The following is a 115,343-nucleotide window of genomic DNA, read 5'->3' as shown; positions in this document are numbered from 1 at the left end:
ACCGATGCAAATGGCCAAACAAGCAATCGAGAACGGCCGGTTGGGAGATCTCGTATTCGGTACATGGCGGTTCGGCGGGGAAGGCGGAGGGGTGGAGTGCCATAAGCACGCCAATCTGATCGAGACGCAATGCCATGGCTTTGATTCTTTGGAGTATCTGATGGGACGCATCGATTCGGTTACGGCTCAAATGACCGACATGACGGGCAAAGGGTATACCACGTTATCCATCGGTCTTCACTTCGGGAATGGAGCGGTTGGCAATCTGTTCGGCACTTACGATTCTTCCTACGCATACGCGGATACGCAAAGGCTGGAAGTTAACGGAGTTAAAGGCCGGTTGATCATCGAAGATACGGTAAGAAGGTTTCAATTTCAGGAAGCAGGCAATGAAACGGCGGAAGTATGGCAGGCAGGCTATTTCAATGACAGAGATCGCGAATTCCATCGAACGTTCGATGTGCATTTGGATCGGATCATCGGCGCATTCCGCAGCGGACAACAACCGCCCGTTCATGCCGAAGCCGGCCTGAGAGCTTTAACGCTTGCCCATGCCGCGATTCAATCGTATGAGACCGGCAAGAGAGTGAAAGTATAATCGATCTGCCCGGCAAGCCGGCTGTCTCTAAGGGTGTCCTTAAGGTCATTAACATGACTCGGGACACCCTTGTGTCGTTACATGCGCCGAGTACAGTTAGTTTCGAGCATCTGTAACCGCTCTGGTTCATCAACTGCACGAAGTACTGTTCGTTTGGTAAAAAGCGAGGAGTTCGGCGGTTTTGGTGATCTTGAGATGTAATTCGTGCAGTTATTGAGCGGATGAGTGGATTTTGGACTAACTAGCTGTATTCCGTGCAGGTGCGTTCCAGCCGTAGTCGCAGGGAGACAACCTCTTGTTCCGTTTACAATTCCGTATACGAAAGTACGACGCGTTTATCGAACTGTCCATCAAATATGCCGACTTCATCGTACCTGTAGGCGGGCGCGACGAAGTCGGCATTTAATTACTCTCGATTCGAATTAGCGGCAGCGAACCACGATATCGATCGGGTATCGCCCCGCATTCCGCCCGTAGAGAGCGAGTCCGCCGTCATCCGCTTGGAGCTGCAGCGTAAATCGGCGACTGCGGTCCAACTTGGCGGCCAATTGACTCGGGACGACGACCTTGCACATATAACCGTAAGAGCCCGCTTCATCGAGCTTGTTGTGGACAGGCTGGTAGTGCCAGGACAGGATTCCTCGGCTGTCCGCCGGATTATCCTGCAGCACGATGGAGCCGACCTGCTCGCCGTCGATCAGGACGTTAACGCGTGATTCGTGTTTCCGGTCCCCGGTCATGAGGTAGCTGTTCGGATTCCGCTCCGGATCCGCAAATTCGCCGTGCATGAAATTAACATTCTTCATGTCGGTTTCACCTGCGCGGTTACGGGACAAGAGACGTTTGGAGCTGGCTTCGAACAGAATCTCGATCAAGCCGATCAGGGGCTTGTCCTCCGCGTCCGGAAGGTTTACCTCGTAGACGAATGCTCCGCTCTCCCCGCCATTCGCCTTATGACCTTGGATGGCATTCCATTGATAGGCGAACGAATGCTCCGTGAAATCGGCGACCGGCACGCTGACGACGTGTCCGGCAGAGCCGTAATCGCCGCCGGAGCGGCCGCTCCGAACATCGAACGCGACGAAATTGCGCATGATGACCGCGCCTTCTCCATCGACCAGGCGGACCGCAAGCACGGCAATTGCGTCCTGTCCCGGCATCCGCACCGTAACCGGCTCCAGCTCCGCAACCCCATAGCCATCCCATTCTACTTGTCGGCTTCCGGAGTCTCCCGTCATCCCGGCATCGAGCCCGTCATACCTGATTTCCCATTCCAAGCGCAGCAGCCGTCCGTGATAACGGTCGGAATAGCTGGATCGAAGCAGCGCAACCGTGACGAACGAACCGGCATCCACGGTCTGGCACGGTGGCGCGTCGATCACGACGAAGTCCGGAGAATGAAGATCGGCGATGGTCATCCCCGGTACGAGCCCGTCATAACCGAAATCCTTGTCCGAGCCGTCGAGACGATAATAACCGTTCCATTCGTTGGTTACGTCGCGGAACTCGGTGAAGATGAAACCGCACATCTTGTCGTGGCGGCGGTACTCGTTCAGCATATACCGGTAATGCCAAGCGAGATCGCTGTCGCCCGCACCTCCCTCCATTCCCCAGACGTTGCCGCATTCGCTGTTCATGAGAGGAGCGTCGCTCTGCACGTTGCCTCCGATATAATTGAACGTCGAGCCCGCATACGTCTTCGATACGACATCCTCGATATGGCTCCGCACTTGCTCGTATCCGTTCATGTAGAAGTGCCAGGTGTTCAGATCGGATTCGACGTGGTCGTAGAGGCAAGGCGAGTTGTCTTCGATGATTCTCGTCGGATCGATCCGCTTGGCCCAACGGTAACGTTCCCGCACCCATTCCTGGGTGTCCGGCAGGAAGGTTTCCCGCGTGGCGTAATCTCCCGAGACCGCTACGATAGAGCTGTCCGTCTGCGTCTTCAGTCCCCAAGTTTCATTGAAAATGACCCAGGAGATAATGGAAGGATGGTTGTAATCGCGTTCGATCGTCTCCAGCTCTTCCTTCTCGTGGGCGGCACGTGCGGTCTCGTCCGGATTTCCCCAGTAGCACGGGATGTCCTGCATCACGAGAAGGCCGAGCTTGTCCGCCCAGTATAGCTTGCGGGGCTCCTCGGACTTAATGTGAATCCTAACGAAGTTCAAGCCAAGCCTCTTCATGAGATAGATTTCATTCCTCATCTCATCGTCCGACGGATAGGTGAAAAATCCGGTCGGGTTGAAGGACTGGTCCAGCGTACCGTTCAGATAGACAGGTTTGCCGTTCAGCGTGATCCACTTGTAATCCCGCTCTCCGAACCGGGCCGTTCCGACCTCGCGGATACCGAAGTACGTGCTGACCGCATCCTCTCCGAAATTCCCGGACAAGACCAGCTTTCCCTCGTACAAATAAGGATTCTCGGGGCTCCACAGCTGCGGATCGGACACCTCGAAGGAAGTCAGGATCTCGTTCTCTCCTGCCTCGAGCCGGATATCTCCGACAACGTGCCGGACGGAGCCGTTCCCGAAATCGAACGACAAAGCAGCCGCTCCAGACCGTGCCGCGAAGATCTTCGCCGCCGCCTCGACTCGCCCGCTGATCGATGTCACGAACTTGGCGTTGCCGATGTAGGCATCGGGACGGGCTTCCAGCCAGACAGGCTGCCAAATTCCCCGGATTTCCCCATACCCCTGCTTGCCGCGTGTCTGATAAGCGTGATCGTTGTCTTCCGCTCGGACAACGATCGCATTATCCGAATCGTTGCGCCATACGTCCGTCACCTCGAACTCGAACGTGCCGTAGCCTCCTTGGTGAGAGCCGACATGGCGGCCGTTGATCCAGACATCGCAGGTATAATCCACCGCGCCGAAACGCAAGAACAATCGGGAGCCTGCGGAGGAAGCGTTCCAGGACAGCGTTCTTCTGTACCATCCGACCCCTTTGCGATTGTCGCCGATACCCGACAGAGGACTTGCCCAGGAGAACGGCACGGCGATGGTCAAATCGTATGCGGATTGTTCGTCGTTCTGCCAAGCTTCCGCGAATCCCCGATTATCCGGATCGAACCGGAACGACCAAGCGCCGTTCAAATTCAACCATTCGCTTCTTTGCCAATCGGGTCGCGGGAATTCCGGACGGGGCATTGGGGATCGGACATCGACGTCAGTTGCGGCGGCAGGGATGGAAGGAGTCATAACGGAACACGACCTTTCTCATGATGTTTTTTTAATATCATAGCAGATAGTATATTAAAAACACAATATACATTTAGATTTTACAATAATTCGAAATCCCTGTACACTTAGCTATATCAAAACCAAGAAGAAAAGGGATCTTTCATGAGCGAAACGAAGCAGGAATTGATCCGATTTCCCGCGACCCGGATGATCGATGTGGCCAAAGCTCTCTCCGGCGATGTCCGCGTCCGGATTCTGGAGGCGCTGGGGGAGAAACCGATGAGCGTAAGCCAGTTGGCCGAGGCGCTCGGCGTCGCCCAGCCGACCGTGTCCATCAATATCCAGATTCTGGAGCAAGCCGAGCTGATCGATACCCGACAGGGCTCGAACCGCGAGAAAATCTGTTCCGTCGGTTACCGTTCCATCCTGCTTGAACTTCCGGCCAAGCCGGGTGAAGGTCTGCGGCGGACGGAAGATATCCATATGCCGATCGGCATGTATTCCCATTGTTCGATTCAGCCGACATGCGGCTTGGCCGCTCGTGACGGAACCGGCATCGGATCGCCGGACGATCCCCGGGCGTTCTATATGCCGGAACGAACCGATGCCGGATTGTTATGGTTTTCCGGCAGCGGGTACCTGGAGTATTATTTCGCGAATCCGATGCCGCCCGGCGTGGCGCTGGACGAGCTGATCTTCCGGGCGGAGCTGTGCTCGGAGGCCCCCGGTTTCCATCACGATTTTCCGTCCGACATTACGCTCTTCGTGAACGACGTCTCGGCCGGAACATGGACAAGTCCGGGCGATTTCGGGGACCGCAAAGGAAAATTCACTCCCGAACGGTGGAAAGGCAACACGGAATACGGCAGGCTAACGGAATGGAAAATTACGAAAGAAGGCAGCATGGTGAACGGAACGCCGGCGTCGAGCGCGACGATCGACCGGCTGGGACTCGCTTACCATCAACCCGTACGCGTCCGACTCGAGGTTAGCGAGGACGCGGTCAACCGCCGCGGCCTCAATCTTTTCGGCTCCGCGTTCGGAGATTATCCGCAGGATATCGTGCTGTCGTTCGTGAGGCATGTGGAGCAAGAGGACGGAGGATAACGGAGAAATTCGATTCTTTCGTGGAGGCGCAAAACTTACAGATCGGTTCGAGGCTCTGGCGGTGTATGTTTCATACCCCGAAGTCAACGCGCGGTCCTTGAAATTACTTACACAGCGGGTCAAAACGAAACCTCGCTCGTATCCCTCGTGGCGCACTGTATAAACAGACAAAGGGCCGGGAATGCCCACCATAGCGGTGTACAGCACCTCGGCCCCAATATATTGAAATCATAATATAGTCCATCCATTTGTCTGATCATATTGCAACGAACGGATTTATAGCTGGTGTCAATAAAAAAGAAAAATTTCTCAATTTTATAGAAGAGCAATTTACTCTTGGGTCGACTTTCGCCGCTTAAGACAGGCACAACATCGATGGTGATCTCCGGTGATCTTCTCGCTTCTAAGCTAACGTTAACTGTGTACGCTTCTCAAGATGATACATAACGTAATAAGAGCCGCGATTCGTTATATCCGAATCGCGGCTCTCGTTGCATTAGGATCTTTGAAGAAGTTCCTTCATATTGAAATCTACTTTCTTCGATACCTCGACCTCGTATAAGTCCTGTTCTTTGAAGCCGAGCACACCTGAGATCAGATTGGCGGGAATGGACCCGATCGCCGTATTGTACGCAACAACGTTGGCATTGTAGGTTCTCCGGCCGGCGGAAAGCTTCTCCTCCAAATCGGCGATGGTATGTTGAAGATGCAGATAGTTGTCGCTGGCCTGCAATTGCGGATAAGCTTCCCCGATCGCCACAATCGCGCTCAGCTTGCCAGCAAGCTCGTCCATCGCGCGCAGCTTGTCGTTCCCCCTCGCGTTCGAAGCCATCGTTCTCTGATCGGTAATCTCCTTCAACGTGGTCTCTTCGTACTTGGCATATTCCACTACCGTCTGCGCGACTTTAAGCAGCGCATCGTATCGCTGTTGCATGTAAATATCGATCGCAGCGTAGGTTTCTTTGATTCTGTTGCGCATGCCTAGCAGGCTGTTGTATTTGACGATGATGTACAAAGCAAGTAACACAACAATGATAATAGCCCAAGTCATGAATATCTCCTCCATGATCCTATTTGACTAAATATATGCTCATTGTAGGGCGAGTAATGGATAATAACAAGGAATATTTACATGTGCTGTCGAATATAGCCACCTAAAGACCTACTACTTCCACGAGGAAAGAGGGGCTCAGTCATGCTGCCCGCCTATGAGGAAATTGCCAATGACATTTCTGCGCTGCAAGCATGGGAGCAATTGCGCGATCATCGTAATCGCACCATCGTCAGGCGAGGCTGGCACATCGCGGTCGGACTTGCCATAGCGGCGATCGGAGTCGGCACGATGTGGTATTGGATCGTGTCATCCGACACTGTAGACAGCGGAGCCGACGAGGAGTTCGGCGGCTTCGCCCCCTTCCTGTTCGGCATTGTTGTTCTCATCTGCTCGCCCATTTACATCCGCCAGGCATTCCGCAAAGCGCAAAAGAGATACAGCCGGTTCTACAAGGAACTGATTGTGCCTCCCATGGTTGCCAATATGGTGAGCAAGGCCACCTATCCTCCCGATCTTAAAGGCAGCCGCTTCGAATGCCGTTTCAAAGCGGATGGTTATATCTCGAAAGATCAACTGCTGCAAATCCCAATATTCAAACGTTTGGGTCAAGCCAACCTGTACGAAGGTGAGGATTATTTCGAAGGAACGCTGGGCGTAACCGATTTCCAACTGTGCGAGATCCACGCTCAGAAGGAGGAGAAGGACGAGTCTGGCAACAAGATCAGAACGATGCTGTTTGAGGGTCTTGTGCTCGTCGCGGACTTTCACAAACATTTTGAAGGGACGACCGTTATTGAATCGCGCAAGGGCAAGATCAGCCGCTCTCTGCATCATGTCGGAGACCGTATGGGAACAATCAGCCATGATTTCGATAAGCAGTTTCGGGTTTGGACGACCGACGAGACGACAGCCCGTTATTTGCTGCCCGTCGATATGCTGGAGAGACTCGTAGAGCTTCGCAAGCGTTATTCCAAGAAGGGTATGAGCATCTGCCTGCACCAAGGGAAGCTTACGATTGCCATCCATTGGATCGACTACTTCGAAGTCAAAGGAACCAAGAAGCTGGAGAACAACGGCATTCTTCATACCTATAACGAAATTCGCTCTATCCTGGACATTGTGGATCACCTCAATCTCAATACGCGCATCTGGAGCAAGTAGGCTGGCTGCAGCTTAACAGACATGATAAATACATAGAAAAATCTACTAGTTACTAGGAACAATGGGGGCGTGGTATAGGTGAGAGGCGTATTATCTCGTTTAGTCAAGCAGGCGCTTACGCCACAAGGACTCCAGGTTCAAGCGATCCGGCCGTTTCATTCTTACGCGGCGGCCGTACTTAAGCCGGGCACTCCCGACAAGTATCTCGAGAATTTACACAAGACGGGGTTTATTGACGGGAATCCCAACGTATTGAAAATTGCGACCTTGCCCGAGTTTTCCTTGAATGGGGACGCCATCGGAGGGTTGACTCCAATCGCCCGAACCGAATATGAGCAGACAAGAGATATGTTGGTGAAGCAAGCGCAAGCCTTGCCGAAGGGCGCATTGTTCTGTATGGGAACCGTGGCCGTGAATACGGGTCAACTGACCGAAGCCGGTCAGAAGATAGGCGTGAACAGAGGCTGCGTCATTGCGACCGGCACCGGCGAATTCCTCGAGTGGGACAAGCAGTCGGTAAGCTCTGTGGATCATTGGCCCCGTGATTATGAGGTACAGACCGGCGCCAAAGAAGCGGCCATTATCGTTAAGCGATTGATGGAGACCGGAAGAGACGTCGTTATTTCGTTGCGTACTTGCCTCGACATTAAAGCGCCACCCAGCTTCGACATTCAACCCGATTTGATTATTTCCCCGGCGTTCGGCTCGCCGCTGCAGGCGGAGACTGTTCGAGCTTCTTATCGGGACGGCGTAGTGCTATTGTGCGATAACGGCAATGGAGATTTGAACGATTTGATTGAGAATCGGCAGGAAGTGATCATTGATTCCGACAAAGGAATCGATACCTACATCAAATCGGGCTTATGGGACGTTGTGCAGAAGGATATCGGCAAATATAGCTTTCTGAGACCAACCAACCCTTTGGGCAACATGCTGTCAACCTGGCTGAACAGTTTCGTTCCAAGCTTGAACAAGTATCGGGAAATCGCGGACGTCTATGCCAAGTCCATTTCATTCGGCGAGTATCATCCCGAATATGGCATAGCGGTTACGACGGACAGGCAGCTTAAAGACCTGACGAAGGAGCAATACGCGGCAAGGCGTCTGTTTGCGGATTTTACCGTATTCTACGACAGCGACATTCCGGATCGAACGGCCGAGCAACTGAAGGAGCTGTCCAGATCGATTCAATGGGACAGTCTGGAGAGCGAAGTTAATACGTTCATAAAGGACTATGTAGACAGCAAGCTTAACCAGCAAGACGCATTGTCCAGACGTACGCAGGATTGGATAGCCGAATTGAACGGCAATGTGTTTCAATGCGAAGTGCTCGACCGCATGAATTTGAAGGTGTTGGAGCTGCTCGTCAGCACCGGCGATGAACGGCTCAACGAGATCGCTGAAGCGTACAAGGACAAGCTGAATCAGCTTGTGCAGGAAACCATCAGCAACGATGTCTTTAAGCGGATTTCGGAGGGCACGGCTGAAGCCTCCTATCTCGGCGAGCTCCTTCATAGCCACGTGCTGGCTGCGCAAACGCATGCGTTATCCGAAAAAATCAGTGAAACGCAACAGGAACTGGTTGAAGATACGAGCCGCATCGAAGAGACGAATCGGGAATTGCAGAGAAGATACGAAGATGCTGAGCGAGTCCGGCAGGCGCTCGAACGGAGGAAGGACGACCGCGAGCTGCTTGACCGGAAGGAGCTGCTGGAGAAGGAAATTTCCGAATTGAAGCGGAAGGCCCAGGAGCTAGAGAAGAAGAGCGAGGACATCAGAAGAGAAGAACGCGACCGCCACAAAGACCTTGAGGACAAGCAGAAGGAACGTAAAGAAGCGGAAAAGAGGGCAAAGGAAAAAAGAGCCAGGATATTTGAAGTCAAATAGCGCGCGCGGCTGCCGGGAGCGAGGATTGCCAATGGTCGACGATAGACAATTGACTAAGAATGATGCGGATTACGTATTGCTGTCGCAAATCCATAAGGAAAATCAAGTATTAATCCGGGATGACTCGATGATTTACTTGAGCACCGAAGATAATCTGGCAATCGGCGAGGGTACCGAATTCGGCGACACCCATGACGAAGTGTACCTGTACGCCGAGCAGGTTACTTTAAGCCATACGTTCAAGCTGTCGCATGGCATTCTTTCGACCGGCCGGATGTCGACGCTTGGAGAAGCGGCGTTCGATCTGCAAGGCAAGCCCGGCATGACGCCGGTCGAAGGGGCCGACGGCACGGACGGAGAAGACGGCGGCGATCTCAGTCTATTCATTGAGACCGTAGCCGCCGATGCGCCCCATTACAAGGTGAATGCGAGCGGCGGCCAAGGAGGAGACGGCAAAGCCGGATTATCTTCGGACCCGAAGGGAGGGGACGGCGGCAATGGCGGCTGCGGCGGCAATGTCAAGCTGTTCTATGGACATCCTTATTTAAAGCTGGCGGCCGAACTAAGGAGCATTTACCAAAGAGCGGATCAAGACGACATCGTGAAGAAACTGATCGGAGCTCTGGACGAATATCCGGACGTCGCGCTGATTGAGCCTTTCAGACAAAAGCTAAAGGACGGCGCCTCGCCGGAAACGGCCAAAGATGTCATACGGGAGATGGCATCCCGCCTGGTCGTGCTTGCAGACGAGTGGAAAAGCAAGGCGCTGGCAAGCACGGACGTGTCAGGCGGGTTGTACGGCACCTATGGCGAGGGCGTCGTCAACGGGAGTAACGGGATAGATGGCGAGAGAGGAACGTTCCGCATTCTTCCTGTCGGAAGCGCGGCACAATTGGCGAATGTGCAAGAGGAATCCTTCTTCCCTTGGGTACATCCCGTTCAATGTCGAATGCTGTTCGAGAAAGCCCGCTTGCGTTATCTCTGTCTGGAGCCATCGGACCGGGAGGCGGTTGCAGATACGATGATCGCCTTCAAACGATTGCAACAAAAAACGTCGCCGTTCGAACAGGTAGATGCGGGCAGCGCGCTGGACAAGCTGTGGTCGAAATACGAGCAGCATGTAGCCGCAGCGGGGAGCGTCGCTATATTCAAAGATTTGTATGACAAGACCGTGCTGTATTTGAACAGACTGTCGCAGGGGCTTGACTATTACGGGTACAAGTACAATTATGTGCCGGTCGTTTCACTCGACTTTTGCCGGGAGCAGTTGAATGCGTTAATCGCCAATTTCAAAACGATTCAAGAAGAATATAGGTTGCAGTTGCAAGCTCTCCAAGACGTTACCCTAGCGAAGTCCGCACTGGCCGCCGCCAGACGTCAGGCGGAGTTCACGGTAAGAAGCCATAAGACGAAGATGAAGAAGCTTGTTGCCATGCTTGGGGATACCGCCCGGACGATCGATAATTATACGCCGTATATTGCCCGGAAGAAAGCGATTGTCGAGGAGAAAATCGAAGGCTTTAGGACGAAGCTGGAACAACACTTTGACTGGAGCTGGGACAATATCTTCTCCTCGCTCGGTTCGATCGCATTCGCTCCGACGTCCTCCGTGATGTGGATTACACACGGCGCCAAAATCGTCTACGACGGAAAAACGAAGATCACCGGCGCCGACGGCGATTCCATCAACGAAGCCTATCTCGTCAATCGGCTTAATACGATCACCAAAGATTTTCAGAGCTTGAAGGAAGGCTACAGCGCTATGCCCGGCGGTTCGTTGCAACCGGACGATCCCGGCGCGGCGAAGCTGATCGGCGACGCGGAAGCGATTGAGAGCTTAATGCGCCAAGTGTCGGACCAAATCGACAGCACCGAGTTAAGAGAGGCGCTGAACGACTATGTGCAGACGGTCATCGACAGAAACGGCCACATCATGACCTATAATGCAGCAGCTCTGCTCTTGCTTCAGACGATCAACGAGCAGCAGGAGCTGGAAAGCGCCATTAAACAGTACAATCGGGATATGATCGAGTCGATAACGAGCGTCTCGTCCGAATATACGGGATTCGTCGCCCGCATGTACTTCGATGCGATCGCCCAAATATTCGAAATGTTGTATTTGACGACCCGCGCCTACAACTTCTGGGCGCTCGAGCACACCCAATTAAGCGACGTGCTAGGAGGGAACGTCAAGGAAGTCACTTATGCCGGATTGCTGAACGCACAGAATAAAATGGTTGGACTTTATCAAGATGCCATCAAACAGTTCGGAACGAACTGCTCCCCCTTTCCGGCCGACGGGCACAAAGGCATCACCTTCAAGCTTACTCCGCTTCAATTGGCTTTCATGAGAACGAATTACGAGGCAATGGTCAACATACCGCTCGAAAAGCATGAGGCGGATGCGAAAAGCCCGTTCGCAGGCTTGGCCAATGTGCGGATTACCAAGGTGCGCTGTTATCTGAACGGCGCGAAAGCGAAGCCGGGCGCGCCTGACAGCGAAATATTGTTGAATATTACGCATTCCGGACAGGAGCAACTGATCTCGAGAAACAATGCCGTCTACCAATTTCACCACGATAAACGGGAAGTTCCTTTCCGGTACGATCTGAACGATGAAACCATCGTCATCGATGGAGGCTTCGGCGAGTCCCTTCCGGGAGAGAAAACGCCTTATGCGTTGTTCGGCCCCTATACGACATGGAAGATTGAAGTCGACAAATCCTTTAGAAGCCGCATTGACTTAAGCGAGTTAAAGGAAGTAACGCTTGAATTTCACGGTACCTGTTATTCATTCCATACCTAATCCCCGAATTGGAGGTTGTTTATCGATGACAACGACTTATCCGGAACTGAACGATCTGGTGAGAATAATGGAAGGGAGGCCTTCCACAAACGGCTGGGACGTCGTCTGCTCGTACACCGTCAAGCAACTGAACGATTTTCTGGAATCACAGTATCAGGCGGGCAAGCTTGCCAAGGATGTCGTGTTGTCGACGGTGCGGGTAGATCCGATTTGGAGTGATAATTTTGAAATCCAATACGACATCCGTTTTGCTTCGCCCGTTCTCAGCTTCATCACCGGACGTTCCGGCTTTGCCATGCTGACGATGCCGATCAACGAAGGCAGCATCGTGACCATAATAACGAAGGACAAAAAAAGAGAGATTCAAATCCCGGGAGGAAAGTACAGCGTGCAAGCCATCGTTCCACTCGCGGCGATCAAGGGGGACACCGGCGAGGTCATCGAGTATGACAATGTCGTGACGTTCAGCGACGGCAACCCGCATGACAATCATATTATTGTGCATTTCAAATCGGAGAAGGGAACGTTGTATCAAATTGTTCCGGCACCGGACCCGCAGGACCAAGATATATTGGTTACTTATTTCCTGCCAGTATTGAAGGAGTACTTTCAGACGAACATTCGGGCGATCGATTATGCGCTATCCTCGATCAACAACAAGCGGCCGCAATCCGGCGAAACCATTCTGACGCCGAAGTCGTTCGTGTTCGCTTCGACGGGAGACGGTGACGATGGGGTATTAAGCTTGTACATTCAGACGAATGAAAGCGGCAACCCGCCGGGCAATCCGTCTCCTTCGTTCCAACCAGGCGACGTCGCTTCATGTCCGGTTCCGAACGGCTATACGGCCAGCATCATTCTGTCCAACCGCTTAATGACGCAATCGTTCCTTAAGCGTCAATTGGAGGCGAGCGGGTTCTCCGTCGAGCTATCCAACCCGGTTAGCGGAGGCGGCGTGTCCGCTATATTGCGGAAGAACCAAAATATATTTGCCATTGGAGAAAGCGAACAAAGCTTCTTTGAGAATCACAGCTATGATGGACTGCAGATCAGCATGCAGGACAATCCCGTCCATATGACACTGCAGAATGGCGGAATCACGCTTGCTTTTGGGGGATCTACGCGTTCGATGTGGAGCCAGAACAGAGTGTTCCAAAGAAGCGGGACTTGGGGCGGCGTATATATTTCGCTCGGGCTCCATAAAGGCCCTATACCGTTAACATTAAGCGAGAATGACGTAATCGAGTCGCGCGTTTCCGTCGGTGCGTCCGATTTTAATGTTGGGCTAAACGCGTATGGTTGCGATGTATGGGAAAGCATGAACGGATGCTCGAAATCCTATCCTTCGTTTTATGATGGTTTGAGTAAGAAACTTCAGATCCCTTCAATCGATCTTAACTTGCCGGGCTTGGACTTCTTCAATACGACGAACTTGCTGGCGCCTGGTCAGAACGTCATTAATCTGGATACTTCCAAAGGCGTGCTGACGCCGCACGATTTTCTGGTCGTCGGCAACGTCGCCAATCTGAGCCAGTTGCGAAAGCAACGTAATGGAGCGGTGTGACAAGCTGATATGCTCCCCTTTAATTAGACAGGTGAAATCATTAAACCTGCTGATTAAAGGGGAGTTTTCTATTGGGAACAAAAAATGAAAATAGCGGAATTGAAAAGTCGAACCGACGTTGATCGAGTGAAAAACGGGAGCGAAAAGGCGCGCTGATTCGTTAATAGTACAGGAAGGCGGTGAGAACGTGGAGATGCCCGAAGCGGAGGCGGTCTGGCGTCCGAACGAAGCTGCGGAGTTCGGGGCGGACGAGTTGGCGGATTGTATGGCGGAACACGGCGATGCCGTGCTTCGTACGGCATACGTCTATTTGCGAGACCGGCAAAAGGCGGAGGATGCTTATCAGGAGGTGTTCATACGCGTCTACCGTAACGGGGGCAGGCTGAGACGGATGGAGAAACTGCGGCCCTGGATTCTGAAGGTGACGATAAATGTGTGCCGGGATCTGAAGCGTTCGGCTTGGTGGCGAAAGGTGCTGTTCCGGCATGATCGGGCGGAGGATACGGCCGTCTCGGAAGCGGAAGCCGTGGCTAGCGCGGAGCATCAGGCGATCGCGTCGGAGCAAAGCCGGGAGGTGTTGGAGCAGGTTATGCGACTGGAGGAACGGTACAGAATGGTCGTGCTGATGTTCTATTATCATGAATGGTCGACACAGGAGATCGCGGACGCGCTTCAGGTGAGGGAGGGCACGGTCAGGAGCAGGCTGCACCGGGGACGGGCGTTGTTGAAAGGCTACATCGAGAAGTCGGGAGGGGAATGGACATGAACGATGCCGATGACGAAATCCGCGGGCGACTACGGGAGGCGCTTGAATCGGTGGAGGCGAGTCCGGGGCTGAGGCGGTCGACGCTGGAACGTGCGGCGACGGCGAGAAAGCGGCGGTTCGGCACGGCGGGGGTGCGGCCTACGTCGCTGCGGCTGACGGTGCAGACGGCGATCGTGTTCGCGGTGGTAGCGGCGCTGGCGTTGCTTAGGACGTCCGACACTCCGCCTGCCTCGCAGCAATCCGCGTCTCCAACTCCGGAGAAGGTCTCTGCGGCAGCGATGAATCGGGCGGCCATGCCGGAATATATACCCGCCGGTTACAAGGTAGAAGAGGTCGTATCAATCGTACCCGAAACCGACGAGGCTCCGGAAATCCAAATTCATTTTACATCGGAAGCGTCGGGGTTGATGGAATTGAGGAGACGCTCAGTCCAGAAGGACGAGGCGATGCCGGACGGATATTACTCTGTGACGATTAAGGGCAACCCGGGTTGGATTCGTCGGGATGGGGAGCGGGGCATACGGCTGATCTGGAAGGACGGCGAGTACGAATATACGTTGACGGGGCAATTGAGCGAAGGGGAAGCCAAGAAAATCGCCGGCTCGATCCGTATCGACAAGGTGCCGAAGGAGGATGCGCGGGACAATGGAGAATAAAGCGGAGGGGGCGCGCCTGCGGAGACTGACGTTAGTCTGTCTGGCGGCGTTACTGACCCTGACGGCGATGGTTACGGCAGCGGGTTGCGATAATCAGCCGACGACGAACGCTTCGGGAGGCGGATCGCCGGGATTGGATATCGGGGGCAAGAATAAGTCTTCCCGAGAGGGCGCGGGGGATAGCGATTGGAAACCTTACGAGCCGAAACCGGGGGAGAAAACCACGCTTACGGTCATGTATGCCAGCGACACGTCATTCTACCAGAATTACGGAAACCTGTTTCTCGCCAGTCATCCGGAGGTCGAGTTTACGATCGTCGATCTGTCGGATACGCGCGGGGAAGGCGACATGCTCGCCAACTACGAGAAGGTGCTGGCCGAGCAGAAGCCGGACGTGCTGCTGATGAACGAGAACCAGTACGAAGCGCTTGCGGCCAAGGGGAGGCTGTTCGAGCTCGGCGTCCCGATGCGGCGAAGCAAGTTTGACGCGGAGGGAATGACGCCGGGCGTGATAGACCTGCTCAGGGAGCGGGGCGGCGGTCAGTTGTACGGGCTGTCGCCTGCGTTCGAGAGCAAGGGGCTGTATTACAATCGCGCGATATTCGACGCGTATGGGGTGCCGTATCCGCAACCTGGGATGAGCTGGGACGATCTTCTCTTGCTGGCGGCCAGATTCCCGACGAAGAACGAAGCGGGCGAGCCGTTGACCGGCCTGTATCAGCCGACTTTCACGATCAGTCCGTTCGATCTGATCGTGAAGATCGGCGGTACGAAGCGGCTGTCTCTGCTGGACGCCGAAGGCACGAAGCTGATGCTGGACGGCGAGGCATGGAAGAAGGTGTTCTCGCAAGTCGTCGAAGGATACAGGTCGGGAGCCATCTATTATCCTCATGCGCCTCTGCTGGATAACGGCGACGGGACGACGTCGATCTCGCTGGGGAGCAATCCTTTTATCGACGGTAAGGCGGCGATGGCGATCGACAATCTGCTGATGATGCGGATGATGGATTTTCTGGCCGAACGCAAGACGGGGGACGGAAAACGGCCGGCGGCGTTTCCCTGGGGCACGGCCCCGATGCCGGTCAGTCCGGAGAACCCGGGCGTGACGCCGTACTTCGAGTTGGTCGACATCTTCGGGATTAATCGCGAGTCTGCCCGAATTCCGCTGGCGTGGGAGTTCATACAATTCATCCACGGCGAGTCGTTCATGCGATTGAAGTCCAAGTCTACTTTCGAGCTGCAGTCGCGATCCGGCTTCGAGCGGGACGGCAAGGGAAGGGATTTGTCGGACTTTTACGCCCTGGGGCCGGATTCGGTGCAGAGAACGCTGCTCGTTCCGGATGGTTTCACCCGTCGGTTCCGCGATCTCTCCGCAAGAGTGATCGAGGATGTGCTGGCGGATCGGCTGACGGCGGAGGAAGGGCTGGCCGAGCTGCAGAAGAAGGGGCAGGAAGCGCTTGATGCGGGTTACGCGGCGCCGACGGTTCATCTCGAGAGGTTTGCGCTGGACGAGGAGTTGTTGTAAGAGGGGGCGGACGAAACATTCGAATCATGATGCGGCATATCGACGGGGTTTGGCATCGGCGCAGGCATCGCCCAAATTTAAGCCCTGATCCCGCTTATAGGTGAAGATATTATCGAAGAAATCGCCCATAAGACGACCCACGGACATACTCGGAGACCAAACGTCGTCAAGCCGCTATATGACAAAGCATTCGATTTCTACGGCGGCTTCGCTAAGGTAGAGAAGGACAACAATTTCGGCTTAATCGATACCAAGGGTAAGGTGATCCTGAAGCCTGAGTACAGTGAAATATGGTCGTTTGAAGACGGCATCGCGATGGTGTTCAAACACGGGAAGCGCGGATACGTAAACACAAGCGGTAAGGTTGTCGCACAAGCGCAATATGACTTTGCAAGTCCGTTCAGCGAAGGGCTAGCGGCAGTTAAAAAGAACGGAAAGCACTTGTATATCGATAAAACGGGCAAAGAAGTGATTCCGCTGCAATACGATTCCGCGTTTGACTTCTATAACGGCAGGGCAAGAGTCATTCAAGACGATAAATATGGATTTATCGTCAATCCGTTGCGCAAATCGAAAAACTGAGCGCGGCTCGATTGTCCAACCGATCTGTCCATGAGAACACGATGCTTCTAGCGTGTTCTCTTTGCGTTTGAGGGTACTGCGGGGAATAGGAGCAAAAAATCCGCTATCGCTTGACCAATAACGCGAAATGGCAGCACAGGGATAGCCCCTGTAGCTGCCATTTTCATGATTTTTTCGATTTTCCTGCAAGCGAGTTGTTCTCAGAGAGAGCTAGATGTACTTTTGGGGCAGCCCCTTATAACTCCGTCGTACGTGAAATCAAGCTACTGTGTTATTGTTGCGCTGCAGAATGAATTTGCCAAGCTCGTCCTGCAACTGTTGCGCGCTTGCGCTCAGCATTTCGGAAGAGGAATTGACTTCCTCCATGGAAGAGAGCTGCTCCTCTGTGGCTGCGGCCATCTCTCTTGTCTCGTCGGCGGTGCGCTTCGAGATGTGGACCATATCCGAATAGGCGGCCATGACTTGATCCGTGCTGGCCGATGCTTGCTCTGCCGCCGCTGATACCTCTTGGATCTGATTAGCTACAAGCTGGATAGAGCCCAGGATCGTGCCCAATGTATCGGCGGACTCGCGATTGTTGCGGATGCCTTGCTCCGTTACGTGAGACGTCTCCTGCATCGATATCACGACTTGTTCCACGACCTGCCCGACATCCCCGATCAGAACCGAGATCGACTTGGCCGACTCCGTCGTTTGAACCGCCAGCTTGCCGATCTCCTTCGCGACGACCATGAAGCCTCTTCCCTGCTCCCCTGCTCTTGCCGCTTCGATATTGGCGTTCAACGATAGCAGATGCGTCTGGGACGAGATGTCCATGATCGCATCGAGGATCGATTGAATATGGTTCGAATGCTCGCTCAGCTTCGTCACGAGCTCACTCGTTTGATGCACGGCTTCTTGAATATGAACCATCTGGTCATTCGATACTTGTAGCTTCTTCTCGCCCAGCTGTGCTCCTCTGGACGCTTCCGAAGCCGCTTCCGACACTTCCGAGGCCGCATCGGCAATCTTCATGATCACTGTCGCCATCTCATTCATGGCGATCGAGTTCTCCTCGAACGAACGCAGTTGCGAGTCCGCGCCTTCGGATATGCTGCCGACGGAAGTTGCGATCTGTTCCATCACTTTCGTCGACTCTCCGGAGACCGCCGATAGTTGCTGCGAGGACGCGGCTACCTGTTCGGATATTTCCTGATTGCGTCGGAGAAGCGCATTCAGCGAATTAGCCATCTCGTTGAACGAATCGCCGACATGACGAAGTTCGTCCTTGGTTTGAAGCTCCAAACGTTCGGATAGATCGCCTGCCGCGAAGCGGGCAGCCCCGGTCTGCAAAGCATGGATCGTCGTTCGGACGTTGTGGTAGAACGCAAGGTAGAAGGCGACGATCAGAAGAACGGCTAATCCGATAATGATCGTGATAAGATTGCGTTCAGACGTGGCCGACTCGTCCCGCTCTTCGAGGAGACGGGATAATTGTTCGGCCGTACGGTTAAAGACGGACGTCAATTTCTCGATCGCATTCGTTCCCTCCGCGAAGTACTGCGCGGGATCGGCAGTGATTGATGACGGAAGGAGAAGGGCATCGTCTATCGAATTCGAGTATTGGGCAATGGAATCCACGGCGTTACGTCCGATTTCGTCCATTGACCCGGCGAGCGCGGGATCGGCTTCCGAGGCTTTGCTTAGCGCTTTCTTCAGTCCGGCTAAGGCTACTTGTATTTGTTCTTTCTCGACGGTCAACTTGGTAATCTCATTCGCCGTAATCACTTTTTTGGACAGAATTCCGTTGCCTTGCCCGCGCGTCTTGGCGCTCAACTCGATGAGCAAAGGAGTATGGTTGACCATGACTTCCATCAAGTAGTACGATTCGACCTCGGAGTCCAGAGACAGACCGGACTGATCGGCCGCTATCGTAATGAGATCGAGAACGCTTTGGATAAGTTCGGAATGCCGATCGAAGCTTTCTTGGGCAGTCAACTCCGCAGCCGATGCTTGAAGCCCGGTCCACTCGCTCTGGATTTCGGACCATGTTTCGCGAGTATTAAGGACGTCGGAGGCGTTGGCGTTGGCCTGGCCTATGCGTGCGATATCCGCGGCGATCAGTTGAGCCGTTTCCTTCATGCCGGACTCGGAAGCCGTATTGCCGTTCAAATAGCCGTTCGCATGACCGCGGTGCTGTTGAATATGAAGCATGAACGGCACGAGGGATTGGACATAGGTCACACCGACATTCTCATCCTCTATACGGGCGATATCGTCCTACAAGTTAGAGAGCCATATGCTTATTATTGCGGCTAGAGGGATGAGGAAGAGAATAGAGAGCAGCAAAAACTTTTGCGCGTACTTAAGACGGGAAATAATGGCGGTGAATGGTTTGAGTAGAAGTGTAATCATGATGTCGTGTCCCCTTTATGCAGATCGATATTTAGTAATGGACGGTGCGACTCAGAGCCTTGTGATTCATTGTATCTCTAACTTTATAAGAAAATAAAGGAATCTTTGAAAAGTTCGAAAAACAGTCAATCTCTAATTCTGATTGAGACATCCGCACGTATCGAATATGATGGGAGGAGGAGAATCAAGGATATCGTAAAACAGGAGGCCATGATGAACGCGACCGCTTTTGATAGTGAGTTATTCGAAAGCTACAAGCCGGGGTTGACGTCGTTCTGTTATAGAATGCTAGGCTCTTTCGACGACGCGGACGATGCGGTGCAGGAAACCTACATACGGGCGTGGCAAAGCTGGAGCTCGTTCAGAGAGGACTCCTCCTTCAAGACCTGGGTCTACCGCATCGCGTCGAACTTATGTATCGACAAGCTGAGACAAGCCAAGCGCCGGACGCTTCCCGTCGATCTTAACGATCCGGCGGCCGCTATTATTGCGCCAACCGAGACGCTGCCAGACTCGGCTTGGGTGTGGCCCGCGCCCGACTTCGGACACAATCCGGAGGATGTGCTCGTCCGCAAGGACACGCTGCAACTCTGCTTCATCGCGCTTCTGCAGACGTTGCCTCCGCGCCAGCGCGCGGTGCTTATTCTGAAGGACGTATTCGAGTGGACGTCCAAACAAATCGCGGAGTCGTTAGGCATGTCGCCGGCGGCGGCGAACAGCGCGTTGCAGAGGGCGAGGGAGACGTTGGAACGAACGCAGCTTCGGTCCGACGAGTTCAGCAAGATGGAAACGAAGCCGGACCCCGATCTGCTATCCCGGTACGTGGAAGCGTTCGAACGATTCGATATTAACGCGCTTGTCGCGTTGTTCCACGAGGAAGGCTGCATGTCTATGCCTCCGTTCCCGATGTGGATCCGCGGACAGGAGGATTTGGCGAAGTTCTACGAGATTACGCGTTGGCATTGCGTGGGGTCGAAGTTCTTGCCGGTTACCGTGAACGGCGGGTATCCTGCGCTCGCGCAGTATATGCCGAGCAAAGAATCGTCCGTCTTGGTCCCGTGGGGCATTCACGTCATCGAGGTTAAAGATAACCGAGTGTTCCACGTACAAAATTTCATCAATGCCAAATTATTCGCCCGATTGGGGCTTCCGGAGCAAATTCACCGATGAATATCGAAATCGGGTTACGTCAATATAAGTGAGAAGCGACAAATAATAAAATTTGAGAGGTGTCCATCGCAATGGAAACGACGAACCCGACGAAAGTAACCGTGCAAGCAGTCATTCAAGCCCCGGTAGATAAGGTATGGAGATTATGGTCCGAGCCGGAACATATCACGAAGTGGAACCAGGCATCGGAAGACTGGCATGCGCCGAGATCGGAGAACGACCTTAGGGTAGGCGGCAAGTTCACGACTAGAATGGAAGCGAAAGACGGCAGCATGGGCTTCGATTTCGGCGGCATCTATGATGAAGTAAGACTGCACGAGACGATCGCCTACACCATGGGCGACGGAAGGAAAGTGCATATTACGTTCGTCGATCAGGGCAACGCAACGACGGTCATTGAAACGTTCGATGCCGAGAAAACCCATCCCGTCGAGTTCCAGCAAGCGGGCTGGCAAGCGATCATGAACAACTTCAAACAATATGCCGAACAAGCGGAGTAACAGGCGGGCGCCCGATCGGGCGCCTTATTTTATTGGCCGAGCGGAATAAAGGCGGGTTTACAAAAGGATGAAATTGCCTTACCCTATTGTTGAGATTCGACAATATCGCTCCGAGGTGATGGGATTGACGATCAAAGAGGAATTGCGCGGCAAAAATATTATCGTCCCTGAAAACCCGGTATCGAACTTCCTGTTCAACAACACGAGATCCGGGCTGCTGTGGTTAGTGATTCGTCTGTATCTGGGTTATGCTTGGCTCGATGCGGGCTGGCACAAGGTTACGAGCGACAAGTGGGTCGGAAGCGAGGCGGGTGCCGGGCTTACCGGATTCATCAAAGGAGCGATCGGCAAGGCGGCCGACGGCAAGGACGTAACCGGCTGGTATGCCTCTTTCTTGGAAGACGTCGTGCTTCCTCGCGCCGAAGTATTCTCTTATGTAGTTGCTTTCGGAGAATTGCTTGTGGGTCTAGGTTTGATTCTCGGTTTGCTTACGGGTATCGCGGCCTTCTTCGGCGCATTCATGAACGCCTGTTTCCTGTTCGCCGGCACGCTAAGCACGAATCCGCTGCTGTTCATTCTGGCAACATGGATCGTGTTAGGTTGGAAGGTTGCCGGTTGGTACGGCTTGGATCGATGGGCGCTGCCGTTCCTGGGTACGCCATGGAGCTCGCTTAAGCGCCGCGCGAACGATCAGTCGGTATCGTCTTAACGGAAGTCTCGAATGCATCGCTATGCGTCATGCGCGCCTAGCGATGCATTTTTATTGTCTCTACCGATGAATCTTGCGTTCGGATTTCGTCAGAATAGATGAATACAATCATAGACGGAGGGGAGAAATCATTCTCTAGAACGATTGTAATTCTACAATAATAGTAGTACCTTTTATTGGTAGAAAATTTCATTGAAATGAGGAGAACAATGTCTAGTCCAACGAATGTGGGTGCAGCCGCGGAAAGCGCGCCGTTCTCGATGAAAGCGATTATGGGTCCGATGATGGCAATCGTCGTCGGGATGATTATGGTCATACTCGATAGCACCGTAATGAACATTGCCTTACCAACGTTAATGTCCGATTTCGATACCACCGTCAACACGATGCAATGGTCAATCACGGCGTACACGCTGGCGCTGTCCGCGGTCATTCCGCTGGCCGGCTGGCTGACCGATCGGTTCGGCGCCAAACAAATTTTTCTGATTACGATTTTCCTGTTCACGGCAGGCTCGCTTCTGTGTTCGTTCGCGACGACGCCTGATCAACTCATTATCTATCGGATTATCCAAGGCATCGGCGGCGGTATGGTGCAGCCGATCGGGATGGCGATTATATTCAAGCTTGCTCCCCCTAACAAACAAGGCGCGGTCATGGGGATGCTCGGCATACCGATGATGCTAGGACCTGCGCTCGGTCCGGTATTGGGCGGATACTTGCTGGAATACGCGACATGGCACTGGATCTTCCTGATCAATCTGCCGATCGGCATTATCGCGATCATGGTCGGCCTCAGATTCCTGCCGAAGGTGGAACGCAAGACCGTTCCGGCACTCGACTTCTGGGGAATGCTGCTTGCGCCGATCGCGTTCGCTACGCTATCTTACGCGGTCAGTGAAGGCGGCAAGGATTGGGGTTCCGCGAATACGATCGTCAGCCTGATCGTAGGCGGCGTCGCTTTGGTGTTATTCATTGTCGTCGAGCTTCTCCATAAGCAGCCGTTGTTGGAGCTTCGCGTGTTCGGGTCCTCCGACTTCACGATCGGCATCTTCGCGTCTTGGTTAATGACCATGGCCTTGTTCGGATCGTTCTTGTTCGTGCCGATGTACATGCAGCAAGTCTTCCATTACGAGCCTCTCAAAACCGGGTTTATGATCCTGCCGCAAGTGGCGATGACGGGACTGTTCATGCCGATCGGCGGCAAGCTGTTCGACAAGTTCGGCGCTCGCGTCGTTTCCGTCGTCGGGATCGCCTTCATCGCGGCAGGCTTGTTCTATATGTCGCAAATTCAGGCGGATTCGGGAGCGGGATACGTCATTACGGCGACGATGATGATGGGCATAGGCATGGGGCTGTCCATGATGCCGGTGAATACGCACATCTTGAAAGTCGCGCCGCGCAAGCTCGTCGGCCGGGTAACGCCGCTCGTATCGGCAGCCCAGCAAGTCATCGTGTCGTTCGCTATCGCGGGATTGGCAAGCTACATGGGTAATCGCGTCGAGGAACATATGACCACTAACAAGGGAGATATGGCCGCCTCGCTCGTCTCGGCTTTCGGCGATACGTTCTTGGTCGCCGCATGCATCGCGGTTGCCGGCGCCTTGCTCGCCCTCCTGCTTCGGAAGCCGAAGACCGAGGAAGTAGACGGCGAGGATGCGGTTAATGCTCCGGTCATGATGCATTAAGGTATAATGGGGAAATTTCATGCATGGAGTACAGTTCGTTATCGCGATATCGTCATATTTCTACCGAATAACTGCACGAATACATCTCATTACCGCAATAACGATCGAAACGCTCGTTTTCAACCTACATAACTGCACTTCGTACCGATTAATGGTCAAGGGGTATCCAATTGATTGGAATACCTGCCATTCATGCAGTTAGTGTCGAGCGATGATCCGGCTTCGGCTTTGTATATTTGCCCATTTACGACTAGGCAGTACATTTGCTACAATGATTCTCAATAAGTTGCGATGAAGAGACGAGTAGATAAACGGTTTCTTTCACAGAGAGCTCCGGTTTGCTGCGAAGGAGCAAAGAGACGTTATCGAATAAAGACTCTGAGCAGCGCTTCGGAACCCGTCTTTCATACGGGAGATGTTGCGCCAGGAGCTCCTGTTACAGAGCATGAGTATGCGCCGGTTCGAATGCGCGACTCGATGAGGCGGAGATGGCGACAGATCCGCGAACCTAGGGTGGTACCACGGGAAACCAATCTCGTCCCTAAGGCTGGAGACAGTCTTAGGAACGGGATTTTTTTATGGCCTCAGAATCAGAAATCACATGATAGGGGAGAACGTAGTTATGACGCAAGTATTGAAAGTCGGTATCGTCGGCGGGACGGGAATGGTAGGGCAGCGCTTCATGCAGTTGCTCGATGGGCACCCTTGGTTTAAAGTAACGGCGATTGCGGCGAGCGCAGGCTCCGCGGGCAAGAAGTACGAGCAAGCCGTGCAAGGCCGGTGGAAGCTCGAGACTCCGATTCCGGAGGACGTTAAATCGATCGTCGTGCAGGATGCATCCAAGGTGGAAGAAGTCGCCGCCGGCGTCGATTTTATTTTCTGCGCGGTCGACATGAAGAAGGACGAGATTAAGGCTCTCGAAGAAGCCTACGCCAAGACGGGTACGCCGGTCGTCTCCAACAACTCGGCTCACCGCTGGACGCCGGACGTGCCGATGGTCATTCCGGAAATCAATGCGGGCCATCTTGAAGTCATTGCTGCCCAGCGCAAGCGCCTCGGTACCGAGACGGGCTTCATTGCCGTCAAGCCGAACTGCTCGATCCAAAGCTACGTGCCGATGCTTCACGCGCTTCAAGCGTTCAAGCCGAAGACGGTCGTCGCATCGACCTACCAAGCGATCTCCGGCGCCGGCAAGAACTTCGCCGACTGGCCGGAAATGCTCGATAACGTCATCCCGTACATCGGCGGCGAGGAAGAGAAGAGCGAGCAAGAACCGCTTCGCATCTGGGGCACTGTGGAGAATGGCGCCATCGTCAAAGCCGAAGGCCCGCACATTACGACGCAATGTATCCGCGTGCCGGTAACGGATGGCCACTTGGCGACCGTATTCGTCTCTTTCGAGAAGAAGCCTGCGAAGGAAGAAATTCTCGAGCTATGGAGAAGCTTCAAAGGGCGTCCGCAGGAGCTGGGGCTTCCGAGCGCGCCGAAGCAGTTCATTACCTATTTCGAGGAAGACAACCGTCCGCAGACGAAGCTCGACCGCGATCTCGAAGGCGGCATGGGCGTATCGGCGGGCAGACTGCGCGAAGATTCCCTGTACGACTACAAGTTCGTCGGACTGTCGCACAACACGCTTCGCGGCGCGGCAGGAGGCGCCGTGCTGATCGCGGAGCTGTTGACGGCGGAAGGATATATTAAGGCGAAGGCATAACCCGAAGACGATAAAAAGCGATTCCCATCCGCGACTGATGTCGTTGGCGGGAATCGCTTTTATGTATTAATGAGTAACTTTGCGGAACCGGCGGCACAGGGCCACTAGCGACTGTAGAGACACCTTGTAATGCGCCATTCCTTCCGCGATCTCCATGGAGGAATCCGGCAACGCCGGAAGCCTGGATAACCGCTCTCTGAGCGCGTCGTTATCCGCCGCGACCCAGAATTGCAATTGCTCAACGGTCGGCTCGCCGAACTTGATCAACCCGATCAAAGCCCGCAAGCCGCTCAAGAACAAGGTCGTTCGCCGATATTCCGGCAGCAGGTAAGCGATCTCGATCTGGCAAATATGACGGTCCTCGTAGCGGCCTGCGCCTGTCCCATATACGATGCCGACGGCCCCGGCAAGCTCGTTGCGCTCCTCGTCGAAGATCAACATAGCATCTCCATTGAAGAGGGGGCTGGCCAAGAAGCTTAGCTTCATCGCGAAAGAATAAGGCAGGTTCAGGTCGTCGTGATGCTGAAGCAGGAACCGCATATAAGCCTCGTGGTCCATCTCGAACCTGCATGGACGAAACAGGAAGGGCATTCGTTAGGCTTTAACTGGAGCGCGCAAAGATTCGTTCACGATAACGATTCTGCCGAAGCCGCTGCCTTTAACAACGTCTTTAACATCAGGTTTTGCTGGGTACATGCGACGTTCCTCCTTTATTCATGAAGTGGTAACAATATACTGATTATAATGGAATATATTTGGAAAGTGTACCCCTAATTTGCAAGATTCGACCCGTGAAGATCGTTTCTTGTCCGACATCGCCCTCGCGAACGCCGCTAACCGTCATGAATTTGGCGTATAACCGGCACAGATAGGCATTATCCGTCAAAGCGACGACTCGCATCGTCTCGGCTTCCGGGTAGGAGGCGAGAAGATGATCGAGGAATGTCGCGAAGCCCGCCGCGAAATGCCTCGAACCGCGATATGCCTTGTCGGCGATAACCATATCGATCAGAATGACGTCCTTGTCGGCATATTCGGTCTCGGGCGTGCCGTGGAAATACGCCGTAACGCTCATCACGGGTCCGTCCGCTTTGTCTTTGGCAAGATAGAGACGGCCTTCGGTAATATAACGGTATATGATCGCCGTCATGCCCACCGTAGAGAACGAGGGATGAAGATCGCGCTTGCGATCGAGAATGAACCGGCTTGCTTCGCTGAACGCTTGATCCGTCTCGCAGATTTGGTAGTGCGCCATGGCGGATGCTCCTTCCTCGCTACATTCTTTGCTCCAATACGCGCTCCAACGTGTAGAGCAACGCAGGATACTTGTCCGTGAGCTGCCCGAACGCTTCCCGACGCATCGACAGCAGCGTCGCGGAACCGAGCGATGTTACCGTCGCGGTTCTCGGGATGTTCCTCAGCAGCGCGATCTCCCCGAAATGATCGCCGTCCTGAAGGACGGCAAGGCGTTGCGGTTGTCCGTCGGAACCGCTCCTGCTCACCTCGAATTTGCCGCGAACGATGATATAGAACTTGTTGCCCTCTTCGCCTTCCCGAATGACGATATCGTCGGCTTTGCAGGTCTCCGTCGCGAACCGGGCGGCGATATCCTGAAGCACGGCGGGCTCCATGCCCGCGAAGAAAGGCAGCTTGGCCAACCATTCCTCGTCGACGGAAGCGTGCATGCCGTCTTGAGAGAGACGGAAGCCGTTCTGCTTGTCCCATAGGGTGCGATACAGTCCTTCGTGAGCAAGCAGCTCCTCATGGGTGCCGGACTCGACGACGCGTCCATCTCGGAACACGTGAATAACATCCGCGTCGACGACGGAGGCCAGGCGGTGCGTGACGGATACGATCGTCTTGTCGGAACGGAGCTCTCCGATCAGGCGATTAATGGCCGATTCCGTCGCCGGATCGAGCGCCGCGGTGATCTCGTCAAGCAAGAGCACCTTCGGGTTTCGCAGAATGGCTCTAGCGATCGACAGCCGTTGTTTCTCCCCGCCGGATAAGGAGCTGCCTCCGTTATGAATCCATGTATCGTAGCCGTCGGGCCAGTTGGAGACGGCATCGTGAATGTGGGCCTGCCGCGCCGCGCGGATCATGTCGTCATCGGTAAGCTCCGTATGCTCCAGCTTCAGATTGTCCCGAACCGTCGATTCGAACAGGAACGTCTCTTGACTGACCAACGTTGCTTGTCGTCTAAGGTCCGCCTCGGAAACCGCGCGCAAGTCGATTTCGTCCATGGTAACCGCGCCGACCGACGGATCGTAGAAGCGCGCCAACAACTGCAGCGCCGTGCTCTTGCCCGAACCGCTCGGTCCGACGAGCGCGACGTAAGCGCCGCGGCCGATATGAAGACTCACGTCCTGCAACTGCTTCTTATCCTCCGAGTAGCCGAAGGTGACGTGTTCCATCCGCAAGGAGGCCGCCGTCTCCGGCAGTTCGACGGGAAGTTCGGCTTCGGGGACCGATGGGCGCTGACGCAGCAATTCATCGATTCGCCCATAGCCGATATTCGCTTCGATCAAGCCGGGTATTAAATACGTCAGGTTGGTTCCCGACTGCCCGACGCTCATGAACAGCGTGAAGAACGCCATAAAGTCGCCGACCGTCATCTGATCCTGAAAAATCAAATACCCGCCGAAACCGATCATCGTGCCGTTCAAGATCAGCAGCGCGGTGAGCGGCAGCCGTTCCATGAGCGCGGTATTCATATGAAGCTTCAAGCCCGAAGAGAACAGCTCACGGATCTGCAGCCGAGCCTTCTCGCCGAATCGGGCCTGTTGATGCAGGCCCTTGATCGTTCGATGCCCCTTGACCATCTCGTCGATCGTATTGGTGAACCGCTCCTGCGCTTCCTTAAAGGCTGAGTTAGCCGCTTCCGCTCGGCTTTGCATCAGCCGGGGGCCGAGTACCATCAAGAGAGATCCTGCCAATACGGCAAGCGTAAGCTTCCATTCCAAGGTGAACAGCAGCGTTAATCCCATGGATACGCTTAACAACTCTTTTAGGAACATCGGTACCCCGAACCGGACCGTCCGTTCCATCGAAGACATGTCGCCGGAGAATCGGGTGACCAGGTCGCCGACGCGATAGCGTTGATAGAAGGGCTGCGATTGCCGCTGCAGGACGGCGAACAGCTCTTCCCGGAACTGGCGGATGATCTCCCCGCTTAGCTTCCCGATCGCATAATCCCCGAAGATGTTCGCCCCGATATTGATCAACCCGCCGCCTATCAATAGAAGCAGAATGAGGAAGAACGCGGACAGATCGCGCGGCAGGAACGCCTCGTCGACCAAATATTTAATGCTTAACGGCGCGGCGACCGCATAGGCCACCTCGATGAGAATGCCGCCGACGAAAACGCACGTCAACCAAGGATAGGCCTTCATTCGCCGCAGCATGGCGCGTATGTAATTCAAGTGGAAACTCCTCCTAATCTTCTAAGCCTACAGTAGATTAAGAGGCGTGTAAATCCTTGTCTTACCCTGCGCGGACGATGAACGATCTTTAAAAATGACAACGCTTTCTTAAGAATGTTGGCTATCGAACGCTCTCCTCCGGACATTACACTTAAAGCGAAGGAGGGGCAGACATGGAACTGGATACGCGGGCAACGGGAGCTACGGGTAGAAGGGTCGAGCAACCGCAGGTTTGGAAGCGTTTCAAAAAGCAAAAGACGCTACACCTGTTCGTCGGTCTCGGCATGATATTTTTACTGATTTTCGCTTATACGCCGATGTTCGGCATCCTTATGGCTTTCAAGAGCTATTCCATTTCAACGGGGATTAAAGGCATTTTTACGAGCGAGTGGGTAGGGCTCAAGCATTTCGACGAATTCGTGAACGACTATCAATTCGGGACGATCGTTCGCAATACGCTGATGCTGAGTTTTCTCAAGGTGATATTCGCTTTTCCGGCACCGATTCTGCTGGCCATTCTATTAAACGAAGTCAAAAATATGAAATTCAAACGTTTCGTTCAGACGATCAGCTATTTGCCGCATTTCATCTCTTGGGTTGTCGTGGGGGGCATCGCCTTCGCCTTCCTGTCGACGGATGTGGGTATGGTCAATAAGGCGCTTATGGGGCTTGGTCTGATCGACAAGCCGCTCGACATTCTGACCAACCCCGATTACTTCTGGGGATTCGCGGTCGGAAGCGCGGTGTGGAAGGAGATGGGCTGGTGGACGATCATCTTCCTGGCCGCGATCGCGGGCATCAACCCTTCGCTGTACGAAGCGGCGCAAATCGACGGAGCAGGCCGTTTGGCGCGGATTCGGCATATCACGTTTCCCGGCATGAAAGGTACGATCGTCGTCGTTCTCATCTTGACGATCGGCAGCATTCTGGGCGGCGGCTTGGTCGGCTCGAACTTCGAGCAGGCGTTCCTGTTCGGGAACAGCATTAACAATTCGACCTCGGAAATCGTGCAAACTTATGCGTTCAAGGTCGGATTGAGGGACGGAAGATTCTCCTACGCGGCGGCGATCGATCTCGTCCAGTCCGTCATCTCCGTCGTCCTGATCTTCTCCAGCAACTACATCGCCAGACGAACGTCGGGCTCAAGCTTATTCTAGGGAAAGGGGGCTCGAACGGCATGTCGCTCAACCAGAACCAAAGGGACCGCATAATGGATATTTCGATTTATGCGATTCTGTCCGTCATCATGCTGTCGATGCTGTATCCGTTCTATTACGTTCTGATGCTGTCTTTCAATAAAGGAACGGATTCGCTGCTCGGGGGCGTCTACCTATGGCCGCGAACCTTTACTCTCGAGAATTACGCTCGCTTCCTGGACGATTCCCATTGGTACCGGGCTTTCCTGGTAACGGTCGCGAGAACGCTTGTCGGCGCGGCCCTGGGGGTGTTGTTCACCTGCTTGGTAGCGTACGGATTATCGCATCGCGACCTGCTATTCCGCAAAGGCTACTTCACGATCATTATATTCGCGATGTATTTCTCCGGCGGCCTGATCCCGTACTATGTGGTGCTGCGGGCGGCCGGATTGCTGAACACGTTCGGAGTCTACGTGATCCCGTCCATGCTGAGCACGTTTTTCCTGCTGATCGCCATCTCGTTCTTCCGGGAAATTCCCGTCGAACTGAAGGAATCCGCGCATATAGACGGGGCGGGCGAGCTCGTTATTTTCTACCGGATCATCCTTCCCGTCTCGATGCCGCTGATCGCTACCATGTCCCTGTTCTTGGGGGTCGGGCAATGGAACTCCTGGCTGGACTCGGCATACTTCGTGCAATCCGAGAACTTGCGGACGCTCGCTTTCCGGATGATGGAAGTGATCAACAAGAGCAACGCGCCGATGGATGCCATCGCCGTGGCGAACAGCGCCTCCGCGGGCGTTACCAGCTACTCGCTGCAGGTCGCGGCCATGGTCGTGTCCATCGCGCCTATCGTATGCGTCTATCCGTTTCTCCAGCGCTTTTTCATCCAGGGCATTATGTTGGGTTCCGTAAAAGGTTAATAGGTTGCCTGATATTAAAGCGCTTGCTTTAATATAAATATTATTGGTTGGAGGGGTTACTTTGAACAGAAATAAAGGGAAGAAGGCGCTGCTCCTGTCGCTGATCGTTATCTTGGCGGCTACGCTGTTGTCGGCGTGCAGCGGCAACAACGAGGGCAATAAAGGAAGCACGAATGCGAATACCGCTTCCCCGTCAGGGGCCGCGTCCGAATCTCCCGCCAACGGCGGAAAGGTGAAGGAGCTTTCTTTGTTCATCGATATGTCCTGGTATCCGGTGAAGGAGTGGAAGGGCCCGGTTGCGGAGAAGATCACGGAGAAGACGGGCGTCAAGTTGAACGTGACGGTCGCGACCGACGACAAGCAGCTTCCGTTGATGATCGCCTCCGGCGACCTTCCGGATCTGGTGTTCACGAATGCAAACATCGACCGGTTGTCCGATTCGAAGCTGTCCTATCCGTGGAACGAGCTGATCTCGAAGTACGCGCCGGACTTCAAGATCGACAAGACGAGAATCGCGATTCATACGATGGATGACGGCAACTTCTACACAGTGCGCAACGCATTCGCGACCCAAGAGGAAATGGCCCTGAACAAATACGCGGTCGGCAGCGACGGCAACCCCGGCATCGCGGTGCGCGAGGATATACTGAAGGAGCTTGGCAATCCGCCGGTCGATACCATCGAGAATTTCGAGAAAGTTCTGGGCATGGTCAAGCAGAAATATCCGGACATGATTCCGATGATTATGGACAAGGACTGGATCGAGCAATACTTCCTGCAGCAGTTAGGCGTCGAGGGTCTTCTGGACGGCTGGTACGAGCGGGACGGAAAAGTAGACTACGCGATCAGACAGCCGGCAATGCTGGAATTTTTCAAATTCATGAACCGCCTTTACCGCGAAGGATACATTCTGGCCGAGAACTTCGCTTACACGAACGACCAGATCGACGACCAGTACGCGACCAGCGGCAAAGCGTTCGCTCACAGCCATACGGTCAGCGTAGCGGACACGGACAACATCAAAGTCAAAGACGCCGGCGGAGCGTTCACGTTCAAAATGCTGCCGAGCGCGATTTCGAGTAAAACCAAAGCCGTCAGCTCCGGGCTGGGCTTCGCGGGCACCTTCATCACGAAGAACAACAAGGATCCCGAAGCGTCGATTAAATTCCTGGAGTTCCTCGCAAGCGACGAAGGCAGGAAACTGACGATGTTCGGCGTTGAGGGCGAGCATTGGACGTGGAACGAGGAAGGTCATCCGGACTTGAAGTACGATCCGTCCGACGCCGATTTCGTCAACGGCAACGGTATCAAATGGTGGTATCTATACAACGATGGCGTCATGGAAGGCATGCTGAGCTATGTGCCGGGCGCGCAGAAGACGCAAGCCTTAATGGAAAGAAAAGCGTTCACGGTTTACAAGCCCGAGCTCGGCCTCATTCAACTGCAGCCGGATTCGGAAGAGAAGACGCTCAAGACGAAGATCGACGAGATGATCAAGAACGAGAAGGTTAAGATTTATCTGGCGAAGTCCGAGCAAGAAGCCGTGGTCAACTACGAGAGCATGGTGAAGAACGCCGAGAAGATCGGTCTGAATCGTCTGACGGATTGGGCGAATCAGACGTATCAGAAAAAGAAGGATTTGTTCAAGAAATAACAATAAGAAAGTCCGGCAGGCGCTCTTTGCGTCCCTGCCGGACTTTGCACGCTATGTCGCGGCGAATCGCTCGCAGATGAACGGAAAGGCGGAGAGGGAATGAAGCTGGAATACGACTCGCCCGGCGCGACATGGAGAGAGGCTCTGCCGATCGGCAACGGGCGGCTGGGCGCCATGGTGTTCGGAGCGACGGAGAAGGAACGAATCCAGATCAACGAGGAAACGTTGTGGTCGGGAGCGCCGCACGATTATAACCGCCCCGATGCGGGCCGCTATTTGCGGGACGTGCAAAGCCTGATTTTCGCCGATCGCGTCGAGGAAGCGGAGCAGCTGTTTCTGGACCGCATGATGGGCGATCCGGTTCATTTGCAAGCCTATCAGCCTTTCTGCGACCTGCATCTGGAATTTCCGGGGCACGGAGAGGCTAGCCGTTATCGGCGAGAGCTGGATTTGCGGCGGGCGGTGACGACCGTAACCTACGAAGCGAATGGGTGCGTGTATACCCGCGAGCTGTTCTGCTCCCGCCCGAGCGGGTGCATCGTCATTCGGCTGACCTGCGGCCCGCGGGGCAGCATTAGCGTGAACGCCTCATTGTCCAGCGTGCATCCGGATTCGGCCGTTCGTTCCGACGGCAGCGGCGCGATCCTTCTCACCGGACGGACGGGAACGCGCCAAGGTCCCCGGAACTGGAGCGCTGGCTGGGAAGGTCCGGGGCTCCGATTCGAAGGAAAGCTGGCAGCATTCTGCGACGGAGGATCGTGCAAGGCGGACGGCGGCGTCCTGAGCATCGCCGGCGCGAGCGCTATAACCCTAATTTTCTCCGGGGCGACCGGCTTCGTGAATTACCAGGACATCGAAGGCGATCCGTCGGCGATCAACGAGCGATATATGGCGCGAGTCGCCGAACGTTCGTATCGCGAGCTGCTGGATGAACACGTCGAAGACTATCGGGCATTGTACGAGCGGGTATCGATTCGGCTGGGAGGTGCCGATCCGGATGTAGGCTCCGGGAAGAACAGGCTTCCGACGAATCAGCGCGTTCGGGCGATCCGGGAGACGGAGGATCCGGCGCTGGCGGCGCTATATTTTCAGTTCGGCCGGTACCTGCTTATCGCTTCCTCCAGGCCGGGCGACCAAGCCTCCAACCTCCAAGGCATATGGAACGAAGAGGAATGGCCGGAATGGGGAAGCAAATGGACGACCAACATTAACGTTCAGATGAATTACTGGCCGGCGGAGGTCGGCAATTTGCCGGAATGCCATGAGCCGTTGTTCGATCTGATCGACGATCTGCGCGTCACGGGCGCGCGTACGGCCGAAGCCTACTACGGCGCGCGAGGGTTCGTCGTCCATCATAATACCGACTTATGGCGAGCCGCTGCGCCGGTCGACATTCATGCGGGCATATGGCCGATGGGTGGCGTCTGGCTGGTGCAGCACTTGTGGGATCACTTCGAGTACGACCCCGACCTGGTCTTCTTGAGGGAGCGCGCCTATCCCGCGATGAGAGAGGCTGCCCGATTCGTTCTGGATTATATGGTAGAGGCGCCCGAAGGCGTCAAGTTCGCCGGTTTGCTGGTCACCAATCCGTCCTATTCGCCGGAGAACGCCTACAGGGACGATCGCGATCGCAGAAGGCATCTGACTTACGCATCCACGATGGACCTGCAACTGATACGCGACTTGTTCGAACGCTGTCTGATCGCAATCGAACTGCTGCGGGGGGACTGGGAGGACCGAGCGTTCGAACACGAAATCCGTGAAGCGCTGCGCCGGATACCCCCTATGCAAATCGGCCGTTACGGCCAATTGCAGGAATGGCTGGAGGACTGGGACCGGCCGGAAGACGCCAATGGACACGTATCGCATATGTACGGTCTGTATCCCGGCAATCAGATTACGGAGGATACGCCGGAAGTGTTCGAAGCGGCACGCAGAAGCCTCGCGCTTCGCCACCGGAGCCAGGAACGAAGCGTGGCATGGCCCGCGGCATGGCGCATTGCGCTGCATGCGCGGCTGAGAGACGGGGAGACCGCTTACGAGAGGCTCGTCGATCTGCTGGCGTGTTCAACCAACCCGAATCTTCTCAACCAGCACGATCCTTTCCCTATGCAGATCGACGCCAATTTCGGCGGAACCTCGGGCATTGCGGAGATGTTGCTGCAATGCCGCTCTCGTTACGAGAACGGCAAAGCCGAATATATCATCGACCTGCTCCCGGCCCTGCCGACGTCGTGGACGGAAGGCTCGGTCTCGGGATTGCGCGCTCGCGGAGGTTTCGAAGTAGGCATTCGGTGGGCGGGAGGGAAGCTGGTCGGCGCGGAAGTGCGTTCCCTTTACGGCAAACCCTGTACGCTGCGGTACAAGGAGAGCGCCGTAAGATGCGACGCGCCGGCCGGCGAAACGTTTCATTATGATCCGTAAGGAGATGCAAGCCGTGTTCACATCGTTCCGACTTGATGAAGTCAGGCTGACAGACGACGCTTTTGCCTCTCGCAAGGAGCTTGTCAAAGCGTATATTCGCGACTTCGACCTAGAGCGCCTGTTGCATACGTTCAAGCTTAACGCGGGAATCCCGTCGGACACCGCGCCTTTGGGCGGCTGGGAGGCTCCCGATTGCGGCCTGAGAGGGCATTTCGTCGGGCATTTCCTGTCCGCGTGCGCCAAGTTCGCTTATGGCGACGGGGATGAAACCTTGAAGGCTAAGGCCGGCGAAATCGTCGACGTCTTGGCGCGATGCGCGCGGCCGAACGGGTATTTGAGCGCCTTCGAGGAAGAGAAGCTCGATGTGTTGGAACTCGAGGAGGACCGGAACGTATGGGCGCCTTATTATACGTTGCACAAAATCCTGCAGGGCTTGATCGATTGCAATATCTATTTGCGCAATGCCAAGGCGCTAGACCTTGCCGTCAACTTGGCTCTTTATGTTCAGGGAAGATTCGAGAAGCTCTCCAACTGGAAGATCGACGGAATTCTCCGCTGTACGAAGGTCAATCCCGTGAACGAGTTCGGCGGGATCGGCGACTCTCTCTATTCGTTGTATGATCTGACCGGCGACGCGAGAATGCTAGAGCTAGGCCGCCTGTTCGATCGGGATTATTGGATCGGGCCGCTAGCGGACGGCCGGGACGTGCTCGAGGATTTGCATGCCAATGCGCATCTACCCATGGTTATCGCCGCCATGCATCGTTACGGCATCGGGGGAGAAGAGCGTTACAAGAAGGCGGCGCTCCATTTCTACGATTTCGTCAAAGGGAGAACGTTCGCCAACGGCAACAACAGTTCCCGGGCTACGGCTTGCATTCGGGGCGGAGTGTCGGAGAAAGCGGAGCATTGGGGCGGTTACGGCCGGTTGGAGGATGCGCTGACCGGCGGCGAAAGCGAAAGCTGCTGCGCGCACAATACGGAAAGAATCGTCGGGCGGCTGTTGGAATGGTCGGGGGAAGTCGAATATTTGGAGCATCTGGAATCCCTGAAGTACAATGCCGTCTTGAACAGCGCCAGCGCCACGACGGGCCTGTCCCAGTACCACCAGCCGATGGGGAGGCAAGCGCTCAAAAAGTTCAGCGAGCCGTACGACTCTTTCTGGTGCTGTACCGCGTCGGGAATCGAGGCCATGAGCGAGCTGCAGAAAAATATATGGTTCAGGAACGGTGATGCCGTGCTCCTCAACGCCTTCATTTCCTCGACGGCCGCGTGGAAGGACAGGGGAATTCGCATCGTGCAGCGGACGGACTTCCCGGACAGTCTTGCGTCCGCGCTGTTCATCGAGGCCGAAGAGCCAGCTGTGCTTCGGATTCTGTTCAGGGAAGCGGCCGTCCGGTCGGTGAAAGTTAATTCCGAAGCCATCGAGCTCCGGAGAGAAGGCGGATTCGTCTCGATTGAACGTCTGTTTCGGGACGGGGATCGAATCGACGTCGAAATCGAGGCGCCCCTGCGCCTGGTCTCGCTTCCGGGCTCCGACGCCCTATCGGCTCTCATGTACGGCAACGTGCTGCTCGCCGGAGTCGGGGACGACAGACCGTTGAAGGGGCTATCGCAGCGGAATCTTCTCGAGAAGCTCGCAAGCAGGAGGATAGATGGCCGGGTGGAATTCTACTTCGAAGACGAAGAGGGGGCCGAGGCCCGATTCATTCCGTTGTTCCGAGTCGAGGAGCAATCTTACTCCGTGTACAGGGATTGGTCCGGAGATTCGGCATCCTATCGCCGCTTCTCCTTCGCCGCGGACGGAAGCGCCGCCTATGAGGGCGCGACACGGTAGCCTGCGATTCCCGCTCTGGAAGCAACGCGCCTCTATCGGAATTCCGATGTGCGTGGTACGGTTACGATATAGGATTCCGCGTCGGAGGGAAGTGCCGCCATGAGCATCATGCGCAAGATCGTACTGGGCTACGTGATTGTGATCTTCATTCCCGTTCTTGCATTCGGTTATCACTATTACACGCAAATTTACGGCAACATGACCCAGCAATTCGTGGAAAGCAGGCAGAAGATCCTGGAGCAGGCCTATGCGAACATGAGAACGGACTTCGCCCGCATCCAATCGGTTCATCGGGTGATGCAGAACAATCCATACATGACCGACTATTTGGATGGTGTATACGAGTCCGACGCGGACAGCGTCTACGCGCTGATTCGGTATATTTCCCCTCTATACACGCAGTCTCTATACGCCAATCCGGAGATCGAATCTCTCGTCGTCTACAAGACGAAGGACCGGGTTTTGCCGATTACCAACTTGTTCCGCGATCGATCCATGCTTGATTCGCGAATCGAGGAAACCGTCTCGTCTCTTAAGGCGGGACAAGGCATGTGGCTGCGTTCCGACACGAACGTGTCGGATCCGGATCTAGTCTACTACCAGTACATTTACAATACGCAAATTACGGAGCGGATCGGCCTGCTGGAGATCCGGGTTCGCAATAGCTTGATCCATAATTTCTATGCGGCCGCCGGCGTCGAAGCGAACTGGAAGGCGTTCCTGCTGTCCGATCAGGGCAAGCTTCTTACGGACGAGAAGACGAAGTTGGACGACACGACGCTTCATCTCCTGCAATCGGATGATCGAGCATTCTTCATCAATCGGAAAACGATCGTTAATCAGTTGAAGCTCGAGTCGTTGGACGTTCGAGTCATCGTAACCGGACAGGTGGACGACGTATTCCGCTCCGTCAAGCAGAAGGAAGTCGTCCTCATCACGATGATCGTGCTGCTGCTGATTGCCCTGTCCATCGCCTATTACGTGCTGGCCGCCACGATTACAAAGCGAATTCTCAGATTGGCCCGGCACATGCGAACGCTGAACGACGATAACCTAAGGCAGCACAGCATCAAAAGCGGCGGCAGATTCGAAAAAGATGAAATCGGTTTCCTGACTGCCACCTACAATACCATGGTCCGGCGGATGGACGAGTTGATCAATAATGTCCATCGGGTCGAGCTTCGCAACAAGGAAGCGGCTTATCAAGTGCTGCAGGCGCAGATCAAACCTCATTTTCTATACAACACGCTCGAAACGATTCGTATGGTCGCCGAAGCCAACAAAGACAAGGAAGTCGCCGATATTTCCTTCTGGTTCGGGAAGCTGATGCGCTACAGCTTGTCGTCCGAGCGGGAAGAGACGGTGCTTGCGAAGGAAATCGAGATGGTTGCCTTCTATATGAACATCCACAAGATGCGGCTACAGAGCAGATTGACCTACGAGATCGATGTGTCTATCGACGCCGAGCGTCTGGCTTGTCCGCGCTTTCTGCTGCAGCCGCTAATCGAGAACGCGATCGTGCATGGCGCCTCGGCCGTCCTGCGCCCGGTTCATATTCGGCTGCGCGCGGCGGAGACGGAGAGGGAGGTCACGATCGACGTGACCGACAACGCCAACGGAATTCCGCCGGGTAAGCTGCTCGAGCTGCATGAACGGCTGGCCAAACACGATGATCTCGGGAGATCGGACGAGACGAGCGGCGTGGGACTCCGAAACGTCAATGATCGTATCAAAACGTTCTTCGGAGGGGAGTCCCGACTTGAAGTTATCAGCGAGCCGGGCAAAGGGACCTGCTTGCGCATCATCATTGCGAAAAGGACGGTGGACGGACGATGAAGGTATTGATCGTGGACGACGAGCCTTTGATTCTGAACGGGTTGGTCAAGATTGTCGGAGCGGTCGCGCCGGCCGGCACGGACGTTCGCGAAGCTTCCAACGCCATTGAAGCGTTGGAAACGATGAAGCGCTATATGCCCGACGTGACGATGACGGATATTCATATGCCCGAGAAGAACGGCTTCGAGCTGATCGAGGAAGCCCGACTGGAGGGCTTGTGCGACCGGTTCATCGTTCTTACGGGCTACGACGAGTTCGCCTATGTCCGTCAGGCACTTCGGGTGGGCGTGGTCGACTACTTGCTGAAGCCCTTGGACAAAGAGGAAATCGCCGCCCTGCTGGGACGCGTCAATGAGGAACTGCCGGCCGCGTGCGATTCCGAATACTGCCTGCATGCCGAACGGCTTCTGGCCTATATGCAGACGAACTATATGGAAGATCTATCGCTTGACCATCTCGCGGACCGGATGAAGCTTCATCCGAACTATATCAGCAGCCTGTTCAAGAAAGAGACGGGGGACACGTTCGTCAATTACTTGAACGCCTTGCGAATCCGGGAGGCGCAGAAGCTGTTGCGCGCGCAGCCCCATCTGACGGTAAGCGCGATCGGCGAGCGGGTCGGCTATGACACCAAGCATTACTTCACAAAGGTGTTCAAAAAATATACGGGAACGACTCCCGGCACCTACCGCGAAAATCAAGAAGAAATCGAACGTCATGAATCGCCTAATACCTGAAGGTTTTCTTCATTCGCGCTTCACAGGCGAACAACGTAACAATTCCTTGCTTCATTTTCTGACGGGGATTAATTTCTTGAAACCAGAAAGTTTATTGTTCGCCAGCATATCTGAATTTATTTATCACTCTCATGCTGTGAATTGCGATCGATTTAATTAAACTCTTGTCTTTTGAAATTTATCAAGAGCCGAAAAACTGATGAATGATAAGGGAAGCGAAGGAACGATATCTCGCTTCCTTTTCTGATTTTTTATTAAGCAAGATCCTCCCGCCCTTTGCTTAGTTTCTTGCTTATCTGTGGCGGTTACGGATATAACGTCCTGGAGGTATTCCTTCCGATTTCGTAAATTGCTTGGTAAAGGAATAAATATCCCCATAACCAAGACTAACGGCTACGTGTTTAATGGGGAGTCCGGAGAGGAGCATCATTTTGGCCTGTTTCATTAAATGTTCAATGTGGTACCGCTGAGGGGAAACTCCGGTTGTGGCTTTAAATAGCTTCCTGAAATTCTCGTAGCCCATATTTACGGCTGCTGCGGCTTCCTTAATATCGTAATGGATATCATTGGCGCCGCCGATTAGTTGGCAAGCTTTTGAGATTTTATGATCATTGTGCTCTCTCTGAGTATGATGTACGCTGCCGTGCAAACGGATAATGAGTTCTTGAGCTTTCATCAGCAAATAGGGGAGCCTTTCATCTACAGCGGCTTTAAGAGAGTTAAGCAGGGCGGCAAATTCATTCAAAATATCGCTTGTATGTCGAATCGGCTGCACCTCTTGGTCGGAATTTATGATGCCTAGCGTTTTGAGGTAATGATAGACAGGATAACCTATGCTGATATAAAACTCGATCCATTCCCCATTCGGCTCGATTTCGGTGGAGTGCATACGATCGGGCAAACGTTGTACCAGATCCCCTGCTTGCATTGTAATAACAGTGCCTTCCTTTGAGATAAATCGTCCGTTGCCTTGCAGGACCAACAAACAGCTGTAATATCCGATCCTGAAGTCATACTGGGAGCGCTCTGCCGTTCTTTTTCTCATAAAGCCGCATGACAAAATGCCCTGGTCGAAATCGTCTCCGATACACCGGTATACGACATCGTTTTCTTTTATAGCATCAAAATTCATATCGTCACCGCACCTACCAAAATGGATAAATGAATTACCAGACCTAACATTTTATATGAAAACTTGTCCTTATATTATAAGGGTATCGACTTTCATAGCACAACCAATTAAGACAATTTATGAGGGGGTTATTCGAAACGTATGAAGCTGAACAGAGACTGGGAGAATCCGCATGTCGCTCACAAGAACCGTCATCCCATGCATGAGCCGTATGGAATATACGAAACCGTGGAACAGGCGCTAAGCGGCGACCGGAGAGCGTCAAAATACGTAAAATGCTTAAACGGCACTTGGAAATTTAAAACGTTTTCATCTCCGGATGTAGTAACTGATGAGTTTTATCATCCTGCATATGACGTGTCCAAATGGGATGATATCCCTGTTCCTTCCAACTGGGAGTTGTTCGGATACGGGAAACCTATATACACTAATATTAAGTATCCCTTTGCGCGGAAGGGGGCGGACTCTCATCACGAAATTCAACTGAAGCAAGAAGAATTTGTTTTGAATCCGCCTTATGTGCCGGAGGATAACCTCACCGGATGTTATGTCCTATCGTTCGAAATTCCTGAACATTTTAACGGCAGAGATTTGTTTATCGATTTTGCCGGTGTGGAATCCTGCTTTTATCTGTGGTTAAACGGGAAGTTCGTCGGTTATTCGCAGGACAGCAAGCTTAACGCTTCTTTTGATATTACCGATTACATCCAAACGGGGCAAAACCATTTGGCCGTTCAGGTGATGCGATTCGGAGCCGGTTCTTATCTGGAGGATCAGGACTACTGGCATCTATCGGGTATTTTCAGAGATGTTCTGATTTATGCAAAACCGCGAATGCGAATTCATGATTATAAAATCGAAACGCTTTTCCCGGGTGATTATGACAATGCCGAATTAGCCGTGACGGTTTATCCTAATAATCAAGCAAGCTGTTATGGGGAAGCTCACGTGCGTCTGTCTCTTTATGATCACGATCGAAAATTGGTTACGCAATTTGAGACGCCGAAGTTTGCGGATTTCAGATCCTACCTGCAAGACAACTATGTGGCGAAAGTCAAACAAACCATTAAGAGTCCCCAATTGTGGAGCGACGAAATTCCTTACCTCTATAAATTGGTATTGGAAATGATCGACCCTGACGGAAATGTCGTTGACATCGAGAGTGCAAATGTCGGCTTCCGAGAAATCAGCATCGATAACACCGGGATATTGAAAATTAACGGCAAACGTCTCATCATTCGCGGAACCAACCTTCATGCATTTTGTCCCGAAACGGGGCGCGTGGTGTCGACGGAGTATATGAGGGAGCAGATCAAGATCATGAAATCGCTAAATATCAATGCGGTAAGAACGAGTCACTATCCGCATGCCGTCGAATGGTACGAGCTTTGTGATGAACTGGGCATATATGTTGTGGATGAGGCCAATATTGAGACCCATGGCATCGGCGGCCAGCTCAGCGCATCTCCCGAATGGACGCATGCTTATATGGAACGTGCAGCACGGATGGTGTTGCGAGATAAGAATCATCCCTCGATCATTCTGTGGTCCTTGGGAAATGAGTCCGGTTACGGAGCGAACCATGCTGCCATGTACGGGTGGATGAAGGAATATGATAAAACAAGATATGTTCAGTATGAGTCCTTGAATCCTCCGGCTAATATTTCCGATATCATGGCGCCCATGTATCCTCAGAAGGATTGGATCGTGGATTGCATGACGAGCAGCGATGACTTGCGGCCGTTTATTATGTGTGAATATGCGTACGCGAAAAGCAACAGCAACGGGAATTTTAAGGAATTCTGGGACCTTATTTATAAATTCCCGCGGTTTCAGGGCGGCTTCATTTGGGATTTCCAGGATAAAGCGCTTGTCCGGCATGATGAATCTGGGAACAAAAAATATGTTTATGGCGGCGCCTTCCAGGAAGAGATTATTGATTCCGCGCCCGATATGTGCCTGAACGGCATTGTATTTCCGGATTTAACGCTGAAACCGGCTGCCTATGAAATTAAAAATGTACAAGCTCCCGTCCAGATCGATTATTTTAAACGACCTTATGATGTTCCCGGTAATAAAAGTTATCGAATTTATAATCATTATACGCATCGGGACTTAAGCCACCTGGACATCGGGTGGGAACTTGTTTGCGACGGGAAGGTTGTGGAAAACGGTACATTACCCCGATTACACACGCCGGCCGGAGCTATCGAAAGTCTTCAGGCACCATACGATCCAACCAAGGTCTCTGGGGAAGCGTTCCTGAATTTTTATGCTTATCTGAACGAGGACACCTATTATGCAAATAAGGGAACCTGTATCTATGCATGCCAGGTCGAGTTGAAAGATTCCGTATATGAAATACATACCGGGGATATTCAAAGTGGGAGCCTGGTATATGAAGAAGCTGCGAATCAAATTCATATTTATAATGAAAATACGAACGTGGTCTTCTCGAAAGAAACGGCAGAGTTCATTTCTGTCAGATACAATAATCAAGACTACTTTACGGGCGGAGCGAACAATTTCTATCGGCCGCCAACGGGGATAGACGCAGGTGTGCCTGGTGAGACGCTAAACTATGCAGATGATTGGAGAAGCCTCGGGCTGGACTCCGATCAGAAAGAGATCAAGCGTATCCGGGTATATGCAGCGCCTGCATCAGTCATCATTCAGGTTCATGTTCTTCATCATGGATGCATTGAAACACTTACGGAGTATGCGATTGGCGGTAAAGGCATTGAAATTACTAACACTGTCGTGAATAATGCTAATGTCGATACCTTACCGAGAATCGGTCTGAGCTTTACCTTCCCTGCTGCCTGGAAGAGTATCAAATGGTATGGCCGCGGGCCATGGGATAACTATGCGGACCGTAAAACGGCTGCCTTCGTCGGTATATATGAAAGCTCTGTTGAAGAACAGCATGTTCCCTACATCGTGCCGGTTGAGTGCGGGGGCAAGGAAGATGTCCGTTATTTGTATGTGTCGGCGGATGACCGCAAGGTAAAAGTTACCTCGGCGGGTCACTTCCATTTTGACATCCATCAGTACAGCATCGGACAGTATGACAATGCCGCCTACGAGGACGAGCTTGGCACATCCGATTCTGTTTTCCTTCATATCGATTACAAACATGCAGGTCTTGGTGGAGATACTGGATGGACCAAAAATATTCACGATGAATATAGAATCGAAAAGGGCATCTATGTATACAAGATCACTTTAGAGATCGTGGATTGAATAGTAGATCCTCGAAAGCGAAGGATAGAAGTGATCCTGCTGCAGCCGCTAATCGAGAACGCGATCGTGCACGGGGCATCGGCCGTCATTCGCCCCGTTCATATTCGGTTGCAGGCGACGGAGACGGATCGGGAGGTCAAGATCGAAATTTCCGACAATGGCAACGGGATTCCGCCGGATAAGCTGCTCGAGTTGCAGGAACGGCTGTCCAAGAACGATGAGTTTAGAAAAACGGAAGTGCCGGGCAGCTTGGGGTTGTGGAACGTCAATGAACGAATCAAAGCGTTCTTCGGCGGGGAATCCCGGCTGGAAGTGACAAGCGAACAGGGCAAAGGAACCCTCGCGCGCATCATGATTGCGAAAAGGACGGTGTGACGGGGATGAAGGTATTGATCGTGGACGACGAGCCTTTGATTCTGAACGGGCTCGTAAAGATCGTCGGAGCAGTCGCGCCGGCCGGCACGGTCATTCGCGAAGCTCCTAATGCCATCGAGGCCTTGGAGGCGATGATAAGCTTTATGCCCGACGTGACGATTACGGATATCAATATGCCCGAGAAGAACGGCTTCGAGCTGATGGAGGAAGCAAGGCGGGAGGGCTTGTGCGATCGCTTCATTGTTCTTACCGGCTACGACGAGTTCGCATACGTCCGTCAAGCGCTACGTGCCGGCGTGGTGGATTATTTGCTGAAGCCTTTGGACAAAGAGGAGATCGCGTCCCTGTTAGGACGCGTCAAGGGAGAGCTGCCGGCCGTATCCGATTCCGAATATTGCCGGCATGCCGAGCGGCTTATGGCCTACATTCAGACGAATTACATGGACGATCTGTCTCTCGATCATCTCGCCGACCGGATGAAGCTGCATCCGAATTATATCAGCAGCCTGTTCAAGAAGGAGACGGGAGACACTTTCGTCAACTACTTAAACTCCTTGCGAATTAGAGAAGCGCAGAAGCTGCTCAGAACCCAGCCGCACCTCAACGTAAGCGAGATCGGGCGGCAGGTCGGCTTCGACACCAAGCATTACTTCACGAAGGTGTTCAAGAAATACGCGGGGACTACCCCGGGCGCTTACCGGGATGGTGAGCAGGGGGAGTCTTGATTATAAATCGGCGACGAATGAGCCTGCCTAAGTGAATCTAGTAGCGCGACGGTGCCAGGTATGTTTAGATGATTATGAAATAGTCTGACTCATCGTGACGGAGGGTACCTGCCGTGAAGCTGGAAAGGCTCTTATCCATCATTATTCTGCTGTTGAACCGCCGCATGGTGCAGGCCAAAGAGCTTGCGGAGCGGTTCGAGGTATCCGTACGGACGATATACCGGGATATCGAAGCCATTCATGTGGCCGGCATTCCCGTCGTCACTTACCAGGGAGCGAACGGCGGCATTGGACTGGTCGAAGGTTACCGCTTGGACCGCAACGTGCTTACCAACGACGAACTTGCGGATATCGTTACCGCCCTCCGCAGCATCTCTACCTCATACGGCAACGAGCAGCAGTTGCGGTTAATGGAGAAGATCAATAGCATCGTCCCGCCCTCGCGCTCGGAGGAATTCGAGCAGATGACTAGCCGCGTGCTGATCGACTACTCTCCGTGGGACGGCAACGATAAGCTGCGGCCTAAGCTTCAGTTGCTGAAAGAAGCGGTCGATCGCTGCCGACTAGCGAGATTCGCCTATTCCAACGCCGAAGGCGAGATCTCGCATCGCACCGTTGAACCGCATAGGCTCATCTTGAAAGGGAGACAGTGGTACTTGCAGGCCTACTGCCGAGAGAGAGAGCAGTTCCGGCTGTTCAAGCTGAAGAGAATGAAGGAGTTGAAGGTTGACCCGGAGACCCGATTCAATCGCCGAGAACTGCCGACGGAAGACAACGACGCTGGTGCATGCGAGCCGTCCCGGGCTACGGAGTTCGTCCTTCGCTTTCGTGCCGAATCCCGGCATCTAGCGGAGGAGTATTTCGATATCGAAGAGGGGCAGTCGGGAGATGACGGCAGTTGGCTCGTGAGGAAGGCATACCCGGAAGATGATTGGCTGTATCGATTCATCCTCGGCTTGGGTCACCATGCGGAAGTGCTCGAACCGCCCCATCTGCGGGAGATCGTCGCTAACCGCGCGGAGCAAATCGCGAATAGGTATAGAGATAAATAAAATAACCTGACAGATAGCTGTCAGGTTGCTTGGTTTACACTAAGACTCATTCCCATAGAGAAGAGTGATTAGTGATGAAACATGAACCAGCGCGCGTAGAGGTACTGCCTGCTTTCACCTTGGCCGGAGTAAGCGTCGTCACGACTAACGAAGCCGAGTTAAGCGGCAAGGGCGAAATCGGCAAGTTGTTCGAACGATACTATTCAGGCAATATTGGCGGCCAACTAGCCCCTTATGCACAGCGGCAGGGGCTATATAACTGTTACTTTAACTATGAGCAGGGTGATGCCGGACGGTATGAAGTATTGGTTGGCGTACCCGTTCGGGAACAAGCGCAGGAGCCCTATCCCGAGTCCGTTACGACATACACGGTTCCCGCCGCGAAATATGCCGTCTTCGTTACGGAGAGGGGACCGGTGTTCGAAGTCGTGCAGCGGGCTTGGGGCGAGATCTGGCAATGGTCCCGGCAACCCGGTAATGATCGGGCCTTCACGGGCGACTTTGAGCTGTATCCCGAGAATACCGATCCGAACGACGGGCAAGTTGAAATTTATATCGCCTTGCGCCAATAGCCCGTGCAACACTTCGAGAAATGATCTCTTGAATGGCGAATCTATACTCCGGATAAAAGGACCGTGACAGCCTCTTGCGAGGTGTGTGCGGTCCTATTACTTATGGAGCAGGAAGATAGTCGCTGTTGATGCGATTCTTAAAAGGAAAATTTTGATTGATGTAGAATATTTCATATTGATGTCGAAAAATATTGGAAAAGTCGCGCAGAATGGCTGCGTACTTATGCACGTATCGGCGGCTTTTAGGGGAGACATTAGGGATATGGCAATCATTGATATCGTCAAATTCGACGGACCCGCGGATGTATTCGCATGGAAATACCCCGATCAAGAGTTGGGAACCTGGACTCAGCTTATCGTGAACGAGTCGCAGGAAGCTGTTCTATTTAAAGGCGGCAAAGCGCTGGACCTCTTCCAAGCGGGACGGCATACGCTCAGCACGGCTAATATTCCGTTCTTGCAGTCGATCGTAAACCTTCCGTTCGGAGGGGAATCGCCGTTCACGGCGGAAGTGTGGTACGTGAACAAGATTAACGCCTTGGACGTCAAGTGGGGAACGGCGACTCCATTGCAGCTGCAGGACCCCAAGTATCAAATCATCGTGTCGGTGCGTTCGTTCGGGCAGTTCGGGCTGCAAATCGAGGATTCTCGGAAGTTCCTGGTAAAGCTGATCGGAACGCTTTCCGTCTTCGACAAAGAAGCAATGGTTCGTTACTTCCGAGGACTTCTGATCATGAACATTAAAGAGCTCATCTCTTCTTACCTGGTTTTCAAGAAAATCAGCATTCTCGAGATCAGCGCGTACATGTCGGAAATCTCGAAGCACGTGGAAGAGAGGATTCAACCGAAATTCGAGGAGTTCGGCATCCGCATACTCAACTTCTTCATCGATTCAATCAACATTCCGGACGATGATCCGGCTACCGTTAGATTGAAGGATGCTCTGGCGAAGCGGGCGGAGATGGACATCCTCCAATATACGTACCAACAAGAGCGGACGTTCGACACGTTGGAAGGCGCGGCGAAGAACGAAGGAAGCGGCAGCGCGAACGTGATGGGCGCAGGCATCGGGCTTGGCATGGGCTTCGGTATCGGCGGAGCCGTGGGCAACCAAATGTCCGGCTTGACGGACCAGATGAATATCGCCGGAGCGGGAACGGGCGTCGGAGCCGGCGCGGCTCCGGCGGCGAATGTGATCGAGTGCAGCAGTTGCGGCAAGGTATTTCCGAGAGGCGCCAAGTTCTGCATGCATTGCGGAGATCCGAACAACGCTTGCGCGAAGTGCGGAGCGGATTGTCCGCAAGGAGCGACATCTTGCCCGAAGTGCGGCCACTCGCTTACCGCGCATACGTGTTACCGATGCGGGACGGAAACCAACCCCGAGGCTAAGTTCTGTTCGAACTGCGGCGCGAGTCAGGTTCTTAAGTGCGGCAATTGCCAGCACGACATTAAGCCTGGACAGAAATTCTGCCTCGAATGCGGCAACAAGCTGATCGAGTAAGGAGATGACAAGATGAATACGGAACCGAGGTTGGAACAAAGAGACGAGCCTGCGAAGGGATTCGCCCGTATCGCGACCTTCCTCTATGCGGTGTCGCTGCTCGTTACGAGCGCTGTCGTATTCCTTCTGGATTTCCCGTTCGGCAGACCGGGCCATACATGGATTAATTATACGGTCTTGTTGTTCGGGGAATCGTTCTTGTACGGAATTGTACTCTATTATTTGGTCAACGGACAGCGCTCGAGAAAGCTGATTCCGGTCTATCTCGGAATGATAACGGTGGCGGGGACTTACTTGGTTGTCGTCCTATCGTTCATTCTGATTTTCTCTTGGGCGTTGAACGTATCCGTTGTCTCTTATGCATTGCTGCAATTCATTGCCCTCGGAATCGCTGCAATCGCGATCGGCCTGCTCGCTATTTATATGAAGAATGCCGAATCGCAAGAGCAAGGCGCGTAGCCTCTGGAGAAACCAATAACTGTCGATAAAGCGAGGTAGTGATTAACCCAATGAGAGTCGATACCCCCAAAATTTCTACGTCTTTGATTATCGGCGCGACTATCGTTTTTTTTCCGGTCGCGTTCGTATTAATTCTGATCCGTTTCGCGGCACACGCTAAGGTAAATCATTTTCGAGCTAAGGATTATCGCGTGACGGGCCATGTCTTCTTAACTTTATTTCTGATGGCTGTCCTCATTAATGTCCTGGTGGGCGCGACGGCATCCGACTTTACGGTCTCCACCGCTGTCACCGTCATCGTCGTATTTGCGATTACGCTCGGGATTCCGGCTGCTATCTTCTATATCGTCGCGTATAAACGGAATAAGAAGATGGAGGAATTGTATTCCGAGTACTACAGCTTGATCATGTTCGATAACATACGTACTCTTGAGGGTCTGTCGCAACGGACGGGGATTTCATTAAACGAAGTAAAGCAGGATATCAGCTATATGATCGCTTCGCAAGAGCTCCCCGACGCGCTGTTGGATTCGGCGACCGGGACGATTCTCGTATCCGAGCAAAGCGATGAGTGGGATGAGGAAGCGCTTGACGAAGATTATTCGGAGGGAGAGGAAGAAGATTCGGTTTCCCGGACGGTCACTTGCACCGGATGCGGCGCTACCTCGACAGTCTCGCCGAGCGAGAGTCGGGAATGCGAATTTTGCGGCAACGTGTTAGCGGTATAGCGCTTACGAGAGGCACCCATCCGGGTGCCTTTCGTCGTATCTCGAACAACGCACAAGATCGCTTCGGCCACAGATCGTTAAAATTTAATGTGATCTCGATCACGTATAGCAAAGTCCTCTTCTCTATATACTTGGTTCATCCCAAGTCATGAAAGCGAGGACCCGTCATGCTAAGCGAGAAAACGATACAGATCATCAAATCTACGGTCCCCGTGCTGGAGAAGCACGGAGTCGAAATTACGAAGCGGTTTTACCGCAATATGTTCGCCGCTCACCCGGAACTGCTCAACATCTTCAACCACGCGAACCAGAGCCAAGGCAGACAACAGACGGCGCTGGCCAACGTCGTATATGCGGCAGCCCAGCATATCGACAAGCTGGAGACGCTGCTGCCGGCGGTGAAACAGATCGCGCACAAGCACCGCAGCCTCGGCGTTAAACCGGAGCAATATCCGATCGTCGGCGAGAACCTTCTCCGCGCGATCAAGGAGGTGCTCGGCGATGCGGCCACGGAGGACATTCTGCAGGCTTGGGCCGCCGCATACCAAGTCATCGCTAACGTATTCATCGAGGTCGAGGACGAGATGTATAAGCAGACGGAGCAGCAACAGGGCGGATGGGCTGGATACAGGGAATTTATCGTGGAGAAAAAAGTCAAAGAGAGCGACGTCATTACTTCGTTCTATCTGGTGCCGAAGGACGGGGGCGCGATCGCGGCGTTCAAACCGGGGCAGTATGTCGGCGTAAAAATGGAGATCCCGGGAGAAACTTATACGCATATGCGGCAATACAGCTTGTCCGATGCGCCGGGCAAACCTTATTACCGCATTTCGGTCAAACGGGAAGATACGATCCAGGAGGTGCCTGCGGGCAAAGTATCGGTGTACCTGCACGAGCAGGTACAGCAAGGAGACGTACTTTGGCTTTCGGCCCCTGCCGGAGATTTTATCCTCGATACGCAAGACGCAAGACCGGTCGTCTTGATCAGCGGCGGGGTCGGCTTGACGCCGATGGTCAGCATGCTGAATACGCTCTCGGAGAGCGGTTCTAAGCGGCCGATTACGTTCATTCATGCCGCTCAAAGCGGAGAAGTGCATGCTTTGAGACAAGAAGTCGAGGCGGTGGCCGAACGTTCTTCGAACGTGTCCGTTCATTGGGTCTACGAGAAGCCGACGAGCCGCGATCGGGAGACGAACGCTTACGGCAAAGAAGGTTACGTCGACTTGCCTTGGGTCCAGAGCGTTGTTCCGGACAAAGACGCGAGCTTCTACTTCTGCGGCCCAGTACCGTTCATGAAAGCCGTATACGGGCTACTGAAAGCATGGGGCGTCGCCGACGCGGACATCCGTTACGAGTTCTTCGGTCCGGCGGGCACGTTGGAGCATTCGACAGCCGCCAAGCCGGAGGAGGCTCTAGCGGGACGCTAGGATTTGCGAAGAAGCCGATTGACCGTCTCGCGCCGAAGCCCGAGGAACTGGCCGATCTCCTCCTGCGTCAATACGTCGGTTAAAGCGGCCGTCGCGATGTACGAATGGAACCAGGCTTGAAGCTTCTGCAGCTTCTTGGCCGGCGCGACTTCCGTCAGTTGATCGATCCGCTGTTGCAGCATCCGCAATCTGTCCTGCAGCAGCAGGGCGATCGACCGGTAACGCTCCGGATTCCGATCGAGCTCTTGATACCATTCCTGTTGGGGCAGGATATCGACTTCGCAAGTCGAGAGAGCTACTGCGGTTCCGAAGTAGGGATTGGGGCTGATCAGCGAATGGTGGGGGATGATTTCATCGGGCGTAATGAGATTAACTAGAATTTGCGATCCGTCCTGATGCACCCGTACGATCTTGAGCAGACCGCTTCGCAGATGATAAAGCGGTCCCGATTCTCCTTGCCGGAACAACATCTCGCCTTTGTGTAAGATCATGGAATAGCTCCTATGTAGAAAAAGCGAAAGCCTGCGCGAGCGGGTCTTTCGCTTTTTGCCTTATTTTCCCTCGTTGCCGCTACCCTTATTCATGCGGCAACGTCCGGTACAACTGCGCGCAATACAGTTAGTTAGCCCTAAAAGGGCGAATCTTCAGCACAATAGCTGTACGGAGTACATCTCGTGATCGCCAAACCGTCGAAATCCTTCTCTTTTGCCCAATTCACTGTACTTCATGCAGGAGACGAGTTAAGGCTACGATCGATTTGCCGAAGTGACTGTATCACGTGCAGGTAGTGGCGCATAAATGCGACCACACCACGCCCAATACGAGGATCAGCTTATCTTCCTCGCCTTGATCAAGCCGTTCACTCCGTCCCACGCCATCATGATCGAGAGGAACGCCGCTAGACCGAGCATGCTGTTATCCCAAATGCCTCGGAAAGAATCCGGGTCGGCCTCCAAGTTGGTCGCGAACGTCGTGACGAATGCATCGGAGACTAAGTTCGGGTCCAAGAAGAAGGTACAGATGAAGGCGATATCGCAGACGTTAACCAGAACGTTGAGCCAAGCGAGATGCGCGGTCCACTTCTGTTGAATCAGCTTGAGCGTCGCGATGACGACGCTGAACGCCGTTAAAGCCAGCAGGAACGGGATATAGGGGCGAAGCTCCGATTCGTTGAATATCGGCACGCTGCTCCAATCGCCGTTATCGTTCGAATACCAGGCGAGCAATTCCGGGTAGAAGCATATCGCGATGCCGAACACGACGCCGATCACGATCGAGAAGATCGATTCGCTCTTGGGGATGGAACGAGAATCCGAGACCGGCGCTTCGTTCAAATCTTTGATCGTCCACGGCTTCCCCGTATACGGCCATTGCGAATACTTCTTATCCGCGCGTTCCAAGAACGCGAAGATCAGCGTGACGATGCCGAACACAGGCATGGCGGCTTGGAAGGCCATCAAGATTGCCTGGACGAATGCCCGGATAAGCAAATCGAACGGTCCATCTCCCCGGTCATCCGTCAGCACCTCCGCGAAGGCGGCGATCGGGAGGGCGATCAAGACGATGACCGAGACGATCTTGAGCACGTAGATATAGTTGCCGTACAGCTCCGGACTGATCAAGTAACGCTTCGTCTCGCGATATTGCTCCGCTAATGCGGCCGGATTGCCGAGCGATAGTAACGCCGTATGAACGTCGGCCTCTTCGTAATCGTCGGGGAGCATTTCTTCGATGTTCGCCCGAAGCTCGCGTTCCACCTCCGCTCTCGATTTCTCGGGCAGCCGTTTAACGACTGCGTATACGTACCGATCAATGACGTCCATCTTGCTCTCCTCCTAATAGTTGGTCGATCTGGCGCGTCATGTTCCGCCAGTTATCGCGCAGCTTCTCGAAGATCTGCGTGCCGGTCGGGCTAAGCGTGTAGTACTTCCGGGGACGGCTCTCCGCCGTATCCCAGTCGCTCGTCAGAATCCCTTGCTTCTCCAAGCGCCGCAACAACGGATACAACGTTCCGGCTTCGATGTCGACGTTCTTGTCGACGAGATCTTGGAGGAGGGAATAGCCGTATTTAGGCGTCTGCAATAGGCTAAGAACGGCCAGCGTGAGCGTGCCTCGTTTCAATTCCACCTCGAACGCGGATAGTAGTTCCTCGAACTGAGACATGTGTGTCACCTCTTGATCACATCATATTGTATGTCATACACTATTGTCAATCGTACATTAATAATTATTTTCCATCCCTGCGAGAGTAGGCGTGAACGCAAGAATGGCGCCCCCCGCAGGATGCGAGGAGCGCCATTCTTGCTTATTCGTTATGCATCGGCCGCGACTGAAGGCGATTGATAGACGATAATCCGGCGAGCCAGCTCGATATCGCCCGTCTGGTCGGAGATACCGATAATGCCCGTGCCCGAGGGCACATCCGATCGGTCCGCGTGCCAAGCGACGGAAGCGTACCATAACGTGACGACGGCGATCAGCGCGATGCTCCACAGCAGCGCTTTCCACTTGCGGGACTTGGTTGACGTTCTTGCGTACATGTCAAACCCTCCTTCGGGATTCGCATTAATGAACTACCTCCAATGTATTCGATATGACGTGTCATCCGGTAGTGACGCGAGTCATTCATGACGTCATGATTGCGGATGTCGAAGGCGGAGGAGCAAGTCCGCGCAGGGAGGAAAATAAACGTTTCGCTAATGTAGAATTATGTTGATATATGTCGAATTATAGAGTAGAATGAGGCTGAAATTTCCTGAATATCCACATAAATATTTCATCCATTGCATGGTTCTCCCGGATAACACAACTACGCGACAGACAGTTGGAGGACGTATGGACAATTATTTGGACCGTTCGATCATCGAGATGTTCTTCTTTGAGTCGGAACAATTGATCGAACAGATCGACCGTGCCGTACTTCTCGCCGAGAAGGCCGGCGATTACTCCCCGGAACTCGTCAACGAAATTCTCCGTGCCATGCACACCATCAAAGGCTCTGCCGCAACGATGAAATATTCGAATATCGCGGAGCTTGCCCATGCCTTGGAGGACGTCCTCCATTATCTCCGTGAACACAAACCTCGCCATGTCGACAATTCAGAATTAACCGATCTTGTGCTCGAAGGCAGCGACCTGATTAAAGTCGAGCTGCACAAACTGAAGAACGGCGACCGGAACGATGGCGATACGACCGACATTATCGTTCGGGTACGCGATTTTCTCGCTCGGCTCGACCCCGATAACGCTGTCGGCGCCGGCATATCGCAGACGGAAGAACTCGCCGAAGATCCCGCCCAAGCAACCTTTTCCTCGAGATCGAAATCTTATTTCGCGCATCTCGTCTTTGACGATTCCTCGGGCATGGAGAACTTGCGAGCGTTTACCGTGGCGCACCATCTGGGCGAGATGGCCGACGATTGCCGTTACGAACCTTCGGACATCGCCGTTAATGAATCGTCCGCGGACGTGATCCGAAGCGAAGGCTTTCGCATATGGTTCCGAAGCGCCGCGACCGACGAGGAGCTGCACCAATTTTTCAGCCGCGCCTCCTATCTTCGATCGTTCGAGCTCTCGCTGATCGAGGAAGCGGATACGTCGACCGACGGCGAAGCGAACGGGAACGGAGCATTGCGTGCCTCGCCCGACATCAACGGTCCTCCTAGCGGAGATATCGCTCCTCCCGCAAGACAGTTGGAACGGGAAGATCAGACGAACATTCAGCAGAGCATTATCAGCGTCCATGTATCGAAGCTGGACAAGCTCATGGATCTCGTAGGCGAGCTTGTTATCTCCGAGGCGATGGTGACTCAGAATCCCGATCTTCGCGGGTTGTCGCTCGAGAATTTCATGAAATCCGCTCGCCATCTTCGGAAGATTACGAGCGAGATTCAGGATATGGTCATGTCGATTCGAATGGTACCGCTTACAGCCACCTTCCATAAGATGTACCGCATCGTTCGCGACGTAAGCAAGAAACTCGGGAAAGACGTCCAGCTGCGGTTGATCGGCGAAGAGACCGAAGTGGACAAGAACATTATCGAACGAATATCGGACCCGCTCATGCACATTATCCGTAACGCCATCGATCACGGCATCGAGATGCCGGAAGACCGAATACGCGCCGGCAAGGACAAGGCGGGAACGATCACGCTGGAAGCCCGCAACGTCGGCAGCGACGTCTTCATTGCGATCCGGGACGACGGCGGCGGCTTGGACAAGGCTCGGATATTGGATAAAGCAAGGCGCAACGGCCTGCTCCATAGGCCGGCGCAGGAGATGACGGATAAAGAAATTTACGCGATGATTTTCCTCCCCGGCTTCTCGACCAAAGAGAAGGTAAGCGAATTCTCCGGACGCGGCGTCGGCATGGACGTCGTGGTAAGCAACATCGAGGCCGTCGGCGGATCGGTGTGGGTGGAGAGCGAACAAGGCGCGGGATCGGACGTTTATTTCAAAATACCGCTCACGCTCGCGATCATCGACGGCATGAACATTAGAGTCGGCCACTCGCGCTTTACGATTCCGATAACGGCGATCAAAGAATCCTTCCGGCCGACCGACAAGGATTTGATTCGGGATCCGAACGGCTACGAGATGATCATGGTACGGGGGCAATGCTATCCGATCGTCCGGCTTCACGATCGCTTCGGGACGGACGGCGCGAAACGGGACCTTACCGCCGGCATCATGATCATGGTCGAGAGCGAGACGTCGACGTACTGCCTGTTCGCGGACGAGCTGATCGGCGAGCAGCAGGTCGTCGTCAAGTCGCTTCCCGAATACATTCGCGCCTACAAGAAGATCAGCGGACTTGCAGGCTGCACGCTGCTCGGCGACGGGAGCATCAGCCTGATTCTAGACGTCGAGAGATTGCGTTAACGAGATGTCCAGACAGCATGAGAGAGGAGAAGCGGCGAATATGGCCAACATGGCGGAAGAAATGTACGAGACGGAAGATACGCAGAAGGGGAAGTACTTGACGTTCGCGCTGGATTCCGAATACTACGGCATCGAGATCAAGCATGTGACGGAGATTATCGGCGTGCAGACGATAACGGAAGTGCCCGAAATGCCCGAGTATATCCGCGGCATTATTAATCTCAGAGGGAAAATCATTCCGGTGATGGACGTCCGCCTCCGCTTCAAGAAGCCGTTCCGCGCTTATAACGATCGTACGTGCGTGATCGTCGTAGACATTCGGGACGTGTCGATCGGCCTCATCGTCGACCAGGTCTCGGAGGTGTTGTCGATCCCCGACGGCGAGATCGTTCCGCCGCCGGAGCTATCGAACGTCATGCATTCCTACATTACGGGAATCGGCAAAGTCGGCAACGAGGTCAAGCTGCTCCTCGACTGCGACAAGCTCCTGCACCAAGAAGACAGCGAACAGCTGGCATCGATCGGCTGATAAGCCTAACACTACAGCGAGCCAAAGGAGACCACACTTCATGAGAGCCATTAATAATCTCAGCATTGGCAAGAAATTGTACGGCGGATTCGCATTGGTGTTAGCGGTTTTAATTGCATTGTCGGTGTTGTCTTATTCCAACTTCGACAAACAGAACGACACGACGGATTGGAACGAACATACTTACGAGGTGTTGACGGAGCTGCAATCCGTACTTTCCAGCATGGTCGACATGGAGACGGGGCAGAGAGGCTTCTCGCTGACGGGCGACGAGAAATCGCTAGAACCGTATAATGCCGGAAAGACGAGCTTCGGCCAGCATTTAGCCAGTGTGAAGGAATTGACTTCGGACAACCCGAAACAACAAGAGCTGATGAGCAAGCTGGAGGCGGAACAGAAAGCCTGGCAGGAAATCGCCGAATCGGCGATCGAGCTGCGCAAGCGCGTCGAAGCGGGCGTAGCGACGATGGACGAAGTCGTGTTGAACGAACGAGCCGAGAAGGGCAAGGCGTCCTTCGACCGTTTCCGCGCGGTGCTGGCCGAGAGCAAATCGATGGAACAAGGTTTGCTGGCAGAGCGTGCCGAGGAAAGCGCCTCCCGTGAAACGTTCACGAACATGTCTATTATCGTAGGTACGGCCATTGCCGTCGTGCTCGCGGTTATTATCGCGTATATCATCGCGCGTCTCATTACCCGCCCGATCTATGAGGTGAACGAAGCAGCCAAAGCGATCGCGGCAGGGGAGCTGAATGTCGAGTTTACGGTCCGTTCGACGGATGAAATCGGCCAGCTTTCGAAGTCGTTCCGGGAGATGGTCGACAGCATGAACGACGTGCTCTCGAACATCAGCATTTCCGCGGAGCAAGTCGCGTCCGGTTCGCGGCAAGTGTCGGATTCCAGCATGGCGCTCTCGCAAGGCGCGACGGAACAGGCAAGCTCGATCGAAGAGCTGACCGCTTCGCTCGAAGAGATCGGCACTCAGACGAATATGAACGCTCAGCGCGCGACGGAAGCGAATTCCCTCGCAGAATCGGTGAAGGTAAAAGCCGTCGAAGGCGACGATCAGATGAAGTCGATGCTGCGTTCGATGGAGGAAATCAACGAGGCGTCCGGCAATATCTCGAAAATCATTAAGGTTATCGACGAAATCGCGTTCCAGACGAACATCCTTGCGCTTAATGCGGCAGTAGAAGCTGCGCGCGCCGGACAGCACGGCAAAGGGTTCGCGGTCGTCGCCGAGGAAGTGCGCAATCTTGCCGCCCGATCGGCAAGCGCCGCCAAGGAGACGACGGATCTCATCGAGGGCTCGATCAAGAAAGTCGAAGGCGGCACGCGCATCGCCAACGAAACCGCTTCGGCGTTGAACGAGATCGTCGGCGGCGTATCCAAGGTGGCCGAGCTCGTGGACCAGATCGCGTCGGCTTCCAACGAACAGGCATCCGGCATCGGTCAAGTCAATCAGGCGATCTTCCAAGTATCGCAAGTTACGCAGACGAACTCCGCGACATCGGAGGAGACGGCGTCCGCAAGCGAGCAATTGTCGGGTCAAGCCGAGAATCTGAAGCGCCAAGTCGGCCGGTTCAATCTTAAGAAGATCTCTCGCAACGGTTTTTACCGGACGGAGGAAGAGATGAGCCCGGAGGTTCGGCAGATGCTCGAACGACTCTCGGGCAAAGAAACGCTCTCCGATCATTCGCGAACGAATCCATCGTCCGCCGAGCCGTCTAAGAAGAAGATCGTGCTCAGCGATCAAGAATTCGGGAAGTACTAGGAGCAGCGATGATCCCGATCACGCAGAAGGAATTTCAAGAGTTGTCTCGCTATATCAAGGAAATGTACGGCATTCACCTTAAGGAAGAGAAAACGGCCTTGCTGATCGGAAGATTGGCGCACGGTATGCAACAGAAGGGTTTTCGCAGCTTCAAGGAATACTTCGAATACGTCGTCTCCGATCGATCGGGTTCGGCGGCCAGCGAGCTCGCGATTAAAATCTCCACGAATCATACGTTCTTCATGCGGGAAGCAGAGCATTTTCACTATTTTCGCGACCGTGTCCTGCCCGATCTGACGGGACGCGCCGGCGACAAGGATTTAAGAATATGGTGCGCCGGCTGCTCCACGGGACAAGAGTCGTATACGCTCGCTATGATTCTGGAAGATTATTTCGCGGGCAGCCCCGGCTGGGACAAGAAGCTGCTCGCGACCGATCTGTCCTCGAAGGTGCTGGATCAGGCCGTAAGGGGCGAATACGACGCAGATCAAGCCGCGGCGCTGCCGGAGCAATGGCGATCCCGCTATATGGTCCGTGGATCGGCAGGGACGTTGACCGTCGGAGAGAGGATTAAATCCGAGGTCGTCTACCGGAAGTTCAATCTTATGGAACCGCGATTTCCATTCAGGCGCAAGTTCCATACGATCTTCTGCCGCAATGTCATGATCTATTTCGACAATCCGACGAAAGAAACGCTCGTCCGAAAATTCTGGGAGCACACGGAACCGGGCGGTTACTTGTTCGTCAGTCAATCGGAATCCTTCAACCGGGAGACGATGCCGTTCAAGTACGTTCTCCCCGGCGTATACCGAAAGGAAGTTAGATAGCGATGCGGGTCGGACAACCTATCAGGCTGATCGTCGTCGACGACAGCGCCGTATTCCGCGAGGTCATGCTCCGCGGGCTTTCATCCGATCCTGCCCTCGAAGTGGCGGGCACCGCGAAAGATCCGTACGAAGCCGTCGAGTGGATCGAACGGGTACGCCCCGACGTCATGATCTGCGATATCGAGATGCCGCGAATGAACGGCGTCGAGTTCGTCCGCAAGCTGCTTCCGCAGCATCCGATGCCCGTCATCGTCGTTAGCTCGCTAAGCCATGCAGCATTGGACGCGCTTGAGGCAGGCGCGGTCGACTTCGTCAAGAAACCGGATATGCGGGCGGCCTCGGACGTCGAACGGTTCTTGATGGAGGTGATCCGCAAAGCGAAAGCCGCGGTCAAATCGAATCCGCGCGCAGGATCGGAGAGGGCGACGGATGACGTAACCGATCGTTATAAGACCTATGGCACGGATGACGATCTGATCGCCATCGGAGCGTCGACCGGCGGAACGGAAGCGATTCACCGTCTGCTGACCGCGCTGCCTCCGTCGATGCCCGGTATCGCTATCGTGCAGCATATACCAGCGGTTTTCTCCCGGATGTTCGCCGAACGCCTCGACGCGACTACGCCGTTCCGGGTGAAGGAAGCGCAGTCGGGAGACGTGCTTCGGCGCGGCGTCGCGTTGGTGGCTCCCGGCGACCGCCATATGCGAATCGTGAAGACGGAGGGCGGATACGTCGTCCGGTGCGACGAAGGCGAGAAAATTAACGGGCACTGTCCGTCCGTCGACGTGATGTTCGAGTCGGCGGCGAAGCATGCCGGACCGCGCGCGATCGGCGTGCTGCTCACGGGGATGGGCTACGACGGCGCGAAAGGCCTGCTTGCCGTCCGCCGCAAGGGCGGCCGAACGATCGGACAGGACGCTTCGACCTCCGTCGTCTACGGGATGCCGAAGGCGGCCTACGAGGTCGGCGCGGTGGAATATCAGCTGCCGCTAAGTCAGATCGCAGGGCGGGTCTGCTCATTGCTAGGTTCATAGTGGGAGAACGGAGTCGCGCTATCGTCGCGGCTCCGTTTTCTTAACCTATCAGAAAGTATAAAATGGGGGGTTAGAAACCGCCTATTTCAATAGGTGGTTTGGGATGAGAACGGATCGTGAAACGCACATACCCGGAGGCATATTCGTAGGTGCTAGCGTGATAGTCGCTATCGTGTGACCGTGAATACGGCCGTACAGCGACGGAGTGAACCCCACTTTCTCCGCCAACCAATAGAACCTGCGATAGAACCTGCGATAGAACCTGCGATAGAACCTGCGATAGAACCTGCGATAGAACCTGCGAGAACCTGCGATAATACAGTTATTTCATAGACCCGGTAAGGTGTTAAATCCATAAATGCAAATGTGCAGGAGATAGCTAGCCGAGTGACTCCATTGACGGTTTGCAGGACAAATACCTGCATTTTTGCAGGATGAATGGATAAACGAGCGATTTCGGGTGGGATTAACTGCAGAATGGCAGGTGTGCAGCGACGGAAGTAGGAGGACAAAGTGTGCGAACCCGGTGCAGCGACGGAAGTAGGAGGACAAAGTGTGCGAACCCCCGATGGAGCGACTCAGTAGGAGGACAAAGTGTGCGAACCCCCGATGGAGCGACTCAGTAGGAGGACAAAGTGTGCGAACCCGGTGCAGCGACGGAAGTAGAAGGAACAAAGTGTGCGAACCCCCGATGGAGCGACTCAGTAGGAGGACAAAGTGTGCGAACCCCCGATGGAGCGACTCAGTAGGAGGACAAAGTGTGCGAACCCGGCGCAGCGACGGAAGTAGAAGGAACAAAGTGTGCGAACCCGGTGCAGCGACGGAAGTAGGGCCGGCCATCCTGCTACGCCTGACGCACGCCGCCTCTGGCGTCAAAAGCGCACGCCGGGAGAGCCGTGGAAAAAGATTGGAAACGATACTTTAGCGGTTGAGACGAGCAAGCCCGACCGATCCGAGCAGGATCGGTTTTCTTATACCGCCTCAACCTGCGCGCAGCGGATCATGACGAATTAATGGAGAAATTCCGATAGAGAGCGATCTCATGCAATTTTTTAATGAAAACGGTTTCAAATTTATGGTAAAGTATATATACAATTTCAGGAAAGGGGCGTATCCGTATTTTCACCGTTCTGTTAGTGGACGACGAACCGCTGGTGTTGGAAGGGTTAGGGTTCATGATCGATTGGGAGAGATACGGCTTCCGCGTGTGCGGCGAAGCGTGCGACGGGGAAGAAGCGCTCGGGAAAATAAGGGAGCTCCATCCCGATCTGGTCGTGACCGACATTAGGATGCCGGCCATGGACGGGCTGCGGTTGCTCGAGCATTGCACGAACGAGTTGGACGCGCCGAGCCGATTCGTCATTCTAAGCGGGTACGACGACTTTCCGACCGCCCGGAAGGCGTTGACGTTCGGAGCTCTCGATTATTGGCTGAAGCCGATCGACGTCGCGGAAATCCACGCCGCGCTAGAGAAGATCAGCCGCCAATGGGCGGTAATCGATCAAGAGAGTATCGAGGAATTGCCGCCCGGGCTCCGGCCCCAGGCAGCGACTTGGCCCTCGCCGGAGGTCGGCGACTCGTTATACGATGAGGAGGATCGTCTGATGTTGGCGGTCAAAGCAGGGGACGAGGCGGTAATCGGAGAAGCGGCTAACCGGTTGTGTCGCCTGCTTAAGCCTACGGTTGCAGGCGACAGAGAGGCCGGTAAAGCTTTCCTGTCGAACGTGCTGTTGGAATTATCGTGGGAAGCGGCGGAGGGGGAGCTGACGGGGTTGGCCCCGGCGGACCAACAAGACCTTTCTCTTCCGATGCTGCCGAACCGGACGGATCGATGGGCCGACGTCTTGACATCGTACGCTTGCAAGGTCGCGGAGCACCTCGCCCGGCAGCGGATGGGGACCGGTCCCGCATGGGATGTGGCGCGGTTCGTTCGGGAGCATTACAGCGAGCCGCTTCAGCTGCAGGCCATCGCGCGATCGCTGCATTTCCAACCGGCTTATCTGGGCGAGCTGTTCAAGAAACAGATGGGCATATCATTCCTCGATTATGTCCATCGAACGCGGGTCGAGGCGGCTCGCAGGCTGCTGCGGCGAACGAATCAGAAGGTCGCGGACGTAGCCCGGACGGTCGGATACGCGGACCCCGAGCAGTTCACCGCGAAATTCAAGCAATGGATGAACATGACCCCTTCGCAATACAAGAACGGTTGATACGAAGGAGGCGCCCGCATGCGCAGGCCGATCGGCTGGCTAAGCTTCGTCAACAATATTCCGCTTAAATGGAAGTTCACGCTTATTTACTTGCTATGCGTTCTGGTGCCGATTCTATCGATCAACGTCCTGTTCTTCCAGCAGATGTCGAAGAACGTGCAATCCCGGGAGCAAGTCAATCTTCAGATGACGATCGAGAGAACGGCCAAGAAGATCATGGATATGATCGACGGCGGCGTGACGTTAAGCCACTCCGTCGCGACGGACCGCACGTTGTACGAAATGCTGGATAAGGATTACGCCGACATCGTCGATTACTACGAAAGATTCAATGAGGTCCTGACCGGCAAGATGAGGCCGTTCATGTCCGCTTATACTTACGTCGAGAATATATCGGTGTACACGACAAACCCCACGATCGTAACCGGCAGCAATTACTTCTATCTGGATCAAACGGCCAAACAAACCCCATGGTACGATAGGATCTCGAAATCCCCCTCGGCCGTCGAAGTCATCATCTACAGCGACATTGACCCCATCAACGTGAAGCAGAACAAGCAATACTTCAGCATTGTACGGAAACTGAACGAATACCCGCTGTACGGACGATATCCGAAATATTTGCGCATCGATCTCAAGGCCAGCAGCTTCGATGAGATTCTGGCGGAAGAGAAGTCTTATATGGCGATCAGCATGCTGGATCCGAACAACCGCGTCATGTTTCCCTCTTCCCAATACATGAAGACGACCGAGCCGGCAGGCGACGGGGACGACGAATTACTGTTCCGCAGTCCCCTGGGCAACCCCTCTTATATCCACAACTGGACGCTCGCCGGCGTAGCGGACGCGCATCGTTTCCAGACGGCCTTTCAGAGCTCGAAGCAATTCATCTGGATGTTGGCGATTATCAGCACGTTGCTCCCGACGTCGTTAATCTTCGTTATGCTGCGTTCCTATAATTACCGGATTCGCCGGTTGGCCCGCCATATGGATAAAGCGACGAACGAGAAGTTCGACTTGATCGAGCTTCGGGAAGGCAAAGACGAGATCGGAGGGCTGATCCGCAGCTACAACCGGATGGCCGCGCAGATCGAATCGCTCATTAACGACGTCTACAAGCTCGAGATCCAGCAGAAGGACATGCAGTTGGAGCGGATTCGCGCCGAGATGAAGCTGTTGCAAAGCCAAGTGAATCCGCATTTTCTGTTTAATACTTTGAACGCCTTGCTCGTCGTCAGCGTGAAGAACGGCTATACGGAAGTATCGACCATCATCCGCAACTTGTCCCAATTGCTGCGGCGAATGCTCAGCTGGTCCGACGGCCCGGTTACGCTGCAGGATGAGCTTCATTTTACGGAAATGTATTTAACCATCGAGAAGTTCCGGTTCGCGGACCGGTTCGACTACGTCCTCGATATCGATGAAGCGGCAGCCAATTGCCTCGTGCCCAAAATGTGCATTCAACCGCTTGTCGAGAACGCGTGCAAGCACGGGCTGCAGGCCGTCAAGGGGCAGCGCTGCATTCGCATCGAAGCGAAGCGCGGGGACACCTATTTGCACGTGCAAGTTCAGGACAACGGGAAAGGCATGGAGGAGGGCCGTCTCAAGGAAATTCGGAGCATGATGAACGGAAGTCTCGATTCTGACGAGAACGTCGGCATGCGTAACGTATATAAACGGCTGCGGCTCCAATACGGAGAGCGCGTCGATTTCGAGATCGACAGCCGGCCGGACGAGGGCACGCGAATCGGCTTTAGAATTCCCGCACTGTCCGAGGATGAAGGGAGGAAAAGGAATGTATTCGGTGCTGCTGGTGGATGATGAACCGCTCGCGATCGAAGGCCTAAGAATGTTCGTAGACTGGGAGCGGCTCGGCTTTCGCGTCTGCGGCGTGTGCGAGAACGGGGTAGAAGCGGTGTCGGCGGCGCGACGGTTATTGCCGGACGTCATCGTGACGGATATCCGAATGCCGGAGATGGACGGCTTGGAGCTGATCGGGCGCTTGCACGGGGGGCCAGGAGCATCCTCCGAGTTTATCGTGCTTAGCGCCTACGGCGAGTTCTCGTTCGCCAAACGCGCCATGCAGCTCGGCGTCCGTCACTACATGATGAAGCCGGTCGTCGAAGAAGAAGCGGCGAAGGTGCTGACTCAGGTTCGCGGGCGGCTGGATACGCGCAAGGCCATCATGCTGGAATCCGATACGGAAAGCGACGAGGAAGGGGCTAATCTTCCTACGCATGCGGCGCACCGGATGAAGGAACTTGTGCAAGCGATCGAGGATGCGGATAGCGGCAGAGCGGCGGACATCATCGATGATCTGTTTCGGGAGTTGGCCGGATGCCCTTCCGAATGGGCTGAGCTGTTCGCCGGTTCTATGGCTGTCCAATGCAGCAAGTTGATTCGTGGAATGGGCGGCGATCCTGCCTTGTTGCATCGCGTCTGTCTGAACTCGGCCCAGGAGAAGGCCGAGCCGTCCGAGCTGCCGCTGGCGAGGACGCTTATACGGACGTATGCGGAGCAAGCGATTCGATCGGTGCGATCGCTTCGAGGCAGCCATGTCGGCGGCACGATGGCCGAAGTCGACCAATTCGTCCGGGATCATTACCGCAGCCCTCTCTCGATTCGGGACGTAGCGGCTCGGTTTTATTTGAACCCCGTCTATCTCGGCAAAGCCTATCAGGACAAATTCGGCAGCGGCCTGCTTGATCGGATGCACGATCTGCGCATCGCGGAGGCGTGCGAGAAGCTTCTAGGCACGACCGAGGCGATCGGCGTGATCGCGGAACAGGTCGGGTACGCTTATTACGGTCATTTTCTGCAACATTTCGAACGGAGAACGGGGTGCAAACCGGCGGATTTCAGAGCTTCCGAAAGGTGAGACGGCGGTTCGCAATCGTATTCGAAACCGATTTTTCGGGGGGATACACATTTAATTCGTGAATTGTAACCGCCTCCAAGGAAGCGCTACCATATGAGCAACAAGACGAATGCGCGCCGTCTTGCTTCATATTCGATAGGGAGGATTTAACAATGGGGGTTCGTCCTAAAAAAGCGGCCTTAGGGTTACTCACGCTGATGCTGGTATCCAGTATCGTAGCGGCAGGCTGCTCGAGTAACAACAATAACGGGAACTCGTCGCCATCGTCATCGTCGCCGGATTCGCAGAGCCCTGGCGATTCTTCAACCGCGTCCAGTTCGACCGAGACGAAAGTGGAACCCTTCACCATCTCCTTGTTTACGGCCGCTACGGGGCCGATTCCGACAGACGACAACCTCATTTATCAGGAAATCAAAGAACAGCTCGGCGTCACGCTGAAGGAAGAATATTTGGTTGGAGATATCGAGCAGAAGCTCGGCGTCATGATCGCCGGCGGCGACTATCCGGACTTAATCACGGCGAATACGAAGCTTACGGGAGCCAAAGCGGTTATTCCGCTTGAAGACTTGATCGAGCAACATGCGCCTAACATAAAGAAACATTTCGAGAAAGTATGGAACCAACTGAAAGATCCGGAGGACGGCCATATTTACTGGATGCCGAACTACGGGGTTTACCAAGGCGAATTCATGTCGACGGATTATTACGGTCCGGCATTCTACATTCAGAAGGCGGTTCTTAAAGAATTCGGCTATCCGAAGTTCAAGACGCTGGACGAATACTTCAAGCTGATCGAAGACTATGCGGCGAAATATCCGGAGATCGACGGCCAGAAGACGATCGGGTTCACCGCGCTTGCGTTCGACTGGCGCGATTGGGGTTTGCGGAACCCTCCGCAGCATCTGGCCGGCCACCCGAACGACGGCGGCGTCCTCGTCGATCCGGCCACGAACGTCGCTACGCTCTACTCCGCTAACGACGTGTCGAAGCCATACTACAAGAAGCTGAACGAGGTCAACGCGAAGGGCCTCCTGGACAAAGAAGCGTTCGCGCAGAACTACGACCAGTTCCTGGCCAAGATTTCCAGCGGTCGCGTGCTCGGCATGTTCGACCAACGCTGGAACTTCGGGCAAGGACATGATTCGCTCGTCTCCCAGGGCAAGTTCGACCGCACTTATGTCGGGTTCCCGCTCGTCTATGACACGAACGTGACCGATTATTATCTGGACCGTCCGCCGATTAACTTGGGCAACGGCTTCGGCATTACCGTTAACGCCAAGGATCCGGTGAAAATTATCAAATTCATCGATACGCTGCTGTCCGAGAAATGGCAGAAGCGCATGAACTGGGGACAGGAAGGCATCGATTATCTCGTCGGCGACGACGGTCTCTTCTATCGGACGCCGGAGATGCGCAAGCAGCAAGAAGACGTCACCTGGAAGCAGAAGCACAGAGCGGAATCGCTCTGGGGCTACATGCCTAAACTGGAAGGCCGGTATCCGGACGGCAACGCCGAAGGCGCGGGCAATCAGCCGGAGGAATTCTTCGCGAACCTGAAGGACATCGACAAAGAGGTATTAACGGCCTACGGCCATAAAGTGTGGACCGAGTTCTTCACGTCGCCGCCGGAGAACCGCGTATCGTATCCGGCTTGGAACATCGACCTGATCGAAGGCTCCGCCGCGAAAGTCGCCAACCAGAAGATGAAGGATCTGGACTTTAAGTATTTGCCGAAAGCCATCTTGAGCAAGCCTGAGAACTTCGACAGCGTATGGGACGATTATGCTAAAGAGATGGGCAAAGTGGATACGCAAGCTTATCTGGATCGAGTCAACGATCAGTTGAAGTGGCGCGTAGACAACTGGACCAGCAAATAAGGCGAAGGAGGAGCGGGAGGTTGGAGATCGTATTCCAGCCTTCCGCTCGTCCCGTGATAGGAGGCGGAACCGATGCCGCAGCAAGTGGTCCATAAGGCTGAACCATCCTCTCAGCCCGCTCGGCGGACCGAACCGTACTGGAGAAAGATGTTCCGCCAGCGGCAATTGATACTCATGTCTTTACCGATGGTGATCTACGTCGTTATCTTCGCCTACGGTCCCATCTGGGGCTGGATGATGGCGTTCCAGCAATACAAGCCCGGCTTCTCCATCTTCGATCAGAAGTGGGTCGGATTCGATCAATTCCGGTTCCTGCTCATGGACGAAGGCTTTACCCGGGTGCTCCGCAATACGATAGCCATGAGCGTCATATCGCTCGTGCTCGGATTCGTTACGGCGATCGGCCTGGCGCTGCTGCTCAACGAAATCAAGAAAACCGGCATCAAGCGGATCATTCAGACGATCTCGTATCTTCCCCACTTTCTGTCCTGGATTATCGTAACCGGCCTCGTCTCGATGTCGTTATCCACCGAAGGCGGCATCGTCAATATCGTGCTGGTGAAGCTGCATCTCATAGACGAACCGATCGTGTGGCTAAGCGAAGGCAAGTACTTCTGGGGAATCGTCGGCGCTACCAACGTGTGGAAGGAAGTCGGGTGGAACACGATCATCTACCTGGCGGCTATCGCCTCCGTCGATCCGTCCTTGTATGAGGCGGCGGAGATGGACGGGGCGGGACGCTATCGCAAAATATGGAACGTGACGCTGCCGGGCATTCGGCCGGTTATCGTCATCCTGCTGATTCTCAACATCGGTTGGATTCTGAACGGCGGCGGCTTCGAGATCCAATACTTCCTAGGGAACGGACAAGTGCTCGATTACTCGGAGACGATCGACATCTTCGTCCTGAAGTACGGTCTTCGAATCGGGAACTATTCGCTAGGCGTCGCGGCGGGCATCTTCAAAACCGTCGTTAGCATTATTCTGTTATATTGCGCGAACCTCATCGCCAAGCGTCTCGGCGAAGAGCGGCTCGTCTAAGGGGGCTCCGTATGCAAACGACGCTAAGAAGAAGATTCAAATCGGAGCCGTTCGTGTTTCATTCGTTCAATTATTTGTTCATGCTGTTCGTGGCGGTCGTCACGTTATATCCGTTCCTCAACACGCTGGCAGTCTCGTTCAATGCGGGCCTCGACACGACGCGCGGAGGCATCTACGTATGGCCGCGGGAATGGACGTTCAAAAATTACGACGCGGTTTTCCAGGACGGGAGAGTGTTCCATGCGTTCTGGGTGTCCGTCGCCCGGACCGTCGTCGGCACGGTATTCGGCGTGTTCCTGACCGCCATGCTCGCGTATACGATCAGCCGCAGAGAGTTCATGTACCGCAAATTCGTTACGGTCATCTTCGTACTGACGATGTACTTCAGCGCGGGCCTCATTCCTTCGTATTTCTTGATCAAGGATCTGCACCTGCTCAATACGTTCCTCGTCTATATTCTGTTTCCCGGTGCCGGAGCGGGGTTGATCAGCGCATTCAACATGCTGGTGGTCCGCACGTATATTCATACGCTGCCGGAAAGCTTGGTCGAGTCGGCCAAGATCGACGGCGGAAGCGACTTCCGGGTGTTCGTAAGCGTCATTCTGCCGCTGTGCGCGCCCGTGCTCGCCACAATCGCGCTCTTCACGGCCGTCGGCCAATGGAATACGTGGTTCGACACGTTCATATTCGCATCGTCCAGGGAGAACCTGAGCACGCTTCAATACGAACTGATCAGGCTGCTGTCTTCGACGGTGAACTCCAACGCCAATCCGAACATATCGTCTACGGCGGCCAAGGATACCGCAACGATGATTACGCCGCTATCGATCCGAGCCGCCATCACGATGGTCGCATCGGTGCCGATATTGCTCGTATACCCGTTCCTGCAGCGGCATTTCGTAGCGGGGCTGCAGCTCGGAAGCGTGAAGGAGTAGGACGAACGGGACTAACCGATTACGCAAGGAGAGGCTGTCCCAAAGGTCGATTCGACCGAGGGACGCTTACGGAATTCTCCTGACCTTTAAACGGTACGGGGAGTGCAGTTAGTTGGGTAGAAAATGCGAGTTTTGACGGATTTGGCCCCGGTCGGGGATTTCAGCAGCGACGCCGTAGAAACCGCGAAAGCCCGCCTCGGGCATCCCTGAGGCGGGCTTTTCGTTTTATTTCGCTCCGGCGACGACGCGGTACCGGGAAGCCTGCAAGGTAAACATGTGCGCGTATTTCCCATTCAGTCTCATAAGCTCCTCGTGCGAGCCTTGTTCGATGATGCGGCCGTTCTCCATCATGAAGATGCGGTCGACCATCTTGGTCGTCGACAGGCGGTGGGAGATGAACAGGATCGGCCGGTTCTCCGCTTTCTCGAGCATGACCTGGTTCAGATGATATTCGCTCATCGGGTCCAGCGCGCTGGAGGGCTCATCTAAGAGAATGAGCAGCGTCGGCTTAGCGAATACCCTGGAGATCGCCACCTTCTGCGCTTCTCCCCCTGAAAGCTCGATCCCCGATTCATTAAATTCCCTGGTTATGGCAGAATCGATCCCAAGAGGCAAATCCCGCAGCCTATCGCCGAATCCGCTTTTCTCGAGCGCTTGCCTAATCGAGTCGGGATCGCTGGGGGAAACCGCATTCATCACGACATTCTCGGATAGGGCGGCCGCGAACAACTGATGATCCTGGAATACGGAACTGATCTTCATTCGGTATTCATCCAGCTTATACATATCGATAAGAACGCCGTTTAATCGAATTTCGCCGGCGCTCGGATCGTATAGCCGCATGATCAGCTTCGTCAAAGTCGTTTTGCCGGCGCCGTTGTAGCCGACGATCGCGATTTTCTCTCCCGGACGGATGCGCAGATCGACGTCCCGAAGGATGGGAGACCCGGATTCGCTATATTGGAAAGATACCTGCCGCAGCTCTAGTCCCGTAAACCGGTCGGGCACGGTCAATGGATCTTTCGTCTCTTGAAGCGCATTCTCCTGTTCCAGGAAACTTCTTAATTTCTCGATATACAAGCTGTTCTCTTGCATCTCGCTGATGAGCGACGTCAGGAATTGCATATTATTTCTGAGACGCCTTGACGATCCCATCAACGTAATCGCGCTTCCGTAGCTTAGTGCTCCCTTTACTAGCGCCATGTAGGCAACATAAGCAAGGTACAGCCCGCCGAAGATCAACTCTTTGAAAAAGTAGTCGGAGGTGAAGTTCAGCCAGAACTGCTTCTTCGAATGCTTGCGCACGATATCGTGCATCTCTTTATGGGTGTCCGAGAACTCCCGAAAAAACTTCTCCCTAATGGCGTACAGTCTCATCTCTTTCGCATAATCGGCCATATAGAACAAGCGCTTCAAATAGATGCGTTTGCGGTCCTTCTCGTTAAGCTCCATTCTCATTTTGAACCTGATTTTATTGACGATCATGCTGACGATCAAGGTTGAGACGAACGATACGAGGACGAACAGCAGACCGAGCTTGTCGACGAACAAGAAGAAGCTGACGGAGGTCACGATGACCGTGATCGCTTTGCACAAGTTTCTGATGTTGTTGATCGTGGCATCGATTCGATTGCGCGCGTCGTTGGCGCTCCATACGTATTCGTTATAATAAACAGGATCATCATAATTGCTCAGGTCCGTCCGAACCGCTTTCTCGTACAGCTCCATTCTAATCTTTCGATAAAGCAGCTCCTTGCCCTTCGGCTCGACGCTCTGATAATAAATGCTGTCCAGCACGAAGCATCCGGCGATGAATACAGTCATCAGTCCGATATAGAGGGCAACGGTAGAGAAAGAAGTGCCGAACTGCACGCTGTCGAATACGAACTTGATGAGAATGACATGCTCGAGGAAAATTTCGATCTCCTGCAAGCTTGCATACAAACAGGCAAAAAGAATATATTTGCGCGAATAGCGCAGTCCGTATTTCAGAATAAACCAGTTATTCTGAACGACCCGCGCAAAGCTATGCTTGCTAGCCTTCACGTTGACTCACCGCCTCTGAGAGCTCTTCTTGATCCACGTACTTCTCGGCCTGCTTCATGAACAGCTCCGCATACTTTCCTTGCCGCTGCATCAATTCCGCGTGCGTGCCCGCCTCCTGAATGCTGCCGTCCTCCATGAAGTAAATCCGATCGGCCAGCATAGCGGACGACATGCGATGCGATATAATGACGACGGCTTTGTCCTCGCACGCTTCGATCATGCTCTCGAAAATCTCGTACTCCGCAATCGGATCCAATGCGCTCGTAGGCTCGTCGAGAATAAGGATTTCGGCAGGCTGCGCGAAAATACGCGCGATCGCGATCTTCTGATACTCCCCGCCGGACAGAACGACTCCTTCGTCGTCGAACTCCTTCGTCAGCATCGTATCGATGCCGCGGGGGAGCGCGGCCACTTTATCGTATATTCTGCTCTTCTTGAGCGCTTCCACGACGAGCTCGCGATCCTCTTCGTTCGCAACCTCGCGCATCAGCACGTTTTCGGCAATCGTCATCGAGAAGATCTTAAAGTCCTGGAATACGGTTCCATACAAGGAACGATAGGACATGAGATCAAAGTCTTTAATATTGCGGCCGTTTAACGCGATTTCGCCCTCGGTCGGATCGTACAATCGCATCATGAGCTTGATTAACGTCGATTTGCCCGCTCCATTGTGCCCGACAAGCGCGATTTTCTCGTTTTTGCTCACTTCAATCGAGATGTCGGACAGAGAAGCTTTAGCCGCACCCTCATAAGTAAAATGAAGCTGTCGGAACGCTAACTGCCGCAGCGGCGGCGCGTTCGGTTTGTCTTGCCCATCGTCTTCCCGGATTTCGGATTCATAATTCAGAAACGATTTCAGGTTGTCGATGTAGATGCCGTTCTTGTTGATCTCCACGACGCTGTCCGACATTCGGATGAGCGACCATGCTCCGCTGACCATCGCCGTTCCAAGCACGACGAAGGAACTGATGGATATCGACTGCTGGACGATAGCCAGATAAGCGCCATACAGCAGAACGCCTTGAAAGATGAGCGTGAAGGTAAGGAAGATTTTGAAGAAAGAGATAATGCCGGCTTTGACCCGGTATTTATGAACGACGGAGATGACGCCGGCATAACCCTCCTGGTAGGTGTTCTTCAGGACGGAGAAAATTCGGGATAGGCGGATCTCCTTGGCGTAATGGGATAGATAGATGACGCGGTTTACGTAATCCATCTTCCTTTGGTAAGGCACCCACTCGTTATTCTGCTGGAATTGGAGGCGGTTAAGTTTCTTGCCGAAGTAAAAGTTGCCGATAATCGGGAACAACGCGAACCATACGACCCAAGGATCGATGGCGTACATGACGGCGAATATGCCGATCGTCGCGAGTATGGAGAACAGGATTCTGGAAAGGCTGTCCAGTACGGCGCCGATCCGCTGATCGGCTTCTTGAATGGCTTTCGTGTATTTGTTATAGAACTCATGGTCTTCGAAGCACTTTAGTTCGACGGATGAAGCTTTGCGGAATAAGACGAGGTACAGCTTCTCGTACAGAGTGAGATCGCTGAGCGGCTTGAATCGCTGCTCATACCAGTTGTCCAGCAAGCTTAATACGAGCATCACGGCCAATGTAATGACGATGAATAGGGCGACTTGCCGAAACTCTCTTTCCAATGAGATAGATTCAATGATGTATTTCATGAAGTACACCGCGAAGAACACGTTCGTAGCCTGTCTGCAGGCTTGAATCAAAAATTCGGCCAGCACCCGCTGCGGATGCATGGTCCATGCTAATTTGAACAGGAACATATTGTTCGCGAGATTTGCTTTGGCATGGCGTAAGGCAAGACCTATGCTTCTCAAAGTCGTGGTTTCCCCCTACCAGCTGTACATAAGTCAGCCGTATCTACTAGTATTTAACAATATATTATAGAACAAATTGGGAAATGCAACCTGTCAAACTTAATATGTTGCCACTCGACGATCCGGATGGTACTCGGTTGAGCAAGCGATGTTCGCGATGGCACGCCTAATCCTGTTCGATCGTGATGGCGACCCCGCCTCTCTTCCGGCCTTGTTCCACGTACTCATGCGCTTCTGCGATTCGATCCATCGGGTAAATCCTGTCGATTACCGGTTTAATGGATCCGGCTTCGATCAACGCCGAGAGCTTGGCAAGACGCTCCGATTTCAACTCCAGCTTCCCGTCGTCGATGGAGATAGATTGGCCTGTCGGATTCAGCGCTTGCCTGCATAGCTCTTTGATTCTGGAACTCTTCGCCTTGCCCGCCGTATCGAGCATAAGGTCATAACGATCGATGGCGCGTGCGTCTTCGTCGTTGGTATAATCGATTACTTTATCCGCTCCCAAGCCCTTGACGAGCTCCATGTTCCGAGTGCCGCATACCGCGGTTACTTCGGCGCCGTAATACTTGGCTAGCTGTACCGCCATTGTTCCGGACGTTCCCGATGCCCCGTATATGAGCACCTTATGCCCGCGCTGAATCTTACCCTCTTCCACGCGCTGCAACGCCAGAAGTCCGCCGTATGCGGCGGCCGTTGCCTCTTCGAAGCTGATATTGGCGGGTTTATGCGAAAGGCATCCTCGCATGGAGTCCGATTCCCTCATGCATTTGTACTGTGCGTAACAGCCCATCCCCAGACCGGTAACCCCGTAGACTTGATCTCCTGCCTTGAATTGCCGGACGTCTTGGCCGACGGATTCGATCTCTCCCGCCAGCACCATGCCGATGATGGGCTGTCTCGGCTTAGTGAAGCCTAAGATTAATCGCATGGGCAACCAGAACCGGAGCGGAATCCGCGATCCTCGGATATAGATGTCGCTCGCCGTTACCGCCGATGCGTAGATTCTAATACACACTTCATTGCGCTTAGGGGAAGGCTTATTCACTTCCTTGAGCTGAAGAACGTCCGGAGGTCCGTATTTGGTACAGACTACTGCTTTCATCGGATCCATTCCTTCCGAGTATTGAATATTTTTCAACCGTTAATTATACTGTACAGTGTAAATAACAGTCAGTCAATGACGATTACACCGGGCGGTGTAATTTAATAGAGATCACCATGAGAGGACTGTAACGATATGGACGCTGCAACGTCGCCGGTGAAGAGAAGAGATACGAGCAAGAAGCGCGAAGCTATTCTGAACGGAGCCATACAGGCGTTCGCCGAGATGGGATATGACCAGGCCAGCATGGATGCGATCGCGGAGATCGCGGGCGTGTCCAAACGTACGGTCTATAATCACTTCCGAACGAAAGAGAATCTCTTCCAAGGGGTTATCGCCAAGTTTCTCGAAGAACAGCAAGCTCTCAAGCGAATCGAATACGATCCTGCCCGGGCTTTGGAGGACCAGTTGACTGCATTCGCGCATGCCGAAATGTACTTGATCAACAGCCCTTCCAGGCTTGGGTTATCGCGAGTGCTCACCTCCGTCTTCATTAGGGATATCGACTATGCGCGAAGGATTACGGCCCAATATGCCTCTCCCCATGAACCATTCATGCAATGGCTTGCGGCCGCTCGCGAGGATAACAAGCTGGCAATCGACAATCCGCCCCTTGCGGCAAAGGTATTCTACGCGATGATCGAGGGCGCGATTACATGGCCTGCGTTATTCCAACATGGAATAGACACGGAGGCGGCTAAGCCCCTATTAGACGAACTCATTGCCACCTTTATCGAGAGATACCGCAAGGAAGAATAGAACGAGTTCACACTATTGTTAAAAAGTAGACGGTTTTGGCGTGATACACTTATTTTGGCAGAAAAATAAAAACGCTAGGAAGGTGTAATCATGAAGCTGGAAACGGTAAAGCGATTTTACGAGTTGATCGAATCTTTCAGTGTCACGGAATCCGACTTCAAGCCGTTGCTGCATCCGGAGATCGAGCAAACCGAATATCCGAATCTTATCACTCCCGGCATCGTCGTAAGCAACTATGAGACGCTTCTGCAGCGCATACCTAACGGCAAGAAACTTCTGAGATCGCAAAAGTACGATATTCAGCGGACTTACGAAGCAGGCGATACGCTGATTACGGAAGTGATCTGGACGGCCGAGGTCGGGGCGGACGTCGGGGCGTTCAAGACCGGTCAGCAGCTGAAAGCCTATTTCTGCTGCGTCTTCGACTTCAAGGACGGCCTAATCCATAGACAGAGAAATTACGATTGCTTCGAGCGATTCTAGTACAAAGCCAGAGTACCCTGAACGGGACTCTGGCTTTTATCTATCCTGCGGCGTTTTGTGAGCATCATGCACATGCAATGGCTTACAAATAATGAGATAATGGACTAATCGAAGGAGATGGTGAGCATGACGGTACAGAATCAAGAAGATATTCAGGGCCTTAAAGAAATCGGCCGGGTTATCGCGTTAACGATTAAGGAGATGAAATCCCGCGCTCGCGTCGGCATGACGACGCGCGAGCTCGATGAGATCGGAGGCCGGGTTCTGAAGAGACATGGCGCAAAGTCCGCGCCGAAGACCACATACGGATTCCCTGGGGAGACTTGCATCAGCATTAACCACGTGGTCGCTCACGGTATACCGGGCGATCGGGTCATCCAAGCGGGCGATTTGGTCAACGTCGACGTGTCCGCGGAGCTCGGGGGTTACTATGCGGATGCCGGTCATTCTTTCACGATGCCTCCTCACGATCCGGCGTTATCCCGTCTTTGCGAGTATACCTACAGCACGATGATGAAGATTATTTCCTCGCTTAAACATGGCGTCAAATTGAACGAGATCGGCAGAATGATTCAGACGGAAGCCGGCCAAGGAGGATATAAGGCGGTTAAAAATTTATGCAGTCACGGAATCGGCAAATCGCTTCACGAGGCGCCCACGGAGATTCTGCCCTTCTACAACAAGCACGATCATCGCGTGCTGAAGGAAGGCCAAGTCATCACGATCGAGCCTTTCTTATCGACCGGCGCGGAATACGTGGCCGAGCACGCGGACGGATGGACGTTATTCGTGCCCGATAACAGCTATGTCGCGCAGCATGAGCATACCATTATTATCACGAAGGATCAGCCGGTTATCGTTACCGTGGCATAGAATTAACCGCGTAAAGGGTGGTGGTCGGCATAACGACAGATACGTTAGTCGCTCGCAAGATGAAGGCGTTGGTCTATGATGAGTACGGGTCGCCGGACGTGCTCCGGATCGAAGAGGTGGCGGTCCCCGCGCCGAAGGATCATGAGGTGCTGATCGCGGTTCGCGCGGCATCGGTGAACTCTTGGGATTGGGACCTTCTGCGCGGAAAACCGTATATTATCCGCCTTGGCGGCTTCCGCAGGCCGCGTTATCGTACGCTCGGCGCGGATGTGGCAGGACGAGTCGTAGCCGTGGGAGCGAACGTGCAGACGTTTAGGCCGGGAGACGAAGTGTTCGGAGACCTCAGCGGGTGCGGCTGGGGCGGCTTCGCGGAATACGTATGCGCCGCCGAGACGGCGCTGACGCCGAAACCCGTCGGCTTAAGCTTCGAGCAGGCGGCAGCTATTCCGCAAGCGGCCGTACTTGCTTTGCAAGGGCTGCGCGACAGCGGAAAGCTCCGGGAAGGGCATCGCGTTCTGATCAACGGAGCGGGCGGCGGGGTCGGCACGTTCGGAATTCAATACGCCAAGCTTCGCGGCGCACGGGTCACTGGCGTGGATGCGGCCGAGAAGCTGTCTATGCTGCGTTCCGTCGGCGCGGATGAAGTCGTAGATTACGCGAAGGAAGATTTTACGGCAAGGGGGCCGAAGTACGACCTGATCCTCGACGTCGTCGGCAATCGACCGTTGTCCGCCATCAAGCGCGCGCTTCAGCCGGGCGGCACGTATGTAATGGTCGGCGGACCGATGCCGCGTATTCTCCAAACCGCGCTCGCTGGGCCTTTAATCGCTAAGTTCACCAAGAAAAGAATGAAAGTTCTGCTACATAAACCGAACCACGACGATCAACTGGCGTGGAAAGAGTTGACCGAAGCGGGACGCGTCGTGCCCGTCATCGATCGCCGGTACTCGTTGGCCGACGCTGCCGAGGCGCTCAGATACTTCGGGGAAGGCCGCGTGCAGGGGAAAGTCGTCGTGTGCATGGAGGCTTCGACTAGCTAGACAATAGTCTGCTAGATACGATATATTGTAGTGGAATTAATTGGTCGTTAAGGAGATGAGGCAAATCGTGAGCGCAGAGGTTACCGCATTCATCGAGGGCTTAGGAGCGGCTTGGCAGGTCGAGGTTTCCAAGAAGCTGAGAGATTTGGTGAAAGAGACGATTCCGTCGGTAGAGGAACGCATTCAGTATAAGAAGCCGCATTTTCTGAAAAACGGCCACTACGCCGCGGTCATCTCGCCATCGAAGGACGCCATCGCCTTTATGATCATGAACACGGCCGGCATGGAATTTCCGAAGGGATTCGAAGGGCCGCCGGAACGCAGATGGATCAAGATCAAAGAGGGAGTCGCGCCGGACTACGCGCAGCTTGCTGCTTTGCTCGCGCAAGCTTCGCAGTCTCTTTAACGAAGTTTAATAAAGGGAGCTAGCCAGGAAGATTTCTTCCCGGCTAGCTCTCTCTTTAATAGCGGTAAATATTGAATCGGTTGCCGTCCGGGTCGTAGAAGTGGAACCAAGAGAAGCCGTGAATAGGCGGATTTCCCGATATCTCGGAGACGGGAACTCCGTTCTGGGCCAGGTAGCGGTGATAGCTTTCGAATTTCCATTTGTCGTGCACGACGCAATAGGGTCTAGCCGGTCCATTGATGGGGCCGGTATAAGCTCCTTCCGGAAGCTGTTCCAACCACCATAACGAACGGCTGGGTTCGTTATGGTTTACGCCCATCACCGACTTGAACAGTCGGTCGCGCATCCTTACCTCCGGGTATTAACGCCATGAATGCCTTCGTCGCCGCCGATAAAGGAACGCCCCGAAGCGTCGCGATGCCGATATGGCGCTCGGGCACGGGGGGGTTAAGCGGGATTTCAACTAATGTTCCTGCCCGCAATTCCTCTTGCACGTAATTACGCAGCACGAAAGCAAGACCGAAGCCGCTTCGGGCGAATTGGACGAGAAGATCGACGCTTCCCAGCTCGAATTCGGGCTGCAGCGCGACTCCGTGCAAGGCCGCGTAGTCGGCTAGGTATTGTCTGGTGCTGCCCGCCTCTAACATAAGCAGAGGATAATCGTGCAGCGAATCGAGAGAAAGCGGACTTGCCGACAACTCCCGATATTTCGCCCCGCCGACGAGGCAGTCTTGCAGCGGCGTGCTCTCGCGGAGTTCCACCTGTTTATCGGAAGCCGGCAGACTGACGATGCCGAAGTCGATTTTCCCCTCCTTGAGCAGCGCGAGCGTCTCCGGCGTCGTCCGGTTGGCGACCCGGATGCGGATGCCGGGGTGCTCGGCGTGGAACCTCTCCAGGTAGGGCAGCAAATAATGCTTGCACAACGTATCGCTGGCCCCGATCGCGATCTCCCCGCTCTGCAAGCCGTTCATGTCCGCAATCGCTTTCTCCCCGATCTCGACGTAGTTGAACGCCTGCTCCACATAATGGAACAACACTTCGCCTTCGGTCGTTAACGTCACGCCTTTCGGCGTTCGGAAGAAGAGCTGGCCGCCTAGCGAGCCTTCTAGCTGTTTAATCGTATGGCTGACGGCCGGTTGGGTGATGTGCATTCGCTGCGCGGCTTTCGACAGGCTGCCCGTCTTCGCGATCCAATAGAAGACGCGGTACCACTCCAAGTTAATGTCCATGAGTATTACCTCACTTTATACCGAGTATTAGTTATATCAATTATTCTAATATACTTCGCCTCCATTATCATTACCTTTGTAAGCGAATCGATGATCGGGGGTAGAACCAATGGCGGTAACGGCAATCGTGGGGGCGAATTGGGGAGACGAGGGCAAGGGGAAAATGACGGACGCGCTGGCCGCGCGGTCGTCATTCGTCGTAAGGTATCAAGGCGGTAGCAATGCGGGGCATACGATCATTAACGATTTAGGAAAATTCGCGTTGCGAACGCTTCCGTCGGGGGTGTTTCACTCGAACGTAACGAACATCATCGGCCCGGGCGTGGCGCTGGATGTCGAAGTGCTGTTGGATGAATTGCGGGAGCTATCGGCTCGCGGCGTTCCTAGTCCTAAACTGCTCGTTTCCGAGCGGGCGCAAATCGTGCTGCCGGTGCATCGGTTGTTCGACGGGCTTGAAGAAGAGAGGCTGGGGATGCGAAGCTTCGGTTCGACGAAAAGGGGCATTGCGCCATTCTATGCCGACAAATACGCGAAGCTAGGCATTCAGGTCAGCGACCTGCGCGACGTCTCGAGGCTCCGCGACCGGCTTGAGCAGATGCTCGAGCCGAAAAACGCGTTGCTGCGGCATCTATACGGGCAAGCTCCGATTCAAGCCGGCGAGTGGTTAACGCGGCTGCAAGAATACGCAGAGCTTCTGGCGCCTTACGTGTGCGATACGACATCCGTGCTTCATAAGGCCTATAGAAGCGGGGCGGCCATTCTGCTCGAAGGTCAGCTCGGCGCGCTTCGGGATCCGGATCATGGCATCTATCCGTACACGACGTCGTCTTCGACGCTTGCGGGCTTCGCCCCCGTTGGCGCGGGGCTTCCGCCTTATGCGATAACCGAAGTCATCGCCGTGACGAAAGCCTATTCAAGCTGCGTCGGCGCCGGCCCGTTCGTGACGGAGCTGCAAGGCGACGAAGCCGAGGAGCTGAGACGCCTTGGCGGAGACGCGGGAGAATACGGCGTAGTGACCGGCCGTCCAAGACGCGTAGGTTGGTTCGACGCCGTGGCCACCCGCTACGGATGCAGGCTGCAAGGCGCGACCTCCGTCACGTTGACGAATCTGGATGTGCTAGGCTACTTGGATGAGATTCCCGTCTGCGTTGCTTATGAGACGGAGGAAGGTGTCGTCGACCGGTTTCCGGTAACTTCGCAGTTAATTTCGGCTAAGCCCGTTCTCCGGCGTCTGCCGGGGTGGAAATGCGGTATTTCGCGGATAACGCGATATGAGGAGCTGCCTCAGGCCGCAAGAGAGTATGTCGAGTGGATCGAAGCGGAGATCGGAGTACCTGTTACGAAGGTGTCCGTCGGCCCCAGACGCGAGCAGGTTATCTCGCGCGAGCAATAATGGGATAGGAATAGTCAGCGACGGAGCGAATCCCACTCTCTCCGCCAACCAAAAGAACCTGCGATAATACAGCTATTTCATAGAACCGGTAAGGTGTTAAATCAATAAATGCAAATGTGCAGGTGATAGCTAGCCGCGTGACTCCATTGAAGGTTTGCAGGACTAATACCTGCAGTTTTGCAGGAGGAAGGGTTAAACGAGCGATTTAGGGTAGGATTACCAGCAGAATTGCAGGTGTGGAGCGACGGAAGTAGGGGGACAAAGTGTGCGAACCCCCGATGCTGCGACGGAAGTAGGGGACAATCGTGCGAACCCCCGGTGTAGCGACTCCAGTGGAGGACAAAGTGTGCGAACCCGATGCTGCGACGGAAGTAGGGGACAATCGTGCGAACCCCCGGTGTAGCGACTCCAGTGGAGGACAAAGTGTGCGAACCCCCGATGCTGCGACGGAAGTAGGGGACAATCGTGCGAACCCCCGGTGCAGCGACCCAGTAGGAGTACAAAGTGCGCGAACCCGATGCTGCGAGGGGAGCAGGGTGGGCCGTCCATCCTGCTGCGCTCTGACGCGCGCCGCCTTTGGCGCCAAAAACGCACGCCGGGAGAGCCGTGGGGAAAGATTGGCAACAGCACCTTAGCGGTTGAGACGAGCACGCCCGACCGATCCGAGCAGGATCGGTTTTTTTTATTGTCCGGGGATTTGACGAATGAACGATATGCGGCTATTATGGTTTAGTAATTTAGTAAACTAGTAAGCTAGTAAATTCGAAAAGGCAGGTTAGTCTCATGTTCTCCAATCGCTACGTGCGAACGATTATTTCCTCCCGGGTGCTGCTGCATATGGGAATTTGGATTCGAAATTATGCGGTGCTTCTTTACGTAACCGACCTGACGAACAACGATCCGCTCTACGTCTCGCTCATCTCCGTGGCGGAATTCGCTCCGATCTTCCTGTTCGCGCTGATCGGCGGGACTTTCGCCGACAGGTGGCGGCCGAAGCGGACGATGGTATGGAGCGACGTGCTGTCGAGTCTGTCCGTCGTCGCCGTGCTGTTAGCGCTCGTGACCGGCGGATGGATGGCGCTTCTCATCGGATCGTTCGTGTCCGCGAGCCTATCGCAGTTCTCGCAACCATCGGGCATGAAGTTATACAAGCGGCATGTGCCTGCCGAGCAGTTGCAGGCGGCGATGGCTATGTCCCAGACGCTTGTCGCGGTATTCATGGTACTCGGTCCGGTCGCGGGAACATTCATTTTCCTCCAATTCGGAATAAAGTTCTCCCTCATCCTGACGGCTGTCTTATTCTTAGGTTCATCGCTTGTGTTGTCGACGCTTCCCCGCGACGAGGAAGAGCATCGGTCGGGTCAGACCGGCACCTTCATGGCGGAGTTGAAGGCCGGAGTACGGTACATCGTATCCAATCGGGCGTTAAGAACGCTCGGATTCACATTCGCGGTCGTCGGATTGGCATCGGGAATGACCCAACCGCTCGCGATCTTCGTCGTCATGGAGAAATTGGGGATGGATAAATCGTTCTTGCAATGGGTGGTCATGACGAACGGGGCGGCGATGCTGGCAGGCGGGGTTGCAATGATGGGAGTCGCCAAGAGAATAAAGGCGCAACCGATGCTCGTGGCAGGGCTGCTGGTTACGGCCGTCTGCACGGTCGGAATCGGAGTATCCGCGTTGCTCGCACTTACTTTCGTCTTGCTGATTGTCAGCGGGCTATTCTATCCCTGGATCCAAGGGGGAATCCAGACTCTCATCGTGCGCCATACGGACGGGGCGTTCATGGGACGGGTTTCGGGGGCGATTATGCCGGTGTTCATGGGGACGATGATCGTCGGAATGCTTCTGTCGGGCGTCCTGAAAAATGCGTTGTCTTTGGCAGGGGTCTATGCGCTCAGCGGCGGATTGATCGTAATCGGCGCGATGATCGCGTATAGAGGATGTTCAAGCTCCGCTCCCTCCCGTTCGATGTCGATAGACAGAATATAATATCTTAACATAACCTTCGATTCCCCTTAACAATGGGATAATACCCGAAAGATAGACTCTAGGAGCAGGTACAAATCTCTCGCTTCCGAAAGGGGTCTATGAATATGAAAGCCAAATGGAAAATCGCGAGCGCGGTCGTTCTCACGTTCGCCGTAGCAGGAACCGTGTCCGCTGCTTCCGTCATGAACGGAACCGCGGCGCCCGAAGTCAAGTACACTTGGAACGGGCAGGCCGTCGAGCCGTCGAAACCGGCCGTCGACATCGACGACAGTCTGTACGTACCGCTCCGCGCCATTGCCGAAATAACGGGACAGTACGTGGATTACGACGATTACCGCCGCAGCGTGGCTCTGACGGACAAGCCGCAGTTGACGGGCAAGTATAAGTTGGAAGCGCCCGATCTTGCCGCCGGCGTCAAGATGGGAATCGGCTCCTCGTTGACCCATTTACCGGGCGATCCGGACAACGTCTTCTACACGACGGCCGATCGCGGTCCGAACGGGGAAGTCGAGGTGGGCGGCGAAACCCGTCGTACGTTCCCTCTTGAGAAGTACAATCCTTCCATCTATAAAATCGAGATCAACAACGGGAAGATTGCTATCCTGGAGACGATCCCGCTTACAGTATCCGGCGTGAACCCGGCAACCGGAAGCAGCGCGATTACGGGCAAACCGAACATCGATGGGCGCGACGAGACGCCGTACGACGCTTCCGCGCAAACGAAGGTCTCATACGATCCATACGGTCTCGATATCGAAGGTCTCGCTTACAACGCGAAAGACGATACTTTCTGGATTAGCGAGGAGTACGGTCCTAGCATCGTGCAAGCGAAGCGGGACGGCACGATCGTACAACGCATCGTTCCGCAAGGGTGGGCGTCGCAAGTCGCAACGCCGCTTGTCCCTGCCCGCGAGACGCTTCCTGCCGCTTATCTCAAGCTTCGCTCCAATCGCGGGGCAGAAGCGGTCGGCATTACCCCGGACGGCAACTGGATGTTCATGGCGATGCAAAGCCCGCTGCGCAATCCGGATAAGTCGGTAGACGGCTCGCGCCAGCTGCGGATCATCAAGATCGATCTGAATACGCTGAAGCCGGTTGCCGAGTATGCGTACCAGACGGAAGCCGCTTCCGACTATAAAGACGTTAAACAGGCCGATATCGTCATCTCCGACTTGGTCGCCGTGAACGAGAACGTGCTGCTCGTCGACGAGCGCGATAAGTTCTCGGGCCAAGCGGCTCAGCTCAAGCGCATCTATGCCGTCGGACTGTCGAACGCAACTAACGTGCTGGGCCGATACGACGATACCGCGGCAGCCGGCAAGACGCTGGAACAGATGACCGTCGCCGATCTGCGAGCCCAGGGCATCGCCCCCGCCTCCAAGCATACGGTTATCGACGCCGCCGAATTCGGGTTTCCGTTCGAGAAGATCGAAGGCCTTTCGCTCGTGGGCGGCGATACCATCGCCATAATTAACGATAACGACTTCGGAATCGGCAGCGACTCCGCCGAGAACGGCACGGAGCTATGGACGTTCCGGCTGCCTTACATGATCGATTAACGAGGACATAACGAAGCCCCGCGAATCGCGGGGCTTTATTCGTTGTTTCATCGATCAACCTTCTCTCTGCATCATTTTACGATTAGAATACTCCTGTTTCCCGCGCCGATGTGAATAAGCTATACTTAACCTAACTTGAGCCGAAGTCATTTTTCTTCCATAAAGGAGCTAGCAATGATTAAAGTCGCATACTTGGGTCCCAGCGGTACTTTCTCGGAAGAAGCCGCGCTGAAGTATTTTGCCGGCACGGACGTGGACTGGCATATGCTCGATTCGATTCCGGACGTATTGGAGGCGGTGAGCAACGATGAAGTGGATAAATGCATCGTGCCGATCGAGAATTCGATCGCGGGCAACATTCATATGACGATCGACGGCTTATTGCTGCATAACTTGTTCATCGAGGCGGACGTCGTCTTTAAAGTTTCGCTTCACTTGATCGGTAACCATGACAGCCGGATTGGCGATATTCGTACGGTGACGTCGATCTCGCCGGCCATTAACCAGTGTCGGCAGTTTATCAAGGAACGAGGGCTGAAGATCGAATACACGGACAGCACGGCCAAGGCAGCGATGGCCGTCAAGGAATCCGGCAAGCTCGATACAGCGGCGATAGGGTCGCAATCCGTCGCCGAGAGGTCCGGCTTGAAAGTTCTCCAAAGCGATATTCAAGACCATTCCGCGAACCATACGCGGTTTGTCGTGGCGGGCACGAAGCATTCGGACGAGTCGGAGCAGAAGAAGACGATGATGCTGATTACGCCGAACGACGAGTATCCGGGAGTGCTGTCCTCGATCCTGAACGTCTTCTCCGCGCTGGCGGTCAATCTGTCTTGGATCGAATCGAGACCTACGGGCACGAAGCTGGGCGCTTACCGGTTCTTGATCGAGACCGAAGCCGCCGCAAGCGACCCGCGCATGGACAAGGCGATTCGGATTATCCAGACGTTCGGCCACGACGTTCATATTCTGGGCAGCTACGCGACGACGATTCTGTAAACGAGTGCTGATAAAAGGGGATATCGATATGAGAGTTAAGCTTGAAGGCATCACCATAATGGCGGACGACGTCGCTTCGTTGACGCGCTTCTATCGAGACGTTATCGGTTTCCGCGTAGCCGTTGAAGAGAAACATTACGCGGAGCTGGAGAATTCGGGAGTTCGTCTAGCGATTTGTTCCAGACCGACGTTAGCCGAAAATACGAATGACCATCATACCTACCTCGAAAAGCGCCAAGGCCAAGCGTTCGAGCTTAACTTCGAATGCGAGTCTCCCGAGGTTGTGCGCGAGCTGTTCGGGCAATTCGTCGCTAACGGAGCAGTCCCGATTGCCGAGCCCTCGATCAAGTCGTGGGGGCATACGACCGCTTTTTTCGCCGATCCCGAGGGCAATATTCATTCTTTATTCGCGGTCAATCCGGTTTAACGCATCAACAAGAAGAGCATCCAGGAGTCCTTGGATGCTCTTGTCGTTCTAAAACTAATTTTGCGATACGTCTTGCCAGACATTGAATTTGTTACCGTCCGGGTCTTTGAACTTGAATTGCAGACCGCAGCCGTCCTCGTCGAATAACGGCTCGACGTAGGCGCCGCTTTCGCGAAGCCGCTTGTGAAGCTCGACGATATTCTCGACCTCGAACGTCAGCGAGAACATTTCGTAGTCATCGCCGTTCCACTGGTCCGTTGTGAAATTCGCCGTTCTTTTCTTTTTCGTCTCCAGTAAGAACAGCCATTGTCCGTTGCCGAGAACGACAATTGCTCCTCCGGGACTGCGCGGCTTGACGGTTAAACCGAACGTTTCCTTGTACCACTTGGAGGCTTGCTCTACGTCTGAGACGGGCAAGTAGTTGTGGGAAACTCTTGTGAGCATCGGCGTTTGCGCGGTTTGCTGACGGTGCGATTCGATCCGTTCTTTTTCTGCCATTTCCATCATTCCACCTCTCGATCAATTTGACTTACGATAAATAGACGACTCCTTCGTCTCAAACCCGTCGCGGGCCGATGATTTTTTTTCGATCGCGTGATAGAGATTCTCGTCGGGGTCGGCAAAAACGAAATGTTCACCCATCCATTCGTCTGTAACGAGCGGTTCGGTTCTCACGTCGCCATGCTGTAGCGTGAACCACAACTCGTTGACATCCGGGACCTCGAACGCCATCAAAGGATATTCGCTCGGACGATGCGTTTGGCATTCCAGCAAGTACAGTTCATGACCGGAAGCAATCAATAAGTTGCCGTGCCTGCTGATACCCAATCGGAAATGTCGGATGAACCAGTCTTGCGTCCGCTCTCGATGAAGCACGGGGATATAGAAATGACCCATGCTACGCAGCAAGCGCTCCATGACTTTCTGTTCGAAGGTCCTGTCCAAACGTTGCGCGCGGAAATAAGGCTCGAAATCTTCGGCAAGCTGGCGCTTCAGCAGCTCTCTGGCCCGGCGAATGCGACTTTCTACGGCAGACAGGGACAGGTTAAGGAACCGGCCGATTTCTTTCATGGACCATTCGCTCACATAGTGCAGCACGATGGCTGACTTGCTTTTATGCTCCAAGCTTTGAATGGCGTTCCATACGGCTTCCCGCGTCATTCGCAGATCTAGCCAGGCTTCTACAGGGTTGACGGACGAGGACATCACATCTTCTAAGGGCGCCAATCGTTTCTTCTTTCTCGCAAAGTCGAGACTTGTCCGATAGACGATGGCATATAACCAACTGCCCAGCTTCGATGGGTCGCTTAATGTATGCAACTGGCGATAGCTCTTGACGAACGCTTCCTGCGTAGCGTCCTGCGCCTCGTGAAAATCGCCGATAACGCTATAAGCGACGGATAATAAAGCGTTGGAATATCGAAGAACGATTTGGCGAAAAGCCTCGTAATTTCCGTTTCGCGCTTCGGATATTAAGCTATGGACCGGATCCTGCGCAGCATCATCCATAATATGCACCGCCTGACGAAGACGTTTTCAGACTAATATAACATATCGCCTCAAGATACAATAATTTAAGTATTTACTTAATTAAGGTAATGGTTTACAATAAAGCCATGGATACTTTTGCAGCAATCGCAGACCCGAACAGACGTCATATCATTGAATTGCTGGCCGAGAAGGGCCAGCTCACCGCGACGGACATCTGCGGCAATTTCGCGATTAGTCCGCAGGCCGTCTCCCAGCACTTGAAGGTGCTTAGGGACGCGGACATAGTCACCGTAGAGAAGAAAGCGCAATTGAGAATCTATCGCTTGAACGAACAGGCGATAACAGAAGTGGAGGAGTGGGCAAAGCGTTACCGGTCGATGTGGAGCAAACGGTTCGGGAAACTCGACGACTTGTTGAAAACGCGGATGGAGCAGCGCCGTTCGCAATCCGAAGAGAAGGAGCAATGAGGATGACGGTTGTGAATTTAACGAAACTGACTGCAGAGCCGGGCAAACAAGTGATTGTAGTTGAGAGGGAATTCGAAGCTCCCCGCGAGCTGGTGTTCGAAGCGTTTACGGATGCGGAGCTGTTCGTGCAGTGGATGGGACCGAGAGATCTGACGATGGACTTGCAGCAATTCGAAGCACGGGACGGAGGGGCATGGAGATATGTATCCAAGGCTCCGAACGGCGGAGAATTCGCGTTCTGCGGCGTGTTCCATGAAGTCTCCGCCCCGGAGAGAATCATTCAGACGTTCGAATTTCTAGGAATGCCGACTAGAGGCCACGTGACGCTGGAGACGGCGATTTTCGAAGCGTTGCCGGGAGATCGAACGAGAGTGAAGATGGAGTCTGTATTCCGTTCCGTCGAGGACAGGGACGGAATGCTGCAGTCCAACATGGAGCAGGGGATGAACGAATCGTTCCAGCGGCTCGTGGAACTGCTCGCGACGCTGCGGGCTAAAGAGTAAGCAAGGCACAACAAGCCGCTAAACCTTCAATTAGGGTTTGGCGGTTTTTCTTGTAATAAAGAAGACAAAAAAGTGCCACATTAGGATGTGACATTCATCACATTCCTCCGTTGTCCAAGGCCGTAATATTAGAGCCATAAGAAGTAAGACAACGAAACGGAGGAATCCTCGATGAACGTACAATGGTTGTCCAACCTGCCCCCGATCGGCGAAAGCATTCCTAAGGTAGCCGCGAAAGGCGGACAGTTGATCGCGGACTTCATCAGCACATACGGATTTTTCGCCTTCTGCTTACTGCTCGTAGGCGTCTGCTTAATGGTACCGGTCCATATGTACGAGAAATATTATAAAGTCGTGGACGACGAAACCGCGCCCGACGCGCCGGTTGTTAACGCCGATTCCGGCGACAGACCGTTTACTCATCCGGCTGCGTAGGTTTCCCCTATTTATTGAAGCGAAGACGCGGACCTCTTCATTGAAAGAGGCACGCGTCTTCGCTATTTTAGAGGGATATGATCTTGCCCCGCCGACCTCGGTCGCCGTAGGAGGAAAGTTGCGGAATCGCGGCGAATATGGAAGGAGTTAGTTGAATTCAGAATTTCGCGGAGGTTTCTGCATGTACTTCTATATCATCATTCTCCTATCGCTCGCTGTCGATCTAGCGACGAAAATCGCGGTTCGCGCCAACATGGCTCTCGGAGAGAAGACGGAGCTATGGGGGATCGTGAAGCTGTCGCACCTCGCGAATACCGGTTCGTCCGGCAATATGCTTCACGGAATGGGGCGGCTGCTGGCGGTTGTCGTATTGATTATCGTCGGGGTAGCGTTCTATCTGCGCGGTCGGGGGAAGTTTCCGGGGATGCTCTCGCAGGTCGGCTTGGCTCTGTTCATAGGGGGAGCGCTGGGCAACGTGTACGATCGGATCGTCTATAACCAAGTGACGGACTTCCTGTATTTCGGCGATTCGGCGACGATGAATTTCGCGGACATATGGGTGTTTATCGGTATTATTACGATAGTAATAGGCAATTTCATCGATAAGAAAAGAAGAACGGCTGCGTAAACAGGTAAAAAGGTTCAACCTCGTAATGATTTCGGGGTTGAACCTTTTTGCGTGAGCAAATGGTTGCTATACAGGCGAACCAGACCTACTCTCACCCTCGGACTACCTTTTCTCCGCGAACCTCTTCTGCCTGTACTCCAATGCCGTGATGCCCTCGAATTCGCGAAAAACGCGGTTGAACTGCTTCGGGTTGTCGTAGCCGATGCGGCGGCCGATCTCGTAGACGCGGTCGTCCGTCGACTCGAGCAGCTCCTTCGCCTTGCCGATGCGGATTTTTTTCAAGTATCCGATGAAGCTCTCGCCGGTAAATTCCTTGAACCGCTCGCTGAAATACGAGTAGTTGAGAGACACGTGGTTGGACACCATCGCCATGCTGATGTCCTTGTCGAAGTTGGCATGGATGTATTCGAGCGCGCGCGCCATCTCCCTCGAGTCGACGTGGGCGGACTTCAAGCCGCGAACGAAGTCGTTCAAGTCCAGCAGCAGGCTTTCGACGCAGCGAATATAGTCTTGCATGCTGGCGAAATGATAGAGACTGCCCGCTTGCTTGTACATGCGGATGATATCGACGGAAGCTTCCCCGTAAGCGTTGAACACGCGATCGAAGACGTGCTCGTTGAGCGCCCGGCTAACGGCTTCGAAGTAGCCGATAGCCGCTTCGTCCAGCGCCTTCGCGCCGAACAGCTCGAGCAGCAGCCCTTTGATTTCCGCGTCGCGGTCGGTGCCCATCATGTTGGCGAGCTTGCGCAGGACATCGGCCGGAACGGGGAAAGCGGTGCTACGATCTTTGACTTGGCTATACCGAATCACTCCGGCTTCGGGCCGTCGGAACAGCAGCCGATATTTCATCGCGTGGCGAGCTTCCTCGAACCGCGTCTTCACTTCGCCGATCGACTGTCCGGGATCGCTGATGCCGATCGCCACTTCGCTGCTATTGCCGGCTGCGGCCTGCATCGCCTGGGCCAGCTCCATCGCGATCTCCGTGCCGGAAGCGAGCAGGACCAGGTTGTTGTCTTTGTTCTCGAACCACAGCGTGCGTCCATCCGGCTTGCGGGCGCCGAGCTCTTCCTTCATCTTCATCGCCAGTCGTTGGTTGCCTGCCGTATCCACGACCGCGACTTGGTAGAGCGGTTCGAAAGCTTGCAGCCCCGCTTGTTCGCACCGTGCCCGGACGGAGCTTTCGTCGTTGCCTTGCTCCGCCCAGATCGCCTCGAGAGTCCTTATCCGCATGCCTTCGCGATAACGGTCCGCTCCCGCCAGCTTCTCCATAACCTCCTGCTTCGCGGCAAGTTCCTTCTCGAGCCGTTCGATGGCGGCGAATAAATCCTCGCGTACGATCGGCTTGAGCAAGTAATCCCGTACCTTATGCTTCATCGCTTCCTTCGCGAATTGGAAGTCGTCGTATCCGCTCAAGATGAGCAGGGAGGGCGCGGCGGACTTCTCGGCAAGCGCCTTGATGAGGCCGATTCCGTCCATTTCGGGCATTCGGATATCGGTAATGACGATATCGGCGGGCTCGCGCTCGAATGCCTCCAATGCTTGCACGCCGTCGGCAGCCAGCATAATGCGATACCGGCCGGGATACTGGCGCTCGATCATCGCCTGCAGGCCGAGCCTGATATTCCGCTCGTCGTCGGCAATCAATAGCGTCCTCGTCATGAAATCAGCCTCCCGCTCAAGATGATGTGAGGAATCCGGATGGTCACGCAAGTGTATTCTCCCTGAACGGAATCCACGTGAATTCCGTATGATTTGCCGTAGTGCAACCCGATCCGGCCGTGCACGTTCGCCAGCCCGATGCCGCCGATCTGCGCGGACTGGCCGCTCTCGGCCGGGTAAGCTCTAATTTCTCCGCGCTCGATCCGCGAGTTCAAGTCCCGCAACTGCGCTTCGCTCATGCCGGCGCCGTCGTCCTTAACGGTAATGAGCATCGCGCTCTCGTCCAGCTCGGCGCGAATCGCGATCCGCAGCTCTTTGTTCCGAAGCCCGTGCTTCACGGCGTTCTCGACGATCGGCTGCAGCGTCATTTTCAATATTTCCTGATCTAACATCTCGTCCGACACGTCTGTTTCAAGCCGAATCCGATCTTCGAAGCGAATGTTCGCGATGCTTACGTAGTTGGCGATGTGGGCCAGCTCATCTTTCAGGCGCACGTGCTCGTTCATCCAACGCATGTTGTAGCGCATCATGCCGCCGAGCGCGGTAAGCGCGTCGGATACGGTCATCTGCCCGTCGATTTCCGCCATCATCTTAATGTTCTCAAGCGTGTTGTACATGAAGTGGGAATCGATCTGGCTGCGGAGAGCCGCAAGCTCCGCTTCTTTGGCGGAGGCCTTCTTGTTGACCGCGTCGGCGATCAGCTCGTTGATTTTGCGCAGCATCTTGCTGAAGTGGTAAGCCAGCTCGCTGACCTCCCCGCCGCCTCCCCGAATGTTCAGGTCGAACCGGAAGTCGCCTTGGCGCACTCTCTTCATCGACGCCGTCAGCTGGTGAAGCTTCTTCAGTATTACGGAATTGAGCAGGTTCGTGAGCAAGGTGAGAATGACGAGCAGAATGACGTTGGCCAGCAGAATAAAGTTGCGGGTACGGTTGATGTCCTCGTATACATGGTCTAGCGACACGATTTTCAACATCCGCGCATCCAGCTCGCGAATCGGCGAATAGACGCCGAGGAAAGAATGGCCGTTCATCTTGAAGGAGAAGCTGCCTGGCGTTGACGAGTCGGCGACGCTGTCCCGGAATTGCTTGAGGATCGAAGCTTCCTCGAAGCCGGATTCCGCCCAGAACCGGTTCGACGGATTCCGGTACAAATGGCCGTCCTTATCGATCACGAGCATTTGCGATTGGTCTTCCTGCAGGGAGCTGAACGTATTCGGGAAGAAGGACGTCAGCTCCATGTCGATCTGGACGATGCCGGAGTGCACCCCTTCCACGTACGGGATATCCTGGTACAACGATATGCGCGGGTTCGTGTCCTCGATGTCGCTCGACCAGCTCCGAAGCAAATCCTTCGTCTGACGGGTGAAGGCCCATACGTCCCGTCCTTGGCCGGCGTTCATGATGCTCTCATGCCAAGGCGCGTCTATGACCCGGGATTCCCGGAAGAACACCGGCGATATCTCGAACGTATAAGGGCTGCTCATAAAGACGCGGATCAGCTTGATGTCCGGGTTATTATATTGCAGGCGCAGAATATCCTTTACCGTCTGCGTATCGATATCCCTCAGCTCCGCGGCGCTTAGCTCGGCCGGCTGCAACAAGTAATCCCTAACCTCGGAATGGGTAAACGTGATCTGCGCGGCGCGCTTCATCGTCTCGATATTGTTCTTGATGTGAATTTGCTCGATCTCCAGCGAATACTCCGTGCTCTTCTTCAGTTCATTGATCGTATTGCCCGTCAAGCCGCGAAAAATATAGACGGAGATCAGTACGCTGGGAACGAGGAGCACGAGGATATAGGCAATAACGAGTCTTTTCTGAAGGGTAAGCCGCTCGATCCAGAAGCGGGTGCGATCCAGCCGCCCGGTCCACCATCTGCGCATTCGTCATCACGTCCGTTTCGCCGCCGTAGTTGTCCTCATTGTAACACGCCCATCGTCTCAACCGATCGGATAACGCCCAAAAAACCCAGGCGGGCTGGGTTTTTTGGACTTGCGTATTGTCGTTACTTCATGAACTCCGCGAGCTTCTTCAGGTTCTCTTCGTACTTCGCCTGACGATAGGATTGAATATCGGCGTAACCGAGCTTCTCGCGCTTGGCGACGAAGTCGTTCAGGATGGTGTCGAGGTCGGCGTCGGATTTGGACAAGATCATCTTCGGAAGCGCTTGGCCGAATTCGTTGGCGATCTTCGTCAGGTTGATGCCTTCCGGAGACGTTGCCGGCGGATTGATCAGGTCGAATTCCGAGTAGCTCTTCGTTTTGCCTTTCGTCCATTCTTCCAACTGCTTGAACGGTTCGACCGCAGGCGGTTGCCATTGCAGAATCATGTTCGTGTCCTGCTGCATCCAGAACGTGAGGGAAGAGCCGTACTGCTTGTCGAACGCGGAGCGGTCGGTATCCAGCAGCTTCTTCGCTTCAGGCAGGAACTGGTCTACGCCGTCGATCGTGTCGTAGGATACGCCTTTCTCGCCGAGATACAGATCCTTCTGACCTTCTTCGGAGATCAGGTAGCTAAGGAACTTGATCGCTCTTTCCTTGTCTTTAACCTTCTTGGAGATGAGCGTAACCGTCCAGCCGGAGATCGCGGGGCCGGCCAGCGTCGGTGCATCCATGTTGGCATTCGCGGGTCCGTCGACCGCGATGTATACGGAGTTCGGATCGTTCGCGTACAGAACGTTCTGCTGCGCCGCGAAGTCCGTGCGTTGGTACAGCATCGCGAAGTAGCGGCCTTGCGCGATTTTCTCTTCCATCTGAGCGCGTTTGTCGACGAATACGTCTTTGGAGATCAAGCCGTCTTGGTTCGCTTGACGGAATACCTTCAGCCATCTCACGAACTCAGGGTCGGTCAGGCGGTCGTACAGCTTGCCTTCCTTCTCGCGCGGAAGCGCCAGGAAGCTGGACAGATAAGAAGAATCCTGCGCCATGTCGATGAACGAGTAGTTGCCGGAATCGCCGAACTCGTGGAATCCGATCGGAATGATCGGCTGTCCGTTAATCTCAGGGAACTTCTCTTTCGCGAGCTTCAGCGCGTTCAGGAAGCCTTCCGGCGTCCGCATGTCCGGGCTGCCGATCGCTTCGTAAATATCTTTGCGAACGACGAACGTCTGGTTGGAGATGAACCGGTCGCCGTACTTCTGGAAATCGTTAGGCGAAGCGGAGGAGTTCGGATACATGTACGTCTTGCCGTCAGGCTGCGCGTACCAGGACAGCTTCGCCGCGTCGGCGACTTTGAAGAAGTAAGGATCGTATTCGTTAGCCAGATCGGTGAGGGATTCGACCAATCCGCCTTCCACCATCTTCTTCACGTTCTCTTCCCACCAGCCGAGCGTGATGAAGTCCGGCAGATCGTTGGAGGCGATCATGGCGTTCAGCTTCTCGTTCTCGTTGCCGGCCGGCACGATGAAGTTGATGTTGACGCCCGTTTTCTTCGTAACGTATTGGGAGGTCGGGTCGACGCCCCACTTGTTCGGGAACCAAGCGAAGTTGAGGTACCAGTCGAACGTGACCGGGGACGTGTCGGACTTCCAGCCCGGCTCGTCCGCCGACGGCGAAGCGCTTGCGGATGCGGTCTCTGCCGGCGCGCTGCTTGAAGCTGGCGGCGCGCTTGAGCTTGCCGCTTCGTTGTTGTTATTGCTCGAACAAGCAACGATGGATAGCATGAGCGACGCGATGATTGCAGTTGATAGCCATTTTCTCATTGTCATACCCCTTTGTACTAGATTGTATAAGATTCTCCCTTGAGGGAAAAGTGAAACCGGTTTCGGTCGATCAGCCCTTGAGCGAGCCGATCATAAGCCCTTTGACGAAGTAGCGCTGCAGGAACGGATACGCGAGCACGATCGGAAGGGTCGTGATGACCATTGTCGCCATCTTGATCGACTGGCCCGTCACTCTTCGGGTAATCGCCCCGCCGCTCATGTTGCCGATGATCTGGGTGGAGCTGGACTGCGCGATGACTTTGTACAGGAACGTCTGGATCGGCTGCAGCGCTTCGTCCGTCGTAAAGATGACGGCCGTGAAGTAGTCGTTCCATTGATAGACGCCATGGAAGAGCGCGATCGTGGCGACGACCGGCATGGAGACGGGCAGGACGACGCTGTAGAAGATTTTGAAGTCGTTCGCGCCGTCGATCTTCGCCGCTTCCTCCAGCCCGTCGGGGATTTCCCGGAAGAAGGCGAGGAAGATGATCAGATCGAAGAAGCTGAACAACGCCGGCCATATATACACGAAGAAATCGTTGAGCAAGCCTAAGTCGCGGTACCACATATAGGTCGGGATGAGTCCGCCGCCGAAGAACATCGTGATCGTGCCGATCATCATGTAAACGTTGCGTCCGATGAGTTCCCGGCGGGAGAAGGCGTAGGCGACCATTGCCGTGAAGAAGACGTGAAGGACGGTGCCGACGAGCGTTTTGGCTACCGTGATTCCCATTGCCGTCATAATGCCCGCGTTCTCGAACACGGCCGTATAGTTCTCGATGCTGAACATACGGGGAATCCAGTAAATGTTGCCTCCGCTCATGGCGTCCTTGCCGTCGTTAAGAGAGTTGATCAGGACGTACCAGACGGGATACAGGGTTAGGAAACAGATAATCAACATGCCGAGCACGTTAAATCTATCGAACAAAGTTTCCCCGAGCGTTCTGCGGTTTCGCTTTAACAAGATGATCACCACCCGTTGCTAGAATAAGGAAGATTGATTCAGGCGCTTCGTGACGGAGTTCGCGAACAGCAGCAGGATCAGGGCGATGACCGATTTGACAAGCCCGACGGCCGTGGAATACGAGAACCTTCCTTGCGAAATGCCGACTTGGTAGACGTAAGTATCGATGACTTGGCTAGTCGTTTCGTTGACCTGGTTTTTGAGCACCATGATCTGATCGAAGTTGGAGTTCAGCAGCGCGCCGACCGACAGTATGAACAGAATCGAGATCGTGCCCCGGATCGAGGGCAGCGTGACGAACCGCATTTTCTGGAACCGTCCGGCTCCGTCAATGGTGGCCGCCTCGTAGAGCTCGGGCGAAATGCTGGCGATCGCCGCGATGTAGATGATCGCGTTCCACCCGAATTCCTTCCAGATATCCGAGCCGACCGCGATGGTCCAGAAGTATTCCGGTTCGGCAAGATACGTAATCGGCTCATCGATGAGATGCAGCGCCATCAGAATATCGTTCACGATCCCGACATCCGACAGGAACGTAATGAGAATGCCGCCGAGGATTACCCAAGACAGGAAGTGCGGCAGATAAGAGATCGTCTGAACGATCCGGTTGAATTTCAAGGAACGAAGCTCGTTCAGGAAGAGCGCGAAGACGATCGGGATCGGGAACCCGATGACTAGCTTCAGGAAGCTGATGCCGAGCGTGTTCTTCACCACGTCCAGCATCTGCTCGTCTTCCCAAATCGCCTGAAAATGCGTCCAACCCGCCCAGGGGGCGTTCGCCGGATCGCCGATGCCGATGTATTCCTTGAACGCGAGCATAATGCCGTACATCGGAATATAGTTGAAGATAATCATCCAAGCGATGCCTAGCAGCGCCATCGCCTGCAAATATTTTTGGTTTGCGAGCCGGACCAGTAGTTTTCGGTTTTTCTTGGGCGCGGGCGCTGCCTGGGCTGACGCCTCCGCGCTGAGGTTAGCGCTCATGTTCGTCTGGTCCTCCTTGTCGTCGATTTCTATCGTAGTTGTAATTGTAAACGGTTACGGCGAGAGGGATAAGGTTTCAATTTTCGCATTAGGGTATCCATTTTTCGGATTTCGGGGGGGCGGAATCTATCGCGGGACACGTCCTGAGGAGCGCCGCAGTAACGTTGTGAGGCAACGCTAATCCGACTCGGTCCCTCAGGAGCGCCGCAGTAACGTTGTGAGGCAACGCTAATCCGACTCGGTCCCTCAGGAGCGCCGCAGTAACGTTGTGAGGCAACGCTAATCCGACTCGGTCCCTGAGGAGCGCCGCAGTAACGTTGTGAGGCAACGCTAATCCGACTCGGTCCCTCAGGAGCGCCGCAGTAACGTTGTGAGGCAACGCTAATTCGACTCGGTCCCTGAGGAACGCCGCAGTAACGTTGTGAGGCAACGCTAATCCGACTCGGTCCCTGAGGAGCGCCGCAGTAACGTTGTGAGGCAACGCTAATCCGACTCGGTCCCTGAGGAGCGCCGCAGTAACGTTGTGCGGCAACGCTAACCCGACTCGGTCCCTCAGGAGCGCCGCAGTAACGTTGTGCGGCAACGCTAATCCGTCTCGGTCCCTCAGGAGCGCCGCAGTAACGTTGTGAGGCAACGCTAATCCGACTCGGTCCCTGAGGAGCGCCGCAGTAACGTTGTGCGGCAACGCTAATCCGACTCGGTCCCTCAGGAGCGCCGCAGTAACGTTGTGAGGCAACGCTAATCCGACTCGGTCCCTGAGGAGCGCCGCAGTAACGTTGTGCGGCAACGCTAATCCGACTCGGATTCAGGTGCTTCAAGGCTAGTCCTCGCCCACAATGTTAAAGAAGGTGCATTGACCAAAAATGAGAACTGGCGGCACAGGGATTAAAAGCCCCTGTAGCCGCCAGTTCTACGAACTGATTGATTGTCTTCTAATAGATTAGATCGCGTAGCCTTCTTTCAGACCGGTATCCGGCTTCCGTTGCATGACGCGGTCGAGAATGAGCTTCTCGTAGCAGGCGAAGCCGCTGTCTTTGTCGCGCGGCCTTGCGAGCTCGACGTCGACGTCGATTGCGATCCTGCCTTGCTCTACGAGCACGGCTCGATCGGGTAATTATTCCTATCAGCCAACTATGAATTAATTGCGATGCGATGAATACGCAAAAGTCGGAATGGAGCAGCAGTGCTCCATCCCGACTAGTTGGCGTTGACTCTTTATTGCGCGGATACGCGCTTGATGTTGCTGATCGTTACCGATGCGCCTGACGGCCAGCCGTAACCGGTCAGGATGCCGATCTGGCTAATATTCGTCCCAAGGTTGCCGGCGATTCTCGAGAGGTCGAGCGAGATCGTCTGCGTCTGACCGAGTTGAAGCTTATCCGTACCTACCCAGTGTTGGGCGTCTTTGCTGCCGTTAAAGTAGAACAGCAGCGTCGTCGGATTCGTATTCGCGGCCGTGCCTTCGACGTGCACGTCCAGTACGATGCGATCTTCGGCCTTCCAGTTGTCCAGCGAGATACCGGAGGAGAGCTTCAGTTGCTTCGGAACAGCCCAAGCGTTAGGGAATTGCGAGAATTTGTACCCCGTCACTCCGCCGACTTGTACAGTTTCGGCCGTGCCTGCACCGGTATCCGTGAATGTTCCGGAAGTTAAAGGCAATGGTGTTGGTATACTTATTGGCAATGGTGTTGGTTCTGGTGTTGGTTCTGGTGTTGGTTCTGGTGTTGGTTCTGGTGTTGGTTCTGGTGTTGGTTCAGGTGTTGGTTCTGGTGTTGGCTGAGCGCCTGAATCGACAAAATGCACATTGCTCAGTTCAACGCTGGCGTTGGTCGGCCACCCGTATCCGGTGAAAACGCCGATATGCGTAATATTGCTGCCCAAATTGTTCTTAATAGCGGACAAATCGAGTGTTACGGTATTCTTCGTGCCGAAAGCCAGCGAACCCGTGCCAACCCAATGCTGATCGTCCTTCGCGTCGTTAAAGTAGAACAGCAGCGTCGTAGGTACGGAGGGGGAGGGCGCTTCCGTTCCGTCAACCTTCACGTCCAATTGCAGACGATTGTCTCCGGTGATCGGAATAGGGTTTACGAATGCCATTTGTCTTGGTGTCGACCAAGCATTTGCGAAATTCGACCATTTGATCGTATCGCCGCCGGAAATTTCCGCATTGCCATTACCTTTGGTGAACCAGAATTCCTGAGACGAACCGAAGAACGAGTCGACCGTTTGCAGCACGATGGGTTCCGGTTGTTCAGGGTTCGTATTGCCGTTGTTATTCTGGACAGGATCCTCTTCCGGTGCCCTAGCTAATTCCTCTGGCCTATTTTCAGGAGTATAGGCAAGCGGCGTTGCAAGCAATGGTTGCGATATCGCCACTTCCTTAGTGACAAAGTAGTTAGGTTCATCCGTGTATTCTTGAACGGCGTCGCCATACTCGAATGCGCCGAAATCGATTGGCGTATCGCCTTGCGGACGAACATTGCCGAACGTTTCGCCTAAGGTTGGCTTAGACAGTACCGTATAATTAAGCTGATTTCTAACCCGCAACTCTTCGGGCATGAAGTCTAAGTCCACGCCTTGATCGATTGCGCCCGAAGTCGGTTTCAGACGGAAATCGCCGTTCGGAAGATCCACGAATCCGGGATCGTTGTTCGGAATGGTAATCAAATTGTTCGAACCGCCATATGTCCCGAGGTAATACTTGTCAGGGCGAGACAGCAAGGTGCCTGGGCTGACCCAGTTTTTGCCGATGTTGAGATTGCCTCTGGTTCCGGTAAGCCAGATAGGCACCGGGGTGGCGCCCGGGGTTAGTGCTTCGAAATAGATGATATTATTGATCAAGTTTGCCTGGACTCCTGGTTCGATTTGGGTCAGGACGTGGGTTCTCCACTCCGCGTCGTGGTCGTCCTTGGCTACGAACGTGTTGTTCATGATGTAATATTGCGAACCTGTACGATAATCGCCCAGATCGCCGCCGATATGAATAATCGAACCGGTGTTCGGGCCGTCGGTAAGAACCGTATTGCCGTAAATGAAGGATTCATAGTATCTGGTTTCCTTGCTTAGTTCGGTAAGGCCGTCTTCCCCTTCGACCAGATCCATGGCATGCGCGCCGTTGTGGAACGAGTTGTAGCGAATGATGACTCCGGCCGAACGGTCTTTCAGTTGATTCCCGCCTGAGCCTGGTTTAACGTTGGCGTACCTATTGTATTGGTAGACGATTCCCGACCCGCCTTCGAAGTACGATTGATGCTGTTGGTCGGAGCCGACGATGCCGTTGTCGTGAAGGTAGTTTTTCTCGATGAGGATGTTGCGGGAGACCATCTGTTCTTCGACGTTCGATGCGCCGAACAACCCGTTGGCGTTATCATGGACATCCAATCCGCTCAACTTGACATGCGTTGCGCGTTCGACGAATACGCCTGAAGCGCTTCTTGCGAAATGTCTTTCTTCGCCGGTTCTTACGGTGTAGAAAGTGTTGTCGGGATGCGCACCCGTGATCTCAAGGTTCTCGATGACGATATGGCTGGGTTTGTAACCATAGTCGGCGCCTCTGCGTTGCGCGATAATAACCACGCCCCTTGTAGGCGTACCCCCATAGGCCGGTTCCATACTCGGATGCAACGTTGCGCCGTTGCCGTCCAGCACGGGCAGTTTCCCGTCCGGACCCGGAACGCCTCTGATCGTAATGGGCGCTTGCTCCGTTCCGCTGGTAGAAATCGTAATAATCTCTTTGTAAGGCTGTTTACGCCCGTAAATAAGCACCGTGTCTCCGGGTTTTAGCTGATCGAAAGACACGTCGCTGATTTGCTCGAACGCCTTGCCCGGACCAACCTCGTACACTTTTCCGGCAGCATGCGCCGTATTCGTCGTCCCCGTGAATAGAAACGTCGAGCAGGCTAGCACGAACGCCAAGAATGTAGCTGTAAACCGTGAACTGATGCTTTTCTTTCCGAAAAGCTGTGCCATGGTATCCCTCTCCTCGTCGATCTTTTGTCGAAAATATGGATTATTTTGGTCGTTTCACTAAGGATTATAGCAAAGATTGGCAAAATGGGAAGGTGAATAAAGTAACATTATTTGGACGGGTTTTCCCGGCATCGCTATACCTATGGAGTAGGACTAAAGGTCCTGAAAGGTCGGATTTCTAAATGAAAGTACTCTCATAATCGTTTACAGACCCGGCGCTTTCCATTAATCTTGTAAAAAAACCCGAGATTGCCGAAGGAGCCGACATGAATCTAGATGCTCAGAGGAAGAAACGGATCCACAAGCCTATGCTCATCGCGGTTTGGACGCTTATATTTACGTTAATGATACCGCTTTCAACGGTGGCCGCTAAAGGTAAAGCGGAAGTAGCGGACGACATTAAGATCCAGCAGGACGGTCAAGAGATCAAGTTGGCCGATCCCGCCAGAGTCATAGGGAATAAGCTATACCTGCCGGTCGCGCAAGTCGCCAAGTTGTTCGGGGCGAAAGTCGACTGGGACCCGGACAACGAGGAAGCGACGATCGATACGACGTTCGGAGACAGCATCGTTCTCGGCAACGGCGTTCCGGTCGTCTACTTTAACGACAATCGTTACGTAACGGCAACGTCCCCGTTCGAGATGGACGGACGGATGTACGTGCCTCTGCGCGATGCCGCCGAATGGCTGCATGCGAAGATAGATTGGAACGAGGAAGAGCGGATCGCGGTATTGGAGTCGGTACCGCAGGCCGTCGTCACGGAGGAGCAAGGCTTGGCGGAGATCGGCAAGATAGCCGGCGTCAGCGCAGGCGAGCTTCTGAAACGCAACGGTCTGAAATCCGAAGAAGACGTTAAGCCGAACGCGAAGCTACGCGTCGTCATTCCGTCGATCTTCGAGCACGAAGCCGCGCCGTTCACGGAGAAGGATCTGCAACTGCTCGCCAAGATTACGCAAGTCGAGGCCGGCAACGAGTCCTACGAAAGCCAATTGGCCGTCGCGAACGTCATTCTGAATCGGGTGAAGGATTCCCGGTTCCCGGACACGATTCGGGGCGTCATCTATTCCGGCAAGCAGTTCCCTCCGGCACACAACGGGTTGCTCGATAAGAGCGTTGCGAAGGCGACCGCTCTTCGCGCAGCGAAGGACGCCTTGAACGGCAAGAACAATATCGAGGACGCCGTCTATTTCTATAACCCTAAGGTCACCAAGGGCGCATTCTGGTCCGGCCTTACGGTCGTCGATACCGTCGGATCGCATAGGTACGCGAAGTGATAAGAGAATAAGACGAGGTTGGGAAGATCGCCGCCGGCGGTCATCATCCCAGCCTTTTTTTGTGCGAATTGAAGCCAATAACAGCAAATCGATCGTTACCTCGGCGATGTTCGCACCAGAGAGGGAAATAATAACGAATCGATAGTTAATTGGGCGGTTCGCACCTCACAAGTGAAAAATAACAACAGAACGATAGTTATTAGATCGCTATTGCATCGAAAGTTCACTTTCCACCTCAAGGATCTGCAAATAGTTGTTATTCTAGCGTGTAACGGGATTTTAGAGAAAATAAATGCAAATGGTTGTTGTTTCGCACACCGCTGCACCTTCGCACATGCTCGGTTCATGTACGAGCCCGACTCATACGCAAACCCGACTCATGCTCAAGCCAGGCCATTCGCCGTGGCGCTGATCGGCGGGCCTTATTTTCTCTATTTATTATTAAGGCGATAAATTTTAGCCCGGCAATCGTGCCGTGCATATTAGCCTCCTTCTATGTTCACACTCTTAGGTGATAAATGGAAGCGTGGAAGGAGGCTTGTTACATGAACATTCAACGGGCGCAAGAGATCGCTTCATCGCCGAAGATGGAGCATGTCGAGTACAACGGAGTGCCGATCTACATCCAGAGGGTGGACGCGCAGAACGAGACGGCGAGAATCTATCCGCTGGACCAGCCGGATCAAGAACAAGAGGTTCCCGTGCGCAGTCTGACCGAACCTTCATCGTCCATGGGCATGGAAGTCGACCGGATCGCCTGCCGGATTCAGAACGATACCTAGCTGTACTTAGCGGGGGTTAAGCGCTACAATAGAAGAACAAATGTTCTTCTTGGAGGCTTTAAGCCATGCCGGATGTCGTTAGCCTATCGGTCAGAAGCCTTGTCGAGTACGTCTGCTCCAGCGGGAGCATCGATTCCGGATTTCGGCCTTTAACTACGCTGCTGGACGGAACGAAAGCGCATCAGAAAATTCAGAAGCAGTATGGCGAGTCCGATCAGAAAGAAGTGTACTTAAGCGCGGAGATTCCTTACGGGGATCTCCTCTTTGTCGTGGACGGACGCTGCGACGGACTGCTCGCTGACGCCGAGGGCGGCATCACGATAGAGGAGATCAAGTCGACGGAACGAGAGATCGGGACGATGACGGAAGAGGACGCCCCGGCCGTACATTGGGCGCAGGCCCACATGTACGCTTATATGTACGCCCGCGGCAACGAGGTCGATCGGCTTCGGGTTCGTCTAACGTACGTTCATATCGATACCGAAGAGCAACGCAGTTTCGAGAGAGAGGTTACGTTGGCGCAACTGACGGCATTCGCGGAAGAAACCGTGGCGATGTACGCTCCGTACGCCATGCTGCTCATTCGGAATCGCAAGCTCAGGAACGACAGCGTCGGGGAGCTTCGGTTTCCTTTCGCCGACTATCGCCAAGGACAGAAGAAGCTCGTCGGCTCCGTCTATAAGGCAATCGACGAAGGACGCAAGCTGTTCGCCAAAGCGCCGACGGGGATCGGAAAGACGGTGTCGACGTTGTTCCCGGCGATCAAAGCGATCGGGACGGGCAAGCTCGAGCGTCTGTTTTACCTAACGGCTCGGACGATTACGCGAACGGCCGCGGAAGATGCGCTTGCGCTGATGCAGGAACAAGGGTTGAATCTGCGCTCGGTAACGGTGACGGCGAAGGAGAAGATCTGTTTTCGCGATCAAGTCGAATGCAGACCTGAAGCATGCCCTTACGCTGACGGTTATTACGATCGGATTAACGACGCCATTCTGGATTTGCTCACGCATGAGACGCTCATTCGTCGGGATGTCGTCGAGCGGTACGCTCGAAAGCATACGGTGTGCCCCTTCGAACTGTCGCTCGACGCGGCGTACGGGGCGGATGCCGTCATCTGCGACTACAACTATCTGTTCGACCCTCGGGTTTCGTTGAAGAGACTAACCGGAGAGCGCAAGCAGGGTACCGTTCTGCTTGTCGACGAGGCGCATAATCTCATCGACCGTGCCCGGGAGATGTACTCCGCCGCGCTTACGAAGAGAGATTTTCTCGAGCTGGAGCGGGAATTCAAGGGCGTTAACGATGCCGTGCGTGCAGCCGCAAAGTCGGTTAATAAATGGTTCATCGAGTTAAAGAAACGCATGCCCGGAGAGGCGGACGTATCGAAGGAGCAGCCTGCAGAGGTACTGGAGCTTGTCGAGGCTTTCGTTGCCGCAGCGGAGAAAGCGCTGGCTGGAGGCGCGGCTGCGAGCGAACGTTTACTGGATGTATATTTCGCGGCGCTAAGTTTTCTTCGGATCGGCAAGCTGTACGACGACAGTTACGTGACGTATGCCGAGTCGGATCGGAACGATGTCCGGATGAAAATGTTCTGCATGAACCCGTCCCATCTGCTTAAGCAGACGGGCAAAGGATTTCGCGCCCATGTCTTCTTCTCGGCTACGTTATCTCCGCTGAACTATTACATGGAGATGCTGGGCGCGGGAGAAGAAGATTACTCGGTTACGCTCGGATCGCCGTTCGCGAAGGAGCAATGGGAGGTCGAGATCGTTCCTCTGTCTACCCGTTATGCGGATCGCGAGGCGACGAAGGACCGGTTGTCTTCCAAGCTAAGGGAGACGGTGGACAAGCGTCCCGGCAATTATTTATTCTTCTTCCCGTCGTACGCGTATATGAACGCGGTGTACGAGATTTTTACGGGGAGCGTCGCGGGTGATTCCGAGATCAGGACGTTATTGCAAACGCCGGATATGGCGGAAGAAGAGCGGGAGCGCTTCTTAGAGGCGTTCGTCGCCGGACAGGAAGGGAGCCTTATCGGCTTCGCGGTTATGGGCGGAATCTTCTCGGAAGGCATCGATCTGGTCGGCGACCGGCTGACGGGCGTAGCGGTCATCGGAACGGGAATGCCGAAGCTGGGATTGGAGCCGAATCTGATCAGCGGTTACTTCGCCGGCGAGGGCAAGAACGGGTTCGACTACGCTTACGTGTATCCGGGAATCAACAAGGTGCTTCAGGCAGGCGGCAGGCTTATTCGCTCGGAACAGGATCGCGGCGTGCTCCTCTTGATCGATGACCGCTACTTGGAACCGAGGTATTCGAGGCTGCTGCCGGAGGAATGGCGTAGTTAGGCAAACATTTTATGGGAATATTAGTTGCAATGGCATCCTATATCGCATATACTTCAATTAGTTGCAATAACATCCTATTGTGCGGAGGTGAAGTTTGATTGGAGTCGCACGGCAAGTACATTTCGGCGATTTATCGGCATATGCAGGTTCTGATCGCGGCCGAACTGGCTCCGTATCGGATCGGGAGCGGGCAATACATTTTCCTCATGGCGATCGCAAGCCAGGGAAGAACGACGCAGAAGGAGCTTAGCGAAGAGCTGTTGATCGATAAGACGACGACGGCAAAGGCGATCGCCAAACTCGAGGCGGAGGGCTACGTGAGAAGGGAGCCCGATCCGGAAGATAACCGATACCAACTGCTGCAGTTGACGGAAGCGGGATATAAGGTTGTTCCGGACGTTCAAGCGGCGCTAAACCGAGTGAAGAGGAAAGCCGCCAAAGGGATATCGGACGAGGAGTACGAGTTGTTGCTTGGCCTACTGAAGAAAGTGCTTCGCAACGTGAGCGAATAGGGGGGATTTCCATGAGCGCGAGCAACAAGGATGCGGTCACCGCGGCGCTGTTGTCCTGGCCCGGAGTAACGGTGCAGCCTCATCGATCCGGAGGAAGAGATGCTGCGCATGAAATATGAGCTTAGGAGCAAAGGGAGGATGGTTCCATGATTATAGCTAATCCGTTCGTTATTGTTGACAACTGCAAAGATGAGCTTAACTACTATCAGGAGTTGTTCGGCGGAGAGATTGTCGTGCTAAGGAAGCAGGGGGACGAGGTTCTCAACGCGGAAATTCGGCTGGACGGCAGCAAAATCTCCTTCGCCGACACGCAAGCGGCTAAGCCCACGGCGATAGGCGATTACGTAAGAGTGTTCTTGCGGATCGAGGGGGAACGGGAATTCCGCCGAATCTACGCGGGTTTGGCGGCGAATGGTAGAATTAACACCGAAGTTTATGAGGCGCCTTTCAACGGACTGCTTGCCGTCGTAACGGATCGGAACGGTGTTTGTTGGGTGCTGTCCTATTATCGGAGTTAGTTATCTATTTGAAAGGAACGATAGCCGGCATGCAACGTCTGAAATTCATGGGCAAGATGTTTCTAAGAGAACCGTTATGGTTCAAAATCCTCGCACCCGCGACATTGATCCTTTCGATTCTGCTCGGCAGCGAGTTGTTCTCGGACGAATCGATCTCGCAAAGTCTCGGCAAGCTGACCGCTGCTATTTTCTTTATGATCTTCGGGATTAAAATGCGATACAATCGGCGGGTATCGATCATCTTTTACGCGTTAGCCGCGTTAAGTTTATACTTGGCTTGGGATCGTTACTAGGGAGCATGGCGAGTTATCGCCATGCTTTTTATTTGGCCCGTAGACAGGCAACGCCAATCCTTTCATCCTTGTAGCCGCGGATCGTAAGCCTCAATCCGTCAGCACGCTCAAAAACTGCGCCGCTCGGCTGCTCTTCGGATTGCGGAATACTTCATGCGGGGGGCCTTCCTCGACGATGAGCCCCTCGTCCATCAGGAGGACGTGATCCGCGACTTCTTCCGCGAACTTCATGAGGTGCGTGACGATGACCATCGTCAAGCCTTCGGCGGCCAGCTGTTTCATGACTTTAAGCACTTCCCCGGCGAGCTCGGGATCGAGCGCGGACGTCGGCTCGTCGAATAGCAGCACCTCCGGCTCAAGCGCCATCGCGCGGGCGATCGCCACGCGCTGCTGCTGGCCGCCGGATAGTTTATGCGGATAATAATCGGCTCTGTCGGCCAGCCCTACCTTGCCCAGCAACAGACGCGCCGTCTCCTCCGCCTCGCTCTTCCGCTTCTTCTGCACCGTAACTTGCGCCTCGATCACGTTCCCCAGCGCCGTCATATGCGGGAAGAGATTGAACGACTGGAACACCATTCCCGTCCGTTTGCGCAGACTAAGCACGTCTTGGGGACGAAGCTTGGCGCCGGGCGTGAATGCAAAGGAGACGTTGCCGAGCTCAAGCGTCCCATGGTCCGGCACCTCAAGCAGGTTCAGGCAGCGAAGCAGCGTTGTCTTGCCCGAGCCTGACGGACCGATAATGACGAGCACTTGGCCTGCGGGAAGCGTGAAGTCAACGCCTCTTAGCACCTGCTGCTTGCCGAATGCTTTACGGATGCCGCGTACCCTGATCATGCAAGCGCCCTCCTTAGCTTGCCGAGTAACGTTCCAGATAGCGCTCCGAAACGTTCTGCAGCACCGATAGAACGGTACTGAATAGGAGATAGATGACCGCGACCTCGCAATAGAGCAAGAGCGGCTCGTAGGTTGTCGCGACGATTTGCTGCGCCCGGCGGAACATCTCGGCGAACGTAATGACCGCGGCAAGCGAGGTATCTTTCACGAGGCCGATGAAGGAATTGCCCAGCGGCGGGACGGACACGCGCGCGGCTTGGGGCAGTATGATCCGACGGAGCGCTTGCACCCGAGTCATCCCGAGGGAGTAAGCGGCTTCCCATTGACCTTTCTGAATAGAGACGATAGCCGCTCGAACGATCTCGGAACCGTAAGCGCCAACGCTGAGCGAGAATCCGATAATGGCGGACGGATACGCGTCAAGGGTAAGCCCGACCATCGGCAAGCCGAAAAAGATAATGAACAACTGAACCAGCAACGGCGTGCCCCGAATGATCCATACGTAAAAGCCGGCGACCCACCGCAGCGGCGCCCATGCGTACATGCGGGCCAGCGCCGTCACGATCGCCAGCAGGAGTCCGAGCGCGAACGTGATCAAGCTTAGCGGAATCGTATAAAGGACCCCTGCCTTAAGCAGGGGCCAGAACGAATCGGTAACGATTTGAATTTGGCGATCGCTCATGCCGGTAACATCCTTTGCAACGAACTTATTTGGAGACGTCGGCTCCGAAGTACTTGTCGGATATGCGTAGGTAAGTACCGTCGCTATGCATGTCGGCCAGCACCTTGTTCATGGCCTGCACCAAAGGCTCGTTTCCTTTCAGGAGCATAGCTGCGCTGCGGGAAGCCTCGGAAGTCTCGTCGACGACTTTCAGCGAGATGTCCGGCTTCTGCTTCTTCAAGTCCAAATAAGACAAGTTATCGTTGATGGTTGCCTCCACGCGCCGCGACATGAGCAGGTCGATCGCCTGGTTGAAGCCGTCCACGCTGACGATCTCGGCGCCGTTCGCTCTCGCGATGTCCGCGAGGTTGCTGGTCAGCGATTGCGCGGATTTCTTGCCCTTCAGGTCGGCGAGCTTCTTGATGTCGGTGTTGTCCTCGCGAACGAGCAGCACCGCTTTGGAGACGATGTAGGGCTCCGTAAAGTCGTATTTCTCGAGACGGTCTTCGCGAATCGACACCTCGTTGAAGATCGCATCGAAGCGGTCCGCTTCCAGTCCGGCTATGATTCCGTCCCATTGCGTCTCGATGAACTCCGGTTTCACGCCCAGGCGCTTGCTGATTTCCTCCGCGATCTCCACGTCGAATCCGGTAAGCTTGCCGCTTGCGTCGTGGTAGGTGAAGGGGGCGTACGTTCCTTCGGTGCCGATGCGCAGCTTGCCGCTCGCTTGGACTCGATCCAAGGAGTTCTGTCCAGCGGATGTCGCAGGCGATGAAGCGGCCGGCCGGGAAGGCGAAGGAGACGCTGCGTTATTCGCGTTGTTGCCGCATGCGGACAGGGTCAGCGACGCAAGCACGAGCGTGAAGAAGAGCTGGATGTATTTTCTCATGGCTGGGTCCCCTCTGAGTTCGGAGTGTAGGGCGTTCAAGATATGCTTATTATGGAAACCGGCGTCACGGAAAATACATCGAAATAGGCGCATATGCGGCATTTTTCCTTCATAGCTATAGCTATTGGGCGAAGAGGCTCGTGTAACTAATGAGGGATAAGGTGGGAATGTATGCGTACGAAACGATCGGGAGCCGCGCTGATCATGATGCTGCTCGTTGCTTTCCTCCTATCAAGCTGCGGAGGCTCCAACGAGAAATCGAATCGTACCCCGGCCAACGCGGCAAGCGCGGAAGAGCCGACGGAAGAATCTTCGGAAGAGCCCTCGGGAGAGCCCTCGGGAGAGCCTTCTGAAGTTACATCCGCCGAGCCGTCGAACGAAGCTTCGGCTGAACCCTCGGAAGCTCCGAGCGAACCCGGCTCTGCCGATGAGAACATAGAATTGAATGCGGGAGACGATGACAACGGCGATGTGAGCCTCTCTGTATCCCAGTCGCTGCCCGACGGTTTTCCGAAGGACATTCCGATCATAGACGATTCTAAGACGTTGGCCGCCGTGACGACTTCCGACAATACGACGACCGCCTACAGCGTCTCTTATGAATCGGATAAGAGCTACGATGACGTTATCGCCGCTTATAAATCGTACTTCAAAGAGAAGAAATACGAGAACGCGAGCGAAATGTCGACGGAAGATGCGTTGATTCTGACCGGTACTGCCGGGGACCATTCGGTCTGGATCAGCGTAACGAAGAATAACGACGGGACGGACGGGGTCGGAGTCGCCATCATTTATTCGATTCCCAAGAAATAATGCCTAGACGAAGAGCCTTCGGGTGTAGACCCCGAAGGCTTTTATTGCGGGTATGTCAGTTTCTCAAGTCGTTACTTCAAGTTCGGTTTGCTGTCTCCCTCGACATTAACGAACCGGTTTGCGGCATTGGTTAGCATCTGAAATAACAGCTTTCTAGGTAATCCCGCAAGCCCGATCTCGTCCATCGCTGCATTCATGCAGGCGAGCCATGCGTGAGCGCGTTCCGGCGTGATCGGAAACTGCTCGTGTATGCTGCGCATGTTCCCATAACCGTACTTATCCGTATAAAGCGGAGGTCCTCCCGTAAACTGCGTCAGGAATAAGTATTGCTTCGCTCTGATTTCATCCACGCCGTCCGGAAACAAAGGCCGAAGCGCCGGATGCGCGTATACCTTCGGATAGAAAGCGTACACAAGACGTTCGATCGTCTCCGCGCCTCCGATTTGTTCATAGAGACTGCCCAATTCGCTCCGGTATTTCTCCGCGCTTTGGTATTTCTCCGGATAAGTCATTCGTCGATACCTCCCGAAAACTGAAGTACCCTGATTGTATCAAGGAACATAAGGAGGGTTAGTGATTTCGGTCACTTGGATTCAAGCTTTAGTAAGCGAATTCTCAATGAACGAGCTTGCCTGAGGAGACAACGGGTCATCCGCCCGAACGCATCGGGATACCGGATACACGACCGGCGGAATGTCCGTATCGATTCTGTCCAGCAACCCTGACGTTATATAGTGGCTCACTTCCATGCGGGATGCGATCGTAATGCCAAGTCCTTGTATCGCGGCGCGAATCGTCTCCTGAGGACCGTCCAATTGAACGGCCTGCGGAGGCGGCGGGAACCGCGTCCGAGACGGACCCGGCGGCGACTTCATGAAACAGACGAAGGGCGTGCAAATTCAACGAAAGAACGGAAACGCTTGCCCTACTCCCGTTCTTTCGCCTATTTTCGTTGGATTAAATCGCATTCTTCATTAAGAAAGCTCCGTCGATGATACCGTCTTGAGTTTTCGAATAGAAGACTAAGCTGTAATGCTCCGTTCGATACTCGTAGCTCCACATTTCGCCGAGCAAATAACTTTCGCTGTTATCCTCCGGAGATTGGGCGACGTAGCTTGTCCCCAGCGTAGACTCCACCTGATCCCAATCCGCTTCGCCTAGCGTTAATCCGAATATCTCATAGCCCGCGGAAAAACCAATGATTCCGATCTGTCCGTGGACGAGTCGGTTCGATTCGTCGTAATTCGCGTCCGTGAAGTAGATGACGTTACCATAGTCGAAGTATTGTCCGCCTTCGAAATAATCCATGCTCTCCGGCTCGCCTTTCAGTCGCAGGAGATGCTCGGTGGAATCGCCGACCGCTAGTTCCGTGTCGCTGACTTTACCCTCAGCGACGAATGCAAGGAACGATTCGCCGACTGAACTCGTTTCGTTCTCGGTTGATGCGACAGGCGACTCCGTTGTGTCGGCAGAAGGCTCTGCCGAAGGGACTGGCGATTCTGCGGAGCTAACGGACGATTCTATTGAGGCGGCGGGGGATTCCTTGGAAGGGTCATTCGAATTGTCGTTGGTACATGAGATAAGGAAAATCATACATAGTACGAAATAACAGAATATTGCGCAGCGTTTGATCGCAATTCCCCCTCTATTTTTTATATGACCTTACCATATATCAACTTCATACTAAGGATTCATGAAGGAATTTTAATCCCCCCGTATCTGCGAGGCCGATTTACTCGTTATGATAGAGGAATAGATTCTTATGGAGGGTTACGGATGACAAGGACAATGAGTAAAGTCAGCGGTATTTTCATTCCGGTTACGGACATGCGCAGATCGACGGATTGGTACGTACGCGTCTTCGATCTGGAAGTGATCGACGAGTCCGATTGCTGCACGGGGCTTGCTTTCCCAGGGGAAGCAACGGCGATTAACCTGTGGAAGGTCGACCGGATTCAACCCACGCAGTTCGAAGCGAGCGCGGGCTTCAAGGTTCCTTATTACAACTTCGAATCGTTCGATATCGAATTATCGCATGCCTCGCTTCGGGCCAAGGGCGTCGAGGTTCTGCCGATCGAGGAGGATGCGGGGGGAACTCGGTTCTTCGACTGCTTCGATCCGGACAGGAACGCGCTTGGTCTCGTGGAAGAGCTGCCGAACTCCCCTTATTACGCGCATAAGCAGAAATATAGACGGGACTGACGCTTATGGGGACGACTGTAGAAGGAGAATTCGAACGGCAGACGGCAGCATACCGAACGGAATTGCTCCGATACTGCAAGAGGCTGGCGGGATCGGATTGGGAAGGCGAGGATCTGTTCCAGGAGGTCATGGTGAAGGCGTTCGGAAGATTCCGGCGCTGGCCGGAACGCGAACTGACGAAACCGTATATGTACCGGATCGCGTCGAACGCTTGGTTTGATACGTGCCGCAGGCGCCATATCGCGTTCCATCCGGAGTTAGTCGAGGATTTAGGAGCGATAGCGTATTCCGAATGGAGCCGATACGACGTCCGAGAATCGCTCGAATATCTCATGGATACGCTCGAGCCGAGACAGGCGGTGTTGATTCTGCTGACGGACGTGTTCGGATTTACGCCTACCGAGACGGGGAGCGCGTTGGGTCAGCCGGTGACCGCGGTCAAGGCGGCGCTGCGTAGGGCGCGTACCCGGCTCAAGAAGGCGTCGGACCAAGCGCACTTCAGGCTGGCGGAAGAGGCCGGGAAGCGCGGTACGACGGGCTCGAGAACGAACGCGGAGCTGTTCGAATCGTTCGTAAAGGCGTTCAAGGAAGCGGACACGGACGCGATGTTCCGTTCGTACCGGGATTTATCGGCGCATGGCGTGACCGTGGACCGGATCGCGTTCATTCGCGGACAAGCTTGCTTCTACTTCAAGGACCCGGACGGCAACGTCCTGATGGTCGCAACTCCCTATCAACCACATGGAAAATGATGTATACAAAACATATGTTCGCATATTATAATGGTCCTACAATCTGGAAAAGAGGGATGCGATCATGTCGGAAAGCAAAACCGTAATCGAAAGGTTCAGAACGAATTTCGCATGGACGGAGAAACTAAGTGAGTTGAGTGATATCGTTTGGCTCAAGCCGATCGCGGAGGGGAAAGCCTCGACCGCGGAAATCATCGCCCACTTGATGCGCTGGGACCGTTATTTGATTACCGACGTGATCCCGACCGTGCAGAGCGGCGGCGACATCGCGTTTCCGGATTTCGACGCCTTTAACGCCGAAGCCTATAAATATGCGAAGTCGGGCGTAAGCAAGGGTCAACTGCTGGACGAGCTTCGCGCGACGCGCGAGGAGCTGTGCGAGTTGCTGCTGGCGGCGGACGACGACACGCGCGGCAAAGCGCTTCCGATCATCGTGGATTTCATCGACCACGATAACCACCATAAGAGTCAGATCGAAGGCGCGATACAATAATCGAGGCAGAGAGAGCCGGCATTCTAACCCGCCAACCGAATATCCGTTATCCCCAGTATGTGGATCTTAACGGCCTTCATCGAAGACGATCGATCTGCGGCCTATGGATTCTGGGCGATAGGATAGCTTCTATATTTACATAAGCAACATGCAAGCGTTCCTGATTCCGAAAGCCGACTTCGTTACCGGAAACTCCGAGGACTTGTCTCGGATGCTTGAGGAATTGGCGGGGAAGAAGTATTACAGACGATAGTCGAGGCCGGCCGATCTTAGGATCGGCCGGCTTTATTTACATATCAGAAGTGTGACCGTGAATATGGCCGCACTGCACTGCGACGGGGCGAGTCCCACCCTCTCTGCCAACCAATAGAACCTGCGATAGTACAGTTATTTCATAGAACCGGTAGGGCATTAAATCAATAAATGCAAATGTGCAGGTGATAGCTAGCCGCGTGACTCCATTGAAGGTATGCAGGACTAAAACCTGCAATTTTGCAGGAGGAAGGGTTAAACGAACGATTTGGGGTAGGATTAACAGCAGAATTGCAGGTGCGCAGCGACTCCAGAGGAGGACAAGCGTGCGAACCCCCGGTGCAGCGACTCCAGTGGGGGACAAAGCGTGCGAACCCCCGATGCAGCGACTCCAGTGGGGGACAAAGCGTGCGAACCCCCGGTGCAGCGACTCCAGAGGAGGACAAGCGTGCGAACCCCCGGCGCAGCGACTTAGTAGGAGGACAAGCGCGCGAACCCCCGGTGCAGCGACTCCAGTGGGGGACAAAGCGTGCGAACCCCCGATGCAGCGACTCCAGTGGGGGACAAAGCGTGCGAACCCCCGGTGCAGCGACTCCAGAGGAGGACAAAGCGTGCGAACCCCCGGTGCAGCGACTTAGTAGGGGACAAAGCGTGCGAACCCCCGGTGCAGCGACGGAAGCAGGGGGGCCGTCCATCCTGCTGCGCTCTGGCGCACGCCGCCTGGCCAAAAGCGCACGCCGGGAAAGCCGCAGTGAAAGATTGGCAACGGGACCATAGCGGTTGAGACGAGCACGCCTGATCGATTCGAGTAGGATCGGTTCTTTTTCAAATTGACTTATTCGGCTGCAGAAGCTTATACTCCTCTTTACTATACCGACATCTTAGGAGAACTCGAAGTTGACCAAACATACGGGCAGGTTCAACAAGATTTACGCCATGCAGTTGGCCACTATCTTTATCGGATTCGTCATTTTCGGATTCTCGGAGAATATTAAAGGACCGGCGATCCCGCGCATTCAATTCGACTTTATGCTGAGCGAATCGCAGCTAGGTACCTTGCTTTCCTTGAACGCGTTAGGTTACTTAATCGCCTGTTCCTTCACGGCCTATCTAACCAAGATATGGGGCATCAAATGGGTAACCGTTGTTGCTTTCGCTTCGATGATGGGTTCCGGCATACTTATTTACTTTTCCCACTACTACTCGATGTTCGCGGCATCGTATTTCCTGATGTATATCGGCAACGGGATGCTGGAGATCGGCTTAGCCATTCTAAGCGCTCGTATTTTCGTCAAGAACACCGGGATGATGATGAACCTTACGCATGGCTTCTACGGCCTAAGCTCGACGGTCGCTCCGCTGATTGCAACCGGGCTGATGAAGGTGACGATCGCGGATCATACGCTTGATTGGCGCGGGATGTATATGGCGATGCTCCTGTTATCCGTCATCCCGATTGTCATAGCGATGCGCAGCACCTTCCCGGGGGACGATATTTCCCACGAAGACCGCATCCCGCTTAAGGCGATGCTGAGAGACCGCGTGCTATGGCTGACGGTGCTGGTGCTTACGTTCGGCGTCGTGTCCGAACTGGCGGTCGGGGGGTGGCTCGTTAACTTCCTGGAGAAGGCTTACGATTGGGACACCGTTAATGCATCGGGGATGCTATCCATCTTCTTCTTATGCTTCTCGCTGGCTCGGCTATTGCTTGGCCCGCTGACCGATCGGATCGGCTTCGTGCTCTCTCTCGTTATCTTCTCGGGTTTCTCGGCAATATGTACGTTCGTTGCCGTCTTCGGCGGAGAGAACGCAGCGTTCCTGTTTGCGGCGTCCGGCATTGGCATCGCGATGATCTACCCGACCGTAATGGCGTTCATCGCGAAGAGATATCCGAAAGGCAGCGATACGGTCATCACGTTCACCGTAACGTTGATGGGATTGGGCAGCGTCATCGGCAATTACCTGATCGGGGGAGTCACGGATCTCGTCGAACGCATGGTCGGCGAAGATTCCCCTTCGAGCCTGCTTCGGGGACTTCAAGCCGGTTACGGCTTCATTGGATTGTGCGCGGCATTATGCGCCGGTACCGGGCTTGTTTTATACTTGCACTTGCATAAGCGGAGAGAAGTGATCTAGACGTTAACGGGCCTAGCTATCTCGCGATAACGAATCCGACTTTCGTAATAGTTCTTTAGCCTCTTCGCCACCCTCCGAATTTACTTCTTTTTCAGTATATAAAATGAGAGTTGAAGAATGTATAATCGAGTTGTAATTACCAATATTTGAGATTTAATCGACAAAATCGTAGGCGAATCCATTTGTAACGGAGGTGAATAATTTCAATAGGCTAGGTGCTCTCGGACGATAGGAAAAACAACAGCTACATCGGACGAAATTCATGAGGATCGCTTTGGGTATTCCAATAATGAGCAGGTGGACATTGAGAGGTCGTTCCATGTATCGCCCCGTTTGGACAAATCCATTGTGAATAATTGAAGGGACGTGTAGCTGATATGAGAAACCTATCCAGAACGAAATTGCTGCTGCTCTCGGCGGTCGTTGTGTTCTCGATGCAGCCTGCTACGGTATGGGGCGCCTATGCTAAAACTCCTGAGCAAGCTTTGCTATACTATCAGAATTACTACGACGATTATATGATGGATGAATTACTGCTGGTAGATCAGTATCGTGCGGCGAACGCCGGTATCAAGAATAGCACTGCGGACCGCCTGGTCGAGCGGGCGTTCTGGTATATGGAGAACGGCTATATCGTATACGGAGGCGGTTGGAAGTCTTATCTGAACTACGGCATTGCCGACTGCTCCGAGTTCGTATCCCTTGTTTATGGGGATTTCGGCTATTCGTTAACGGATGTCGCAAGAAACTACGATTCCGTCGGCACCAAGGTTGAGGGCGTCTATTCCACGACAGCCGTATATGCGGACCGCAGAGTCTATAACGCGCTAGCCGGAACGGAGAATCTACGGATCGGCGATATTCTGACCTGGTATAAGACGGATTCATATACCGGCGAGAAATATATATCTCATGTCGCCATTTATATCGGCATCTACAATCGCCAGCCTGCATTCATCGGCACGGTGGATCAGGCGTCCGGCCGTAATCCGACCGCAATCGGCATTATCAACGATCTTCGCTATACTTGGGGAGGCACGCTAAACTCTGTTCGCCGCGTGCTGCCTGACGGCGCCTGGGAAGCGGACGTTCAAGTGACCGGGCATGAGCAACGTCCGCCAATCATTCCATTGACATTTACTCTCCAACCGCAGAAGGAAGTTGTGCTTCCTTAAGCGTATTATGGGCAAGGGGCACGGCGCGTAAAGGCGTCGTGCCCTTTTGCATGCAGCCGCTCACTTATTGCCTGGACAAGCAAATACTGGTAAACTCTAAGAGGTTAACTCTACTGGGGGAGGACGTTCTATGCGCTTGCGAGTAGAAAACGATAGGAAGATTCTAGAGGTCGTTAAATCGAACGTAGACGGATCCAGCATCTCCTGCAGCAATGTCGAAGGCATCAAA

General features: G+C 54.2%; 101 protein-coding genes, 2 pseudogenes and 1 other annotated feature (2 of these 104 running past the window's edge). Of the genes and pseudogenes, 71 read left to right on the top strand and 32 right to left on the bottom strand.

Annotated elements, in window-relative coordinates; translation table 11 throughout:
* Positions 1–598 carry the 3' portion of a Gfo/Idh/MocA family protein gene (locus COHPA_RS0112835; protein ID WP_035119484.1) on the top strand. The gene continues 398 nt to the left of window position 1, outside the view, so only the last 598 of its 996 coding nucleotides appear in the window; the start codon falls outside the window, past its left edge; the stop codon is at positions 596–598.
* A gap of 422 nt (positions 599–1,020) precedes the next feature.
* Here COHPA_RS0112835 and COHPA_RS0112825 read toward each other — a convergent pair whose 3' ends face one another.
* A complete protein-coding gene (locus tag COHPA_RS0112825; RefSeq protein ID WP_245590299.1) occupies positions 1,021–3,696 on the bottom strand; it encodes a glycoside hydrolase family 2 protein in 2,676 nt (891 codons plus the stop codon).
* 243 nt (positions 3,697–3,939) lie between these two features.
* On the opposite strand from COHPA_RS0112825, the gene COHPA_RS0112820 reads away from it, so the two are divergent.
* A complete protein-coding gene (locus tag COHPA_RS0112820) occupies positions 3,940–4,884 on the top strand; it encodes an ArsR/SmtB family transcription factor (RefSeq protein ID WP_027086561.1) in 945 nt (314 codons plus the stop codon).
* Between the two features lie 496 nt (positions 4,885–5,380).
* Here the strand turns inward: COHPA_RS0112820 and COHPA_RS0112815 are convergent, their stop codons facing one another.
* Positions 5,381–5,935: a LemA family protein gene (locus COHPA_RS0112815; protein WP_027086560.1), complete on the bottom strand. Its 555-nt coding sequence runs from the start codon at positions 5,933–5,935 to the stop codon at positions 5,381–5,383.
* A 144-nt stretch (positions 5,936–6,079) separates the two neighbouring features.
* Here COHPA_RS0112815 and COHPA_RS0112810 point away from each other — a divergent pair, with 144 nt between their 5' ends.
* From COHPA_RS0112810 to COHPA_RS26090, 9 genes and pseudogenes are all read left to right on the top strand, one after another.
* Positions 6,080–7,099, top strand: a complete 1,020-nt coding sequence (locus COHPA_RS0112810; protein ID WP_027086559.1) for a DUF3137 domain-containing protein — start codon at positions 6,080–6,082, stop codon at positions 7,097–7,099.
* Positions 7,100–7,177: 78 nt separating this feature from the next.
* Positions 7,178–8,986 (top strand): hypothetical protein, encoded by a 1,809-nt coding sequence (locus tag COHPA_RS0112805; RefSeq protein ID WP_027086558.1) that lies wholly within the window; start codon positions 7,178–7,180, stop codon positions 8,984–8,986.
* 31 nt (positions 8,987–9,017) lie between these two features.
* Positions 9,018–11,792, top strand: a complete 2,775-nt coding sequence (locus COHPA_RS0112800) for a hypothetical protein (protein ID WP_027086557.1) — start codon at positions 9,018–9,020, stop codon at positions 11,790–11,792.
* 25 nt (positions 11,793–11,817) lie between these two features.
* Positions 11,818–13,356 (top strand): hypothetical protein, encoded by a 1,539-nt coding sequence (locus COHPA_RS0112795; protein ID WP_027086556.1) that lies wholly within the window; start codon positions 11,818–11,820, stop codon positions 13,354–13,356.
* Between the two features lie 193 nt (positions 13,357–13,549).
* A complete protein-coding gene (locus COHPA_RS23450; protein WP_245590343.1) occupies positions 13,550–14,122 on the top strand; it encodes a sigma-70 family RNA polymerase sigma factor in 573 nt (190 codons plus the stop codon).
* On the top strand, positions 14,119–14,778 hold the full coding sequence (locus COHPA_RS0112785) for a DUF4367 domain-containing protein (RefSeq protein WP_027086554.1): 660 nt from the start codon (positions 14,119–14,121) through the stop codon (positions 14,776–14,778). Before COHPA_RS23450 ends, COHPA_RS0112785 begins: the two co-directional genes overlap by 4 nt.
* Positions 14,768–16,303, top strand: coding sequence for an ABC transporter substrate-binding protein (locus COHPA_RS0112780; RefSeq protein ID WP_027086553.1), 1,536 nt, complete (start codon positions 14,768–14,770; stop codon positions 16,301–16,303). Before COHPA_RS0112785 ends, COHPA_RS0112780 begins: the two co-directional genes overlap by 11 nt.
* Positions 16,304–16,387: 84 nt before the next feature.
* Positions 16,388–16,729 (top strand): annotated as a pseudogene (locus COHPA_RS26480) (WG repeat-containing protein); the annotation flags it as partial.
* 15 nt (positions 16,730–16,744) lie between these two features.
* Positions 16,745–16,885 (top strand): WG repeat-containing protein, encoded by a 141-nt coding sequence (locus COHPA_RS26090; RefSeq protein ID WP_245590298.1) that lies wholly within the window; start codon positions 16,745–16,747, stop codon positions 16,883–16,885.
* Between the two features lie 258 nt (positions 16,886–17,143).
* On the opposite strand, the gene COHPA_RS0112770 is transcribed toward COHPA_RS26090, so the two are convergent.
* On the bottom strand, positions 17,144–19,108 hold the full coding sequence (locus COHPA_RS0112770) for a methyl-accepting chemotaxis protein (protein ID WP_027086551.1): 1,965 nt from the start codon (positions 19,106–19,108) through the stop codon (positions 17,144–17,146).
* Between the two features lie 381 nt (positions 19,109–19,489).
* On the opposite strand from COHPA_RS0112770, the gene COHPA_RS0112760 reads away from it, so the two are divergent.
* The 5 genes from COHPA_RS0112760 to asd all read left to right on the top strand — a co-directional run bounded on the left by COHPA_RS0112760 (position 19,490) and on the right by asd (position 25,054).
* Positions 19,490–20,449 (top strand): sigma-70 family RNA polymerase sigma factor, encoded by a 960-nt coding sequence (locus COHPA_RS0112760; protein ID WP_281173011.1) that lies wholly within the window; start codon positions 19,490–19,492, stop codon positions 20,447–20,449.
* Positions 20,450–20,520: 71 nt separating this feature from the next.
* Positions 20,521–20,949: an SRPBCC family protein gene (locus tag COHPA_RS0112755; protein ID WP_027086549.1), complete on the top strand. Its 429-nt coding sequence runs from the start codon at positions 20,521–20,523 to the stop codon at positions 20,947–20,949.
* 118 nt (positions 20,950–21,067) lie between these two features.
* On the top strand, positions 21,068–21,658 hold the full coding sequence (locus COHPA_RS0112750; RefSeq protein ID WP_051421845.1) for a DoxX family membrane protein: 591 nt from the start codon (positions 21,068–21,070) through the stop codon (positions 21,656–21,658).
* Positions 21,659–21,867: 209 nt separating this feature from the next.
* Positions 21,868–23,343 carry a DHA2 family efflux MFS transporter permease subunit gene (locus tag COHPA_RS0112745; protein WP_035119476.1) on the top strand — a complete coding sequence of 492 codons (1,476 nt, stop codon included), beginning with the start codon at positions 21,868–21,870 and terminating at the stop codon, positions 23,341–23,343.
* A 282-nt stretch (positions 23,344–23,625) separates the two neighbouring features.
* Positions 23,626–23,889: a binding site (T-box leader), on the top strand.
* A 76-nt stretch (positions 23,890–23,965) separates the two neighbouring features.
* Complete coding sequence (asd, locus tag COHPA_RS0112740; protein WP_027086546.1) at positions 23,966–25,054, top strand: aspartate-semialdehyde dehydrogenase; 1,089 nt, start codon at positions 23,966–23,968, stop codon at positions 25,052–25,054.
* Positions 25,055–25,120: 66 nt separating this feature from the next.
* Here the strand turns inward: asd and COHPA_RS0112735 are convergent, their stop codons facing one another.
* From COHPA_RS0112735 to COHPA_RS0112720, 3 genes are all read right to left on the bottom strand, one after another.
* Positions 25,121–25,612, bottom strand: coding sequence for a hypothetical protein (locus COHPA_RS0112735; RefSeq protein WP_156926656.1), 492 nt, complete (start codon positions 25,610–25,612; stop codon positions 25,121–25,123).
* A 181-nt stretch (positions 25,613–25,793) separates the two neighbouring features.
* Positions 25,794–26,309, bottom strand: coding sequence for a hypothetical protein (locus COHPA_RS0112725; RefSeq protein WP_027086544.1), 516 nt, complete (start codon positions 26,307–26,309; stop codon positions 25,794–25,796).
* Positions 26,310–26,328: 19 nt separating this feature from the next.
* Positions 26,329–28,476 carry an ABC transporter transmembrane domain-containing protein gene (locus COHPA_RS0112720; RefSeq protein WP_027086543.1) on the bottom strand — a complete coding sequence of 716 codons (2,148 nt, stop codon included), beginning with the start codon at positions 28,474–28,476 and terminating at the stop codon, positions 26,329–26,331.
* 173 nt (positions 28,477–28,649) lie between these two features.
* Between COHPA_RS0112720 and COHPA_RS0112715 the strand changes: the two genes are divergently transcribed.
* The 7 genes from COHPA_RS0112715 (at position 28,650) to COHPA_RS0112685 (ending at position 39,023) form a co-directional block, all read left to right on the top strand.
* On the top strand, positions 28,650–29,633 hold the full coding sequence (locus COHPA_RS0112715; protein WP_027086542.1) for an ABC transporter permease: 984 nt from the start codon (positions 28,650–28,652) through the stop codon (positions 29,631–29,633).
* A 20-nt stretch (positions 29,634–29,653) separates the two neighbouring features.
* Positions 29,654–30,535 (top strand): carbohydrate ABC transporter permease, encoded by an 882-nt coding sequence (locus COHPA_RS0112710; protein ID WP_027086541.1) that lies wholly within the window; start codon positions 29,654–29,656, stop codon positions 30,533–30,535.
* A 61-nt stretch (positions 30,536–30,596) separates the two neighbouring features.
* Positions 30,597–32,189 carry an extracellular solute-binding protein gene (locus COHPA_RS0112705; protein WP_027086540.1) on the top strand — a complete coding sequence of 531 codons (1,593 nt, stop codon included), beginning with the start codon at positions 30,597–30,599 and terminating at the stop codon, positions 32,187–32,189.
* 99 nt (positions 32,190–32,288) lie between these two features.
* Positions 32,289–34,613 (top strand): glycosyl hydrolase family 95 catalytic domain-containing protein, encoded by a 2,325-nt coding sequence (locus COHPA_RS0112700; RefSeq protein ID WP_027086539.1) that lies wholly within the window; start codon positions 32,289–32,291, stop codon positions 34,611–34,613.
* Between the two features lie 4 nt (positions 34,614–34,617).
* Entirely contained in the window at positions 34,618–36,450 is a 1,833-nt protein-coding gene (locus COHPA_RS0112695; protein ID WP_245590342.1) for a beta-L-arabinofuranosidase domain-containing protein, read from the top strand.
* 99 nt (positions 36,451–36,549) lie between these two features.
* Positions 36,550–38,286 (top strand): cache domain-containing sensor histidine kinase, encoded by a 1,737-nt coding sequence (locus COHPA_RS0112690; RefSeq protein ID WP_027086537.1) that lies wholly within the window; start codon positions 36,550–36,552, stop codon positions 38,284–38,286.
* Positions 38,283–39,023, top strand: a complete 741-nt coding sequence (locus tag COHPA_RS0112685) for a response regulator transcription factor (RefSeq protein WP_027086536.1) — start codon at positions 38,283–38,285, stop codon at positions 39,021–39,023. Before COHPA_RS0112690 ends, COHPA_RS0112685 begins: the two co-directional genes overlap by 4 nt.
* Positions 39,024–39,315: 292 nt before the next feature.
* On the opposite strand, the gene COHPA_RS0112680 is transcribed toward COHPA_RS0112685, so the two are convergent.
* Positions 39,316–40,155 (bottom strand): helix-turn-helix domain-containing protein, encoded by an 840-nt coding sequence (locus COHPA_RS0112680; protein WP_027086535.1) that lies wholly within the window; start codon positions 40,153–40,155, stop codon positions 39,316–39,318.
* Between the two features lie 141 nt (positions 40,156–40,296).
* On the opposite strand from COHPA_RS0112680, the gene COHPA_RS0112675 reads away from it, so the two are divergent.
* The 9 genes from COHPA_RS0112675 to hmpA all read left to right on the top strand — a co-directional run bounded on the left by COHPA_RS0112675 (position 40,297) and on the right by hmpA (position 50,237).
* Positions 40,297–43,398, top strand: coding sequence for a glycoside hydrolase family 2 TIM barrel-domain containing protein (locus tag COHPA_RS0112675; RefSeq protein WP_027086534.1), 3,102 nt, complete (start codon positions 40,297–40,299; stop codon positions 43,396–43,398).
* Positions 43,399–43,428: 30 nt separating this feature from the next.
* A complete protein-coding gene (locus COHPA_RS0112670) occupies positions 43,429–43,773 on the top strand; it encodes a sensor histidine kinase (RefSeq protein ID WP_027086533.1) in 345 nt (114 codons plus the stop codon).
* Between the two features lie 5 nt (positions 43,774–43,778).
* Positions 43,779–44,498: a response regulator transcription factor gene (locus COHPA_RS0112665; protein WP_035119471.1), complete on the top strand. Its 720-nt coding sequence runs from the start codon at positions 43,779–43,781 to the stop codon at positions 44,496–44,498.
* A 113-nt stretch (positions 44,499–44,611) separates the two neighbouring features.
* The gene (locus tag COHPA_RS0112660) at positions 44,612–45,550 is read left to right on the top strand and encodes a helix-turn-helix transcriptional regulator (RefSeq protein WP_027086531.1); all 939 of its coding nucleotides are present in this window, start codon (positions 44,612–44,614) and stop codon (positions 45,548–45,550) included.
* Between the two features lie 74 nt (positions 45,551–45,624).
* A complete protein-coding gene (locus COHPA_RS0112655; RefSeq protein WP_027086530.1) occupies positions 45,625–46,122 on the top strand; it encodes a GyrI-like domain-containing protein in 498 nt (165 codons plus the stop codon).
* A 262-nt stretch (positions 46,123–46,384) separates the two neighbouring features.
* Positions 46,385–47,623: an SPFH domain-containing protein gene (locus COHPA_RS0112650; protein WP_027086529.1), complete on the top strand. Its 1,239-nt coding sequence runs from the start codon at positions 46,385–46,387 to the stop codon at positions 47,621–47,623.
* Positions 47,624–47,635: 12 nt separating this feature from the next.
* The gene (locus COHPA_RS0112645) at positions 47,636–48,082 is read left to right on the top strand and encodes a hypothetical protein (RefSeq protein ID WP_027086528.1); all 447 of its coding nucleotides are present in this window, start codon (positions 47,636–47,638) and stop codon (positions 48,080–48,082) included.
* 50 nt (positions 48,083–48,132) lie between these two features.
* Positions 48,133–48,810, top strand: coding sequence for a hypothetical protein (locus tag COHPA_RS0112640; protein ID WP_027086527.1), 678 nt, complete (start codon positions 48,133–48,135; stop codon positions 48,808–48,810).
* Between the two features lie 167 nt (positions 48,811–48,977).
* Positions 48,978–50,237 (top strand): NO-inducible flavohemoprotein, encoded by a 1,260-nt coding sequence (hmpA, locus tag COHPA_RS0112635; RefSeq protein WP_027086526.1) that lies wholly within the window; start codon positions 48,978–48,980, stop codon positions 50,235–50,237.
* Here hmpA and COHPA_RS0112630 read toward each other — a convergent pair.
* The 4 genes from COHPA_RS0112630 to COHPA_RS0112615 all read right to left on the bottom strand — a co-directional run bounded on the left by COHPA_RS0112630 (position 50,234) and on the right by COHPA_RS0112615 (position 52,777).
* Positions 50,234–50,728 carry a Crp/Fnr family transcriptional regulator gene (locus COHPA_RS0112630; RefSeq protein ID WP_027086525.1) on the bottom strand — a complete coding sequence of 165 codons (495 nt, stop codon included), beginning with the start codon at positions 50,726–50,728 and terminating at the stop codon, positions 50,234–50,236. The two genes, hmpA and COHPA_RS0112630, sit on opposite strands and share 4 nt — an antisense overlap.
* Positions 50,729–51,064: 336 nt before the next feature.
* Complete coding sequence (locus COHPA_RS24455) at positions 51,065–52,060, bottom strand: hypothetical protein (protein WP_027086524.1); 996 nt, start codon at positions 52,058–52,060, stop codon at positions 51,065–51,067.
* A complete protein-coding gene (locus tag COHPA_RS0112620) occupies positions 52,047–52,400 on the bottom strand; it encodes a PadR family transcriptional regulator (protein ID WP_027086523.1) in 354 nt (117 codons plus the stop codon). The genes COHPA_RS24455 and COHPA_RS0112620 overlap by 14 nt, the downstream gene beginning before the upstream one ends.
* 149 nt (positions 52,401–52,549) lie before the next feature.
* On the bottom strand, positions 52,550–52,777 hold the full coding sequence (locus COHPA_RS0112615; RefSeq protein WP_027086522.1) for a hypothetical protein: 228 nt from the start codon (positions 52,775–52,777) through the stop codon (positions 52,550–52,552).
* A 295-nt stretch (positions 52,778–53,072) separates the two neighbouring features.
* On the opposite strand from COHPA_RS0112615, the gene COHPA_RS0112610 reads away from it, so the two are divergent.
* From COHPA_RS0112610 to COHPA_RS0112560, 11 genes are all read left to right on the top strand, one after another.
* Positions 53,073–55,118 carry a chemotaxis protein CheA gene (locus tag COHPA_RS0112610; RefSeq protein ID WP_027086521.1) on the top strand — a complete coding sequence of 682 codons (2,046 nt, stop codon included), beginning with the start codon at positions 53,073–53,075 and terminating at the stop codon, positions 55,116–55,118.
* A 4-nt stretch (positions 55,119–55,122) separates the two neighbouring features.
* Positions 55,123–55,647, top strand: a complete 525-nt coding sequence (locus COHPA_RS0112605) for a chemotaxis protein CheW (RefSeq protein ID WP_245590297.1) — start codon at positions 55,123–55,125, stop codon at positions 55,645–55,647.
* A 40-nt stretch (positions 55,648–55,687) separates the two neighbouring features.
* Positions 55,688–57,418 carry a methyl-accepting chemotaxis protein gene (locus COHPA_RS0112600; protein WP_027086519.1) on the top strand — a complete coding sequence of 577 codons (1,731 nt, stop codon included), beginning with the start codon at positions 55,688–55,690 and terminating at the stop codon, positions 57,416–57,418.
* A gap of 8 nt (positions 57,419–57,426) precedes the next feature.
* The gene (locus tag COHPA_RS0112595) at positions 57,427–58,245 is read left to right on the top strand and encodes a CheR family methyltransferase (RefSeq protein ID WP_027086518.1); all 819 of its coding nucleotides are present in this window, start codon (positions 57,427–57,429) and stop codon (positions 58,243–58,245) included.
* A gap of 2 nt (positions 58,246–58,247) precedes the next feature.
* On the top strand, positions 58,248–59,279 hold the full coding sequence (locus tag COHPA_RS0112590; protein ID WP_027086517.1) for a protein-glutamate methylesterase/protein-glutamine glutaminase: 1,032 nt from the start codon (positions 58,248–58,250) through the stop codon (positions 59,277–59,279).
* A 1,136-nt stretch (positions 59,280–60,415) separates the two neighbouring features.
* The gene (locus tag COHPA_RS0112585; protein ID WP_027086516.1) at positions 60,416–61,489 is read left to right on the top strand and encodes a response regulator transcription factor; all 1,074 of its coding nucleotides are present in this window, start codon (positions 60,416–60,418) and stop codon (positions 61,487–61,489) included.
* Between the two features lie 18 nt (positions 61,490–61,507).
* The gene (locus COHPA_RS0112580) at positions 61,508–63,310 is read left to right on the top strand and encodes a sensor histidine kinase (RefSeq protein ID WP_027086515.1); all 1,803 of its coding nucleotides are present in this window, start codon (positions 61,508–61,510) and stop codon (positions 63,308–63,310) included.
* Entirely contained in the window at positions 63,285–64,367 is a 1,083-nt protein-coding gene (locus COHPA_RS24450; protein ID WP_027086514.1) for a response regulator transcription factor, read from the top strand. Before COHPA_RS0112580 ends, COHPA_RS24450 begins: the two co-directional genes overlap by 26 nt.
* 152 nt (positions 64,368–64,519) lie before the next feature.
* Positions 64,520–66,244 (top strand): ABC transporter substrate-binding protein, encoded by a 1,725-nt coding sequence (locus tag COHPA_RS0112570; protein ID WP_027086513.1) that lies wholly within the window; start codon positions 64,520–64,522, stop codon positions 66,242–66,244.
* 72 nt (positions 66,245–66,316) lie between these two features.
* Entirely contained in the window at positions 66,317–67,285 is a 969-nt protein-coding gene (locus COHPA_RS0112565) for an ABC transporter permease (protein ID WP_027086512.1), read from the top strand.
* A gap of 11 nt (positions 67,286–67,296) precedes the next feature.
* Positions 67,297–68,220: a carbohydrate ABC transporter permease gene (locus COHPA_RS0112560; protein WP_027086511.1), complete on the top strand. Its 924-nt coding sequence runs from the start codon at positions 67,297–67,299 to the stop codon at positions 68,218–68,220.
* A 225-nt stretch (positions 68,221–68,445) separates the two neighbouring features.
* Here COHPA_RS0112560 and COHPA_RS0112555 read toward each other — a convergent pair whose 3' ends face one another.
* The 3 genes from COHPA_RS0112555 to COHPA_RS0112545 all read right to left on the bottom strand — a co-directional run bounded on the left by COHPA_RS0112555 (position 68,446) and on the right by COHPA_RS0112545 (position 73,217).
* A complete protein-coding gene (locus COHPA_RS0112555; protein WP_027086510.1) occupies positions 68,446–70,266 on the bottom strand; it encodes an ABC transporter ATP-binding protein in 1,821 nt (606 codons plus the stop codon).
* Positions 70,256–72,112, bottom strand: a complete 1,857-nt coding sequence (locus tag COHPA_RS0112550) for an ABC transporter ATP-binding protein (protein WP_027086509.1) — start codon at positions 72,110–72,112, stop codon at positions 70,256–70,258. Before COHPA_RS0112550 ends, COHPA_RS0112555 begins: the two co-directional genes overlap by 11 nt.
* 166 nt (positions 72,113–72,278) lie before the next feature.
* Positions 72,279–73,217 (bottom strand): NAD(P)-dependent alcohol dehydrogenase, encoded by a 939-nt coding sequence (locus COHPA_RS0112545; protein WP_027086508.1) that lies wholly within the window; start codon positions 73,215–73,217, stop codon positions 72,279–72,281.
* A 135-nt stretch (positions 73,218–73,352) separates the two neighbouring features.
* Here COHPA_RS0112545 and COHPA_RS24445 point away from each other — a divergent pair, with 135 nt between their 5' ends.
* The 5 genes from COHPA_RS24445 to COHPA_RS0112520 all read left to right on the top strand — a co-directional run bounded on the left by COHPA_RS24445 (position 73,353) and on the right by COHPA_RS0112520 (position 76,778).
* On the top strand, positions 73,353–73,976 hold the full coding sequence (locus COHPA_RS24445; protein ID WP_027086507.1) for a TetR/AcrR family transcriptional regulator: 624 nt from the start codon (positions 73,353–73,355) through the stop codon (positions 73,974–73,976).
* A gap of 90 nt (positions 73,977–74,066) precedes the next feature.
* Complete coding sequence (locus COHPA_RS0112535) at positions 74,067–74,459, top strand: nuclear transport factor 2 family protein (RefSeq protein ID WP_027086506.1); 393 nt, start codon at positions 74,067–74,069, stop codon at positions 74,457–74,459.
* 126 nt (positions 74,460–74,585) lie between these two features.
* Complete coding sequence (gene map, locus COHPA_RS0112530; protein WP_027086505.1) at positions 74,586–75,332, top strand: type I methionyl aminopeptidase; 747 nt, start codon at positions 74,586–74,588, stop codon at positions 75,330–75,332.
* A 17-nt stretch (positions 75,333–75,349) separates the two neighbouring features.
* On the top strand, positions 75,350–76,372 hold the full coding sequence (locus COHPA_RS0112525) for an NAD(P)-dependent alcohol dehydrogenase (protein WP_342667805.1): 1,023 nt from the start codon (positions 75,350–75,352) through the stop codon (positions 76,370–76,372).
* Positions 76,373–76,439: 67 nt separating this feature from the next.
* The gene (locus tag COHPA_RS0112520; RefSeq protein WP_027086503.1) at positions 76,440–76,778 is read left to right on the top strand and encodes a DUF1801 domain-containing protein; all 339 of its coding nucleotides are present in this window, start codon (positions 76,440–76,442) and stop codon (positions 76,776–76,778) included.
* A 55-nt stretch (positions 76,779–76,833) separates the two neighbouring features.
* On the opposite strand, the gene COHPA_RS0112515 is transcribed toward COHPA_RS0112520, so the two are convergent.
* Positions 76,834–77,124, bottom strand: a complete 291-nt coding sequence (locus COHPA_RS0112515) for a VOC family protein (RefSeq protein WP_156926654.1) — start codon at positions 77,122–77,124, stop codon at positions 76,834–76,836.
* On the bottom strand, positions 77,081–78,007 hold the full coding sequence (locus tag COHPA_RS0112510; protein ID WP_027086501.1) for a LysR family transcriptional regulator: 927 nt from the start codon (positions 78,005–78,007) through the stop codon (positions 77,081–77,083). The genes COHPA_RS0112515 and COHPA_RS0112510 overlap by 44 nt, the downstream gene beginning before the upstream one ends.
* 109 nt (positions 78,008–78,116) lie before the next feature.
* Here COHPA_RS0112510 and COHPA_RS0112505 point away from each other — a divergent pair, with 109 nt between their 5' ends.
* The 5 genes from COHPA_RS0112505 (at position 78,117) to COHPA_RS0112480 (ending at position 84,380) form a co-directional block, all read left to right on the top strand.
* Positions 78,117–79,400, top strand: coding sequence for an adenylosuccinate synthase (locus tag COHPA_RS0112505; RefSeq protein WP_027086500.1), 1,284 nt, complete (start codon positions 78,117–78,119; stop codon positions 79,398–79,400).
* A 783-nt stretch (positions 79,401–80,183) separates the two neighbouring features.
* Complete coding sequence (locus COHPA_RS0112495) at positions 80,184–81,395, top strand: MFS transporter (RefSeq protein WP_027086498.1); 1,212 nt, start codon at positions 80,184–80,186, stop codon at positions 81,393–81,395.
* A 104-nt stretch (positions 81,396–81,499) separates the two neighbouring features.
* Positions 81,500–82,954 (top strand): esterase-like activity of phytase family protein, encoded by a 1,455-nt coding sequence (locus COHPA_RS0112490; RefSeq protein WP_027086497.1) that lies wholly within the window; start codon positions 81,500–81,502, stop codon positions 82,952–82,954.
* 174 nt (positions 82,955–83,128) lie between these two features.
* Complete coding sequence (pheA, locus tag COHPA_RS0112485) at positions 83,129–83,953, top strand: prephenate dehydratase (protein ID WP_027086496.1); 825 nt, start codon at positions 83,129–83,131, stop codon at positions 83,951–83,953.
* Positions 83,954–83,981: 28 nt separating this feature from the next.
* Entirely contained in the window at positions 83,982–84,380 is a 399-nt protein-coding gene (locus COHPA_RS0112480; RefSeq protein WP_027086495.1) for a VOC family protein, read from the top strand.
* A 54-nt stretch (positions 84,381–84,434) separates the two neighbouring features.
* On the opposite strand, the gene COHPA_RS0112475 is transcribed toward COHPA_RS0112480, so the two are convergent.
* Both COHPA_RS0112475 and COHPA_RS0112470 read right to left on the bottom strand, forming a co-directional pair.
* A complete protein-coding gene (locus tag COHPA_RS0112475; protein WP_035120759.1) occupies positions 84,435–84,878 on the bottom strand; it encodes a VOC family protein in 444 nt (147 codons plus the stop codon).
* Between the two features lie 21 nt (positions 84,879–84,899).
* The gene (locus COHPA_RS0112470) at positions 84,900–85,889 is read right to left on the bottom strand and encodes a sigma-70 family RNA polymerase sigma factor (protein ID WP_027086493.1); all 990 of its coding nucleotides are present in this window, start codon (positions 85,887–85,889) and stop codon (positions 84,900–84,902) included.
* 107 nt (positions 85,890–85,996) lie between these two features.
* On the opposite strand from COHPA_RS0112470, the gene COHPA_RS0112465 reads away from it, so the two are divergent.
* From COHPA_RS0112465 to lspA, 4 genes are all read left to right on the top strand, one after another.
* Positions 85,997–86,338 carry an ArsR/SmtB family transcription factor gene (locus COHPA_RS0112465; RefSeq protein ID WP_035120755.1) on the top strand — a complete coding sequence of 114 codons (342 nt, stop codon included), beginning with the start codon at positions 85,997–85,999 and terminating at the stop codon, positions 86,336–86,338.
* 11 nt (positions 86,339–86,349) lie between these two features.
* On the top strand, positions 86,350–86,841 hold the full coding sequence (locus COHPA_RS0112460; RefSeq protein ID WP_211237877.1) for an SRPBCC family protein: 492 nt from the start codon (positions 86,350–86,352) through the stop codon (positions 86,839–86,841).
* Positions 86,842–87,012: 171 nt separating this feature from the next.
* Positions 87,013–87,276: a hypothetical protein gene (locus tag COHPA_RS0112455; RefSeq protein WP_027086490.1), complete on the top strand. Its 264-nt coding sequence runs from the start codon at positions 87,013–87,015 to the stop codon at positions 87,274–87,276.
* A 181-nt stretch (positions 87,277–87,457) separates the two neighbouring features.
* Positions 87,458–87,904 carry a signal peptidase II gene (lspA, locus tag COHPA_RS0112450; protein ID WP_027086489.1) on the top strand — a complete coding sequence of 149 codons (447 nt, stop codon included), beginning with the start codon at positions 87,458–87,460 and terminating at the stop codon, positions 87,902–87,904.
* A gap of 102 nt (positions 87,905–88,006) precedes the next feature.
* Here the strand turns inward: lspA and COHPA_RS0112445 are convergent, their stop codons facing one another.
* From COHPA_RS0112445 to COHPA_RS25590, 8 genes are all read right to left on the bottom strand, one after another.
* A complete protein-coding gene (locus COHPA_RS0112445; protein WP_027086488.1) occupies positions 88,007–89,563 on the bottom strand; it encodes a response regulator transcription factor in 1,557 nt (518 codons plus the stop codon).
* Positions 89,560–91,446, bottom strand: a complete 1,887-nt coding sequence (locus tag COHPA_RS0112440; protein ID WP_027086487.1) for a sensor histidine kinase — start codon at positions 91,444–91,446, stop codon at positions 89,560–89,562. The genes COHPA_RS0112445 and COHPA_RS0112440 overlap by 4 nt, the downstream gene beginning before the upstream one ends.
* A 122-nt stretch (positions 91,447–91,568) precedes the next feature.
* The gene (locus COHPA_RS0112435; protein ID WP_425393683.1) at positions 91,569–93,269 is read right to left on the bottom strand and encodes an extracellular solute-binding protein; all 1,701 of its coding nucleotides are present in this window, start codon (positions 93,267–93,269) and stop codon (positions 91,569–91,571) included.
* 64 nt (positions 93,270–93,333) lie between these two features.
* Positions 93,334–94,164 (bottom strand): carbohydrate ABC transporter permease, encoded by an 831-nt coding sequence (locus tag COHPA_RS0112430; RefSeq protein WP_084761003.1) that lies wholly within the window; start codon positions 94,162–94,164, stop codon positions 93,334–93,336.
* Positions 94,165–94,245: 81 nt separating this feature from the next.
* Positions 94,246–95,211 carry an ABC transporter permease gene (locus tag COHPA_RS0112425; RefSeq protein ID WP_027086484.1) on the bottom strand — a complete coding sequence of 322 codons (966 nt, stop codon included), beginning with the start codon at positions 95,209–95,211 and terminating at the stop codon, positions 94,246–94,248.
* 88 nt (positions 95,212–95,299) lie between these two features.
* A complete protein-coding gene (locus tag COHPA_RS0112420; protein WP_027086483.1) occupies positions 95,300–95,998 on the bottom strand; it encodes a hypothetical protein in 699 nt (232 codons plus the stop codon).
* A gap of 153 nt (positions 95,999–96,151) precedes the next feature.
* Positions 96,152–96,310 (bottom strand): hypothetical protein, encoded by a 159-nt coding sequence (locus COHPA_RS25595; RefSeq protein WP_156926653.1) that lies wholly within the window; start codon positions 96,308–96,310, stop codon positions 96,152–96,154.
* 116 nt (positions 96,311–96,426) lie between these two features.
* Positions 96,427–99,180, bottom strand: coding sequence for a hypothetical protein (locus COHPA_RS25590; RefSeq protein WP_027086482.1), 2,754 nt, complete (start codon positions 99,178–99,180; stop codon positions 96,427–96,429).
* Between the two features lie 266 nt (positions 99,181–99,446).
* Here COHPA_RS25590 and COHPA_RS0112405 point away from each other — a divergent pair, with 266 nt between their 5' ends.
* From COHPA_RS0112405 to COHPA_RS0112375, 6 genes and pseudogenes are all read left to right on the top strand, one after another.
* Positions 99,447–100,454, top strand: a complete 1,008-nt coding sequence (locus tag COHPA_RS0112405; protein ID WP_027086481.1) for a cell wall hydrolase — start codon at positions 99,447–99,449, stop codon at positions 100,452–100,454.
* Positions 100,455–100,999: 545 nt separating this feature from the next.
* A pseudogene (locus COHPA_RS0112400) lies at positions 101,000–101,173 on the top strand (small acid-soluble spore protein H); the annotation flags it as partial.
* A 128-nt stretch (positions 101,174–101,301) separates the two neighbouring features.
* A complete protein-coding gene (locus COHPA_RS0112395; protein WP_027086479.1) occupies positions 101,302–103,584 on the top strand; it encodes an ATP-dependent DNA helicase in 2,283 nt (760 codons plus the stop codon).
* Between the two features lie 98 nt (positions 103,585–103,682).
* Positions 103,683–104,096 (top strand): MarR family winged helix-turn-helix transcriptional regulator, encoded by a 414-nt coding sequence (locus tag COHPA_RS0112390; RefSeq protein ID WP_027086478.1) that lies wholly within the window; start codon positions 103,683–103,685, stop codon positions 104,094–104,096.
* A gap of 146 nt (positions 104,097–104,242) precedes the next feature.
* A complete protein-coding gene (locus tag COHPA_RS0112380) occupies positions 104,243–104,614 on the top strand; it encodes a VOC family protein (protein WP_027086477.1) in 372 nt (123 codons plus the stop codon).
* Between the two features lie 8 nt (positions 104,615–104,622).
* Positions 104,623–104,907, top strand: a complete 285-nt coding sequence (locus COHPA_RS0112375) for a hypothetical protein (RefSeq protein ID WP_027086476.1) — start codon at positions 104,623–104,625, stop codon at positions 104,905–104,907.
* A gap of 90 nt (positions 104,908–104,997) precedes the next feature.
* On the opposite strand, the gene COHPA_RS0112370 is transcribed toward COHPA_RS0112375, so the two are convergent.
* The 3 genes from COHPA_RS0112370 to COHPA_RS0112360 are packed head-to-tail and all read right to left on the bottom strand — an operon-like array spanning position 104,998 to position 107,291.
* Positions 104,998–105,741, bottom strand: a complete 744-nt coding sequence (locus COHPA_RS0112370) for an amino acid ABC transporter ATP-binding protein (protein ID WP_027086475.1) — start codon at positions 105,739–105,741, stop codon at positions 104,998–105,000.
* Positions 105,742–105,754: 13 nt separating this feature from the next.
* Positions 105,755–106,423: an amino acid ABC transporter permease gene (locus COHPA_RS0112365; protein ID WP_027086474.1), complete on the bottom strand. Its 669-nt coding sequence runs from the start codon at positions 106,421–106,423 to the stop codon at positions 105,755–105,757.
* A 25-nt stretch (positions 106,424–106,448) separates the two neighbouring features.
* Positions 106,449–107,291: an amino acid ABC transporter substrate-binding protein gene (locus COHPA_RS0112360; RefSeq protein WP_027086473.1), complete on the bottom strand. Its 843-nt coding sequence runs from the start codon at positions 107,289–107,291 to the stop codon at positions 106,449–106,451.
* Positions 107,292–107,462: 171 nt separating this feature from the next.
* Here COHPA_RS0112360 and COHPA_RS0112355 point away from each other — a divergent pair, with 171 nt between their 5' ends.
* Entirely contained in the window at positions 107,463–108,104 is a 642-nt protein-coding gene (locus COHPA_RS0112355; protein ID WP_027086472.1) for a hypothetical protein, read from the top strand.
* A gap of 71 nt (positions 108,105–108,175) precedes the next feature.
* On the opposite strand, the gene COHPA_RS0112350 is transcribed toward COHPA_RS0112355, so the two are convergent.
* The 3 genes from COHPA_RS0112350 to COHPA_RS0112340 form a co-directional block, all read right to left on the bottom strand.
* On the bottom strand, positions 108,176–108,616 hold the full coding sequence (locus COHPA_RS0112350; RefSeq protein ID WP_027086471.1) for a globin domain-containing protein: 441 nt from the start codon (positions 108,614–108,616) through the stop codon (positions 108,176–108,178).
* Between the two features lie 81 nt (positions 108,617–108,697).
* Positions 108,698–108,979: a LysR substrate-binding domain-containing protein gene (locus tag COHPA_RS0112345; RefSeq protein ID WP_084760620.1), complete on the bottom strand. Its 282-nt coding sequence runs from the start codon at positions 108,977–108,979 to the stop codon at positions 108,698–108,700.
* Positions 108,980–109,061: 82 nt separating this feature from the next.
* Positions 109,062–109,412, bottom strand: a complete 351-nt coding sequence (locus tag COHPA_RS0112340) for a hypothetical protein (RefSeq protein ID WP_027086469.1) — start codon at positions 109,410–109,412, stop codon at positions 109,062–109,064.
* 468 nt (positions 109,413–109,880) lie between these two features.
* On the opposite strand from COHPA_RS0112340, the gene COHPA_RS0112330 reads away from it, so the two are divergent.
* From COHPA_RS0112330 to COHPA_RS0112300, 7 genes are all read left to right on the top strand, one after another.
* Entirely contained in the window at positions 109,881–110,306 is a 426-nt protein-coding gene (locus tag COHPA_RS0112330; RefSeq protein ID WP_035119463.1) for a VOC family protein, read from the top strand.
* A 5-nt stretch (positions 110,307–110,311) separates the two neighbouring features.
* Positions 110,312–111,058 (top strand): sigma-70 family RNA polymerase sigma factor, encoded by a 747-nt coding sequence (locus tag COHPA_RS0112325; RefSeq protein ID WP_027086466.1) that lies wholly within the window; start codon positions 110,312–110,314, stop codon positions 111,056–111,058.
* A gap of 64 nt (positions 111,059–111,122) precedes the next feature.
* Positions 111,123–111,551, top strand: coding sequence for a DinB family protein (locus tag COHPA_RS0112320; protein WP_027086465.1), 429 nt, complete (start codon positions 111,123–111,125; stop codon positions 111,549–111,551).
* A 133-nt stretch (positions 111,552–111,684) separates the two neighbouring features.
* Positions 111,685–111,804, top strand: coding sequence for a hypothetical protein (locus COHPA_RS26475; protein WP_425393706.1), 120 nt, complete (start codon positions 111,685–111,687; stop codon positions 111,802–111,804).
* Between the two features lie 935 nt (positions 111,805–112,739).
* Positions 112,740–113,939: an MFS transporter gene (locus COHPA_RS0112310; RefSeq protein ID WP_051421840.1), complete on the top strand. Its 1,200-nt coding sequence runs from the start codon at positions 112,740–112,742 to the stop codon at positions 113,937–113,939.
* 377 nt (positions 113,940–114,316) lie between these two features.
* Positions 114,317–115,114, top strand: coding sequence for an NlpC/P60 family protein (locus tag COHPA_RS0112305; protein ID WP_027086463.1), 798 nt, complete (start codon positions 114,317–114,319; stop codon positions 115,112–115,114).
* A 130-nt stretch (positions 115,115–115,244) separates the two neighbouring features.
* Positions 115,245–115,343 carry the 5' portion of a pentapeptide repeat-containing protein gene (locus COHPA_RS0112300; RefSeq protein WP_027086462.1) on the top strand. Its footprint extends 333 nt past the window's final position, so only the first 99 of its 432 coding nucleotides appear in the window; it begins with the start codon at positions 115,245–115,247; its stop codon lies beyond the right edge, outside the window.

Source organism: Cohnella panacarvi Gsoil 349, from assembly GCF_000515335.1.
GTDB lineage: Bacteria > Bacillota > Bacilli > Paenibacillales > Paenibacillaceae > Cohnella > Cohnella panacarvi.
The sequence above is the reverse complement of the archived record's forward strand: the minus strand, read 5'-3'. Positions and strand labels throughout refer to the sequence as shown.

What these genes read in the sequence shown, in the direction of transcription:
- COHPA_RS0112700 (WP_027086539.1), top strand. Translation starts at nt 32,289, where the DNA reads ATGAAGCTGGAATACGACTCGCCCGGCGCGACATGGAGAGAGGCTCTG.
- map (WP_027086505.1), top strand. Translation starts at nt 74,586, where the DNA reads ATGACGGTACAGAATCAAGAAGATATTCAGGGCCTTAAAGAAATCGGC.
- COHPA_RS0112405 (WP_027086481.1), top strand. Translation starts at nt 99,447, where the DNA reads ATGAATCTAGATGCTCAGAGGAAGAAACGGATCCACAAGCCTATGCTC.
- pheA (WP_027086496.1), top strand. Translation starts at nt 83,129, where the DNA reads ATGATTAAAGTCGCATACTTGGGTCCCAGCGGTACTTTCTCGGAAGAA.
- COHPA_RS0112655 (WP_027086530.1), top strand. Translation starts at nt 45,625, where the DNA reads ATGAAACATGAACCAGCGCGCGTAGAGGTACTGCCTGCTTTCACCTTG.
- COHPA_RS24455 (WP_027086524.1), bottom strand. Translation starts at nt 52,060, where the DNA reads ATGGACGTCATTGATCGGTACGTATACGCAGTCGTTAAACGGCTGCCC.
- COHPA_RS0112380 (WP_027086477.1), top strand. Translation starts at nt 104,243, where the DNA reads ATGATTATAGCTAATCCGTTCGTTATTGTTGACAACTGCAAAGATGAG.
- COHPA_RS0112495 (WP_027086498.1), top strand. Translation starts at nt 80,184, where the DNA reads ATGTTCTCCAATCGCTACGTGCGAACGATTATTTCCTCCCGGGTGCTG.
- COHPA_RS0112780 (WP_027086553.1), top strand. Translation starts at nt 14,768, where the DNA reads ATGGAGAATAAAGCGGAGGGGGCGCGCCTGCGGAGACTGACGTTAGTC.
- COHPA_RS0112340 (WP_027086469.1), bottom strand. Translation starts at nt 109,412, where the DNA reads ATGGATTATTTCGAAGGCGGACAATACTTCGACTATGGTAACGTCATC.
- COHPA_RS0112750 (WP_051421845.1), top strand. Translation starts at nt 21,068, where the DNA reads ATGGGATTGACGATCAAAGAGGAATTGCGCGGCAAAAATATTATCGTC.
- COHPA_RS0112425 (WP_027086484.1), bottom strand. Translation starts at nt 95,211, where the DNA reads ATGAGCGCTAACCTCAGCGCGGAGGCGTCAGCCCAGGCAGCGCCCGCG.
- COHPA_RS0112490 (WP_027086497.1), top strand. Translation starts at nt 81,500, where the DNA reads ATGAAAGCCAAATGGAAAATCGCGAGCGCGGTCGTTCTCACGTTCGCC.
- COHPA_RS0112570 (WP_027086513.1), top strand. Translation starts at nt 64,520, where the DNA reads ATGGGGGTTCGTCCTAAAAAAGCGGCCTTAGGGTTACTCACGCTGATG.
- COHPA_RS0112565 (WP_027086512.1), top strand. Translation starts at nt 66,317, where the DNA reads ATGCCGCAGCAAGTGGTCCATAAGGCTGAACCATCCTCTCAGCCCGCT.
- COHPA_RS0112370 (WP_027086475.1), bottom strand. Translation starts at nt 105,741, where the DNA reads ATGATCAGGGTACGCGGCATCCGTAAAGCATTCGGCAAGCAGCAGGTG.
- COHPA_RS0112610 (WP_027086521.1), top strand. Translation starts at nt 53,073, where the DNA reads ATGGACAATTATTTGGACCGTTCGATCATCGAGATGTTCTTCTTTGAG.
- COHPA_RS0112480 (WP_027086495.1), top strand. Translation starts at nt 83,982, where the DNA reads ATGAGAGTTAAGCTTGAAGGCATCACCATAATGGCGGACGACGTCGCT.
- COHPA_RS0112355 (WP_027086472.1), top strand. Translation starts at nt 107,463, where the DNA reads ATGCGTACGAAACGATCGGGAGCCGCGCTGATCATGATGCTGCTCGTT.
- COHPA_RS0112535 (WP_027086506.1), top strand. Translation starts at nt 74,067, where the DNA reads ATGAAGCTGGAAACGGTAAAGCGATTTTACGAGTTGATCGAATCTTTC.
- COHPA_RS0112605 (WP_245590297.1), top strand. Translation starts at nt 55,123, where the DNA reads ATGTCCAGACAGCATGAGAGAGGAGAAGCGGCGAATATGGCCAACATG.
- COHPA_RS0112800 (WP_027086557.1), top strand. Translation starts at nt 9,018, where the DNA reads ATGGTCGACGATAGACAATTGACTAAGAATGATGCGGATTACGTATTG.
- COHPA_RS0112445 (WP_027086488.1), bottom strand. Translation starts at nt 89,563, where the DNA reads ATGACGAGGACGCTATTGATTGCCGACGACGAGCGGAATATCAGGCTC.
- COHPA_RS0112685 (WP_027086536.1), top strand. Translation starts at nt 38,283, where the DNA reads ATGAAGGTATTGATCGTGGACGACGAGCCTTTGATTCTGAACGGGTTG.
- COHPA_RS0112755 (WP_027086549.1), top strand. Translation starts at nt 20,521, where the DNA reads ATGGAAACGACGAACCCGACGAAAGTAACCGTGCAAGCAGTCATTCAA.
- COHPA_RS0112455 (WP_027086490.1), top strand. Translation starts at nt 87,013, where the DNA reads ATGAACGTACAATGGTTGTCCAACCTGCCCCCGATCGGCGAAAGCATT.
- COHPA_RS0112640 (WP_027086527.1), top strand. Translation starts at nt 48,133, where the DNA reads ATGAGAGTCGATACCCCCAAAATTTCTACGTCTTTGATTATCGGCGCG.
- COHPA_RS0112320 (WP_027086465.1), top strand. Translation starts at nt 111,123, where the DNA reads ATGTCGGAAAGCAAAACCGTAATCGAAAGGTTCAGAACGAATTTCGCA.
- COHPA_RS0112510 (WP_027086501.1), bottom strand. Translation starts at nt 78,007, where the DNA reads ATGGACATTAACTTGGAGTGGTACCGCGTCTTCTATTGGATCGCGAAG.
- COHPA_RS24450 (WP_027086514.1), top strand. Translation starts at nt 63,285, where the DNA reads ATGTATTCGGTGCTGCTGGTGGATGATGAACCGCTCGCGATCGAAGGC.
- COHPA_RS25590 (WP_027086482.1), bottom strand. Translation starts at nt 99,180, where the DNA reads ATGGCACAGCTTTTCGGAAAGAAAAGCATCAGTTCACGGTTTACAGCT.
- COHPA_RS0112745 (WP_035119476.1), top strand. Translation starts at nt 21,868, where the DNA reads ATGTCTAGTCCAACGAATGTGGGTGCAGCCGCGGAAAGCGCGCCGTTC.
- COHPA_RS0112600 (WP_027086519.1), top strand. Translation starts at nt 55,688, where the DNA reads ATGAGAGCCATTAATAATCTCAGCATTGGCAAGAAATTGTACGGCGGA.
- hmpA (WP_027086526.1), top strand. Translation starts at nt 48,978, where the DNA reads ATGCTAAGCGAGAAAACGATACAGATCATCAAATCTACGGTCCCCGTG.
- COHPA_RS0112715 (WP_027086542.1), top strand. Translation starts at nt 28,650, where the DNA reads ATGGAACTGGATACGCGGGCAACGGGAGCTACGGGTAGAAGGGTCGAG.
- COHPA_RS0112650 (WP_027086529.1), top strand. Translation starts at nt 46,385, where the DNA reads ATGGCAATCATTGATATCGTCAAATTCGACGGACCCGCGGATGTATTC.
- COHPA_RS0112595 (WP_027086518.1), top strand. Translation starts at nt 57,427, where the DNA reads ATGATCCCGATCACGCAGAAGGAATTTCAAGAGTTGTCTCGCTATATC.
- COHPA_RS0112365 (WP_027086474.1), bottom strand. Translation starts at nt 106,423, where the DNA reads ATGAGCGATCGCCAAATTCAAATCGTTACCGATTCGTTCTGGCCCCTG.
- COHPA_RS0112345 (WP_084760620.1), bottom strand. Translation starts at nt 108,979, where the DNA reads ATGAAGTCGCCGCCGGGTCCGTCTCGGACGCGGTTCCCGCCGCCTCCG.
- COHPA_RS0112695 (WP_245590342.1), top strand. Translation starts at nt 34,618, where the DNA reads ATGCAAGCCGTGTTCACATCGTTCCGACTTGATGAAGTCAGGCTGACA.
- COHPA_RS23450 (WP_245590343.1), top strand. Translation starts at nt 13,550, where the DNA reads ATGCCCGAAGCGGAGGCGGTCTGGCGTCCGAACGAAGCTGCGGAGTTC.
- COHPA_RS0112675 (WP_027086534.1), top strand. Translation starts at nt 40,297, where the DNA reads ATGAAGCTGAACAGAGACTGGGAGAATCCGCATGTCGCTCACAAGAAC.
- COHPA_RS0112815 (WP_027086560.1), bottom strand. Translation starts at nt 5,935, where the DNA reads ATGACTTGGGCTATTATCATTGTTGTGTTACTTGCTTTGTACATCATC.
- COHPA_RS0112350 (WP_027086471.1), bottom strand. Translation starts at nt 108,616, where the DNA reads ATGACTTATCCGGAGAAATACCAAAGCGCGGAGAAATACCGGAGCGAA.
- COHPA_RS0112785 (WP_027086554.1), top strand. Translation starts at nt 14,119, where the DNA reads ATGAACGATGCCGATGACGAAATCCGCGGGCGACTACGGGAGGCGCTT.
- COHPA_RS0112430 (WP_084761003.1), bottom strand. Translation starts at nt 94,164, where the DNA reads ATGTTGATTATCTGTTTCCTAACCCTGTATCCCGTCTGGTACGTCCTG.
- COHPA_RS0112690 (WP_027086537.1), top strand. Translation starts at nt 36,550, where the DNA reads ATGAGCATCATGCGCAAGATCGTACTGGGCTACGTGATTGTGATCTTC.
- COHPA_RS0112360 (WP_027086473.1), bottom strand. Translation starts at nt 107,291, where the DNA reads ATGAGAAAATACATCCAGCTCTTCTTCACGCTCGTGCTTGCGTCGCTG.
- COHPA_RS0112725 (WP_027086544.1), bottom strand. Translation starts at nt 26,309, where the DNA reads ATGGCGCACTACCAAATCTGCGAGACGGATCAAGCGTTCAGCGAAGCA.
- COHPA_RS0112475 (WP_035120759.1), bottom strand. Translation starts at nt 84,878, where the DNA reads ATGGCAGAAAAAGAACGGATCGAATCGCACCGTCAGCAAACCGCGCAA.
- COHPA_RS0112810 (WP_027086559.1), top strand. Translation starts at nt 6,080, where the DNA reads ATGCTGCCCGCCTATGAGGAAATTGCCAATGACATTTCTGCGCTGCAA.
- COHPA_RS0112465 (WP_035120755.1), top strand. Translation starts at nt 85,997, where the DNA reads ATGGATACTTTTGCAGCAATCGCAGACCCGAACAGACGTCATATCATT.
- COHPA_RS0112310 (WP_051421840.1), top strand. Translation starts at nt 112,740, where the DNA reads ATGCAGTTGGCCACTATCTTTATCGGATTCGTCATTTTCGGATTCTCG.
- COHPA_RS0112680 (WP_027086535.1), bottom strand. Translation starts at nt 40,155, where the DNA reads ATGAATTTTGATGCTATAAAAGAAAACGATGTCGTATACCGGTGTATC.
- COHPA_RS0112665 (WP_035119471.1), top strand. Translation starts at nt 43,779, where the DNA reads ATGAAGGTATTGATCGTGGACGACGAGCCTTTGATTCTGAACGGGCTC.
- COHPA_RS0112710 (WP_027086541.1), top strand. Translation starts at nt 29,654, where the DNA reads ATGTCGCTCAACCAGAACCAAAGGGACCGCATAATGGATATTTCGATT.
- COHPA_RS0112645 (WP_027086528.1), top strand. Translation starts at nt 47,636, where the DNA reads ATGAATACGGAACCGAGGTTGGAACAAAGAGACGAGCCTGCGAAGGGA.
- COHPA_RS0112305 (WP_027086463.1), top strand. Translation starts at nt 114,317, where the DNA reads ATGAGAAACCTATCCAGAACGAAATTGCTGCTGCTCTCGGCGGTCGTT.
- COHPA_RS0112820 (WP_027086561.1), top strand. Translation starts at nt 3,940, where the DNA reads ATGAGCGAAACGAAGCAGGAATTGATCCGATTTCCCGCGACCCGGATG.
- COHPA_RS0112330 (WP_035119463.1), top strand. Translation starts at nt 109,881, where the DNA reads ATGACAAGGACAATGAGTAAAGTCAGCGGTATTTTCATTCCGGTTACG.
- COHPA_RS24445 (WP_027086507.1), top strand. Translation starts at nt 73,353, where the DNA reads ATGGACGCTGCAACGTCGCCGGTGAAGAGAAGAGATACGAGCAAGAAG.
- asd (WP_027086546.1), top strand. Translation starts at nt 23,966, where the DNA reads ATGACGCAAGTATTGAAAGTCGGTATCGTCGGCGGGACGGGAATGGTA.
- COHPA_RS0112515 (WP_156926654.1), bottom strand. Translation starts at nt 77,124, where the DNA reads ATGCGCGACCGACTGTTCAAGTCGGTGATGGGCGTAAACCATAACGAA.
- COHPA_RS0112630 (WP_027086525.1), bottom strand. Translation starts at nt 50,728, where the DNA reads ATGATCTTACACAAAGGCGAGATGTTGTTCCGGCAAGGAGAATCGGGA.
- COHPA_RS0112615 (WP_027086522.1), bottom strand. Translation starts at nt 52,777, where the DNA reads ATGTACGCAAGAACGTCAACCAAGTCCCGCAAGTGGAAAGCGCTGCTG.
- COHPA_RS0112795 (WP_027086556.1), top strand. Translation starts at nt 11,818, where the DNA reads ATGACAACGACTTATCCGGAACTGAACGATCTGGTGAGAATAATGGAA.
- COHPA_RS0112735 (WP_156926656.1), bottom strand. Translation starts at nt 25,612, where the DNA reads ATGGACCACGAGGCTTATATGCGGTTCCTGCTTCAGCATCACGACGAC.
- COHPA_RS0112435 (WP_425393683.1), bottom strand. Translation starts at nt 93,269, where the DNA reads ATGACAATGAGAAAATGGCTATCAACTGCAATCATCGCGTCGCTCATG.
- COHPA_RS0112505 (WP_027086500.1), top strand. Translation starts at nt 78,117, where the DNA reads ATGGCGGTAACGGCAATCGTGGGGGCGAATTGGGGAGACGAGGGCAAG.
- COHPA_RS0112395 (WP_027086479.1), top strand. Translation starts at nt 101,302, where the DNA reads ATGCCGGATGTCGTTAGCCTATCGGTCAGAAGCCTTGTCGAGTACGTC.
- COHPA_RS0112580 (WP_027086515.1), top strand. Translation starts at nt 61,508, where the DNA reads ATGCGCAGGCCGATCGGCTGGCTAAGCTTCGTCAACAATATTCCGCTT.
- lspA (WP_027086489.1), top strand. Translation starts at nt 87,458, where the DNA reads ATGTACTTCTATATCATCATTCTCCTATCGCTCGCTGTCGATCTAGCG.
- COHPA_RS0112760 (WP_281173011.1), top strand. Translation starts at nt 19,490, where the DNA reads ATGATGAACGCGACCGCTTTTGATAGTGAGTTATTCGAAAGCTACAAG.
- COHPA_RS0112620 (WP_027086523.1), bottom strand. Translation starts at nt 52,400, where the DNA reads ATGTCTCAGTTCGAGGAACTACTATCCGCGTTCGAGGTGGAATTGAAA.
- COHPA_RS0112560 (WP_027086511.1), top strand. Translation starts at nt 67,297, where the DNA reads ATGCAAACGACGCTAAGAAGAAGATTCAAATCGGAGCCGTTCGTGTTT.
- COHPA_RS0112470 (WP_027086493.1), bottom strand. Translation starts at nt 85,889, where the DNA reads ATGGATGATGCTGCGCAGGATCCGGTCCATAGCTTAATATCCGAAGCG.
- COHPA_RS0112545 (WP_027086508.1), bottom strand. Translation starts at nt 73,217, where the DNA reads ATGAAAGCAGTAGTCTGTACCAAATACGGACCTCCGGACGTTCTTCAG.
- COHPA_RS0112590 (WP_027086517.1), top strand. Translation starts at nt 58,248, where the DNA reads ATGCGGGTCGGACAACCTATCAGGCTGATCGTCGTCGACGACAGCGCC.
- COHPA_RS0112440 (WP_027086487.1), bottom strand. Translation starts at nt 91,446, where the DNA reads ATGCGCAGATGGTGGACCGGGCGGCTGGATCGCACCCGCTTCTGGATC.
- COHPA_RS0112325 (WP_027086466.1), top strand. Translation starts at nt 110,312, where the DNA reads ATGGGGACGACTGTAGAAGGAGAATTCGAACGGCAGACGGCAGCATAC.